Raw genomic sequence first — 98,303 nt, forward strand, 5'->3', positions numbered from 1 at the left:
TCCTCCCGGCATTCCTCGACTACTATCAGCGCTTTCCCGGCTACGGGTTCTGGGCCGCGCTCGAGAAGACGACCGGGGAATTCCTCGGCTGGTTCCACTTCCGGCCGGGCCCCGACGATCCACAAGATCAGCCGGAACTGGGCTACCGGCTGCGCCACGCGGCGTGGGGAAAGGGGCACGCGACAGAGGGATCGCGGGCGCTGATCGCCAAGGGGTTCACCGAGTTCGGGGTGCAACGGGTTGTAGCTTCGACCATGGCAGTCAACACGGCCTCCCGAAGGGTGATGGAGAAATCCGGGATGCGCCTCGTGCGGGCCTTCGTCGCCGAATGGCCGGTGACAGTCCCGGGCGATGAGCACGGCGACGTCGAGTACGCGATCACCCGAGATGAATGGGAGGCTGACGATTCTCGCCTTCGTCGGCGGTAACCCGCGGGCATCAGTCGGCCGGACGTAAGACATTGCTGAGCATTCCCTCGCAAACACTCGACTCCCCCGGAAACATGCGGAATCCCGCCCGATCCGACCCAGGTACGATCCGATCCGAAGCCCGAAGTTTGGACAATGTACACACCCCAAAATTGGCCGGCTCGAGGATTCAGACGAAACCCTGCCCTAGCGCCTTCAACCGCTAAAGAGCCGGCCGATGACAGTGCATATGCCGTGCTCCACTCACAGCTCACCGACGCCTCCATTTTCTTCAAGGCGTGTTACATGGCCGTCCTCACGGCGGAGGGCGGCTTGTCCCATCTGCCTGGGACGGAGATTCCGCTGTTAGAGCCCACGCAGCCGGTGCAGCAAGAGTGCGACGTGTAGGGATGTCCTGGATTCGGCGTCGTCGAGATCCACCGCCAGCAGTTCCTCCAGTTTGGCCAGCCGAGCGTAGAGCGTAGGACGGCTCAGGTAGCCGCTGCGGGCCATCGCCGCCTTGTTGCCGCCGGATTCCAGATACTTCCCGAGCAGTTCCAGCTGGCCGCCCTGGCCCTGGGCTTCAGCGGTGAGCAGGGATGCCAGTTCCGATTCGACGAACTGCTGCACACGCGGGTCGTGGCGAAGCAGGGCCAGAAGTCCCCGGAGCCGGACATCCGTGGCTCGGTAGAAAGACTTTCCGCCGTCGCGCAGGGTCGCCGCCGTCTCGGCGACGTGGGCCGCTTCGTCGATGCCCGCGGCGGCCTCGAGAAGGGAACCGGTGGGGCGTCCGACGCCGATGGTCCAGCGCGGCGCCGCCCAGGCTCCCGCGTCCCCGGAAGGACCCGTGTGCTCGGCAACGACCCGGGCGAGGTGCTGGAGCACCGCCTCCTGGAGCCGGTGTGCCGGCAGGCCCAGGATCATGCCGACCGAACCCGATCGGATGCTGGCCGTCAACGCGGTGCCGGAGCTTGTTTTGAGTGTCCGGGCCAAGAGTTCCAGCAGTTCCCGCTCCTCCTGCTGGCCGGCGAGCGGATCGCCCGACGGAAGTGTTGCGCCGCGCGGGGCAACCTGCTGGGCCGGGGTGGTCCGGAACACGACAGGCACGTAAAGCGGTGACCGCTTCAGCCCCAGAGATCCGGCGCGTGCAAGGGCTTCGGCGTCGCTCAGTCCGCGGGGCTGGCGCAGGGCGTTGAACAGACCTGCCTGGGCCTGCTGGCTCAGTTCGAGCCGGTCCCGTTCCGCGAGGCGGTTAATGGCCAGGGTCTGTGCCGCGCGCTCCAGGACCATTGCGGCCGTCTCGTCGTCGTCGAGCGGCACCGGCACAATCAGCCGACCCCACAGATGCCGCCGCACGCCCACCGGCGTCTGAAGCCATTCCTCCGGCCCGGTCCGAGCCGTCGAGGCCGGCGACGGCGTGGTTCGGGACCGCCCCTCCCAGTCGTCCAAGAGATCTGCCGTGTCCAGCTGCCGGGCGGAATAGCTGAGGACCAGATGGGAGAGGTCCTCCAAGACCACGGGGGCGTCGATCATCATCGCCGCCTGCTCCACCACCTGCTGGCTCCCCGCGCTTTCCAGACTCAGGACGGTGAAGGCTTCATGGACATCTCTGGCGCGCTCCACGCGTTCCAGCTGCTCCGCCACGATCATCCGGTGCACTACTTCCGTGACCTGGACGAACCGCACGCGCCGCTCGAGGACAATCACCGGAATCGAGGCCCCCTTGGCCGCGGCCCGCAGCGCGGCCATGCTGCGTTCCCTGTTTCCGATAAGTTCGACGATCAGCCCGGCGGCTGCGGCCCTCTCCAGGGATCCGATGAACGACGCCGTGAGGCCGGGTTCCTTTTCCAGCTCAAGGCCCGTGGTCAACACCAGTTCCCCGCCGGAGAGCAGCCCGCCGACGTCGAGCAGCTCGCTGACATGCACCCAGCGCACCGACGCGTCCAAACCGGCTAAACCACCGAGCACCCTCGGGTCCGCAGCACGCAGAACGGGAAGGTCAAGGATGGCACGGACCGTAGGCAGCATTTACAGAGTGTAATCCCAGAAGCTTAATTCTTTACACACTGCCCCTTATGGGGTTACGCCGCCGCGGACAGACTGGACGCACAGCACGGCACCGAATGCCGCCTCACATCAAACAGCACTGAGGAGAATCCTTGAACACGATCAAGCACTGGATCAACGGCACCTACGTCCCCGCCGGGGACCGCACAGCCCCCGTCACGAACCCCGCCACCGGAAAGGTGACCGGACAGGTTGTGCTCGCCAGCGTCGCTGAATGCGACGCCGCCGTTGCCGCGGCCAAGGCCGCCTTCCCGGCCTGGCGCGACACGTCGCTCGCCCGCCGCACCCAGATCCTTTTCGCATTCCGCGAGCTGCTAAACACCCGCAAGGACGAACTCGCGGCCATCATCACATCAGAGCACGGCAAGGTCCCGGACGATGCCCTGGGCGAGGTCACCCGCGGCCAGGAGGTCGTGGAATTTGCCTGCGGCATCCCGCACCTGCTCAAGGGCAGCTTCACGGCGAACGCCTCCACCAACGTGGACGTCCATTCCGTCCGCCAGGCCCTGGGACCGGTCGCCATCATCAGCCCGTTCAATTTCCCGGCCATGGTTCCCATGTGGTTCTTCCCCCTGGCCATCGCCGCGGGCAACACCGTGGTCATCAAGCCGAGCGAAAAGGACCCGACCGCCGCCAACTGGATGGCCGAACTGTGGAAGGAAGCCGGGCTGCCCGACGGCATCTTCAACGTCCTGCACGGCGACAAGGTGGCCGTCGATGCACTGCTGACCCACCCGGACATCAAGGCCGTCTCCTTCGTGGGCTCCACACCGATCGCCAAGTACGTCTACGAGACCGCCACCGCCAACGGCAAGCGCGTCCAGGCCCTCGGCGGCGCCAAGAACCACATGATCGTCCTGCCCGACGCCGATCTCGACCTCGCCGCCGACGCCGCCATCAACGCAGGCTCCGGCTCCGCCGGCGAACGCTGCATGGCCATCTCCGCGCTGCTCGCGGTGGGCGACATCGCGGACGAACTGGTCGGCAAGATTGCCGGCCGAGCAACCTCGATCCGCACCGGCGACGGACTGCGCGGCTGCGATATGGGTCCGCTCGTCACGGCCCAGCACCGGGACAAGGTGGCTGGCTACATCGACGCCGGCGAAGCGGCCGGCGCCACGCTCGTCGTCGACGGCCGCACCATCGCCGCCGACGCCGAAGGTGAGGGATTCTTCGTCGGGCCGACCCTCTTCGACAACGTCACCACCGACATGTCCATCTACACCGATGAGATCTTCGGCCCGGTCCTCTCCGTGGTCCGCGTCGACAGCTACGACCAGGCCCTCGAGACGATCAATTCCAACCCGTACGGCAACGGCACCGCGATCTTCACGAACGACGGCGGTGCGGCCCGCCGCTTCGAGAACGAGGTGGAGGTCGGCATGGTGGGCATCAACGTTCCGGTGCCGGTCCCAATGGCCTACTACTCCTTCGGCGGCTGGAAGAACTCGCTCTTCGGCGACACCCACGCCCACGGCACCGAAGGCGTCGGATTCTTCACCCGCGGCAAGGCCGTCACGTCCCGCTGGCTGGACCCGAGCCACGGCGGCATCAACCTCGGCTTCCCGCAGAACGCGTGACCGGAACGTCAACAGAAAGGCAACTGCCATGACCTCCACAATCGATAGCGGCATCCGACCGGGCCACGACACTGCCGACGCCGCACGCCGCGCGTACGAACTGGACCGCAGGCACGTCTTCCATTCCTGGTCCGCCCAGGACCTCATCGACCCCATGGTCATTTCCGCGGCCGAGGGATCCCACGTCTGGGACGGCGACGGCAACAAGTACCTGGACTTCTCCTCGCAGCTGGTCAACACCAATATCGGCCACCAGCACCCCGCCGTCGTATCCGCGATCGCCGCCCAGGCCACGAAACTGTGCACGATCGCCCCGAGTTACGTCAATGACGCGCGCTCCGAAGCCGCCCGTCTGATTGCCGGGCGCACCCCCGGCGAACTGGACAAGATCTTCTTCACCAACGGCGGCGCCGACGCCAACGAGCACGCGATCCGGATGGCCCGGCTGCACACGGGCCGTCACAAGGTGCTCTCCGCCTACCGCTCGTACCATGGCGGCACCCAGCTGGCCATCAACGTCACGGGTGACCCCCGCCGCTGGGCCAGCGACACCGCCAGTAGCGGGACTGTGCACTTCTTCCCGCCGTACCTGTACCGCACGGCCTTCCATTCCAGCACCGAGGAGGAGGAAAGCCAGCGCGCCTTGGAACACCTGGAACAGCTGATTAGCTTCGAGGGGCCTTCAACCATCGCCGCCCTCATTCTGGAAGGCGTCCCGGGCACAGCCGGGATCTACATGCCGCCCCCTGGATACTTGCAGGGCGTCCGGGAGCTCTGCACACGGCACGGCATCGTCTTCATCGCCGACGAAGTCATGTCCGGCTTCGGCCGCACCGGGACCTGGTTCGCCGTCGAGCACTTCGACGTCGTCCCCGACTTGCTGACCTTCGCCAAGGGCGTGAATTCCGGCTATGTTCCGATGGGCGGCGTGGCGATCAGTCCGGAGATCGCTGCCACGTTCGGCACGCGCGTTTACCCGGGCGGCCTGACCTACTCGGGCCACCCGCTCGCGGCGGCTGCCGCCGTCGCCACCATTAACGCGATGGAGAACGAACAGATCGTCCAGCACGCGGCAGCCCTCGGCGAGACGGTGATCGGCCCGGCCCTCCGCGGATTCGCCGAAACCCACGCCTCGGTCGGGGAAGTCCGCGGCACGGGCGTGTTCTGGGCCATCGAACTCGTCAAGGACCGGCAGACCCGCGAGCCCCTCGCGCCGTACGGAGCCTCGAGTCCGGAAATGAACCAGCTCGTGGCGGCCTGCAAATCCCGCGGACTGCTCCCGTTCGCGAACTTCAACCGCATCCATGTCGTCCCGCCCTGCAACACCAGCGTGGAAGACACCCAGACAGGCCTGCACATCCTGGACACCGTGCTGGACATCGCGGACGGGTTCGCCGCCACCTGATGAATCCGGAGACAGTCGCGCCGGACAGGAGCTTGCATGCGACGCGCCCACAAGTGATGCTGGCGTTGCCTTCGGAGATGGACGTCAACTCAGCGGAATACGCGTGGTCGTGAGCCTTCAGATGGAGAAGGCGAGACTTCCGATGTGGTCGAGGAGCGTGTCGCGGTCGAGACCCAGAAGGGCCGAGGCGATACTGGCGACCAGGTCAAGCACGTCCTCGCTGCTGGCGGTGCCGGCCAGTACGTCCATGACCAGGCCGTCTTCCTGGGCCACCAGCGTCCGCGCTATCTTCGCCGGTTCCAGGACGGGAAAGAACTCACCGGCCTGCATTCCGTCGGCAATGATTTTTTCATACGTCGCTTGCTGGGTGCGGATGAGTTCCGCTTGGATCCGTCGGTGCTCCACGTCCCTGATCGAATGGGTCCAGTACTCGTAAAGAATCCGGAAGGTGTCGTCCTCCAGTCCTGCCGTGGTGCCCGCGCTGATGACTGCGGCGAGCCGGACCGTCGGGCTCATGGCAGGGTCCGCCGCCTCCGCCAGCCGTGCGAGGAATCTGGCAGATGAGGCTTCGACGGCTGCCGCGGTGATCTCGGCAAGGCTTCCGTAGTAGTACAGCACGGCGTTTGGGGCCATGCCTGCCTCCGCCGCAATCGCCCGCAGCGTCGCGGCTTCCGCACCGTCACGCGCGGCGACGGCCTGTGCCGCCGCCGCAATCGCCCTCCGGCGCACTTCCCTCTTGCTGAGGTCCGCCATTGCCACTCCTCCCCCGGTCCGATGCCTATTGACAGCGAGTCTAGACCCGTATTGAATGGTATTCAAATTTGAATGTGATTCAAATAACTTTGATTCGATGAGGAGTCTCCGTGTCACATCCCCTTCCACCCCCCACCGTTACACCTCCCACCCTTCCGGTTGCCGCTGCGAGCAAGGGACTGAAGGCCGGCTCGATCGGCATCGGCCCCACGGTGGCATTGGGTCTCGCCGCGGTGGCCCCGGCGTACAGCTTGGCGGTGACCTTGGGCTTCGTTGTCCTGGCGGTCGGGTCGAGCACACCCGCGGCGTTCCTTCTGGGGTTCGTGCCTATCCTGTTCACGGCCTTCGCCTTCCGGGACCTCAATCGGGAAATGCCGGACTGCGGCGGGGTTTTCGTGTGGATCTCCCGAGTCTTTGGCCCATGGTCGGGCTGGTTCTTCGGTGGCTGGGTCCCCCAAGTTGCCACCTTCATCTCCAGCGCGGCCTTGGCGCAGGTTGCCACGACGTATCTTCTGACCTTTTTGGGGCTCGGCTGGGCCGCCTCCCAACCGGTCATCGTCGCGGCCATCGCGTGCGGGCTGATCGCCCTGAGCGGCGTCGTGGCGGCCCGCGGAATCGAACTCTCCGCGTGGCTTCAATACGCATTGATCGCCTTGCAGCTGGTTGCCCTGGGCGGTTTCTGCGTCGGGGCCTTTACCGCGATGGCCGCCGGGACCGCGGCGGAAGGTGCCGAGCAGCCACGGCTGGACTGGTTCAACCCACTTGCCTCCGGCGATCTCTCCGGCCTGGTCCACGGCGTCATCCTTTGCCTGTTCATCTACTGGGGCTGGGACGCGCTGATAGCGGTCAATGAGGAAACGACCGACCGCAAGGGAACACCCGGGCGGGCCGTGGTCATCACCACCGTGATCCTTCTGTTCTTCTACGTCGTGACCGCGACGGCCGCCGTCGGATTTGCCGGGACCGCCGGCATCACGGATCCTTCAACCGTCTCGGACGTGCTGTCCGTGCTTGGCCCCCAGGCCACCGGTGGCCTCTTCGGGCAGGTGATCATCCTCGCCGTCGGCATCTCGGCATTGGCGGCGCTGATGACTGTCGCGATCAGCAACCCCCGGTCCTGGCTCAGCATGGGAACTTACGGCGCACTGCCCGCTGCCACCACGAAGATGCACCCCTCCAGAGGGACACCCACCACGTCAATCGTTTGGTGGGCGCTCCTGAGCATTGCCGTGACAGTAGTTCTGACAGCGATCAGCGCCGACTTCATCGGCCTGGCTATTCTTTCAGTCGGCCTGATGATCGCCGCCTACTATGCCGCGACGGCGCTGGCCTGTGTCGTTTATTTCGCTCCCCAAATGCGCACCTCCACCTCTGCCCTTGTCATCAAGGGCATCCTTCCTGGCCTGGGCGCCCTCCTGATGACGGGAGCGTTTGCGTACAGCGCCGTCGACATGTTGTCCCCCGACTATGCCGGGCTCTCCTGGCTCGGTATCGGAACCGTGTTCTGGATCGGCATCGGCGCCCTCGCCTTGGGCGTCCTGGTCGTCGCCATCATCCGCCCCAGACTCCGGCCCTACTTCGCCGGGCAAACGATCCCCCAGGGAACTTTCTCCACCCGCAACGAACTGCAATCCATCCTGAGCAGCGAAACCGAGGCATAAATGCGCGTCCTATCCATTGCAGCAATCCAAACGAAACCCGTGCCCTACGACGTCGAAGCAACTTGGGAACGCTTCGCTGCCCAGGCCGAAACCGCCAAAGAGCTCGGTCCTGAGGTCGACATCATCGTTGCACCAGAACTTCTGCTCGCAGCTCCCGGGGAATTCCTGATCCCTGACCCTGAGGGCGAAACCCGCTCCGCCTGCCCCATCCCCAGCGCGCTCACCGACCGGATCGCGGATCTGGCCCGCCGCCTGGGGGTCTGGCTCGTGCCCGGCTCCCTGCTGGAAACCGACGGCGGCAACACCTACAACACGGCAATCGCTGTTTCCCCCGACGGCGAGATCGTGGCCCGGTACCGGAAGCTCTTTCCCTGGCGCCCGTTCGAAACAACGACGCCGGGCGACTCGTTCGTGACCTTCGACATCCCCGGCCGGGGACGCGTAGGCCTCGCCATCTGCTTCGATGGAAGCTTTCCCGAGGTCGCCCGGCAACTGGCATGGCTCGGAGCGGAAGTCATCATCCAGCCGACCCTCACCACGACCCGGGACAGGGAAATGGAAATCGTGATGTCACGGGCCAACGCCTTTGCAAACCAGGTGTACATCGTCAACGTCAACGGCGCCGACCCATCAGCAGTCGGAGAAAGCGTCATCGTGGACCCGGAGGGCACCATCATGCAGCAGGCCAGAGGAGGCGAGGAAATCCTCTTCGGCGTCCTGGACCTCGACCGGGTCACCCAGGTCCGCCGCTACGGAACCCACGGCATCAACCGGCCCTGGGCTCAACTCCACGACCAGGAAGGAATCCTCCGTTACCCGATGTACGGCGGCGCACACTTCCAACCCCCGGCGTGGAGCACCCCGGACCCGGAGGATTCACGCGTGAATCGGCTCAGCACTTCAAGGGCCTGACCGCTTCCTTCCACGGCCGCACCCCGACCACATCGAGTGCGTACCTCCGGCCCCGGAGGTACGCACTCGTTGCCAGAAACGACCATCGACAGCACGATCTCATCCGCACCAGCCGGCTGTCGGCCGCTGTGAAGCCGTACGACCCTTGCCGCCGACACTCTAGGCGCGTGCCCAACATTCAAGATCACGGGAAGTCTGATGCCCAATAACCTCAAATCCGCGGACACTGTCATCGTTAATGCCGGGGTGCACACCTTGGATCCAAAACAACCATCCGCCAGCACCATCGTCATCGCGAACGGCAGGATTCTCGCCGCTGGCGGCAACCACCTTCTTGGCGAGCACCGGGGTCCACGAACCCGAGTGCACGATGCCAAGGGCCAAACCATCACGCCGGGACTCATCGACGGACACATTCACCCCATCCAAGGTTCGGAAATCACGGTCGGCGTAAATTTCGGCCCAGTGTCAACGTTCGACGCTTTCCTCGCCGTCCTGCGCACCGAAGCAGCCAGGGTTCTTGCAGAGAATCCGGCGGGGTGGGTCCGGGGATGGAACCTTGACTACGGCGTCTTTGAAGGGAGGCGAATATCCGCTGACCTGATTGAAGAGTCGGTCTGCGGCCTGCCGGCGTACATTCTCCTGTTTGATCTTCATACCGCATTGGCGAGCAGGAAAGCTCTGAGACTGAGCGGCATCACAGGTGGGCGCCGGTTTTGCGACAATTCAGAGATAGTTATTGACGAGGCCGGCAACCCCACCGGGGAGTTGCGGGAATCCACTGCCTACGAATTGGTTGGATCCACCGCGCCGGCTCTTTCTGCTGCGCAGGCCGTTGAGAGGGCACGGGAGCTGATCTCCTGCTTGTCGAGAAGCGGCATCACCTCAGGAACGATCATGGATGGTGACCTTGCTTCGCTCGATTTCATCGACAACATCGACAGCACCGGATCGGGCTTGCCCGTCAGGCTGGTTTCCGCACTCGAGCATCGGCCCGGCCTGACTGCTGAAGAAGCACGGTCTTACGTCTTGTCGAAGGACCGACGGGGTCGGCGCTGGCGCGGCGGGCTCGTCAAGCTCTTACTCGACGGTGTAATCGACACGGGAACCGGCTGGCTCTATGAACCGGACACGATGGGCGGCGGATTGAAATCATTTTGGCCCGATCCGGCCGACTATGCTGCAACCGTCAAGAACTATAGCGACGCAGGATTTCAAATCGCGACGCACGCTATCGGTGATCGAGCCATCGGTGCTGCGATCGACGCATACGTCTCGGCCGGCGTGCGGTCCCGGCGGGGAGCCCCGCACCGCATTGAACACCTGGAGTGCATTGCGGACAAGGATCTCGCACGTCTTTCCACGGCCGGAATAACCGCGTCGATGCAGCCCTTGCACATGCAGTGGCGAAAGGCGGACGGATCCGATTCTTGGTCCAGTCGCTTGGGCGCCGAGCGATCGAAACGGGCCTGGAGGATCCGTGACGTCATCGATTCGGGTGCTCCGGTTGCGCTGGGCTCGGATTGGCCGGTGGCTCAGTACGACGCGCGCATCGGCATGGCATGGGCACGCCTGCGCCGCATCCCAGGCCGGACCGATGCGCATGTCTTCGAACCTTCACAAAGGTTGACGGCGCTCGAAGCGCTCAAGGGCTTCTCGGTTTGGGCCGCCGAAGCCCAAGGAGACCACGACCAGGGAAGAATCCGGCCCGGGAACAGGGCGGACCTCGCGATATGGGCCGACGATCCCCTTCTGGTTTCAGCCGACGACCTCATTGACCTCCCGATCGAATCGACCTGGGTGGATGGAGAAACTGTCTTCAGCCGCCAAGAATAGGCCGACGTCACCGCCCAGGGGTCCGCCAACAACCACAGACGGATCCATGGCCGCGCTCCATCCCAGCCCGACACCCGCAGGCGTTCACCCCTGACCTGACAGGGCTCGCTGCGAACCAATCCCTAACCTGCGCGGTACCGCAAGTCCCCACGACTATGCCCGCCGCGAGGCCAATGAGCTCCGCAGACACACCTGTAGAGGGTAGGTATAGGGACGCCGAGGTTTTTGGCGACTTCCCCGGGTGTGCCGGCGGAGGTTGTCGGAATCGAGCCGGACGAGGGCGATTCGCTGCTGTGGTTCTGGTGGTTTGCTTGCTAGTGATGGGCCGCTCACAGAGTGCGCCAAGGCAGCGCGCGTGCGGGAAATTTCGTTGTTCGACAACGCCGGTTGGCGAGCGGATACTGAAGAAACATGAAGCCTACCCAAAGCGGGTTGCGCATCCAGCTTCTCGGCTCGTTCATCGTGTACGTCAACGGGAACGCCGTCGAGAACAGCCACTGGCGGCTGCAGAAGGCAAAGGCCGTGGTGGCAATGCTGGCGCTGGCGCGTGGTCAGCGTGGCCGTCGCGAGCAGGTACTGGACCGCTTGTGGCCTGACATGGAGCCGGTGGCCGCCGCACGGAATCTGCATCAGACCCTGTACGTCGCTCGCCGTGCGCTCGCTAGCGCTGGAGCCGGCAGCGACGGGCTGCTCGCCATCCGCGGTGAAGTGCTCGTGCTGGATGACACTGGCCCGGTCGATGTCGATGTCCTGCAGTTCGAGCGTTCGGCCGTGGCAGCGTTGGCTGCAGGTGTCGAGGCAAGCCTGCGCGATGCGGCCGACTTGTACAGTGGTGATCTTCTGCCCGAGCTGCCGGATGCGGACTGGCTGACGACACGCCGCGATGAGCTCCGGGAAATCCATCGCGAAGTACTGGTGAAACTGGCGTCGACCGTGGCGCAGCGCGCGCCGGAGGAAGCGTTGGTCATCCTCACCCATGCGCTCGAATCCGATCCCGTCCACGAGGGAGCCGTGCGCGCGCAGATGGTGTTGCTGGCTGGGATGGGCCGGCGGTCGGAAGCATTGGCGCGATATGAGCGGCTGGTCGACGAACTCCTCGACGCGTTCGGGACCGACCCGGACACCCGGACAATGGCACTGTTTCGCGAGTTGTTGACCGGTTCGCCGCCCGAGGAACGCCTCCACCAGCCCGCCGGCGTGACCGGCAAAGACGATGCCATCGGTTATCTGCCATCCCCGTTGACAAGCTTCATCGGGCGCGAGCGTGAGCTCGTTGACGTCGAGCGGCTGATGGGCCATGCTCGCCTGCTCACACTCACCGGGGCTGGCGGCAGCGGCAAGACCAGACTGGCATTGGAGGCCGCGAAGACAATTCGTCCTGAGTACGTGGACGGAGTCTGGTTCGTCGACCTCGCGGCCGTTGGGGAATCGCTGCTGGTGGCCGATGCCGTAGCCGAGGTCCTCGGGCTGGATTACGGCGCGGCACCAAGCCGCGTGCAAGCGCTGGTCGACCAACTGCGGCGACGCTCGCTGCTCCTCGTGCTGGACAACTGCGAACACTTGCTAGCGGCCTGTGCGCAACTCGTCGTCGCGCTACTTGACGGATCCCCTGGGGTTAAAGTGCTGGCCACCAGCCGGGAGCCACTCCATGCCGACGGGGAGTACACCTACCGGGTGCCGTCATTGCCCCTGCCCTCGCCCCTGGGGACCGACGCTCTCGACCTGGCCGTGCTGGGCCGTCTGCCCTCTGTCCGGCTTTTCGTTGAGCGGGCAGCGCAGGTCCGGCCGGGTTTCGCGCTCGACGCCGACAACGCGCAGGGGGTGACAGAGTTGTGCCGACGGCTCGACGGAATGCCGCTGGCCCTGGAATTGGCCGCGGCCAGAGCGGCCGTACTCGAACCCGCCGAGATCGTCCAGGGATTGGGCGATGCTTTGTCCATGCTCGGCAGGGGAACCAGCGGCGTCACGCGGCACCAGACGCTGCGTGGCACCTTGGAATGGAGCCACGAACTGCTCACCAAACCGGAGCAGGTTCTGCTGCGCCGGCTGTCTGTGTTCGCGGGTGGTTTCACCCTCGACGCTGTAATCGCAGTCTGCGCTGACGCGCCCCTCCAGCAGATCGAACTGCTCGACCTGTTGGCCAAGCTGGTGGACAAGTCTTTGGTGGTCACCGAAAGGACGGGCGCCGGGACCCGATACCGGCAATTGGAGACGGTCCGCCAGTTTGGCCAGGAGAATCTCGATCCTGCAGGTGAGGCGGCTCAACTGGCGGCTGCGCATTGCGCCTACTTCCTTGCCGTCGCCGAATCCCACAATCCCGAACGGGCCACCGGGGTGGTCATCGAACAGCCGAAGTTGCTCGACCGCGAGCACGACAACCTGCGCTCGGCGTTGCGCTGGTCGTGCGCCCGCGAGCCCGAGACCGCGCTCCGGCTCGCGGCCAGCCTGTGGCGGTTCTGGTTCGTCCGCGGTCACGCGGTCGAGGGAGCACGTTGGGTCGAGCGTGCCTTGGCGGTGGCTCCCGACGCGACCAGGTCTCGCGCGGCTGCTCTGATCGGCCTGACCGGGCTGGACAGCCGGCAGGGCCGCGGCGATCGGCATCGGGCGCTCGGCGCGGAGGCCCTGGCAATTATGCGGGAGATCGGCGACCCCGACGAGGTGACGATGGCCCGGCTCATTGAGACCTCGCTCGCCTGGAGCACTTTCGACTTGGACGAGGCCGAACAACTGGCAGCCGACGTGCACACCGAGGCAGTCGAGGGTGGCAGACCCGAGCATTGCGCTGCCAGCAGTTGGCTGCTCGGCCAGTGCGCGTTGTCCCGGGAGGACGGACCACTCGCCGCCCGTCACCTAAACACCTGCCTGAGAGAACTCGACCAGTCTGAGACCAGCACTCCACCCTTCCTGCCGGTGATCACGCCCAGCCTGCAACTGGTCCCGATCGCCGGACGGTTGGTCCCCTGCGTCGAGGAGACCCTGCTGTTGGGCCGGCGGGTTGGCGTCATCCAAGCCAAAGGCTACGTGCTGTCCGCGCTCGGCTACGCGGCCAGGCTTTCGAGAGACACGCAGTCTGCGATATCCGTCATCACGGATGCAGCCGAACATTTCGCCGAGTTAGGAGATGACCTGGCTAGGGCGCAAACGCTTCACCAACTTGGCTGCATTCTGCGCGACTGTGGCGACTACAGCGCGGCCGCTGAGGCCCTGTCCTTGGCGCGGGAGCTTCGGCTCGGCCTGGGCGACCGACGCGGCGAGCTGCTGACCGAGATTAATATCGCCCTGCTCCGCGCCATGGGTGGTGATATCGACCGCGGCCTGACAGACGCTCGGCGTTGCCTTTCAGGGTTCGAGTCCGCGGGAGATCAGGTGGGGATGGGCGCCACGCTGACCATTCTCGGTGCCGCCGAACTGATCTCCGGGGAGGTCCGGGCAGCGCGGGAAATGTACAGGCAGGCAGCGGAAAAGGTCGCTCCATGGCGTCGACACACTGGCTGGCAACGGTTGATGGTGGCAGAGCTATCCAACGAGCTCGGCGACCCGCATCGGGCGGCCCGCGAAATTGACAGGGCTGGGGCGATTTTCGACCGAACGAGATGCCTCATCGCCGGTCAGCGGCTGGCCGCACTGCGTAGGCGGGACTCGGATGATGATGTTGAGACGGCGTTGAGTGCCCGTTGAGGACGGTTCACTAGCGTTATTCCTGGATCTGACAAATGGATCTGACAAACCAACAGCAATCAGGAGGAACGCATCGTGACAACGACGCAGACTAGGCCGACCCGCATCGGCGAGGCCACCATCGCCGAGTTCGCCGCCGGGCTGCGCGGCACGGTCGTCAGGCCAGGGGACGCGGACTACGACCACGAACGCAGCATCTGGAACGGGGCCCACGACCGCCGCCCGACGCTCATCGCACGCTGTGCGGGTGTGGCAGATGTGATCCGCACGGTCGATCTCGCGCGCAGTGAGGGGTTGCCGTTGTCGGTTCGCGGCGGCGGACATTCGATCCCCGGGTTTTCCACCGTCGACGACGGTATCGTGCTGGACCTTTCGCTGATGAAGGGGGTCCAGGTGGACCCCGCCCGCCGCCGCGTGGCGGCACAGGCAGGGTGTACCTGGAAGGACCTGGATGCAGAAACCCAGCAATTCGGGCTTGCGGTGACCGGTGGCCTGGTGTCCTCGACCGGCATCGCCGGCTTCACCACCGGCGGCGGCATCGGCTGGCTCGTGCGCAAGCACGGGCTGGCCAGCGACAACCTGGTCGGCGCCGACGTCGTCACTGCTGACGGGCAGTTTATTCACGCCAGTGCCGACGAGCACCCCGATTTGTTCTGGGGACTGCGCGGCGGCGGCGGCAATTTCGGTGTGGTGACGTCCTTCGACTATCAATTGCACGAAGTGGGGCCCATCGTCCTTTCCGGCCTGGTTTTCTACCCCGCAGAAGAGGCGGAGCAGGTGTTGCGCGGCTATCGGGCGGCCTGCGCGGCGGCCCCCGATGAGCTGACCACGCTGGTCAACATGACCACGGCGCCGCCGGTCCCGTTCCTGCCAGAATCAGTGCACGGCAAGCCGGTCATCGCTGTGGGAGGGTGCTGGTCCGGCGATCTAGATGCCGGCGAGGCCGCCACCGCGCCCTTCCGGTCATTGGGCACGGTCATCGCCGATGTGTTCACGGCCAACCCGTACGCGGGGTGGCAGCAGGCGCTCGATCCGCTGTACCCGCGGGGCGTGCACAACTATTTCCGCTCGGCATTTCTGCGCGCCGCCGACGACGCGTCCGTGCGCGTGCTGCTGGACTCGTTTGCAGCATCGCCCAACGCCATGACGGAGATTCACCTGCACCACCTTGGCGGCGCGGTCGGCAGGGTTCCTGCCGAAGCTACGGCCTTCGCACTCCGCGACCAGGAATTCATCGTCAATGTTATTGCGCGCACGCCGACGGCGGAAGGCTTCGCGGATGTCGTGGAGTGGGCCCGGGGCGTGACGTCCGCGCTTGGTCCGGATGTGGCGGCCTACGTGAATTTCACAGGTGAAGCGAATACGACGCTCGTGCGGGCGTCGTACCCGGCGGATACATACCGGCGGCTCGTGGAACTGAAGAACGAATACGACCCCACCAATCTATTCCGGTTGAACCAGAACATCGCCCCCACTGTGTGACTGCACGGTCTGCGTGAGACGTGGCTGATCGCCCGAGGATCGGGAAGCAACCTGACAGACTGCGCCAGAGGCACCTCGATTCCCCCGTCAACTGACCGGCAMCGCCGGTCAGTTGACGCGGGAAAGGACACCCGAATGACCCCACACCCCAGCACGCGGAGCGTCCACTAGCCGGGGCCCTGACCCCGCACTCACAGACGTCTCCATCGAATAGATCGTCCGTTCTGGATGAGCCGGATATCCAGGGCGGGTGCCATGCTGGCCCCATGGATGATCAGTCCGCTGCCTGGCAGTCACAGTCTCGGCCGCGTGCTTATCAGACAGGGCGGATGGAAGCATTCAGCGACGTCGTGTTTTGCCATTGCGACAACGCTCATCATTCTGGAGATAGCCGTCCCTGCCGGCTCCGCCGAGGACCTCGTGGCCGCGCTTCCCGCCCTGTGGCCGTCGTACTTGGCCTAACTGGTCAGCTTCGCGACGATTGGGGCGATCTGGTTTTGCCACACGGTTATCACCAACTGCCTCGACCATGCCGACTCAGTGTTTATTCGGCTGAACCTGCGGTCCGCGCGCATCGGCGGGCAACATCAAGTCCTGGATGCGGTTCGTCCGACGGAGAGTGAGGGGCTGTGAGCGACGTGGCTGAGCGGCAAGTGGGTGCCGCCGGGGTCGTGCTGTTGACGTTGGCGATGGGGCAGTTCGTGATGGCCCTGGACACCACCGTGATGAACACGGCGATCGCGACGGTGGCCAGCGACCTCGGGACCACGGTGACCGGCATTCAGACGGCGATCACGCTCTACACGCTGGTGATGGCGTCGTTGATGATTACGGGCGGCAAGATCGGCGAGATCATCGGCCGGAAGCGGGCGTTCACGATCGGGTGCGTCGTTTATTCCTGCGGATCGTTGACGACGGCACTGGCCCCGAACCTGACTGTGCTGATCATCGGCTGGTCATTCCTGGAGGGTCTGGGAGCCGTACTGATCATGCCGGCGATCGTGGCGCTCGTCGCGTCAAACTTCGGCAAGCCCGAACGGCCGCGTGCCTACGGGCTGGTCGCCGCCGCCGGCGCCATCGCGGCGGCGCTCGGGCCGCTGATCGGCGGCGCGTTCACCACCTACGCCTCGTGGCGCTGGGTGTTCGCCGGCGAGGTCCTCATCGTGGTCGTCATCCTGCTGCTCGCGCGGCGCGTAAACGACACACCCGCTGCGGAGGGTGTCCGCCTCGACCTCGTGGGCACGGCGCTGTCGGCGCTCGGTCTCACTTTGATCGTCATGGGCATCCTCCTCTCGGGGTCGTGGGGGTTCGTGCAGCCCAAGCCCAACGCGCCTGAGTGGCTCGGGCTGTCTCCGGTCATCTGGCTCATCCTCGGCGGCGGCGCGGTCCTGGCCCTTTTCATGGTGTGGGAGAACCACCGCATCGCACGCGGTGAGGGCGCGCTCATCGACCCCGCGATGCTCCGCAACCTCCAGCTGCGCAGCGGCGTCACCTCCTTCCTGTTCATGTACCTCGTCCAAGCAGGCACTTTCTTCGTCGTCCCACTGTTCTTGTCCGTGGCGCTCGGGCTTTCGGCGATCGAGACCGGCGTGCGCCTGCTGCCTCTTTCGCTGACTCTGCTGATCTTCGCCATAGGCATACCGAAACTGCGCCCGGACGCTTCGCCACGACGTGTCGTCAACGCCGGCTTCGTCGCCCTGTTCACCGGCCTGGTGCTCCTGGTCGCACTGCTCGAAGTCGGTGCGGGACCAGAGATCGTGACCTGGCCGCTGCTGCTCGCGGGTTCCGGACTGGGAGCGATGGCCTCCCAGCTCGGCAGCGTCACCGTGTCCGCCGTGCCTGACGAACAAAGCGGTGAGGTCGGCGGTCTGCAGAACACCGGCACCCAGCTCGGCGCCTCGATCGGGACCGCGCTAGCCGGCGCTGTGCTCATCTCCGCGCTCAGTGCCTCGTTCTTCGCCATCATCCACGACAACCCGGAAATCCCGGCCACCCTCGAGTCGCAAGCGCAAATACAGCTCGCCGATGGGGTTCCGTTCGTTTCCGACGCGGACCTGAGGGCCGCGCTCACTGCCGCGAACGTTCCCCCCGCGACTATCGACGCGGTCGCGGAGGCGAACACGGACAGCCAGATCCAAGGGCTACGCGCCGCCATCTCCATCCTTGCCCTGATCACACTGCTCGCCCTGGTCTTCACCCGCGGCATACCAACCATTCAACCCGGCACCCAAACCAAGCAAGACTCCCAACGGGCGCCGTAATCCTTAACGGCTCGCAAGCACACCAGAGCACCGGTGAACGGTGCCGGTTCGGTGAAGCCGGTCCTACTCTCCCATGGAGGGAACAGGATCGTACGGCGCGAAACTCAGGCAACAAGCCTCCGAAGCCGGCTTAATAAGTACCGTCGTACGCCGAGGCTGTGTACCGGGTACCTCCGGAATACAACTCGCCTGAAGTGCTTCCCGAGAAACCGTCACAGTTGCCGGTCGTGTCGGCGCAGGGTTCTCCGTTCCCTCCTCTGTCCGTTTCGCCATTCTCAATCCACCCCGTTCGGGTGTTGCTGCTCGTCCTTAGTGCGCTGTCCGCGGCGGAGGGATCCGGCGGAGTTCAACACCGCATTGCGCATCGCGATGCCCGCTCGGGTCTTGGGTACGAGGAGGCGCGATGCGATGCCGGCGCCCCGTAGTAGCGGTCGGACGTGTCTGCGGTGCCTGTGTTCATAGCCGGCGAAAGCAGCGGTGTGGTCGCCCGGATGGGCGGCAATCGCGTCGGCGAGGGTCTTGGCTCCAACGATCGCGCTGCTGGAGCCTTCACCGAACAGCGAGATGCAACTCGCCGCGTCACCGAGCAGCACCACGCGGCCGGCACTCCACTGCGGTACGTCCACGCGGGTGACGGCGTCGAAGTACCTATCGCCGGACGCACCCCATTCCTCGAGCGCGAGCGTGGTGAGCCATCCGCCGCCGGCGTAAGTGGACTCGACGAGACGCCTGCCTTGTTCCGCATCGCGGTAGTCGAAATCGTGCTGCCCACGGAAGATAAAGGCGAAACCGGGCTTCCCACCCGCCGGATGGATGGTCAAGGAGGTTCCCGGTTCGTTGTACAACAGCACGGTGCGCGGATCCGCGACCGGCACAGGGGCGCGCACGGTGCCCACGAACATGCCGAAAGGGCGGGAAAAACGTTCCTCGGGGCCGAATGCCAGGCGCCGAACGGTGGAGTGGAGTCCGTCGGCTCCTACGACCAAGTCGAAGCGACGGGAAGGGGTCCGCTGAAACTCGACGTCGATTCCGCCGCCGTCTTGGTGCAAGGCAGCGATCGAGTCGTCCGGGATGATGAGACTTGTCTCCCGGGCCTTGTCGAACAACAAGCCGACGAGTTCATTGCGTGCGACCTCGACCTCCTGATGGCGGTCGACGCGCCGGTGCGTGCGGATCGTGGCCTGTGGCCGCCCGTCCGCGTCGACGAAGACCAGACGTTCGACACCGGTGGCAGCCTCCTCCAGGCGCGACCAGATGCCCATTTGCCGTGCAATAGCGACCGCTGCACCGCGTACGTCGATCGGGTTGCCGCTGGATCGTGTGTTGGCCGCTCTTTCCACGATCGTGACCGACCAGCCAGCCTTCTCCAGCCAGTACGCGGCGGTCGAGCCGGCAATCCCACCGCCGGAGACCAGTACGCTGCGATCCACCATGTCCCCATTCAAGCACTCAACTCCGGAGGCAAGTCCGCACCGCTGGCGATCCCACGTCGGACCCAATTTCCGGTACGGATCACACCGCCATCGAGCGGGTGGTTAGGCTGGGTGGATGGCGACAGTTATTCTCGTGCGGCACGGCCGCACCACAGCCAATGCCACTGGGCTGCTGGCCGGTCGGGCCGTCGGTGTCAGCCTGGACCAGATCGGGCGCGACCAGGCGGCTCTGACCGGAGACCGGCTCGCGGCCGTGCCAGTAGTCGGGGTGGTGTCGAGCCCTCTTGAGCGTTGTCAGCAGACCGCCCAGCTCATCCTCGATCGCCAGGCTGGCTCGCCGTACGCGCCGGTCGATCTCGATCTCACCGAGTGCGATTACGGCCAGTGGCAGGGCCGCACGCTCAGTGATCTCGCGACCGAGGATTTGTGGCCCGTTGTGCAGTCGCAACCGTCCGCCGTCGTCTTTCCCGGCGGTGAATCCATGGCCGCGATGCAGGCTCGGTCGGTGGCAGCGATTCGACGCCACGATGCAGCCTTCGAAGCCGAGTGCGGGCCAGGGGCCGTGTGGGTGGCGGTGAGTCACGGTGACATCATCAAGTCAATCCTCGCCGACGCGCTCGGCATGCACCTTGACCTGTTCCAGCGTATTAACGTGGGCCCCGCCTCCGTATCGATCGTGCGCTACGGCGCTAGTCGGCCGAGCGTCTACGCGACCAACACCGACGCTGGTGATCTGTCTTGGCTGTCGAACGGCATCCACTCTGGAGACGCGCCGGTGGGCGGCGGTGCAGGGCAAAAGGCGCCATGAACCTCATGTGCCTAGAATACTGACATGCCTACACGCGTTCACGAGTTTGCCTGGCCTGATCGGGTCGTCGTTGGCAACATTGGCCTTCCGGGGGCGCGCACGTTCTACCTCCAGGTGCGCGCAGGGACGCAGATCGTGAGTATTGCCCTGGAGAAGCAGCAGTCGGCTCTGCTCGCGGAGAAGATCGACGAAATTCTCGACCAGCTCATCACCGTCGAGGGCAACCCCTTCAGCGTTCCCACGAGTACTCCCATTGAACTTGTCGACAATGACCAGCTCGAGGCCGTTCAGGAGCAGTTTCGCGCCGGCGCCATGAGCTTAGGTTGGGACCCAACCACGGCCCAGGTCGTAATAGAGGCCTACCCCATCACCGATGTCGATGCTGATGACAACGACGAATCGCTTGATGAGGACGGCGCTAACGAGCCCGAAATGCTGCTGGTGCGAATGCCGGTCGGCACCGCCCGCGCATTCGCAAAGCGCACCCGGGAGATCGTGGGCGCCGGGCGTCCGACGTGCCCGCGCTGCGGTTACCCCATAGACGCCGACGGGCACATCTGCACCCTTCCCGAGGTCTGATGCCAGCGCCGGACCTAGTGACCGCCGAGTTGACGCTCACCGGCCGCATCACGACGGCTTCAAACGCTACATTTCTGGGCAGCATCGGCGACGTGGTGGTCGTCTATAAGCCGATAGCAGGCGAAAGTCCGCTGTGGGATTTTCCCCACGGCACACTGGCTCACCGGGAGGTGGCCGCCTACCTGGTCTCGCAGGTCTTCGGCTGGGACGTCGTGCCGCACACTTGGCTGCGCGATGGTCCGATGGGCGAAGGAATGGTGCAGCTCTGGCAGGAGCAAGACCCAGCCCAAAGCGCCGTGAACCTGGTCGCGACGGACCACGTGCCGGAGACGGGCTGGAAACACGTTCTCGAGGGACGAGATGAGAACGGACGGATGGTCGCCCTCGTTCACGAAGACTCGCCAGCGCTCAGACGCATGGCGGTGTTCGACATGGTCGTCAACAACGCCGACCGCAAAGGCGACCACATTCTTGCCATGACGGACGGACACCGGCACGGCGTGGACCATGGGCTCACCTTTCACCGAGACCACAAGCTGCGCACGGTGCTGTGGGGATGGCTGGGGGAAGCTCTGACCGCCGAGGAACGCGACGGCATCGATCGTGTCAGCGAAGGACTGCACGGTGGGCTGGGCCGAAACCTGGCGGACTTGCTCAGCGCCGAAGAAATCGCATCGCTCGCCGCGCGCTGCGCCCGGTTGCGCTTGGCAGGGCAGTTTCCGGCTCCGAGCGGTGAGATGCCGGCGGTGCCCTGGCCGCTGTTCTAAGGGAATTATGGCTACGGGCTTCGCAGGCTGTGTCACGTTGATGGCATGGATCTTAACGTAGCGACGGAGCTCATCATTCCAGTCACGTCAATGAACAGGTAACAAAAAGACAAACCGCCGACCAGCCACCAGCCGCACCCATATCGCAGGGTTGTGGCTCGTCTGTGCACTGACCAAATTCGCGTACCTGGCTCTTACCGGTGCGTTGGAGGCAGTGATCGTTCGGCGCGCTAAAGTCGGCCATTACATTAGCGACGTCGATACCCAACCAGAGAAGGTCCTCACATCGGCGGACGCAGCTCGAGCAGGACGGCGTTGCCATAACCCGCACGGGGTGCGGGAACGCGAGTCGCCGACGGCGCATCTGAACTGCCCAAGCAACTCGTTACTTAGACCCGTGACCTCGTCCAGCCCCGCGCGGTACGGCCCCAAGGAGTGCAGAGCGCACTCCAAGCCATCTGGGCAGCACACAACTGAAAACAGACGACCCACGCGCGCACGTCGCGATGGCCTCGATTAAGCTAATGCGCTCTCGTCGGTCCCTCTGAACACCCGTCGCACGCCGCCTCGCGCGAGCATGAGAATGATGATCAGTGCAGTCACTTGAAAGAAGCCACCGAGACGGACAGCGTCGCCGAATACCAGGTCAACCAGTCCGAGCACCATGAACTTGCTCCCCGGCAGCACCAGCAACAGGGTGATCGCGCTGGCAATTCTAACCCGCCGAGTATCAGCCGACCGGATCCGCGCAACGATTTTCTTCTTCGCCCACAGCACGACTTCAAGGACAACCTTCAGCAGGATCGCTGTCAAGAGCGCCAACAGGAATGTTTCGGATATGACGTCGGGAAACAGTTGGATGAACGCACCCAGGACCACGAGATAGACCAGCACGTCGACGAGATCTATTGGGCGGATCCGCATCCAGCGAGTATATCGAGGCAGTGCCGCCTCCCCACTGGAGCTAATCGGCCCGACTCGGTAGCGTGCAATGCATGGCCATTAAACTTGAGAATGTCGGCATCGCCGTTCGAGACATCGAAGCAGCGATCGCCTTTTTCACCGACCTCGGTCTCACAGTCGTCGGCCGTGACACGGTCAGTGGTGAGTGGACCGACACTGCCGTGGGCCTTGATGGCAACCATGCCAAAATTGCGATGCTCCAAACACCAGACGGTTACGGTCGCCTTGAGCTCTTCGAGTACATCCACCCTGAAGCAATTGAGTCGGGCCCCACTCGTCCCAACGAGATTGGCATGCACCGCGTCGCCTTCTCAGTCGACGACATTGAAGAAGCCCTGAAGATCGCGGCGAGGCACGGCTGCCGGCCGCTACGCGGGGTGGCGACCTACGAGGACGTCTACAAACTCACATACATTAGCGGTCCCAGCGGAATCATCGTGATGCTCGCCGAGAAACTGAAGAAGGACTGACCGAACATGCGCCCATTCTTGCCGGCGAGGGTGGGCCCGGCGCTCCGTAGCGGCGTTTCTCAGGGCCGCGTGTCACGCTTGGGCCTCGCGTATGGGGGAACGGACTGCAAGGCGTGTGTACGGTACTGATGTGGGTTGTCCGTAGACGCTGGTAGTACAGGTCAGCTCCGGCACCAGAGGGGTTCCGAGCACCACGTCGTGTCGTCAAAAAAACCCGGTAGCAATGCGGCCAGGCTGTTCCTCGGCCTACTGCTCTCCCGTGCAGGAGTGCGGACGACGGTACCGGAGAAGCATGTGGACTTCCTCCGTGACTTCCGCGGCGACACAGTGCAGCCCAGCACGCTCGAATGCTCGGTGACCACGGCTTGTTCGACCGCGTCAATGCACTATTTGGCGTGGTTTTGGCAGTGCGTCTGGTGCACTCGCCCCGTCCTGCTGCCAGCCCGGGCGAGAGTGCTGTTGACAGCAGGCGGGCTAGAGCTTGGACGAGCGCGGACGGCACCGCTCGATGATGCTGGCGGTCGCGGCAACCGCGGTGAGGGCTGTCGCCAACATAAGCGGTGCCCAGGCGGTTTGTGCGATGGTTGCACCCGCGGCGGCTGTCCCGGCCGATCCCGCAGCGATCTTGAGCGCGCCCACCCAGATGAAGACTTGGCCGCGAGCTTCGATGGGTGCGTATTCACTGCGCGCGGCTAGTGTTGCCGCGAAGAAAAGCGCGTTGGCAATCCCCGCCAAGCCGAAGGCAATCAGGGAGGTGGGGAGCGTCGGCGTAAGCATCACCAGTATCAGCGTTGCCGCGACGAGTGCAGCAATGGAGCTCATGAGGGGGTCTGCGTCGCGGCGAAGCGGCCGGAGCATAAGAGCTGCTGATCCGAGAAGATTCCCAATCCCGTAGGCCGCGACCAGTGTTCCGGCGGCCGAGGCCCCGCCGAACCCGGGACCTGTTGCAACGGCGTAGATCGGTAATGCGGCGACAGAAAATGCGACGGTCACGGTGAGCCCGAGGGTGCGGCGCAGCGGACCACGTTTCCAAATGAGGCTCAGTGTTCGTCCGGGTGATGGCACGTCAACTGCCGTATCAGGTGGCTGTTGCCTGGGGAGTGCGAGGACGGCGCCCGCACCAACGACGGCGGCTCCGGCCAGAACGAGTGTAGCGGTGAGTGCGTCGGATCCTGCCGCGATCCATGCGACTGCTGCGGGGCCCAGGGTACCGCTGAGTCCGTAGCTTGCGACGTCCCAGCCTTGTGCTCTTCGTTGGCTGCGCTGCTCGGGGCCGGCGATGGAGGGCAGGCGGCTGCTGATCCCGCCGGTGAGCATCGGCCCGAAGATGCCGGAGACAAAGAGCAGCAGGGCCGGCCAGATCGGCCACGCGACGGGTAGGAGCAGTGCAGCGGCACCGAGCAGCACGCCGTGGAGAACGGCGGAGCACGCGATGACCTTTCGCCCGTCACGGGCTGTGTCGAGGCGTCGTGCGATGAACGGCCCGAGCAGGTGGGGTGCGGTGATTGATGCTCCCAGGAGTCCGGCCAGCCAGCCCGGCGTCCCGCAGGCGTGCGCGAGAAGCACGATAGCAACTACTGCGCCGCCGTCTGCGCTACGCACCAGCGTCGCGGCGAAGACGTAGCGGGCAAGCGCCCCGGCCCGACGGTCCTTCCTGTGTGGAACGCCGAGGTCTGCGCTACGGGTTGAGCCCGAGCTCATCGACAATCCTGGCGACATGGGCACGCTCTTTCCCGGTCAATCCCTGGATGGGAAGCGGCAGGCACGATGGTGATGCCAGCCCCAGCTGTTCCGCTATTGCCGCAACGACCCGGAGACTCCCGCCAAGCTCGGCGAACAACTGCCACAACGGTGCAAGCCGTTCAGATTCGGCGGACGCTTCGGAAAACCGCCCTTCCAGGGCGGCCCTGGTGATCTGCAACGCCAGGGCGGGGAAGGTGCCGCCGATGACCGAGTACCAGGCATCGCACCCGGCGGCCAGTCCGGCGGCGGCCTTGGCGTCGCCGGAAACTCCGATAGTCACGTGCGCAGGGACGGCCGCCCGGATTTCCTGAATCCGCGCCTGTGCTAGCTCGGGATCGGCCGGTACGCCGGGGATTTTGATGGAAGCGATACCGGGCAGTTCGGCTATGCGTCCGTAGAGTTCGGTCGTGAAGGTGAAGTGGGTGGTGCCCGGGTTGTCATAGACGATGACGGGCAGCGACGAGTTCGCGGTGATGGTTCGGAAGAGTTCGAACACGTCGTCGTCGGTGAGGGGCTGATAGGTCATCGGAGCCATCAGGAGCCCGGAAGCCCCCGCCTGCTCTGCCTTCTCAGCGTTCGCGAGGACGTGTGAGGTCCGCAAGGCCCCGACGCCAACGAACACGGGTGTATCGCCGGCGTGTTCGACGGCAAGACGGGCCACACTGCTCCGTTCCTCGCCGCTCAGGTACGCGTAGGAGCCCGTTGATCCGAGCGCGGTAATGGAGTCAACCTTCGCCTCCGAGAGCCGTTCGATCAGGTGAACGAAGGCATGCTCGTCGACAGCATCATTTGCCAGCGGGGTCAGGGGGAAGGCACTCAAGCCGGTGAACATGGGTATAAATCCTTTGGTTGAATCACAGGGAAGCAAAGTCTTCAGGCACCTGCCGCTGCCTGGGCGGGCTGAGCTGCGGGGCACCCGTATGCAGGGAATTCTCGCGCAGCGTCTGGCGGGCTCACCTGGCTGGACGACTGTCGCCTACTTCGGCCCTTGGTCGATGAGGTCGGGATCGATGAGGCCAGGGTCGGTGCGCGTGCCGGGGTGTTCGCGGGAGCGTGGCTGCCGTTGGCCACCGCGTTGCGCGGCGGCGCCGGCGAGGACGACGAGCGTGATCCCGCCGAATTGGGTGAGCGAGGGTTGCTGGTGCAGCACGAGCAGCCCGAGGAGCACGCCGACGGCCGGTTCGAGGGCCATCAGGGTACCGAACGCGGTGGGCGTCATCCGGCGCAGGGCGAGCATCTCGAGCGCCATCGGCAGCACCGGCATCAGGACGGCCAGTCCCAAGGCGGCGGCAAGGATACCGGGGTTGAGGTGACCGGCGGACTGCGGGATGCCGACGATCGCTGCCGTGACAGCGGCGACGGGAACGGTGAGTGAGAGCGCGCCGATGCCCGTGAAGCGGTCGCCGATCCGTTGGGTCAGCAGGATGTAGACGGCCCACCCGATGGCCGCGAGCCCTGCGAGGCCGATACCGGCGAGGTTGATGTCGCCAGCCCAGGGCTCGGTCAGCAGAACGACTCCGATTAGCGCCAGGGCTGGCCAGGTAAGCGCCCGTGCGCTGTGGGTGCGCACCGCGGCGACGGTCAGCGGACCGAGGAACTCGATCGCGACGGCGGTGCCGAGCGGGATACGTTCGATGGAGGCGAGGAAAGCGATGGTCATCAGTCCGGTGGCGACGCCCAGCCCCAGGAGGACGGGGACGTCGTGGCGGCGCAGCGCGCGCAATGGGGGTCGGGCAACGGCGAGGAAGATGAGTGCTCCCACGCTGAGTCTGAGCCAGGCGGTTCCGGCCGGCCCCACCGATGCGATCAGATCCACTGACAGGGCCGAGCTCAGCTGGACCGAGAGCATGGCGGCAACGGCCAGCCCCCACGGCGGCACAGGGAGATTCTTGGGGACACGTTGGCTCACGGCTGGCCCCCTTGGGCCAGCCGGTCACCGATCGCGCGTATCCGGGGGTGGATGAGCATGTCAGTCTCTTTCGTTGGCTGGCGTGCCGGCGGCTATCAGGCGGCGGGCGACGCGGACGTCGGGACCGAGCAGGGTCAGCCTGGCGGCCAGGTCCTCGGCGACGGCGTGGAGCGCCTCATCGGTCATGGGTTCGAGCGCGTCGAGGATGAACAGTGCGGCGGTGGTGTCCTCTCCGAGCTGGGTGCGGCGTGCCTGGCGCCAGTTCCAGCGCCGGCAGGTCACTCCGGCGTCGTCGCACCACACGACCTCGCCAGGTTCCGGGTGTTCGATCACCGCTGCGCCGCCGGCGGCCGTATCGAAGGGCTCCTTGCCGGTGGCGCGGACCAGCCGGGGCGCACCGCTGTAGCGGTTTAGGTCCTCCCCGCCCAGCGGGATCTGGTGGAGCACCGAAACGGCGTTATAGAGGTCGGTGAGACGGTTCACCCGGGGCAACCCGGACACCGAACGGCGCAGTAGCGCCTCCAGGCTGTTGCGCGTGCGGCTGGGTTTGGCTCCGAAAGCCTGGTAGGCATCGCGCCAGGCCGCCACGTGCGGGAGCCGCTCGACCGGCCGGTCAGCGAGCAGCCCGCGGGCTGCGGATTCCGCCTCCTGGAGCAGCTCCTCACCGGACTGGTCGCTCGGGCCCGGGACGAGTCCGTCAACGGCCAGCAGCAAGGCCCGGTAGTCGGGCCGCAGCGCGAACACGCCAGCGTCAACCTGGCCGCCGTCGAGGAATTTCTGCAGCATGCCTTGCTCAGACATTGGATGCCTCCGGCCGGTGTCCTGTCCCCACGCCCGGCTCGAAGACGGCCAGGGAGAACCTCGCCGGCTCGGTGCCCGTATTGGCGTAGGAGTGCGCCACGTCGCCCGGGAATGTCAACGCGTCGCCTGCATCGAGGGTGACCGACTGGCTTGCGACCTCCACCGTGACCGTGCCCTGCTGGACCTGCAGGAGCTCCTTGGTGCCCGATGTGTGGGCCTCGCTCACATGACGGTCACCGGGACCCAACGTCCAGTCCCACAGTTCCACCACGTCCGGCGGCTCGGTGCCGGCCACCAACACACCGAGGCCGCCGGACTCGCCGCTCCACAATGCAGCGCCCTCACCACTGCGGGTGACCTTCACCGGCTTCGGCCGAGGTGACTCGACCAGCGCCGGCAGCCCCACTCCGAGCGCGTCACTGATCCTCAGGAGCGTTCCAACGCTGGGATTCGCGGCACCCTGCTCCACGTTGACGACCATCCTGCGGCTTACCCCGGCAGACTCCGCCAGCTGATCAAGCGTCCAGCCCCGCGACTGCCTCTCCTGCTTAACCCGGGAGCCGATTGCCAGCGCCAAGTTCGTTGTACTCTCATCCATAAGTGCATCATACTGCACTCGCAGTGCACTCGACTACTGCCCGCCGTCCGGCCGCCATCAAAGAGTGGCCGGAGGACCCGCCTTGAGAGGCTTCCAGTTTGCCCTCATGACCCTGCAGGCCAACCCGGAGTGCGCCGACTGCAACTGGGAGACCGGACGCCACGTCACCAAATAACCCGACCAGCGATAGGAATCAACTAACCAAAAGGCAAGAGGACGACGGCGGGAATGTGGCCCCGGCGATGGACGCCCGAAACTCCCTATCCCACGCCTTCGGGAGCATTCAAATGAACGCGCGCATCTATCGGTCCTACTTGACAATATTTCTGAGCACACTCAAAATTGAATAAGCTCATTTTTAACCACGCACGTCATATGAGGAGCAGCACGCCATGAGGGCATTCGTCGTCACCAAGTACAAGGAGCCGCTGCGCGGAGCAGACGTCCCTGAGCCGACCGTCGGCGACCGCGATGTGCTGGTCCAGGTCCATGCAGCTGGCCTCAACCAATTGGACGAAAAGATTCGCCTGGGTGAGTTCAAGCAGATCCTCCCCTACAAGCTCCAGCTGATCCTCGGCAACGATGTCGCCGGCACAGTCATCCGTGTCGGGGCGAAGGTGCGCGGATTCAAGCCCGGTGACGAGGTCTACGCCCGCCCCGACAAAGACCGCATCGGGACGTTCGCCGAGCGCATCGCCATCACCGAGGCCGATCTGGCGCTGAAACCCGCATCGATCAGCATGGAGGAGGCCGGCTCGCTACCGCTGGTTGCACTTACGGCGTGGCAGGCCCTCGTTGAGCAAGGCAACGTACTGCCGGGGCAGAAAGTCCTCATTCACGCCGGGGTCGGCGGGGTCGGGTCGATCGCGATCCAACTCGCCAAGCACCTCGGCGCCACCGTCGCGACCACCACAAGTGCCTCCAACGCCGACTTCGTGCGCGACCTCGGCGCGGACACGGTGATCGACTACCGTACGCAGGACTTCGAGCAACTCCTCGCCGGGTACGATCTGGTGCTCGACAGCCTCGGCGGGGAGAACCTCGTGAAGTCACTGCGCATCCTGAAGCCCGGCGGGAAGGCGATCGGAATCGCCGGTCCGCCGGACCCGGCGTTCGCGCGCAAAGCCGGTCTGAACCCCGTGCTGCGCCTGGCCATAGCGGGGCTCAGCAGCAGGATCCGGCGGCAGGCGAAGAAGCTCGGCGTCAGCTACGAGTTCCTCTTCATGCGTGCCAGCGGCGACCAGTTGCGCCAAATTGGCTCTTTGGTCGACGACGGCGTGCTGCGCCCGGTCGTGGGAAAGGTCTTCAACTTCGCCCAGACCCCACAGGCGCTCGAGTCGCTGGCCAAGGGCGGTTTCCGCGGCAAAGCGGTCGTCACCCTTCCCTCCTGAGCCGCCGGCACCGTTCACCGCACAGACCACTCAGGAGGACTACCAGCATGAGCAGCTTCGACACCCCAAACGGCTCCGTCGTCACCTCGTACGCGAAGGCCGCCACACGCACCATCACCGCCGGTGGCGTCACCTACGCCTACCGCGAGCTGGGGCCCAAGGCCGGCATCCCTGTCGTGTTCTTCGTGCACCTTGCCGCGACCCTGGACAACTGGGACCCCCGCATCATCGAGCCCATCGCGAAGAACCGCCACGTCATCACCTTCGACCAGCGCGGAGTAGGAGGCTCCACCGGGCAGGTTCCAGACAGCATCGAGGCGATGGCCGACGACGCCTATACCTTCATCAAGGCCCTCGGGTTCGACACGATCGACGTCTTCTCCTTCTCAATGGGCGGCATGATCGCCCAGGACCTGCTCCTCAAGCATCCCGACCTCGTCCGCAAGCTCGTGCTGGCCGGTACCGGGCCGCGGGGCGGCAAGGACATCGACAAGGTCGTCGGCACCACCTACTGGGACGTCCTCCACGCGACCCTGACGCGTTCGGACCCGAAGGAGTTCCTGTTCTTTAACCGCAACGCCACCGGCAAGCCGGCCGCGAAGGCCTTCATCAAGCGCTTGCAGGAGCGCACCGTCGACCGCGACAAGCCGATCAGCACCAAAGCCTTCCAGACTCAGCTGAAGGCAATCCGGAAGTTCGGCCGCTCCGCGCCGTCGGACCTGTCAAAGCTCAGCCGCCCCACCCTCATCGCCAACGGCGACAACGACCGCATGGTGCCGTCGATCCTGTCCGAGGACCTGCACCGGCGCATCAAGGGATCCGAGCTGGTCATCTACCCCGACTCGGGCCACGGCGGCATCTTCCAGTTCCACGACCGGTTCTCCCCCGTCGCCGTAGAATTCCTCGCACACGGACCAGCACTTTCCTGACAGATCCCGCCACCAGAGAAGAAAGGCACCATGGCCCTGCCCGCCCGTAAATACGGGCGGGCAGGGCCATTGGCGTGGGGCCTCGTTGCGCTGGCCGGCTCGAACAGGACACTCACAAACGCGTCAGCAGGGTGACCAAACGTATCGCCACCCCTAACGCGGCCCCTGGATCGTGACTGCCCCGGCGTGTCACTCCAGCCCCGGATCCACCGTTGTTAAGACACTCCCCACCCGTTCGGTCGCCTCTGGGGCGTCGTGGGCCGCGGCGTCCTTTGGCAGGAGAGGTGCCACCGCGCTCACTCTTAGTGAACGCGGTGGCGCCGGTTGCTCGCTTATGTGTTCGTGTCCACCAACTGCGGGTAGACCGCTTCGAGGGGTGCGCTGAGTCCGGCCTTGAGCTGGACGGACGTGTCGTCAGCGAGGACCTCGTACTCCCCCGCCTCGGTGGCATCGAACACGGTGCGCACCAGCACGGCCGGGTCGAGCTTCGGGTCGGTGGCGTGCGCGGCCATCGCGGTGTCGACGTATGCGACGTGGACGCCGACGACGTGCACGCCGGCGGGGGCAAGTTCGAGGCGGAGGGAGTTGGTCGCTGACCAGAGTGCGGCCTTGGTGGCGCTGTAGATGCCGGCGACGGCGTACCAGCTCAGGGCCGAGTGGATGTCGATGATCATCGCTCCGTCCTTCGCCGACAGGACCGGAGCGAACGCGCGGGCGACGAACAGAGGCCCGAGGAAGTTCGTCTCGACGTTCCGGCGGATCTCCTCATCCGTGTGGGTGAGGATCCCGGGGCTGGAGACCGACGCGCCGGCGTTGTTGATCAACACGGTCACATCCGGCGCCGCCTCGACCGCTGCCTGGATGGAGGCCGAGTCGGTGACGTCCAAGGCGAGCGGAACGATGCGTTCGTCGTTCCAAGTGCCGGGCGTGCGGGCGGAGGCATAAACCTTTGCAGCTCCCCGGGCGAGGGCTTCGTGCACGAACTGGGTGCCGATTCCGCCGTTGGCTCCGGTGATGAGAACGACTGCTCCGTTGAGTGAGGGCATGGCAGTTTCTTCCTTCTGAGGGGTGTGGGTTGGGTGAGGTCGGTGGCGGGCGGCCCGCGGCAGACGACTAGGCGTGTGCCAGAGCAGGGTAGTCGGTATACCCGGCCGCACCGCCGCCGTACAGCGTGCCCGGGTCCAGCTCGTTCAGCGGTGCGCCGGTGCGCAGGCGCTGAACAATGTCGGGGTTCGCGACGGCGAATCGGCCCAGCGGCGCGATGTCCGCGAGCCCGGCGTCGATGTCGTCGGCAATCTGCTCGCGTTCGCGCCCATACCGGACGACGAGGATGGCAGCAGGCCACGTTTCGCGGAAGGACCGCAGCAGTTCGTCGTCACCGAGGTGGTGTACGTGCAGGTACGCAAGTTTCAGGGTGGCGAGTTCGCCGACCAAGTGGCGGTACTGTGTCCGGACGTCCACGGGGTCCCCTTCGTTGATTCCGCCCAGCGGGAACGCCGGTGAGATGCGGATGCCGGTCCGGTCTGCCCCGATCTCCTCGGCCACCGCGCGGGCGACCGCGACGACGAAGCGGGACCGGTTCTCCACCGATCCGCCGAATTCGTCCGTACGATGGTTCGAGTTCGGCGAGAGGAACTGGTGCAGCAGGTACCCGTTCGCGCTGTGGATCTCCACGCCGTCCGCTCCCGCTGCAATGGCGGAGGCCGCGGCGTGGCGGAACCCGGCGATGGTGGCCTGGATGTCGTGGGCGCTCAACTCACGCGGCACCGGCGTCTTCTGCGGCCCCGTTGGAGTGAACATGTCCTGATCAGCCGAAATCGCCGACGGGCCCACAGGCCGACGGTGGTGCGGGGTGTTATCCGGGTGCGACATCCGGCCGACGTGCATCAATTGGATGAACAGCGCTCCGCCGCCGGCATGCACCGTGTCGGCGATCTTTCGCCATCCCTCGATGTGTTCGGGAGTGTAGATGCCGGGGGTGTTCAGGTAGCCCTGGCCATCCTCGGACGGCTGCGTGCCCTCGGTGATGATCAGCCCGAGCGAGGCACGCTGGGCGTAGTACTCCGCGGCCAGTTCTCCGGGGGTGCCCTCAGGGTTTGCGCGGCTCCGGGTCAGCGGGGCCAGCGCGAGCCGGTGCGGCAGCTCCACATTGCCGAGGGTGAAGGGTTGCCAGAGCGTAGATGACGTGGTCATGAGTGCATAGTCCTTTGCATTGATGGGAAACCGGCCCAATTCCACCCGGGCGGACCGTTGCAGCCCGCCAACGGCGTGGGAGAATTAGCGAAGAGTTCAATCCGTTACAGTAATGACTACACTCATAACTGAGTGCAGTCAGAATATATTCCCGGAGGATCCATCATGTCTCTCGCCTCCCAGCCGGTCGGACGGCGTGAGCGGAACAAGCAACAAAAGCTGGACCGTATCACCGCGGCAGCCAGCGAGCTGTTCGCCGAGCACGGCATCGAGGATGTCACGACCCAGCAGATCGCCGACAAGGCGGACATCGGCACCGGGACCCTGTTTCTCTACGCCAAGTCCAAAGGTGAACTCCTTCTGCTCGTGCAGAACGCACACTACGCCGAAGCACTCCAGCGGGGTCGGGCGGATGCCGAAACCAAATCGGATGCCCTCGATGCGGTGATGGCCATCGTCCAGCCGATCGTGGAATGCAACCGCGTCCAGGTCGACAACGGACGCACTTACCTGCGGGAGATGGTCTTCGGCGATCCCGAGGAGCCTCGACACAGCGAAGCTCTGTCGATCGTCGCGCAGACCGAGGAGGCCACCGCTGCCGTCCTGGGCAGGCACGAGCAGGCCGGCGCTGGTGATGCCGCAACGATGGCCCGCATCGTCACTGCGATCATGTTCCTCAGCATGGCGGCGAGCGTGAACGCCGGATTGAGCACCGACGAGATTGTGCGGGATATCCGGACCCAGGTCGGCGTGCTGCTGTCCCGCTGACGCAATCAAGTGCTCGCACTAACGCCCGGTGTCCACCAGGCGCCTGCAGTCGTGGATCGGCAGGCGCCGTTCGTCAAGGACCCCGTGGCCAAGGTAGGAGCCCAGAGACCGCGCCCGGCTCGTCGCCCACGCATACAGGCATTTCTCGCCTCCTGATCCATGCCGCGGAAGCGGGGGGACCCCCATCGTCTAAGGCTGCACGTGACACAGCTACCCGACTGCCCGTTCCGTGCGCTTGAGCCGGTATGAGCGCCGTCAGTTCCGTCGCCACAATGGGCGCCTCAGCCGCCGGACTTGGCACGGCAGAGGCCCTCCGCCGGAAAGGCTTCGAGGGCGGGATACCCTGATGCGTCGACCATAACCGCAGCATCAGTCAGACCAGACCTGGCCGGCATGCGCAGGCGACCAACTGCGCGCGCGGTCCCTAGCCGACGTTTGCCGTACATGTCTCCGAGCCTGCCGACAATCGGCACGGTAGCAGCGCCGTGCAGCAGAGTGGCAGTGATGACCACCTGGTGTCGCCTGGCGGCGCGTTCAGGCGCATGGGCAGTGCGGGCACGAAGGAATCATCACGCTCTGCATGAGCGAGACGACAATCCAGAAGCCCAGGTTCGCAGGCATCTAGACGCTGCCGACAGGCCCGTCCAGGGAATGAGCCGGAGAGGTCATGTCGAAATCCATCTTCCCGGTTATGGGACAGGCACGACTGATCAACCTCACAGCTGGCCGCCGGGGCCATCCAAACCTGTCATAGTCAAATGAACTTGTGTCAGCAGAAATAGGCAAGTAGAGGGCCAGGATGAGCCACGGCAACACACGCAGACGGGTGCGGACACTGCACACACCACCTCTGCCCGGACAAACAGCGGCAACCTCTCCCCTAGGCCCCCAGCAAACAACGAATCGGGAATAGTCTTCGAGAAATCCCCGCAGGTCATGTCGTCAGTAGGACCCCACAGCATGAAGAGGTACAAGACCAACCACGGCAACCCGAGCAAGCCAGAAAGGAGACCCGAATGACCCCACAACCCAACAAGCGGAGGCACGCTGCCCTGGGCGACTGATCCCTACACCCACACAACCGAACAGGCTACCGCGGCGGCCAGCCACCAGCCGCGACAAGCGTCAGAGGGACCCGATCCGGGTCAATGTACACACGTTAAAGCAAAACCCCTCTCACGAGGGGGAATGCTGTGCCCGAGGCGGGACTCGAACCGGGTCTGACCCTTGCGAATCCACTCCTCCGCGGAAAACATCGCCAGTTCAGCCCAGTACGGCATTGTAACGGACGAGTCCGGAGCCCAAGGTGTGCACATTGTGCACATCTTCCTTTGGCCACTTAGCGGCCGGCGCCCGGGCTACTGCCGCGACCCTACCGCCATTACCCCAGCCTCCGGGATACGTCGCGAGATGCACTCCACATCAGCCAGTACGCGCTCCCCCTATCAGCTGAACTCGACTTAGCCTCGGTCAAGCTTGAGGCGGCCAAGCAGCGCCTCGGCATTGCCGCGGTCTATCGCCGCGCGCAGGGAGGGGCCCAGCGGGTAATTCTCGTACTGCATGTTCAGGAAATCGATCGCCGCAGAGGGGGCGAACGGGAAGTCAGTGCCGTAGGTGATGCGGCCCGGGTCGGCGACCTCGAGCAGGCTTGGCAGTGCCGCCGGGCCGGCGGACAGGGCAACGTCGTAGTAGAACCGCCGCAGGACGGACTGCTTCTTATCTGTCAGCGCCGCCAGCGCGCTAAGGGCCAGGTCTTTTTCGTTGAGCATCGTCAGCAGGATCCTGTACGCGATGTAGGGCACGAAGCCGCCCGCGTGGGCCAGGATGAACCTAATTCCCGAGTATTTCTCCATCGCACCAGACAGGACCAGGCTGATAGCAGCGCGCGTGGTGTCGAGCAGGAAATCCGCGGCGAAGGCCGGTATGCCCGGTACCGCCGGAGCGGGCAGTTCGCCGGGGTGGATGAACACTACGGCCCGGCGGCGGTGCAGAAACTCCAGCAGCGGCTCAAACCCCGGATCGCCCAGGTAGCGGCCGTCGTTGTTGGCCAGCAGCACAATCCCGTCCGCGAGCAGCGTGTCCAGGGCGTACCGGGCTTCCATGAGGGCACCTTCCACGTCCGGCAGCGTGAGCGTCGCGAAGAACCCGAACCGCTCCGGCCGTGCAGCCACCACCTCCGCGCTGTACTCGTTGACCTCCCGCGCCCGCCGCCGCGCCTCCACCGCGTCCCCGAAGTACACACCCGGCGTCGACAGGGACAGGATGCCGGTCTGCACGTCGTGCCTGTCCATGAACTTCAACGCGGAACGTGCGGACCACGACGGCAGGTCCAAGTCGCCAGGCCGGATACCCTTGTCGTGAATCCAGCGCGCATAGCCCGGCGGAACGATGTGCTGGTGAGTGTCGATGCGGTACGGCCGGCTCATCCGGATCCTTGTCCACGCGTTCGTTTCGCTGATCCGCGGGACCCTCAAAGATCAGCGGATGTGAACAATCTACTCGCTAAGCGGACCCAAGCGCAGACCGCGGGACGGTGCCCGGGCCTGAGCTGGACCGGTTCATGAACAACCTTGGCGTCTGGCCAGCCAACCTCCAAGATGATGCCGCCCGCTTCGCGCTCTGCTCCATGGTGCGGAGGAGATGCCTCTGGACGCACATGGAAATCCGGTGCACTAGTGACCCTCCACGGGACAGATTTGAAGACATCGGTGGCCGTTGGCCCGCTAACAGAACAACGACAACTACCGCTCCGATTCAAACGTTAGTAGTCCCCCCTGGCGGTTCTCGATAACGAAGGATTCCGAGAACGATCTCAATTGAGAGCTGAAGGCGTGCCAGCCCTTCGGGAGAAGTATCTCGATAGCGGTTCTCGAAATCGCACAGCCGATCACGGTCAGCGAATCGGGTTTTGAGAATCGAAGAGGTGGTAATGGGTATGTGTGCGACGCATCCTGTGCCGCTGCCCGGTGGGGCGGAACTATCCTGACATGTCAGTGCCCATAGTCCCTTGACGCATGGCAGGCACCGGACGCAAAGTTCACACGAGAGTCATGCCTTCGATGGTCGATAACCGTCCGGGCCCAGCCCTCATGCCGCAACAACCGCTGCACGGCGGAGCATATTGCATCCCTTGTGCCCCTCCCAGGCGGAGCCGCTTGCGGTCAACCACGGGAGCGTTCCGGTCACCTCTTGGACAGGAGAAGTAAGGATGGATCTCGAGCAACCGCCCCCAGGCCCAAAGACGGCAACGGCGACTAGGGCCGCCAAAGACGCGGCGCGGGCGTCCATTTCCGCGTCGCGGAAGAAAGTTTCGTATGGCGCCCAGGACCGCAGAGGACCACTCCTGTGGAATTCAGGCCTGGAAACGCTCACCAACCGAACCCGTCTGCCGGGACAGCCAACAGATGTGGGCATGAACCTGTACTACGAGGACCTTGAGTGGAATCCCCTCTTTGGTCCGGGCGATCCCTCGGGGATCATTCCGAGGGACACGGATCAGGTTCCGCCTAGAAATATGGCTAATGCGGGAGGGCTGATTCTGCCCTGGTGCTCGAATTCGCAAGAGGTCCGCCAGAAGGCCATTGTTGTGCACAGACTTGGGGAGGACCTGGATACGATCGAAGATCCCCTCCTGTATATCTTCCAGTATTACTGGGACAACGTGGGGTACTTCTTGCCGGCCACCTTTGGGTCTTTCGACGAGAAGATCTCTATGGGTGAGGGGCCCAGTTCATCCCTCAATGTGGACTTCATCCCCGGTCCTACAGGAGACCTGGTGGCCAGGGCATGGGCTTAGGGCCTAGCCGGTGCGCGGCCAGGCCCCTGCCAATCACTAAAGGAGCCGGCAACGTGTCCGGGGACTAAGTCGAGTATCTAGGCTCTCGCAGAGGGGAAAAGTTGAGATGCGAGTTGGCGGCAACCCTGGCAGCCACCGACACTGCACTTCCCCCACCAGTCCCCCGGCCTCCCCAAGGGAACTCCAGGCCGACCCGTGGTCGTGGGATGCAATTCCAAGCACCCTCCGTCCATGAAGGAGTACGCAGCAACATCGCTGTCCAAGCCACGACCAACCGGTCGTCATTCAGGTTTGTGAGTCTCTGACAGCGCCGTCACGGCCGCAATATCCTGTGGGGTCGTTCGACAGCACCCGCCCACGAGCCTGGCACCAAGTTCACGCCAGATTGGCGTTCCCTCCGCAAGGCTTGCGGGCTGTTTGCTATCGAGGCCTGAAGGGCTCGCCGCGGCCGGCCCCCACGTTTTGGTGACTGCGTCATAGCTTTCGCCCGAATTCGGATATGCGATCAGGGGCGTATCCGTGGCTCTGCCCAGGGCCTCCAGCGATGGGGAGACCAGCTCCAGCGGCACGCAGTTCACGCCGATCGCCGCCACGAGCGGCTCCGCCGTAAAGAGCTTTGCCGCCTGAGCCAGCGGCGTACCGTCGCTGATGTGGCCGCCGTCCCGTAGCGTGAAGGAGAGCCAGGCTTCGACGTCGAACTCTTTCATGAGCGCTAACAAAGCCTCGGCCTCCGGCAATGAAGGCAGCGTCTCACAGGCAAGAAAGTCCGCTCCGGCCTCCACCAGCGCTGCGATTCGGGGCCGGTGGAACTCCAAAAACTCGTTTCGGCTGAGGACATAGTCGCCCCGGTATTCCGATCCGTCGGCAAGGTACGCGCCGTAGGGCCCGACCGATCCTGCAACCAGCAGAGGGCCCGCATCCGGGTTTTCGACCAGGTACTCGCGGCGTGCCTCGTCAGCCAGGCGCACACTCAATGCCACCCGCATCAAGGCTTCTTCCTCGCCGATGCCGCGCCGCGCAAATCCCCGGGGTGTGGCTTGATAGCTCGCCGTGATGGCGACGGCGGCTCCGGCGCGGAAGTAATCGTGGTGTACGCGCTTGACCAGTTGCGGTTGTTCCAGAAGGACTTTAGCCGACCACAAAGGGTCTTCCAGATCGCAGCCGTGCGCTTCAAGCTCGGTGGCGAGTGCACCGTCCACGGTCAGGTTCGCTCCGGCGTCGAGCATGCGGGAAAGCATGGTGTTACTGGGCATCGTTCAGGGCTCCAAGCGGTTCGGTTCGTTCTTGTCTGCCGGGCAGTTGCGGCCCTCGTGGCCAAGGCAATGCAAGGTAGCACAACGTGCAGTGCCAAAAAGCGCAGTGCAGCCCGGGACTTGCAGATGACGGTCAGCAGCCGCTTGCAGCAACCGGTGCCCCGCGGCCCAGTCACGCCCAAAGTCTGACGGATGTGCCGAGTGAACGCAAACCCCCGCTCCAAATGTTGTGCGTAATAAGCATTTATTCATGCTTGTAATGACCGTCACACTGTGCCAACATGGCATTCAGACACCTTCGCGACCCGCCCAGGAAGAGGCTTCACTTGAAGATTGAAATGAAATCAGTACGCAAGCTGCGCGTGCACTGGCCCATAGCTTCGGAATCGTTCTCGCGGCTCACCAAGGGAGACGAAGAAGCATTCAAGGACGAGGCGGGCATCGGAGCCCTGCTCCAGGCTTTGTCCGATTCCCCCGAATTAGGGGATTTTGGCAACTACCGACATGTCTTCGAATCCGGTGTAGGTTTCGAGGGGTTCACCTGCAATGAAGGCGCAAACCCTACGTTGGGTCAGGTGGGGCAGCGGACAATTTCCCCGACCTTCGTCTTCACGACGTATTTCGATGCGCTGCTCGATGACGCCGCCGTGGAACGATTCGTCCAGCGCATGGTGGATATCCATCCCTGGGAGGTGCCGGTCATCGAACTGACGGGGCCAATCAGCGTCTCCAGCACCGCGCTTCCGGCATTCCATGCGAACGGGGCCGCATCATGATTGAAGCCACCACGGCCGGACTTTGGGACGATCTGCAGCCGCTGCTTGCCGGCCGATCATTCACCGACCTGACGCACGCCTTCCACCCCGGCCAGCCGCATTTTTCGGCATTCCCGAACGAAAAAAGGGAGGCTGTGTTCGATCTGGAGAAAGGCGACGGTTTCACCGCTCACCGGTATTCGATCATCGGCCAATGGGGAACGCACGTTGATCCGCCCTCGCATTTCATCCGCGGAGGACGAACGTTGGACCAGATTCCCGTGGAGGACATGGTCCTTCCGCTGGTTATCCTCGATATCACCTCCCGGGTCATCGAAAATGCGGATGCCACGCCCACGATGGAGGACATTCAGGCATGGGAGCACCGCAATGGCGCCATCGCACCCGGTGCCTTTGTGGCGTTGCGGACAGGATGGAGCCACCGTTGGCCCGACACGGGTGCCATGGCAAACAGGGATGATGAAGGTGTCAGCCACACGCCGGGATGGTCGCAGGAAGTCCTCTCCTTCCTGATCGAGGAGCGCTCGGTGACTGCCGTCGGCCATGAGCAGACGGACACAGACCCAGGGAGTGCCACATCCCGCCAGGATTTCACCTTGGAAACCTATGTCCTGGCCCAGAACCGGTGGCAGATCGAGCTGATGGCCAACCTGGACGGACTTCCTGAAGCGGGCGCGATCCTCATTGCGAGCTGGCCGAAGCCGCTGCAAGGCAGCGGTTTTCCAGCCCGGGTCTTCGCCATCCACTAAGACACGTTGATCCAGTGACTAGAATCGGTTCCATGTCTAAGACGTCCAGCATGGGCCGGGGAATCATGGCTGTCCTAGCGGTGGGCGCCCGCAACCCAGGAGGGCTGCCTGGCGGAACGGTCGCTGACATAGCCGCCGATCTGGGCAAAGACCGCAGCCAGGTTTCTCGCAGCCTCCGGACCGCCGAGCAGGAGGGGTTTCTGGCCCGCGGCGAACATCGGTCCTACACCCTGAACTGGTCGCTCCTGACAGACGCTCAGCTGTTGACAGAGCAGCGGCTGCAGAGCGACGGCGTGACCGCACTGGAAGGCTTGGCCGGCGAAACTGATGAAGGATGCTTCCTTGGCGTGCTGCGCGGCGACAGTACGGTCACCATCGGCGAACGTGTTCCGGCAAGCAGCAACATGGTCGGTTCCTGGCTGGGCCGGCCCTACCCGGCCTACTGCAGTGACGCCGGCCAGGCCCTGATGTGGGAAGCGTCGGATGCCGAGGTCCGAACCGTTTTTTCCGGCGTTGACTTCGTGCGTCATGGTCCAAATACACCGCTCGACGTCGAGGACTTCCTGTCGCGTCTGCGCGGGGCGCGGGCCCGGGGGTACTCAATTGTCGATGAGGAAGCCGAGCCCGGACTGTATTCCTTGGCCGTTCCGATTCGGGACTTCAAGGGCGACGTGGTCGCAGCGCTTCAGGTTGTAGGCACCAAGACCCGCCTGGAGCCGCGGCGGGAAGTCTGCGCCACGGCTCTCCTGTCCTGGGGAAAGTGGCTTGAATCGGCGTTGGGCCACACGTCGGCACCGAACGGGCTCTAGCTGGCAAGGCCCTTACGGCCGGCGTCGCCCCGGACGCCGCCCTCGCAGGACCCCAGCCGTTCGGCTGCGGCCGTGAGGGCCTCGGCAATGTCACTAGTCCTGGATGTGATCTCGTCCCGGCCCCCCAGGACGCTGAGCGCGGCAAGAATGGATCCTTCGGTGCTGCGGACCGGAACGGCGAGCTCGCAGACGCCGTGCTCGAATTCCTCCTCCGCGACAATGAAACCCCGAGCCCTGTCCCGGTCCATCAATTCGGCAAGCTCTTGGGGGGAATGGGCCGCTCCCGGACCGCCTACGCCGATGAAGTTAACGTCCCGAAAGAGGGCTTGGACGGCTGGCTGCCGCTCGTCCCAGAGCAGGGCCCGGCCGGACCCGGTACACCATACGGGCGTCACCATGCCGGGTTTCACGAAGCTTCCGGGGACGGCGTCATTGCTGGAGGCACGCAGGAGAATGACGCGGAAGCCCTCGCGGACGGAAACTCTGGCTCTGACGCCGAACGAAGCCACCAAAGCCTCAAGTTCAGCTCTTGATTCGTGGACCCATCCGGCATTCAGCGCTGCGGCCAGACTGAAAAAACGTGGGCCGGTTCGGAAGGGTCCTCGTTCGACACGTTCCAGCAGTCCCAGCTCGCATAATTCCTGCGTCAGCCGGGAGACACGGCTTTGTTCCATATCCAGCTCGGATGCGAGCTGGGAAACGCCGAGAAGCCGCCTGCCCCACTTCTCCCGGTCTGCGACCAGCCGGACTATTCGAAGTCCTTGGGCCATGGACGACGCTTCCGAGGAAGAATCCATGATCCGTGCTCCTTCCGCCCGATAACTACGCCTATTCTCACATGTCCCCATTGTTAACGAGGACGCGGTTTCCTTGTGCCCACACAGTGTAGAGGTCCGCGAGTATTGCTGAATTCGCTGCTTCGAGTTCTGCCGGAGCGATTTCGGCGCTTCCCTGCCGACCGAACAGCACGACTTCGTCTCCCGGGGAGACGTTCGCTATATCGGTGACGTCGATAACCATCGAATTCATCGAACCGACATCGACAATGGCAGCGCGACGGCCACGGACAAGTACGCCGCCCTGGCTGGCCAACGCACGCCGGTAGCCGTCTCCATACCCTGCTGTCACTGACGCCAGCCTGGAGTCGCGGTCCAGGGTGTGGGTTAGCCCGTAGCCGACCTTCGTTCCTGTGATGTAGCTGTTAACAGACGCGATCCGGGCTTTGAAGGCCAGGCACCGCCGGAACTGCCCCGATGCCGGTTCTGAATCGCCGTAGAGGACTGCCCCAGCACGGACCATGTCCAGCCACGAGCCGCGCACGTTCAGCGCGGCGTAGGAATTGGCGCAGTGAAGAAGCACCTCCTCCCGGGGAACTCCTGTCAGTTGGAGCAGCGCCAACGCCTGGCTTTGAAAACGCACAATAGCCGTTTCGATGTGACTGTTGTCGTCCTGGGGAAAATGCGTCATGATCCCGGCCAGTCGAAGTCCCGGGTGGCTCACGAGCGCTACCGCGGACGCCCGCCCAAGTGCGGATGAGACGTCGAGGCTGTGCCTGCTGATCCCGGAAGAGTTGATATCGAGGTGGATTCGCACCACTTTCCCGGCCTCGGCAGCGATCGTGTGCATCTCCCATGCGCTCTGCGGGTCGGCAACGAGCTCTTCGATGTCGTGACGCAGGCCGGCCTTGATCTCCTGCGGCGCCGCGGCACGGACACGCAGGATCCGGCCCTCAAAACCGCAGCGGCGTGCGATGGCCGCCTCTTCGTTACTTCCCACTCCCACGAAGGGGACGCCGAGACGAACAAGGGAAGGGAGTAAGAGGTCAGCTCCATGTCCGTAAGCCTGGGACTTGACCACGGCGCACAGGAGAGACCGGCCATCGATCATGGACAGGAGGTTCCGGACGTTTGACTCGAAAGCGGCGGCGTCAATCTCCAGCCAACTGCCGGCCTCCTGGGCCGAACTGCGCATTTGTTGCATCAGGTCTTGTGAACTCATGGCTATATCCGTTGGACTGCTTCACGGCCGGGAACGAAAGTCCCGGCCGTGAAGCTGAGTAGGCGGTTGTTGATGATGGCCTTAGGACAACTGGCTTTCGCGCGCCTTGCGTCCGTACTTGAAGTAGAAGAAGGCATAGCAGGCGCCAACAAAAGAGACTCCGAAATAGAGGGCTGCTACCTGGTTCGGGTCGTAGGCGATGCCGATGAGCGAAATAAGGCAGAGCGAGAAGGCCAGGATCGGCACCAGCGGGAACAGCGGCGCTTTGTACGGAAGGGCAGCAACATCGCCGCCCTTCCTGACGAAGGACCTCCTGTGGAAAAAGTGCGAGGCGGTGATGGACATCCAGACCCCGACGACGGCGAAGCCTGCCACCGAAACGAGCGCCAGGTAGACCGTTTCGGGTGCGACGACGCTGCTGATGAGAGATGCCAGGCCTCCGAGCATGCTGACTGACAGCGCGATCATGGGGATCCCGCGTCGGGTCAGTTTCTTTAGCGCCCGCGGCGCGTGCCCCTCGTCGGCAAGGGAGTAAAGCATCCGTGCGCAGGAGAAGAGACCGCTGTTTCCGGCGGAGAGGAGTGCGGTGATGATGACGAAATTCATGATGTCGGCGGCAAAAGGAATGCCTATGGATGAGAAGACCGTCACGAACGGGCTTTCATCCAGTCCGACCTGCTCGAAGGGGATGGTCGCGGCGATGACGGCGATTGCCCCGACGAAGAAGATCAGCAGGCGGATGACTGTGCTGCGCATCGCTTTCGGGATGCTGGTGGCAGGGTCGGCTGTTTCGCCTGCCGCCACGCCGATGAGTTCAGAGCCTGAGAAGGCGTAGAAGACGGCCAGAGCAGTGACGAGGACGCCGGCGAAGCCGTTCGGGAAGAGGCCGCCGGATGTGTTGAAGTTCTCCAGCATGAACGGGTGGTTGGCCCCCTCGCTAAGCGGGTGAACTCCGAAGAGCGCCGCGCCGCCGAGAACGATGAGGACCACGATGGCGCCGACCTTGACGATGGCAAACCAGAACTCAGACTCGCCGAAGAACTTCGAGGAAATGGCGTTGAAGCCGAAGAGGACCGAGGCGAAGATGACGCACCAGACCCAGACCTCGACCCCGGGGAACCAGCGCTGCATCAGGAGGCCTGAGGCAGTGAACTCCGATCCGATGGCCACTGCCCAACAGAGCCAGTAGAGCCAGGCCGTGACGAAGCCGGTGGCCGGCCCGATCGACCTCGCAGCATAAATGTGGAAGGCGCCTGAGACCGGATACGCGATGGCAAGTTCGCCGAGGCAGGCCATTACCAAGTACACAACGAAGGCACCGATGAGATAAGCGATGACGGCCCCGAGTGGCCCGGCCTGGGAAATGGTGTAGCCCGAGCTAAGGAACAGCCCGGAACCGATCACCCCACCCATGGCGATCATGACCAGATGCCGTGCCCCCATGGACCGCCGGAGCCCGGAATCGGTTGACGGGGGAATCGTGGGCTGTGGTTCCAGCTGGACAGGTGTTGACGGTTCCATGGTTTCTCCCAGGTGAGTGGACAGGTCTGATGCGAAAGGTGCGCATATCGTCCCGGTTGGCGGGACGGGCCGCCTCGGACTGTGCAATGGCGGTAGTGATGAAAGTAACACGAAAACGAGATTTTGGTCATTAAAAACATTTCATCATGCATATGTTGCACTTAGTTACATCCGGGCGTCGATGACATATCGGCAGGCACATGGTCACTTCGCCCTGTTTTTCGGTCACAATCACATGCACTGACGGACATGGAATGCGGTGAGCATTGGAAGACCGATGTAACTGATTGAAGGAGCACCATGACCACCTACGACATTGCGCTGATCGGCTTCGGCGGCGTCAACCGGACACTGGCCGAACTGATCGCAACACGCGGCGAGACACTGCATACCGAGCTGGGCTTCGGCCTGCGGGTCGTGGCCATCACCGACCTGCGCCTCGGCTCCCTGGTCCAGGCCGAGGGCATCGACCTTTCCATCCCCCTCAATCTGGGTGGTGGGGGCGAAACCTTCGCCGAATACGGCGGATCCGCGGACACCAATAACGAATCCGTTATCCGCAACTGCACCGCTGACATCATCTGCGAGGCCACGTTCACGAATCCCGACGACGGCGAGCCGGCAGTCTCGCACGTGCGATGGGCGCTCGAATCCGGCAAGAGCGTCTGCACCACGAACAAAGGCCCCGTTGCCCTCCGTGGCGCTGAGCTGACCTCCCTGGCCGAACAGAACGGCGTGCACTTCGAGTTCGAGGGTGCCGTTATGAGCGGCACTCCCGTCATCCGCCTGGCCAAGAAGATGTTCGCGGGGCTGAAGCTGAAGGGTTTCGAAGGCATTCTCAACGGCACCAGCAACTATGTGCTCGGGCGGATGGAAGCCGGGCTGGGCCTCGAGGCGGCCATCGGCGAGGCGCAGGAACTCGGTTATGCCGAAGCAAACCCCTCAGCAGACATTGAGGGCTACGACGTTCAGCTCAAGGTCCTCATCCTCGCCAACGAACTGCTCGACGCAGGCATGGAACTCCAGGACGTTCAGCGGCAGGGGATTTCAGCTGTGACGCCGGAGAATATCCGGAAGGCAGCCCGCGAGGGACGCCGATGGAAGCTCGTCGGTGCTGCACGGCGGAACCTGGACGGGTCAGTGACAGCAGGCGTATCCCCCGTAGCACTCCCCCTCGACCACGGGCTGGCCGGCATTTCAGGCGCAACCAATGCCGTGTCCTTCGACACCGACCTTCTGGGCGCAGTAACTGTCTCAGGACCGGGAGCCGGCCGCGTGGAAACCGCTTACGCCCTGCTCTCCGACATCATCGCCTTGCACGCCGTCCGGACGGGAGCAGCTGCAAATGCTTGAATCCACACTGTATTCGACGGAAACCGTGCTGCCGCAGTTCCGAGACGTCAGGAGCCCCTACGACGGCAGGGTGGTCGGCGCGGTTTCGCTGACCGAAGCCACCGCCGGCGAAGCCGTGATTGAAACAGCCCGCATCGGCGCCCGGAAAGCACGGGCGCTGTCCCGCAATGCCCGCGGGAGGATACTCGACGGCGCCGCAACAGAGATCGAGCAGCGCCACGAGGAGTTCGCGCAAACGATTGTGTCTGAGGCCGGGAAAACGATCCGCCAGGCCCGGAAGGAAGTACTGCGGGCGGTCAACACGCTCCGCCTCTCCGCTGCCGAAGCGCGCCGAAACGCCGGCGAAGTCATCCCCTTTGACTCGTACGAGGGCTCAGAGGACCGGACCGGGTGGTACTCCCGCGAACCCTTGGGCATCATTGCCGCGATCACTCCGTTCAACGACCCCCTCAACCTGGTAGCTCACAAGATCGGCCCGGCCATCGCCGGAGGAAACGCCGTGATCCTCAAACCCTCGGCCCTTACTCCGCTGTCAGCCCAGCTGCTCACGGACGCCCTCGTCAGCTCCGGGCTCCCGCCGGAGACCCTCACGATTGTTCACGGCGACCGGGAAGTGGCCGAGTCAATCATCAGGTCCCGGGACGTACGAATGGTGTCCTTCACCGGGGGGTTCTCCACGGGTGAGAGTATCGCCCGCACCGCAGGTCTGAAGAAGCTTTCGATGGATCTCGGTGGAAACGCACCCGTGATCGTCCTGGACGATGCCGACATCGAGAACGCGGTGGAATCCTGCGTCTCCGGAGCGTTTTGGGCCGCCGGACAGAACTGCGTGGGGGTGCAGCGGATCCTCGTAGCCGCCCCGGTGTACAGCGCGTTCCGCCGGCGCTTCCTGGAGGAAACGGCGCGGTTGGTTGCCGGAGATCCATCGGATGAACGGACGGATGTCGGGCCCATGATCAGCCCCGCCGCCATGCAGGAGCTCCAGACGAAGCTGGACGGGGCCCTCGGTGCCGGCGCTGTCCTGCTCTCAGGCAATGTCAAGGACGGAAATGTGCTTCAGCCGACCGTTCTGGAAGCCGTCCCGGCGGACAGCAGGCTGTGGAAGGAGGAGGTTTTCGGGCCGGTGGTGATGCTTCATAAATTCACCACCTTCGAAGAGGCCATCGACGTCGCCAACGCCATCGAGTTCAGTCTCCATGCGGGCATATTCACCGACTCCCTGGCCAGGGCCATGGATGCGGCCCGCAAGCTCGAAGCAGGCGGCGTCATGATTAACGATTCCTCTGACTACCGGTTCGACGGCATGCCGTTCGGTGGGGCCAAGTACGGGAGCATGGGCCGGGAGGGCGTCCATTTCGCGTATGAGGAGATGACGCAGCCAAAGGTCATTTGCATCAAGAACTGATCGACCTGGAGGGCGCGACCGGGCCCTGCGCCCTCCAGTTCCTCCGAGCAAGCGGCACTCAACAACGCCACCACCCACACTTCCACACAGAGGATGGAAAACCATGACCTGCCGCATTGAGACGGATTCGCTCGGGAGCGTTCCTGTACCAGCCACAGCCTATTGGGGAGCGCACACCGCCCGGGCCTTGGAAAACTTCACCATCAGCGGGATTCCCATCTCCCGCCACCCGCACCTGGTGCGTGCGCTGGCGATGATCAAGAACGCTGCGGCGCAGGCCAACTGCGAACTGGGCATCCTTGACCCGCGGGAGGCGACAGCCATCCGCGAAGCGTGCCAGGAAATCCAGGACGGACATCTCCACGAACAGTTCTGTGTGGACGTCATTCAGGGCGGTGCCGGAACGAGCACGAACATGAATGCCAACGAGGTGATCGCGAATCTTGCGCTGGAAAAACTGGGCCACCGCCGCGGTGACTACCAGCACCTGCACCCCATTGATCACGTTAACCGGTGCCAATCCACCAATGACACCTATCCCACGGCGATCAAACTGGCACTGATTTTCGCCACCGCAGAGCTCCACCGCGAGTTGGGCAAGCTCGCCGAATCCGCCCGCAGCAAAGGTGCTGAATTCGCCGATGTGGTGAAGATGGGCAGGACACAGCTTCAGGACGCCGTCCCGATGACCCTTGGGCAGGAGTTCAATGCCTTCGCCGCGACGCTGGAAGAAGACCGCTCCAGGCTGATGGAATCCACAGCGCTGCTGCTCGAGTGCAGCCTGGGCGCCACCGCCATCGGGACCGGCATCACCGCCGAGCCGGGGTATCAGCAACGCGTGCTTCTGGCGCTCTCCGAGGTCTCCGGCGTCCCGGTCGTTCCCGCCGCCGACCTCATCGAAGCGACGTCCGACGTTGGTGTTTTCATGCACTTGTCGGGCATGCTGAAGCGCACGGCCATAAAGCTGTCCAAAATCAGCAGCGACCTACGGCTGCTGTCGAGCGGTCCACAGAACGGCTTCGGCGAGATTATCCTGCCCCCACGCCAGGCCGGGTCATCAATCATGCCGGGAAAGGTCAACCCTGTCATCCCGGAGGCCATGAATCAGATCGCCTTCGCAGTTGCCGGAGCTGACACAACAGTCACGATGGCTGCAGACAACGGACAACTCCAACTCAATGCCTTCGAACCTGTCATTGCCCATTTCCTTCTTCAAAGCATTTCATGGCTCGAAAAAGGATCGCACGCCCTTCGTCGATACTGCATGGAGGGTATCGAAGCGAACACCGGACACCTCGCCCGCCAGACGTCAGTCTCGGTGGGTCTCGCAACGGCCCTAATACCGACCATCGGGTATGCCGCAGCAGCAGCTGTGGCAAAGGAAGCCCTTCAGGACGGGTCAACCATTCTGGACGTCGTCACCAGAAGGAAGCTCTTGGACCGGGAGGCAGCCCAGTCGCTTCTTGAATCCGCCGTGCTGCCAGTCAGGAGTACGGACATATGCGGGGTCTGATCACTTCACTCCGTGGTCCGGGCACCTCCGGCGCCCCGCCTGATGTAACTGGAGAGCGTCATGGCCGTCACCGTGTCCGTGACTCCGGGAATGGCCGCGATCTGCTCCCAGATCTCCTGAACCCTCTCCAGCGACCGGGCCTCGACCCTCACCAGGAGGTCAAAGTCACCGCTCACGACGTCGCACAGAACCACTTCGGGAATTGACCGTAAAACGGAGATGACATCAGCCCCCCGCACCCGGTCCTTTCTGTAAACCATCAGGAAAGCGGACACCGGGCCCTGGCCCGGTGGGCCGGCAACAATCGTGTACCCCTGGATATACCCCTGCCGCTCCATCCGTTCGATCCGCTGGCGCACAGCATTCCGCGACAGGAGGACTTTGGTCGCCAGCTCTGCGTGGCTCATGCGGGCGTTCTTCGTGAGCTCCGCAAGAATCCTCTGATCTATCTGATCAAGACTCACTCGATCCATGCCTACCCTTCACCGCGATAATCCCCCGGGTACAACCGGAACGGAACCAAACTTCAAGACCGAAAGACCTCGAAAAGAATGACACACCTGCACCAAGCCCCGTCCGCTCTCGCTGGCATAAGCTGCATCCTGTTCGACATGGACGGAACGCTTTTGGACTCAGCACCCGGCGTTACAGCAAGCGCTGCCCAGGCCTTGGCCGCTGTAGGCGCACCGGTCCCATCAATGGACACACTGCGCCGATTCGTCGGACCACCGATGATCGAGTCCTTCAGAACCGTCTCACAACTGGACGAAAAAACCGCCCAAAAGGCCCTCCAACACTACCGCAAGGCATACGCCGAGCACGGCGCCGAACAGTCCAGCCCATACGACGGGATCATCGATCTACTAGAACGCCTACATTCGGCCGGCATTCCGATGGCCGTAGCCACGTCCAAGGTTGAAGATCAAGCAATAAGACTGGCACAAATGTTCGGAATTGATTGCCACTTCATCAATGTATGCGGAGCGTCAGATACCGAGGGAAGAGCGAGCAAGGCAGACGTCATCGCCGAATTGCTGCTTCGGCTCAATTCCACAGGCGTAGACATCTCCAGTCCCGCAATGGTCGGAGACCGAAGCTACGACGTCGCGGGAGCAGCTAACCACGGAATCCCCACAATATTCGCACTCTGGGGATACGGGGAGGCCGAGGAAGCCTCGCAGGCCGCCGCCGTTGCTCCCTCCCCTGCGGCCCTTCTGCCACTGATCCTGGATAACCGCCGCCGCTCAGCAGCGCAGCATCCCTCGTGCGACGAGTCCACGAATGCGACCATCGCTACTCATTGAGGGCCCGCATTCTCCGCCGGTACCACCGCTGTTCAAAGATGATGAACAACCCCAGAACAGCGATGTTGACGCCACAAATGACCACCGCAGTCGCCCGCCGCTGGGCCGATTCGTAGGTAGGATGCCCCAATGAAAGCACTCCCTGTGTTCCTCGCAGTCGCCATCGCCGCTGCCTTGTCCGGCTGCTCCGTCAGGGCGAACGAAGCCCCGTGCCGGAATTTCGAAACCGCTTACAACTCGGTCGACCTGGAGGCCAAGGCAGGCGCCAGCGGAGGCGCGTACGGCGCCGCCCTCAAGCTTCTGGCCGACAAGACGGAACCGGACGCACAGAATGTGGCGTTGGGCGAGGTCCGGAAGCACATGATGGAAGTCGTGATCGAACAGGGCAGGTATGCCGACGCCGGGACCAGTCGCGCCAACGGCGACTACACCGTCTCCGATGTGCGCGCGGAGCTCAAGGACTCCTTCGTCGGCGTAGCCAAGGCCTGCAGTGACTCCGGCTACCCGATCTCACTCAAGCTGGACCACCCCACCACCTGACGCGGGAAGCCGAGCCGAGACAGCGCCCGCCCGTTACGGACATCATCAGCATCGCCTGACCTGGGCGCGCCGCCACCAAGCCGGGGCATTTTCCGCAAGGCCTGACGGGGAATACGTAGCTCCGGTGTCAGTTGACGCCGTGATGGTGTCGCTAACGACGTCGATGTAGTTGTTAATGGCGTCGCGGTTGCGGGTGAGGCAGTCGGTGCGTTGCGTCATCCGGTCCCGCTGCTCCCCCTCTTCACCACCGGACCTTGTCGCGGGAATGCCCGGGCGTGGACCCGGGCCAGGACCTCGACTCCGAGGCCCCCAGCGGCCCCGCACGCCACGGCCGCGAGCAACAACCCGCCGGGTGGACGGGAAAGCAGGAAGAATTCCTGCACGAGCGGGAGGTTGAACGAGACCAGCAGGGAGGCGCTCATGGCCAACACCACAGCCAGGCGCGCCGCGTTGAGGGGGCGCGACACGGCCGAGAGGATCCACAGTCCGACCATGGACAGCGTCAGCACAGAGGCGCTGCTGACTTGTTCGGACGTGGCCGTGCCGGTCAGCGGCGCGAATGCGTTCAGTGTGAGCAGGGAAGCCGTGACGATCAGTCCGGCGGGGACGGAGAACCAGAGGGACCGGCGCAGGAATCCGGGCTGATAGCGGCGCGGGTTCGGCATGAGCGCCAAGAAGAAGGCCGGGATTCCGATCGTCAGGCCGTCCGTGAAGGATAGCTGGCGGGGAAGAAACGGAAACGTCCACTGCAGGAGCCCGAAGGTCACCGCGATGGCGGTCGCATAGACCGTTTTGCTGAGGAAGAGGCTGGAGACCCGCTCAATATTGGCGATGACCTGCCGGCCCTCAGCGAGGACTCCGGGAAGCCGGCCGAAGCGGCCGTCGAGCAATACCAGGCGCGCGACTGCCTTGGTGGCGGGCGCCGCGGAGTCCATGGCGATGCCAAGGTCGGCGCTCTTGAGCGCGAGGGCGTCGTTGACGCCGTCGCCGGTCATGGCCACAGTATGTCCCCGGCGCTGGAGCGCCTCGACCATCGCCCTCTTCTGGGCTGGCGTCACTCGGCCAAACACCATGTTTGATTCCATCACCTCCTCCAGATGCAGCGGGTCCTCCGGCAGTGAGCGTGCGTCAAAGCCCTCCGTGACCTCCAGGCCAACCCTGCGGGCAATGGCGGCAACGGTGCGGGGATCGTCGCCGGAAATGATCTTCAACCCGACCCCTTCGGTCCGGAAGAACTTGAGGGTCTGCCGCGCATCGGAGCGCGGCTGTTCCCGGAAGGTCAGCAGCGCCACAGGGTGGAGCGACGCCGGCAGTTGCTCCACCTTCCCATTGGCTGGCAACTGATCCGCGCCGGCCAGGAGCAGGGTCCGCAGCCCTGATGCGGCCAGTTCGCCGGCCTGGCGCAAGACGTCGCTCTGGCGCGGTACTGCGCCGTCGGGCGCCGGGATCGACGGCTCCAGACGTGCGGCTGCGTCGTCGCCCTGCACAAGCATCATTTCCGGTGCTCCGAGAATCCAGGTGCGCGCACCGCGGGCGCTCCCGTTGAAGCTGACTCCGCTCCACTTCCGGGCGGAGGAGAACGGCACGGACCGGACGGGTTGAAGGCCGCCGTCATCCTCAAAGGCCGTGCTCAGGCAGCGTGCCGTGGCGTTTGCTTCGGGTTCGGCGCCAAACCATGCGAGGGCCTGCTCCCATCCCGGTTGCGGCGCCAGCGGGTGAACCGCGTCGAAGACCAGCCCTCCTTCTGTGAGAGTGCCGGTCTTGTCCATGCACAGTACGTCCACGCGTGCCAGTCCCTCGACAGCCGCGAGTTCCTGGATCAGTACGTTGTGTTTAGCCAGCCGGAGTCCGCCCACGGCGAAGGCCACGCTCGTCAGCAGCACTAGTCCCAGTGGGACTATCGCGATCATGCTGGCAATGAGTCCCACGAGCGCGGGGGTCCAGGCACCGGTGGAAATGGCGGTCTGCCAGCCGCCGCGCGCCTGGATCTCGCCGTTGAGCACGAGGAGGGCCACGGGCAGCAGGATCCAGGCGATCCAGCGCATTACACGGTTGAGGCTGTTGCGGATCTCGGAGTTCACCAGTGAGAAGCGTCGCGCATCTGCCGTCAGCCGGCTCGCGAACGACGCCGATCCGACCCGGACAACCTGGGCGTAGCCGTGGCCGGCCACGACGATCGATCCGGAGAGTACTTCCGTCCCCGCATCCTTGCCCACCGGGTCTGCTTCGCCCGTGAGGAGCGATTCGTCCACCTCCAGGCCGGACGACTCCAGTACGGCAGCGTCGGCAGTGATCTGATCCCCGGCCCGCAACGCCAGGAGGTCATCTTTTACGACGTCGGCCGTGGCGATGTCGTGGATCTGACCCTCGCGCAACACCCGCGCGAGCGGGGCGTTGAGGACAGCCAGCCGGTCCAAGGACTTCTTCGCCCTGTATTCCTCGACGACGCCGATCACGGCATTGCTGACAGCGGCGAGGCCGAACAGGGCATCCTGCCATTGCCCCAGGAGCAACAGCAGCAGGAAGCTCGTGCCGACGATTGCGTTGAAGAGCGTGAAGACGTTGGCCCGGAAGATCTGCCACAGGCTCCGGCTAGTGGTGTCCGGCACGCGGTTGGTAAGCCCGCGCTCGACCCGCGTAGCCACCTCCCCCTGCGACAGCCCCTTGGCGGCCGCCTGGCGCCTGGCGGCCGGCCGGCGTTTGGCGGCCGGGGACGCACGCCGATGCAGAAAGGCTCGTCTCCTGCGCCGGCGGTATGCCTTCACCCTCCGATGGTATCCGCCGTAGTGCCACAATGTGACGCACTGCGGCTTTCATCAACTCCGCGGTGGAATTCCCGCAGGAATCTCAATGATGTTGTCAACGGATGCTGGTGTGCCGTTATGGCGCGCCGGCCGGTGGCGTCGTCGGCCGGCCGGAGTGAGGGCCGGCGGCAACCCATCGGACCGTCGTTGGAGGGAGCGTTCCTACGTCGTTCACCGCTGCTCGAAGCCAGTCAAGTCAGGTTCAAGTTTGGTACGGCGGCACTGCCAGGCACCTAGGCCGGCGCGCTTGGAGAACGGAGAAGACCATGCAGGACGAACACGTTGATAAAAACATCAAGGGAATGGATGATCTCGACTTCGACGGTTTGAACAAGGCCGACTGGAGCGGCATGTTCGCCCATCACCACACTGACGACGTTCTCGTGGACTGGAAGGGCCAGGAACCCACTCGTGAGTCGAGGAGCCTATAGATGCGGTGAAGGCCTACGTCGAATCCGTTGGGGGGCGCACCGCCCCAGATCACTTCCGACCCGATCGCCTTCGGATCCGGTGAGTGGACCTGTGTCATCGGCGAGTTCGTGGACGCAAGCCGCATGGTGACAGCCGCGAAGTGGCGTGACGGAGCGATCGCCGAAGAGTATATCTGGGCCTAGATCCTTCCTTCAGCCGGAAGCCACTCACTCGGTGGGTGCGCCGTCCGACGCTTTGCCATACCTAAAATTTCTAGGCTTGGTGTGCACAGAAAACGAGTTTTGTGCACAACTATGTCCCTGAAACCCTGCTGACCCACGGAAACACGTGCCCTAGGTGGGACTCGAACCGGGCTCCAGCCCTTGAATATCCGCCACTCCCCAAGAACCTCCGCAATCCGGCCCAGTCCGGCACCAATACCACCCGATCCGACGCCCAGGGTGTGTGGCTGCAACCTCGAACACTCACTGCAGGCTTGGGATCGTCGACAGATCAGGGCCGACCTCTGCTACTTCAAACTCGGCTGCTTGACCGTCGCATCGTTGTATCCGGCGCGTTCTTCCGGGGCCCGGGTGCCGTCATCTTCGTAGTGTGTCGCGTTTGCGATGTCGCGGCCGGCGATGTAGCCGAACGTCAAGGCCGGGCCGAGGTTGATCCCGCCGGCGGGGTAGTGCCCACCCATGACTGAGGCCTGATCGTTGCCCGCGACGTAAAGACCAGTGATGGGCTGGCCATCGTTGTCCAGTACACGGGAGCGTGAATCGGCGGCAAGCCCCGCGAAGGTACCGAACGATCCCGGGACAATCCTGACGGCGTAGAACGGTCCCTTTTGCAGGGGCCGCAGCGAGGGGTTGGGGGTGTTCTTAGGGTCGCCGCCGTAGCGATTGAATTCGCTGGCCCCCCGATCGAAGACGGGGTCGATGCCCTTCCGCGCGTTGCGGTTGAAGTCAGCGACCGTCGCGGCGAGTCCCTGCGGATCAATCCCGCAGGCTGCCGCCAATTCCTCAAGGGTCTTGCCCTTCTTGAGGTACCCCGAGCGCAGGTACGGGAAGAGCGGCACCGGCAGCGGCTTGGCCATCCCCAAGGGGAACTTACGGACGAACTCCGCGTCGGCGATCTGCCATGCCTCCACTGATTCCCCTTCTGGAGTGGCGTTCAGGAGGCCTTCGACATAGTCGTAATAGCCATTGGCCTCGTTGACGAACCGCCCGCCGTCCCGGCGCACTCCGATGCTGCCGGGCTTGGCCCGGTCCATAATGTGCGGGAAGATTCCGGTGCGTCCATTGCGGTACGGGACCAGGGAGACCGGGCACCAAGCGGCCGGGGAGGCCACCTCCGTCTCGAAGCGGGCTCCTACGGCTTGGGCCATTGTGATCCCGTCGCCCGTGGTCTCTGCCGGTGCCAGGGTCCAGTGCTCCCGGCCGGTGGGGGTTTTGGGAAACAGCTCCTTACGGCGTGAGACGTCGTTGGGGAACCCTCCGGCGGCCAGGACGACGCCGCGGGAGGCGTTGATCCGCAGCTCACCGTCCGGGGAATTGACGACGGCGCCCGTCACCTTCCCGGACTCGTCTGTCAACAGGTGCCTGGCAGGCGTGGAGACGCGGATCTCCACCCCGAGATCATCGGCGGACTTCAGCAACCTGCCGGTGAGGGCGGTCCCGTTGACCAGCTGCATGTTGCGCCTGTGGGTAATGAGGTCCAAGACATGGAATCCAACCCGCCAGCCGGCGTGGAAGATGCCCTTGATGTTCCCTTGGGAAGCGGAGAGGAATTTGGTCAGGTCCGGTCCTGCCATGATGCCCATCCCCAGGAACGAGGTTTCGTAGAGCTGGTGGCGCATCTTGGCACGGAGCTCAGGCTTGATCTTGCGGGCGTTGAACGGCTTGGGACCCACTGAACGATGGCCGGTGCCCGCGCCGGGAGTACTGCCGTAGATGTCCTTGATCTTGGTTCCCGGCACAAACTGGAGGCTGGTCTTGTCCTGGAAGAAGCCGACCATATGCGGGACCGCCTCAAGAAATGCCTCCACCCTGTCTACTTGGTAGTTTGGGCCGAGCCGGTGGCGAAGATAGGTGCGGAACAGTTCGCGGTCCTCGTTGACGCCATCGGCTTTGGCCAGCGGGTTGCCAGGGGCCCAGGCCCACCCGCCCGACCAAGACGTGGCACCTCCGCAGACGTCGGCCTTTTCAACAACCACTACCTTCAGTCCGTGATATGCGGCGGTCACGGCGGAGGACAGACCACCCGCACCGGAGCCGACTACCAGGACATCGCAGTCCAGGCTCGGGAGGGCAGATGAAGGATTTGCTGGTGCAGTCATGTTCAGTGCTTTCTCAGTGGAAGTAGGAGTCGGAGTCCAGGCGCGGCGGCGCACCGGTTTCGAGTGCATCAATTGCAGCCATTTGCTGCTGGGTCAGGGCGAAACCGAAGACGTTCAGGTTCTCGCGTTGGCGTTGGTTGTCTGCGGACTTCGGCACCGCCACGCGGCCATGCTGCACGTGCCAGCGGAGGACTATCTGCGCCGGCGTCTTGCCGAGCTCCCTGGCAGGGTCCCGGACAGCCGCCCGCTCCAGGAAACTCCCGTTGCGGCCCAAAGGGCTGTAGGCGGCAGTGACTATTCCGTGTTCGCGATGGTAGGCCAGCTGGGCCGGTTGGCCGTGCTCTGGGTCAACCTGCACCTGGTTCAGCAGGACGGCCAAGCTGGCGTCCTGAACGGCCCGCAGGTGTGCCGGTTTGAAGTTTGAGACGCCCCAGGCTCTGATGGAGCCGTCCTCCACGAGGTCCTGCAGCCCTTCGCAGGCTTCAACGAATCGCCCCTGGGCGGGGTTGGGCCAGTGAGCCAGGAACAGGTCCAGATAGTCGGTTCCGAGCCGCCGCACCGCCTGGCCGAAGGCATCCCGCACTCCGCTCCGGCTGTGCCACTGGGTGTTGAACTTAGTGGTGAGGAACAGGTCCCCGCGGTCGATGCCGCTGCGGCGGATGCCCTCCCCCACGGCGGCCTCGTTGGCGTAGTTCTCGGCCGTATCGATGTGCCGGTAGCCGTTGTATATTGCTTGGTTCACCGTCGCGGCGGCGTCCTCACCCGTCAGGGGCCAGGTTCCCAGGCCGATGAGCGGTATGCGCACGTCCGGCGCGAGTACCGTCGTAGTGGTCTCTGCAGTGGTGCCGCTCATTTCGCCCCTGCCGTGTCAAGATTTCCGCTTAGCTGCGTGCTGTCGGCCTGCGTCAGCACGGCGTCCACGCCTGATTTGAGCAGGCGCGCCCAGCCGAGCTCGCCCAGTTCCGCCACCCGCCGGTCCGAGGGTGCCTCCGCACTGACCGGAAGGCTGGCCGGAAGTGCGGCAACCGCCGCCACGAGGCCGAACTCGCCCTCGCCGGGAACGCCCCGCTCCGAGCGGGATTCGATGACGAGCTCCTCGCGGCTGCCTGGCCGTTCCGCCGGGCCGTCGCACAACTGCAGGAGCGGCACGAGGTCTGTGTTGGCGCGCAGCTCCTCCCACTGGGCAGCGGCGCCCTGACCGTTGTAGCGGTTGAAGTGCAGGGTGTCCACCACGATCCGGCAGCCGGCCTGGCGGGCGATGTCCGCGGCCTGGGCGATCGAGGCGACGGGCTGGTAGGAGATCGCTTCCAGAGTGGGGGTGATCCCGAATCCGCGGCCGTCCTCGGTCATCCGGGCCAGCGTGCCGATCAGTCGGGCGCTGTCGGGGTCGGCACCGGCCACGGTGAGGGAGCTTGCCCCCAGGGCCTGGCCCGCTTCCATCATGCGCAGCCATGCTTCGCGCTGGTCGCTGCCGTCGAGCAGCAGGAATTCGATATCCCGGACGGTCACTCCGGTGTCCTGCATCCTGGACAATGTGTCGCGGAGCATCGGTGAGCCTGGCTGGAGGTTGTAAGGCCGTTCCGTGGGCGTCACTGGGCGCACCCGGGCGCCGATGAAATCAAAGCCTGCCTGGGCGGCGATTCCCACCAATTCAGGCGGGGCGGTGTTCAGCAGGGACAGCTGGGCCAGGCCGATGGGCCTGTGTGCGGTTCCGGTCATGATTGTGCTCCGTTCAGGCACAGTTCGTTGTGTGGGGTCGCGCCTGCCGTCAGGAGAGAGGCGATCCGCTGTGCTGCGTCGTAGCGGAGGGTTCGTGGGGTGCGGCCGTTGCGGCCCAGTGTCAGGGGGCGGGCGGCGTAGCGTGTGTTCTGTTCCATGGCTGTTCCTTAGCCGACAATCTGTGCGAGGGGTCGTGTGCTTTCAGGCAGCGGGGCGAAGCGGACTGGAAGACCTGTACGGGATGACTCGTAGACCGCCAGCAATATGCGTAGGGCTTTCGTAGCGTCTTGGCCGGTGACCGCCGGTTCACCGCCGCCGCGCATACTCCGGACAAAATCGCGGACTTGGGCGGTGTGGTGCGGGATGAGCTGGCCGTTGATCGTGGTGAGGCTGACGTTCGGGTCAACTCCTTCAGGGTAGACGGGCTCGGTGCTGATGGTCCCGGCCGCGGCCCACAGGTCCACGCGCCCGTCGCTGCCTTCCGGGAATTCGGTCACGGAAGCGGAGGCTCCGGTTTCCCCCGTGACCCGGATCTGCACGCCCAGACTCGGGGACACCGCCGTCGACGCTTCGAGGGTGGCCATGGCGCCGGAGGTGAACGTGATGACGGCGGTCGCCGAGTCTTCCACTTCGATGTGCTCGCCGTGCTTGTAAGTGTTGATTTTCCCGTAGACCTCGGCCACGTCTCCCATGAACCACTGCAGCAGGTCGATGTAGTGGATGGCCTGGGTCATCAGCACTCCGCCGCCGTCGTTGGCCCAGGTCCCGCGCCAGGCGTCGCGGGAGTAGTACTCCGGTTCGCGGTGCAGCATCACCGAGCACTGGCCCATGATCGGCCGGCCCAGGGTGCCGTCGTCGATCGCTATGCGGATGCGCTGGGCGGCCGGCCAGAACCGGCGCTGGAAGAGAACACCGAGTTTCACGCCGGCGTCGTCGCAGGCCTGGACCATGCGCTCTGCGGATGCCAGGTCAGTGGCGATGGGCTTTTCGCAGAGCACGTGGACTCCTGCGGCGGCGGCCTGGAGCACCACGTCCTCGTGGGCGGGGTGCGGGGTGCAGACAGAGATGATGTCGAGATCCAGCCCTAGGAGCCCCTGGATGGTGTCGAGGGCTGCAGGGATTTCCCAGGCTTCGGCGGTGTCCTTGGCGCGCTGGAGGTCGATGTCGCAGACACCCACAATGACGGTGTCGTCAAGGGCGCGGAAAGCCTCGAGGTGGTTCCGGGAGATCGCCCCGCAGCCTGCGATTCCGATGCGAAGGGGGCGGGCGGTGACAGGTGATGGGGTGGTCATCAACGGGTGCCATCTTTCTGGTGCTGGTAGGAAAGTGTGGTGCGGTCCGGCAGAGGCCGGTGCGGGGCTAGTAGGTGGCCCGGCCGCCCGACAGGTCGAAGACGGAGCCGGTGGTGTAGGAGGCCGCCGGTGAAACGATGAATTCGATGAGGGCGGCCGCTTCGGCGGGCGTCCCGAACCTGCCCATGGGGATCTTGGCGGCCTGGGCCGCCTGCTGTTCTTTCGGCACTTCAGCGAAGAGCGGGGTCACCACGTTGCCCGGGGCGAGGGCGTTGACGGTGACGCCGGAAAGCGCGAACTCCTTGGCGAGTGACTTGACCAAGCCGAGGATCCCGGCCTTGCTGGCTGAGTAGGCGGGCATGTTGACTACGCCTTCCTTGCCCGCCGTCGAGGAGATATGGAGCAGCCGCCCGTAGCCTGCTTCGGCCATCCGCGGCAGGACAGCCTGCGAGAGAATGAACGCTCCCGTCAGGTTGATCTTCATGATGCGTTCGAAGTCTTCGACTGAGGTGGCGGCTGCCGGGGCCACCGGTCCCAGGATGCCGGCGCAGTTCACAACCGCGTCGAGCCCTCCCATCTCCAACGCCGCTGCGGAGACGGCCGCCGCAACCGATGCGGGATCGGTGACGTCCATGGCGAGTGATGAGGTGCCCGGTTCGGCGGGCCAGGTGGCCGAGGGCAGGTCCGCCCCTACCACCGCGGCGCCGGACGCCCGGAGGCGTGCCGCCGTCGCAAACCCGATGCCGCTGGCTGCCCCGACCACCAGGCAGCGTGACTCGGCGATGGTGCTCGGTGCCTGGGAATCCATAGCTAGCTGACCGCCTGTCGAAACGCGGCCAGCATGCGCTCGGCATCTGCGGGGATTCCGGTGAAGAGCTCGAAGGCGGCGGCGGCCTGACCCACCACCATGCGTCCGCCGTCGAGGACGGCGCAGCCCTTGCCGCGGGCTGCCTTGATCAGTTCGGTTTCGAGCGGCCGGTAGATCACGTCCGCTACCCACAGCCCGGAGTGGAGCAGGTCGGGATCCACGGGCATACCGGGGTGACCCGTCATGCCGATCGGCGTTGAGTTAACCAACCCGTCGGCGTCCCGGATGCGTCCGGCGACGGCATCGATCCGGGTCACTGACAGCTGGCTGCCCGGAAAGTGCGCGGCGAGCCGGGCTGCCAGGGCCTCCGCCCGGGCCGGTTCGATGTCGGCGATGACCAGGTGCCGGGTTCCGGTGCTGAGTAGCCCAAAGGCCACTGCCGCGCCGGCTCCGCCCGCACCAATCTGCACCACGGAGTCCGTCGAGGCCGACGGAAGGCCGGCCTTGAGGCCTTCGGTGAAACCGGTGTGGTCCGTGTTGTGGCCCACGGCCTTGCCGTCGTGGAAGGTGATGGTGTTGACGGCACCAAGGATCCGGGCTTCTGGCGAAAGTTCGTCCACGCCGTCCTGGACCAGTTGCTTGCTCGGGTGGGTGACGTTCAGGCCGTCGAAGCCGAGATCGGCCGCATGCCGCACCAGCGCCGCGGACCTTTCGGCAGGTTGTCCGATAGCGTCAAGATCGATGACGCGGTACGTGTAGGCGAGACCAAGCCTATCGGCCTCGCCTTCGTGCAGGCCCGGGGTGAGGGATCCGCGGATGCCGGAACCGAGCAAGCCCACCAAGAAGCGATGGCTGACATCGGCTTCCCCCGGGCGGAACGCCAGGGTGCCCGCCAGGGTTTGCTGGCTCATGCCCGTACCTTCTGGGCAACTGCGCCGGAAGCGTCTTCCGGGGTGATGGACGACGCCGCGTGGCGCCGTACGTCGGATTTTTTCAGTCCCAGCAGGGCGGTCGGAGTCTTGAACGTCTCGGGTGCCAGCAGTGCTGCGACGGCGGAGATGGCGCAGGCCACGGCGGCGAATGCTGCAACCGGAACCCAGTTGGCTTTGTCGCCACCGATCAGCAGCTCGGAAATGACCGGTGCGAATCCTGCCAGGAGGAGTCCGAACATGAGGCTGATGGCCATACCGGAGTAGCGGACCTTGACCGGGAACTGCTCCGGGAAGTAGGCGGGGTAGATGGAGTTCGACCCGGTGTATGCAACGCCGATCAGAAGGATGCCGGTCACAAAGATCAGCGGCACATTCGCCGCCGACAGGGCAGAGAAGAACACGAAGATCATGCCCATCTGCAGCACCAGCCCGGTGACGAAGACGGGTTTGCGGCCGATCCGGTCCGCGAGGATGCCCGCCAGTGGGCCCATAGCCACCGCGGCGAGGTTGGCCACGGCGATCACTGTCAGCATCAGGCCCTTTTCGACGCCGACGACGGACGTGGCATAGGACAGCGCGAAGACGTTGATGATGGTATTGATGATGGTAAACAGCGACATGGCAGTGACACGGATAACGGTGACCCAGTGGTGCCGGAACAGGGTAACGAGAGGAACCTTGACCACTTCGTCGTGCGCTTTGACCTCCGCAAATACCGGGGGCTCTTCCAGCAGGCGCCGGAGCACAAAGGCGATGACGGTCACCACTGCACTGGCCAAGAAGGGGATACGCCAGCCCCAGGCAAGCAGCTGGTCCTCGGGCATGGATGCCACGGGAATGAACACCAGCGTGGAGAGCACGATGCCGAACATGATGCCGCTCATCGTCCAGCTGGTGTAGAAGGCGCGCTTCCTCTCAGGTGCGTGCTCAAGGGTGAGGGAGCTTGACCCCGGCGATTCGCCGCCGGCGGAGAGCCCCTGCAGAAGCCGGAGAGCCACAATGAGGATTGGCGCTGCCATTCCAATGTCGTTGTACGTGGGCAGGCAACCGATCAGGAAGGTGGACGCGCCCATCAGCAGCAGAGTAATCAGCAGGACCTTCTTGCGGCCGAACTTGTCGCCGAGGTGTCCGCAGATCACTGCCCCCAGCGGACGGGCGATGTACGCGACGCCAACTGTTGCAAAGGACAACAGCATCGCGGAAGGACCGGGGGCGAAGAACAGCTTGCCGAAAATCAGCGCCGCCGCCGAGCCGAAGATAAAGAAGTCGTAGTACTCAAGTGCGCTGCCCACGAACCCCGAAACGGCTGCGATCTTCGCATTGTTCTTGGGGCGTGCTGGCGCCGATGTCGACACTGACATGGTGTTCCCTTCAGGTAACGGCACCGTCTCGGGGGGCTCCTCGGGTGGGCCGACTGCGAAACGGTTTGCCGCGCTATGCGGCTTCTCCATCCAGTGTGGCTGTCATCACTTAGTTAGTCCACGACTAAAATGATCTATCACTATGCTGCAATTCGACTATATTAGGCGGCAGTCAGTTGGGGATCTCAGGAAAGATCTCTTCGACGACGGCGAGCACAGCCGCCAGCACGGCGGAATCATTTTCCTCGGACCATGCAATGGCGTGATTCATGAAGTGCTGCGGGGGATCCAACGCCACGTAGGTTGCGCCGGAGGGGATGATCCCGGCTATCCCGCTGCTCATGAGGGTCACGCCCACGCCTGCGGCCACGAAGGTCAGCACCATGTAGGGGTCCGATAATTCCTGGACTATGCGGGGGCGGAAGCCGGCCGCCATACACGAGGCGAGCATCACTTCGGTCATGGAGGACGAGCCATCCAGCGGCGGAGATATGAAGTCATCGGCCGCCAGAGCCTGCAACGGTATGGACTTTTCCTGCGCCAGCGGATGATCCAGCGGCAGCACCGCCCCGATTTCCTCCCTTGCGACCAACCGCGTCATCACCGAGGGAACCGGAGTATCGGGAAGGCCCACGAAGGCAACGTCCAGGGTGCCGTTCGCGACGCTGGCTAACCCGTCGGCCGTGCGCACACGGCTCGTGAGGTCCATTTTGATGTCGGGGTGACGCCGGCGCACGGCACGGGTCAGCGGCGGGAGGGTCAGGTGGTTCACAGCTCCAGAGAATCCGATTCTGATGTTGCCCCGGACGCCCTCAACCTCGGCCTGGGCCGCCTCCCGGGCCAGCCGCATCTCGCGCAACACACGGTACGCGCGCGGCAGGAGGGCATACCCCGCCGGCGTTAAGGCCACGCTTCGGGTGTTGCGCTCAAAAAGGCGCGTCCCCAAATCAGCCTCAAGCTTCCGGATCGTCTGGCTCAGCGGGGACTGTGAAGTGTGCAGGCGCTGAGCAGCACGGCCGAAGTGCAGTTCTTCGGCTACCGCAACGAACGCTTCCAGCCAACGGATCTCTGTCATGTCTTCAGAATGTACCCTTTACCTGAACATCGAACCGACAGGGGACACTAGCTTTCAGGGATTACCCCACCGGACCAGCGCAGGGAGCTTGCATAAATCGAGGCATTTCTGGCCGTCGCGGAGGAGCTCCACTTCGGCGGGGCCGCCAGCCGCCTGCGCATGGCACATTCCCCACTGAGCCAGACCATCAAGAAGCCGGCAAAAACCTCGGCGCGGACCTGTTCGAGCGCAATACCCGGGCCGTCTCACTGACGGCCGCCGTTGGTTTCTCGGGCGCGCTGAACCACAAGACGCTCCCACCTCTTACGCGGGCGCTGCGGCACCGCCTCCCTGAGCTGGCGCTGATGCTCCCCGGAGGATTCTTGACGCAGGACGCGCTGAACCTCCTTCACAACGGCCCCCTCGATCTGTCCTTCGTAGGCCTACCGGTGGACGCGCCCTCCCTGCATCGAGTCGTATCGGGATTGAACCCAGCGTGGCTTCCAGCGCCGAACGAATCCGGTGATGCTAGGCACTCCCCCGCCTCAAGCCCACGGTTTAGAAATGGCCACATAGCACCGTCCTCGGACGCGGGCGTCGGCGGTCCAACCACCGATGAGTCACTCGGGATTTACCTCTTCAGAAACCAGCGGCTCCGAAACGATCTTCTGGTGCCAGGTTCCTCGTCCCGGTACGACCGCGGCATGTCGGTCCAGCGCGTCAGACCCAGACTATTCTTGTTTTGCACATAATCAGTAACCTAATTAGTCATAGACGCTACATTGTATGGCGCCCATAATGAGGAGGACATACAGCACGTGACGCACACAGATGTGCGCGAAGGAGAAACATGAAAACGCCCCTGTCGGACAATTGGGATCAGGAAGTGGATCTTTTGGTGCTCGGTACTGGAGCGGCGGGGCTTTCAGCGGCGTTGACCGCCGCGGCCCAGGGCTCGGAAGTCCTGGTGTTGGAAAAAACCGAGTTCCTCGGGGGAACCACCGCGTACTCGGCCGGGACTTGTTGGGTGCCCAACAACCGATTCCAGCGTGAAGACGGAATCCTGGACGATTACGACCGCGCCGCACGCTATCTGGATGCCGTGGTGAGCGGCAAGGCCCCGCGTGAAGGCTGGCTCGCCTATCTGGACGCCGCGCCGAAGATGCTGGACGCGATGCATGACCTCGGCGTCACCTTCCGTCGCTCCCCTGCCGTGGTCGACTACCACTCCGAACTGCCCGAGACTGGTAAGACCGGACGCGCATTGGAACCGGACCCCTTCGACGGGCGCCTGCTGGACAAAGCCGATTTCGGCCGTGTCCGTCCGCCGGTACCCGAGTTCGCTCTTCTGGGCGGGACCCTGATGTTGCGCCGCGCGGACGTGTCCGCCTTGCTCAAGCTCTACAACGGCTCGCTGGCTGAGCGTGGCAAGGCCGTGGCTCTGGCTGCACAACTCGGCCTGCGGTGGGCACTTGACCGGGTCACCCGTCCGCGAGGCACGCGTCTGGTGATGGGCAACGGGCTTGTGGCCCGCATGTTCCACGAATCGCGCAAGCGCGGGGTGGCATTCCTTTTCGGTGCGCAAACCACCGAACTACTTAAGGACGGGGACCGTGTTGTCGGTGCGGTGGTTGTGCAGGACGGCAGGCGCCTGCACATCCGTTCCCGCCAAGGCGTGGTGCTCGCCGCCGGCGGCTTCGCCCAAAACGCTGAAATGCGAAAGAAGTTGCTGCCTTCCCCCACGCCGCTCTTCTCGCGGGCCGGGGAAGGGTCCACCGGAGACACGCTGTCCCTGGCCAGGGAGGCCGGTGCCACGCTGGCCAGGGATAACGGGGAAAACGCACTGTGGTTCCCCAGCTCCATCGGACGACGAAGGGACGGTTCTCGCGTAGTCTTCCCGCACATCTGGGACCGTGCCCGTCCCGGCGTGATCGCCGTGGACTCTAACGGCTTGCGCTTCGTGGACGAATCCTGTTCCTACCACCGTTTCGTGCGGGCCATGTTCGCCTCCCCGGACGCCGCCGCGGTGCCGGCCTGGCTGGTCGTGGACTCGCGGACCTTGGCAAAGTACGGGCTGGGCATGATCACGATGCCCCACCTCCCGCGTGCGGCACTGCGGCGCTACATCAAGGACGGTTATCTCTACGAGGCAGAGACCCTCACCGGCTTAGCGGCGCAGATCGGCGTGGACGCCGCGGGCTTGGAGTCGACCGTGCAGCGCTACAACGGATTTGCCGCCACCGGCGTGGATGAGGACTTCCACAAGGGCGAGCTGCTCTTCGGTCAGGTGGCCGGGGACCCGGACCATGGGCCGAACCCGAACATCGGGCCGCTCCTGAAGGCGCCCTTTTATGCGATGGCCGTCGTGCCCACACCGCTGGCCACCGCCTACGGGGTGCTCACCGACGGAAACGGGCAGGCACTTGATACCCAGGGCAAACCGGTGGCCGGACTCTATGCCGCTGGAAACGACGCCGCGTCGGTCATGGGCTCGGAATACCCCGGCGCAGGCGTGCAGGTCGGCTCCGGCATGACCTTCGGCTGGCAGGCGGCGCGCCACGCCGCCGCCACAGCCCAGGCCGCGGCTAGTCTGGAGGAATATAAGGCAATCTAGTGCTCGGGAGCGGGAGTAACGGGAATCCGGTTGCTGGAGGCCGTTGTTGCGGAGTCAGGAAGTGCCCTCCGCCGAATCCGTGACCCGGTTGTGCACGGCAGAGCAGCCGCTCAGCCTGACAACCCGCAAGCTGGAACGCTCTACGGGTGTCGGGCTATTCCACGCAGCACCCGCCCGGTGGAACTGACGGCCGCCGGAGATGCCCTGCTCCCGGTCGCTGGAGGAATCTACTCACGGGTAGGCAGGAGCGCCGGCAGCCTCCCCGCGCTCTGATACCGGCGTTGAAAGTACGGGAGTGTAAGTATTTGACGACTCCCGTCCCATGAACCAATTCCGCATTTTGGCAGGACAGGTGGGCCTTTGCGGCGGTGACTGCGTTCAGACGCCGGAGCCTGAATTCCTTGTTGGATCGTTTGCTCCCGCAGGTTTCCTATTCGATCCCCTTGCCATTTCGACAAACCACCGCCGCCCGCGGGTAACCTTGAGCCATGGCCTCATCCACCCCCACCCTCGCGACGCGCTGGGAACCCCTGCCCCTGCGAGTCGTGGCGGAGCTGCTCGGGCCGTCATCGGCGCGTTGGTGGTTGTCCGGAGGGGTGGCGCTCGACCACTGGCTCGGCACTAACACTCGCGAGCACGACAATATCGATGTCAGCACGACGATCGCCGACCTGCCGCAAGTGGTGCAGGACTTGCCGGCGCCGTTTAGCGCGTGGGCTCCGTCAGGCGACGGCGTTCTCCCTTGGGCAGAGGCTGATATGGATGCCGATCTGCAGCCGATCCGTATCCATGATGACGCAACGGGCGCATGGGTACTGCAGGTCAACGTCGAGGACGGCACGGATAGCGCCTGGGTTTATCGACGAGATCCCCGACTGCAACTGCCGTGGGATCGTGCAGTGATCGACGTCGACGGCATTCCGACCGGGGCGCCCGAGGTGCAGCTGGTCTGGAAGGCGCTGCGTCCCCGTCCGGAGGACGACGCCGACAAGGATGCGGTTCTACCGGAGCTCTCTAACGAAGCCCGCGCCTGGTGGGAGCACGCGATTCTGACGATCCACCCGCACTCGTCATGGTCGATCCATGTGCGTAGCCCGTTCGCTCCGGGTAAGGCCAGCTGGAACAGGACGAAACGCTAGCGCTCCGCTTGGGCCTGCCGGCGATGGGCAGCCTGCCTGTGTCGCGTCGGTGAGGTGGCCTACGATCCAGCCGATTCTCAAGAGCGTGTGGTAGCACCCTGCAGGACGTGGTCGGGCCTTCTCCCAGTGCCGTGAATGACGGCTGCCTTCATTACAAGAACCTCGTCATGCTGCCAGACAATCTCGAGGTCGACTGGCGACGCCGGGTCCCACCGTCCCCACCGACCTCTTCAGTCACGCCGATGCAGCGTGAGCGGCCTGTCCGATTTTGAGACGCCCGCAGACGCTTATGACTACGACTTGTATTCATCCGCCGCAACCGCATCAAGCACCAGCGAGCGGAACCATCGCTGCGCCTGCGAGAGGCTGGCCTCGCGCCGCGTGTACAACTCCACTGGTGTGCTCTGCCCGGGCCAGGGCAGCTCGGCGATGCGAAGGCGGGGGAACCAGCCGCAGAACACCCCCGCTACATGTCGAGGCAGCAGGACGACCAGATCCGTCGCCTCGAGCACGGCGGGCACGGTGCCGTATTCCTCCATGGTCAGCACGACCTGGGACATCAAGTCGTGTTCGGTCAGCGCCTGCAAAGGATAGACGTGCCCGCCACGGGCGGAGACCCGCACAAAGCGCCTCCCCTCGAACATGTCAGGCCCGGTCGCGGGCAGTGGATGCGACCCGGACGACAGAGCCACGTATTCGACCGAACGCACGTGCGTCCTCCACAGCCGCGGTGTGGCGATCCGCGACACGGTCAATGCCAGATCGATGGTGCCGCGGATTAGCCCGCTCTCGACCTCGTCCGAATCGAGCCGTTCTACCTGTATTCGCGGATCGGCGCCGACCCGCCCGAGGGCGGTCATGATCGGTGGGAGGAACGTCTGCTCGCCGATCGAGGTGAGTCCGAGGACGAGTTCGCCGCTGAATCCGGTCGGTTCGAACACGTCCGATCCCATCACGGTCGCGTCTATTTGTGCCAAGGCGTTGTGTAGGGGCCCAAACAGTTGCGTCGCCTTCGCGGTCGGCACCATGTCGTTCCCCTCGCGACGGAACAGCTCGTCGCCGAACCGCTCCCTGAGCCGCTTCAGGGAATAGCTGACCGTGGGCTGTGTCACGTGCAGTCGCCTGGCGGCGCCCGTGACGCTGCGCAGCTCGTAGAGCGTGACGAATGTCCGGAGCTGGTTGAGGTCGGTGAACGTCATGCCATAGATTCTATCTATGGCTCTGTCTTTGCATATCTATTGGACCACAGTGGCAAACACCCCTAAAGTCAGTTTGGGGCAGCACTGATCCAACGAAGTGCAGCTGCTCTCGCACCGCTTACACTCAGTGACAAGGACGACACGCGTGATTATCGACATCCACGGCCACTACACCACAGCTCCAACACAGCTCGGAGCCTGGCGTGATCTGCAGATCGCATTCACTGAAGGACGCGCGGACGCTCCTGACCCTGCGACCCTGCGCATCAGCGATGACGACATCCGTGAGACCATCGAGGCCAACCAGCTCAAGCTCATGAACGAGCGCGGCAGCGACGTCACCGTATTCAGCCCTCGTGCCTCGTTCATGGCGCACCACATCGGAGACCTCGCCGTGAGCGAGACCTGGGCCCGGATCTGCAACGACCTGTGCGCCCGCGTCAGCGAGCTCTACCCCGAACGCTTCCTCATGGGGGCGATGCTCCCCCAGTCCCCCGGTACGGATCCCGCGACGAGCGTTGCCGAGCTTACTCGTGCCGTCGAGGAACTAGGCGCCGTCACCGTGAACCTCAACCCCGACCCGTCCGGCGGCAACTGGACGTCCCCGCCGCTGACCGATCGCTCGTGGTACCCGATATACGAGAAACTCGTCGAATACGAGATCCCGGCGATGGTGCACGTCAGCACGTCGTGCAACCCGGCCTTCCACACGACCGGAGCGCACTACCTCAACGCCGACACCACCGCGTTCATGCAATTACTCCAGGGCGATCTGTTCCGCGACTTCCCCGAGTTGAAGCTCGTAATCCCTCACGGCGGCGGCGCCGTTCCCTACCACTGGGGGCGCTTCCGTGGGCTCGCAATGGCGCTGGGCAAGCCCGTAATCGAGGAGCACCTGCTGAACAACGTGTTCTTCGACACCTGCGTGTACCACCAGCCGGGCATCGACCTTCTCACCAAGGTCGTCCCGACCGAGAACATCCTCTTCGCGAGCGAGATGATCGGCGCCGTGCGCGACGTCGACCCGCGCAGCGGACGCTACTTCGACGACACCAAGCGGTACGTCGACGCCACCACGAACCTGAACGACGCGCAGCGCGCGCAGGTGTTCGAAGCCAACGCCCGCCGTGTCTACCCAAGGCTTGACCGCGCCCTTACTGCGCGCGGACTCTGAGAGGACCATCAAATGCGACTGAACAACCTCGGCATCGTCCGCACCAACATCGAACGTCCGGATCCCACGGACGTCAAACGGCTTTCGCAGTTCGGCGTCGCCACTATCCACGAGGCGATGGGGCGAGTCGGGCTCCTGCGCCCCTACATCAGGCCGGCCTACACCGGCGCTAAGCTCTGTGGTCCGGCAGTGACCGTGCTGCTACAGCCTGGTGACAACTGGATGTTCCACGTCGCCGCCGAGCAGGTGCAGGAAGGCGATGTGATCGTCGCCGGCTGCACCACCGAAAGCGAGGACGGCTTCTTCGGTGAGCTGCTCGCCACCTCGCTGACCGCCCGCGGCTGCAAGGGCCTGGTGATCGACGGTGGTGTCCGCGACGTCGCCGATCTGGAGAAGATGGATTTCCCGGTGTTCTCCCGCGCTGTCAACGCCAAGGGCACGGTCAAGGCCACCCTCGGATCGGTGAACATCCCCGTAGTGGTCGCGAACGCCGTGGTGAACCCTGGCGACGTGGTCGTGGCCGACGTCGACGGCGTCGTGGTTGTCCCGCGCGAGCTTGTCGGAGCGGTGGCAGACGCCAGCCAGAAGCGCGAGGATAACGAGGAAGCCAAACGCGTGAAGTTCCGTGAGGGCGTCTTGGGCCTGGATGTCTACGGCATGCGAGAGCCGCTCGCCGCCGCCGGCCTCGAGTACGTGGAGAAGTGACCATGGCGCACGGAGACACCACGGGAGGCTTCGAGAAGTCCGCAGGCTGGCTCGACTGGTACGACGGCCCCACCAAGCCCACGTTCCGCCTGCCTGCCGACGCGGTCGACGCGCACTGCCACGTGTTCGGGCCCGGGGAGCGGTTCCCTTACGCCCCCGAGCGGAAGTACACCCCGTGCGATGCCTCGGCGGAGCAGCTCTTCGCGCTGCGCGACCACCTCGGCTTCGACCGCAACGTGATCGTCCAGGCGACCTGCCACGGCGCCGACAACCGGGCACTGGTCGATGCGCTGCAGCGCAGCGGCGGCCGCGCCCGCGGCGTCGCCACGGTCCGCCGCGACGTGACCGAGGAGCAGCTGGCCGAGCTGCACGCGGCCGGCGTCCGCGGGGTCCGGTTCAACTTCGTCAAGCGCCTCGTCGACCGGGTGCCCACCGACTCGCTCGAGGAGATCGTCGCGAAGATCGCGCCGCTCGGCTGGCACGTGGTCATCTACTTCGAGGCCGAGGACCTGCCGGAGCTCTACGACTTCTTCTCCGCGATCCCGACCGACGTCGTCGTCGACCATATGGGCCGACCCGACGTGTCCAAGGACCCGGACGGCCCTGAGTTCGCACTGTTCCTGCGCTTCATGCGCGAGAACACCAATGTGTGGACCAAGGTCTCCTGCCCGGAGCGCCTGTCCGTCACCGGCCCGCAAGCTCTCGACGGCGAACAGCACGCCTACACCGACGTGGTGCCGTTCGCCCGACGCGTGGTCGAGGAGTTCCCCGACCGCGTGCTGTGGGGAACCGACTGGCCCCACCCCAACCTCAAGGACCACATGCCCGACGACGGGCTGCTGGTCGACTACATCCCACAGATCGCGACGACGCCCGAGCTCCAGCAGAAGCTGCTCGTGGACAACCCGCGCCGCCTCTACTGGCCCGAAGGAGCATGACATGGCACTCGACAAGCCGTACAAGGACGTTCCCGGCACGATCATCTTCGACGCGGAGATGGCCCGCAAGGGATACCACCTCAACCAGCTCTCGATGTCGCTGATGAAGCCCGAGAACCGCAAGCGCTACCTGGCCGACCGCGAGGCGTACCTCGATGAGTGGCCCCTTTCGCCCAAGCAGCGCCAGGCTGTGCTGGACATGGACCTCAACGCCATGATGGCCGAGGGCGGCAACATCTACTTCCTGAGCAAGATCGGCGCCACGCACGGCCTGAGCTTCCAGCAGATGGCCGGCTCCATGACTGGCATGTCCGAGGCCGCCTACCGCGACATGATGATCGGCGGCGGACGCCGCCCCGAGGGCAACCGCCTCAAGGACCTCGACGGCTGGGTCCCGCCGGCGCCGCGCGAGAAGTCCGAGACTATGCGCGAGAACGCCCCGGCGAAGTACACGTCGGCGCTGTTCACCTCGCATGTCCCGGCGATCGGTGCCGCGATGGACCTCGGCAAAACCGAGGAGCCGTACTGGAAGAAGGTGTTCTCCGGGTACGAGTGGACCCGCAGGTGGGCCAAGGAGAATACGCCCGACGTCGTCATCCTCGTCTACAACGACCACGCCACGGCCTTCGACTCGTCGATCATCCCCACCTTCGTGCTCGGCACCGGGGCAGAGTACCCGGTCGCGGACGAGGGCTACGGCCCCCGCCCTGTGCCCGACGTGAAGGGCTACCCGGAGTTCGCCGCGCACATCGCGCAGTCGGTCATCCAGGACGACTTCGACCTCACCCTCGTCAACGAGATGGTCGTGGACCACGGGCTCACCGTGCCGCTCTCGCTCGTCTTCGGCGACGTCGAGGAGTGGCCATGCAAGGTCATCCCGCTGGCCGTCAACGTGGTGCAGTATCCGGTGCCTTCCGGCCGCCGCTGCTACGAGCTCGGCAAGGCCCTTCGCCGCGCCCTCGACAAGTGGGACGGCCCGGAGCTCAACGTGCAGATCTGGGGCACCGGCGGCATGAGCCACCAGCTCCAGGGTCCGCGCGCCGGCCTCATCAACGAGGAGTGGGACAACGCGTTCCTCGACCACCTCATCGCCGACCCGCTGGGCCTGACCGAGTGGGATCACATGGAGTACGTCGATGAGGCGGGCTCCGAGGGCATCGAGCTCGTCGACTGGCTGATCGCGCGCGGCGCGATGGACGACCAGTTCGGCGGCGAGGCGCCTTCTGTTGACCACCGGTTCTACCACGTGCCGGCGTCGAACACCGCCGTAGGCCACCTTGTTCTCACGAACCCGACCGACTGACCGCATCCGCAACCGCAACAAAGGAGCCCCCATGACTGACAAGATCCGTGTGGCCGTCGTCGGTGCCGCAGGCGCCTTCGGCATGAAACATCTCGACGGCCTGATGAACATCCCCGATGCCGAGGTGACCGTCGTCAGCGGCACGCGGCTCGAACCGACCCAGGCAGTCGCCGCGAAGTACGGCGTCGCCAACGCCGTCGTCGGGCTCGACGCCGTGCTCGAGCGCGACGACGTCGATGCCGTCATCCTCGCCACGCCCACGGGTCTGCACGCCTCGCAGACGCAGGAGGTCCTCAAGGCCGGCAAGCACGTGCAGGTCGAGATCCCGCTCGCCGACTCGCTCGTCGACGCCGAGGCGACCCTCGCCGCGGCCGAGGCGTCCGACCGCGTCGCCATGGTGGGCCACACGCGGCGGTTCAACCCCTCGCACCAGCTCGTGCACAACCGGATCGCCGAGGGCTCGTTCAACGTGCAGCAGATGGACGTGCAGACGTACTTCTTCCGCCGCACGAACACGAATGCCAAGGGCGAGCCGCGCTCCTGGACCGACCACCTACTGTGGCACCACGCCGCGCACACTGTCGACCTGTTCGCCTACCAGGCGGGCAAGATCGTCCAGGCGAACGCGATCCAGGGCCCCGTCAACCCGGATCTGGGCATCGCGATGGACATGTCGATCCAGCTCAAGAGCGAGACCGGGGCGATCTGCACCCTGTCCCTCTCGTTCAACAACAACGGCCCGTTCGGCACGTTCTTCCGCTACATCGGCGACACCGAGACGTACATCGCGCGCTACGACGACCTCTTCAACGGCCGCGACGAGCAGATCGACGTCTCGAAGGTGGCGGTGAGCATGAACGGCATCGAGCTGCAGGACCGCGAGTTCGTCAGCGCGATCCGCGAGGGGCGCGAGCCGAACTCGTCGATCCGCCAGGTCATCGACTGCTACCGCGTGCTCGGCGCGCTTGAGAAGCAGCTGGCGTGAGGCTACCCCCCACCGGTCTGGGCTGTATGTCGCTGAGCCACGCGTACGGCGTCCCCCCGTCGCGTGACGAGGGGCTGGCGCTGCTGCGCGCAGCTCTCGATGAAGGCATCGGGATGCTCGACACGGCAACACTGTACGGCGGCGGCCGCAACGAAGAGCTTGTAGGTGCTGCGATCGCGGGGCGCCGCGACGAGGTCTTCCTGGCGAGTAAGTGCGGGATGGCGTCCGTCGACGGCGTGAAAGTCATCGATGGACGCCCCGATACGCTGCGCGCACAGGTCGATGCTTCGCTGAGCCGCCTTGGCGTCGATTACGTCGACCTGTACTACCTTCACCGGTGGGACAAGAAGGTGCCGATCGGCGATAGCGTCGGCGCGCTGGCCGAGATGGTCGCCGCGGGCAAGATCGGCGCAATCGGCCTGTCCGAGGTGTCGGTCGCGCGACTGCGCGAGGCGCAGTCAATCACCCCTATCGCGGCCGTGCAGAACGAGTACTCGCTGTGGAGTCGCAATGCCGAGCTTGGCATGCTCGACGCCACTCGCGAGGACGGCGTGACCCTGGTTGCGTTTTCGCCGGTCGCAAGGGGTTTCCTCGCCGATGCGATCAAGGACCCAGGTAAGCTGGCCCCAAAAGACATCCGCCGCAGCATGCCGCGCTTCCAGCCCGAGCACTGGGGTGCGAATGCGACGCTGCTGGCCTCCTGGCGTGAGCTGGCTGCGGAGGCCGGTTGCACCCCAGCACAGCTCGCGCTGGTCTGGCTGCTCTCCCGCGGCGATCACGTTCTGCCGATCCCGGGAACAACGAGCGTCGCGCACCTGCGTGAGAACATGGCGGCGGCCGACATCTCTGTCGACGGCGCGCTGCTGACGCGGGCCGGCGAGCTGATTGGCACGGCCACCATCTCTGGCGCGCGATATGCGCCAGCATCTGCTGCCGAAGTAGACGCCGAGACTTTCGAGGATGCCGCATGAGGGCGATCTCGTCGATGGCCACCCGCCACGTTCTCGCCGACCTCGCTGAAGCTGCCGCCGGGGCCGGGCTACCGCTTCTGCAGCTCGAATCCGTAGGCGGAGTGAACGCCGCCCAGCGGGTGACCGCCGGCGAGCCGTTCGACCTTGTGTTCCTCGCCGAGGACGCTCTCCAACGCCTCGCTGCCGAGGGGCACGTCGATCCGGCATCCATCGCCCCGATCGTACTGTCGGAGGTCGCCGTAGGCGTGGCCGCACACAGCGCCGATGCAGCCACATGTTCCGAAGGCACGGCCTTTGCGAATGCCGACGAGCTTCGCGGCGCCCTGCGCGCGGCATTCCGCATCGGATATTCCACCGGACCGAGCGGCACCGAGCTATTGCGAATGATCGACCACTGGGGCATGACCGATGAGGTCAGCGACCGGCTTGTGCAGGCCCGTCCAGGCGTACCCGTGGCGCGCCTGCTCGCCGAGGGAGAGGTCGATCTCGGCCTGCAGCAGCTCAGCGAACTGGTCGGGCAACCCGGCGTGTGCATCCTCGGCGTTCTCCCGGCCGACTGCGCGATTATCACGGTCTTCGCGGGTGCTGTCGCGGCATCCTCCAACAACGCGGCTCGTGCTGCGGAGGTGTTGGCCTTCTTCCGCTCGGACCTCTCGGCATCGATCAAGTCGTCGCACAGTTTTCGCGCGCCCTGAGGCCCTGCCGTGACGGATTGACTGATACGGGTCCTGCAGACGCGGAGGAACCCGTCTTCGGCGACACCGCCGCCGTAGACCTTGACGTTCGCGGCCGGCCAGATTTTCCGCATGTTCGCCTCACCCCACAGCTCGGCGCCCTGGCACAGGACTGCAGGATCGCCATCATGATCGGGCCCTCCTAATAGTCCACTCACAGATCCGCACGTTCCGGCAGCAGGATTCGGCCGGCTCCATGATTGCGGAAGATGCTTTCCGGTAGAGCACGGGCAACCGCGCCACCACAGGGCAGGCAGGAAATGCTGCTCAGGGGCCGATCTGAGGCTGTTTCATGTGCGGAAGGCCCTGGTGGGGGCTTCCGCACACCCGGCACCAAGAATCCCCCTTATGCCCGGCTGAACAGCCCGGTCATTCTGCGACCCACACCCGCAAACAAAAGTAGGCGCGTTGCGTAAGCCCTAGGTCCGGGCGCAGCAACCGACCGATTGGATTTCAGATGGACGTGTATCCGCCGTCGGCGTTGATAACGGATCCCGTCAGTGCGGAGGAGGCATCACTGGACAGGAACAGAACGACATTCGCGATCTCCTCCGGTCGGAGCAGTCGTCCGATGGGTTGCCTGGAAATCATCTGCGAGCGGGTCTCTTCGGGGAGTTGCGCCAGCAGCGGCGTGTCCACGTAACCCGGTGACACCGCATTGAAGCGGATCCCCTCCCGGGCATAGGTCAGCGCAGCGGACCGGGTGAAGTTCGCTACGGCTGCCTTCGCTGCAGAGTAGGCATTGCTGTTCGCCTGGCCCACGTGGGCAAGAATCGAGGCCATGTTGATCACCGACGCGGTCCGGGGATCCGCGACTTCCCTGCGGCATGCCAGGATCGTTGCGACAGCCCATTTGTTGCAGATGGCAACACCCGTGAGGTCGACGTCGATGACGCGTTGCCAATTCAACATGTCGAGCTCGTGTAGCGGTATCTTGACCTCGGGAATGCCGGCGTTGGCTACCAGGATGTCCAAGCCTCCAAAGGTGCGCGCTGCCCCTTCCATCAGGCCGCGCACTGGAGGTTCATCGGTGACATCCGTGCGAATGAATTCGGCTCTGCCCCCACGGGCCAATATTTCATCGACAATCCTCGGGACGCTGCTTCCGATATCGCCGATGGTGACCGCAGCACCGGCATCGGCAAGTTTGCGGGCTATGGCTTCGCCGATTCCGGAAGCCCCACCCGTCACGACCGCGGATCTACCATTGAGCATCCTGTTTCCTTACTCCTTCGAATCTTCGGCTGGGCGTCCTGTCAGGACCGGTAGGGGTCTCAGACGCCGGCCACTCGCGGTACGCCGCGGCCGGCTGCGAGCTTGGTGATGTCCCTTCCGGCCCGGTAGCCGAATACCAGGGCGGGGCCGATGTGGGAGCCATATCCCGGGTAGCCGCCCCCGAAGACGCTGACGGCGGCGGCGCCGACGGCGATGAGGCCGGGAATGGCGGTTCCCTCTTCGGTGGTGACTTCGGAGCGTTCGTTAACGCCGATGCCTGCGAAGGTGCCCAGATCGCCCATCTGGATCTTGGCGGCATAGTAGGGGCCCTTGCCGGCCGGGGCAAGGTTGGGGTTCGGTTTGTGTTCCATGTCGCCGCGGAAGTGGTTGTAGAGAGTGGAGCCGCGGCCGAACGCCGGGTCCTCTCCGCGTTCCGCGGCGGGGTTGAATTCGGCCACTGTTTCCTTGAGCCCTGCGGCGTCGATGCCGAGCTTGCCGGCCAGCTCCGCCAGGGTGTCCCCCTTGACCAGGTAGCCGGTCTTGTAGAAGTAGCCTCGCGGCATCGGCCAGGGCTTGGCGTAGCCAATCCCGTACTTGTGCATCGTCTTCGCGGCGCCGATCACATACCCGAACGTCTTGTTCTCGTCCTTGTTGTGCTCAATCATGGTCCCGCCGAAGTCGTGGTAGCTCAGGGCTTCGTTCCCGAAGCGCTTGCCGTGGCGGTCGACGGCGATCAGGCCCGGCAGGCCGATGGCCCGCAGGTGCGGGAAGAGCCGCTCTTTGCCATTGAGGTATTTGAAGACCGTGACCGGCGCCCAGGACCCCACGCTGAACACCGAATTGTCGATGTGGCCGCCGGCGCTGATCGCCAGGGTGGCGGCGTCACCGCCGTGACCCACTGTGGGCGTGAAGTGGTCGTTGCCGTCGGCGCCGTGCGGGAAGTACTGCTTCCGCAGTTCCTTGTTGCCGGAAAAGCCGCCGGCGGCAAGGATGACACCCAGGCGTGCCTCCACGGCAACGGCGTGCTCTCCCCCGAGAACGGCGCCGGTGATGGTGCCGGCGTCGTCGCGTGTCAGGGACAGTGCCGGCGAGGAATTCCAGAGTCGCACGCCCAGGTCATCGGCGCTTTTCACCATCCGGGTCATCAGCGCGTTGCCGTTGGAACGCAGGACCGGCCGCCGGTAGCGTGCCGCGTCCGCCCAGGTGCGCAGGAGCTTTTTGGCAACGTAGACAAACGATTTGACCGACTGGTTCACATGGAAGAACTCGTTGATGTCCGGGCCCACCTGCGGCATGTAGCCGAAGACGGTGTAGGAGCTCATATAGGGCTGCATCAGGAGCCGCTTGTCCCCCAGCACGCGTGCGTCGACGTCCTGCGGCAGGATTGCCCGGCCGGAGAGTTTCGCGCCGGGCAGGTCCATCTTGTAGTCCGGGGCCTTCTCCGGATAGGTGAACTTCACCTCGGTCTCGTTCTCGAAGAAGGAAATGGCTTCGGGCACGGTGTCCAGGAAGTCACGCACCCCGGCCGCGTTGAACGTTTCCGGCGCGAGGCTGCGCAGGTAGGTCTCCGCTTCCTCGCGGGTATCGCCCTGCTCCAGCCCCTGCTTGTTGCCGGGCACCCAGGCCCAGCCGGCAGAGATCGCCGTCGTGCCGCCGAAGTACTGCTCCTTCTCCGCGACGATCACGTTCAGTCCCTGCGAGGCGGCTTTCAACGCTGCGGCCATACCGGCCACACCGGACCCGATGACGAGGACATCACAAAGGACGGGTTTGCTCATGGTTTTGCTCCGTTCAGTCGGCCGCGCGTCGTTGCGGCAGCCGGGTAGAATGCTTGCCTCCCAGTAGAGCCGGTGACACGGATCACCGCGAGGAGGATTACCATTGAGCGGGAATCCAGAGGAGGATCATGGCCAACTCAGCGTCGGGCGAGTCGATCATCGGCCGCTTCGTGAAGATCGTCAGCGCCTTCGACGACAGCCACGCCTCGATGAGCGTCGCCGAGCTGGGCCGCCGCACCGGCCTCCCCGTGACCACCGCTTACCGTTTGGTGAACGACCTGCTGCTGGAGCGTCTGCTCGACCGGGAGCCGGACGGCAATGTTCACATCGGGACCCGGATGTGGGAGCTGGTCTCGCGCGGTTCCAAGATGGTGGGGTTGCGGGAAGCCGCCCTGCCGTTCATGGAGGACGTCCAGGCCGTGGTCCAGCATTCCACCACCCTGGGCATCCTGGATTCCGATGAGGTCCTGTACATCGAGCGGATCGGCTCGCATTCCACCATTGTAGACATCACAAAAATCGCCGGCCGCCTCCCGCTGCACGCCACGTCCTCGGGGCTGGTGCTGCTGGCCAATGCGACCTCCGAGTACCAGGAGTCCGCGCTGGCCCGGCCCCTGACGAAGTTCACCGAGACCACCCTGACTGACCCTCCCCAGCTGCGCCGCCATCTGGCCGAGATCCGGCAGCGGGGTTACGCCGTGATGCCAGGGGTGATCGTCAAGGAATCCAGCGGCATTGCCGTCCCCGTCTTCGGCCCGGACAACACCGTCGTCGCCGCACTCAGCGTCGTGGTGCCCCGGAACGAGGAGAACGTCCCCGCCCGGGTTCCGGTACTAATGGCCTCCGCACGCGGCATCTCCCGCGCCCTGGGCTGGCGGGGCGAGCTCAAAGGCGCCCTCCGCCAGAGCCGCTGAACGCCGTTTTCCGTTCAACGGCAATCCCGTGGTCCCCATCACAGCCCCCCTGCCACTCTGGCTAGGACGCAGCAAAGAGGCTGCAGGAGTTACGAGGAGCAGACCACATGAACACCACAGCGAACCGCGTGGCCGGTAAGACCGCAATCGTTACCGGCGGTCGGGGCGATCTGGGCGGTGCCACCGCCGCCCTGCTGGCCGAACACGGCGCAAAGGTAGCCAGCCTCGACGTCGCCGGCGTCCCGGCCGCTGCCACCCACGCCGGCGTCAGCCAGTACGACGTCGACGTGACCAGCGAGGACAGCGTCGCCGAGGCGATTCGCCGGGTCAGCGACGACCTGGGCACGCCGGACATCCTGGTGAATGCCGCGGGTATCATCGGCCCGGCCGGCGCATCCCACACCGCCTCCGTCTCCGATTTCGACACCATCTTCAACGTCAACGTCAAGGGCGTCTGGCTGATGACCAAGTACGTGGTGCCGGGAATGATCCACAAGGGTGCCGGCAGCATCGTGAATTTCTCCTCGATCCACGGCATCACCGGCGGCAAGAACGTGCCGCTGTACCACGCCACGAAGGGCGCCGTGCGGCTGCTGAGCAAGTCCGATGCTGCCGCCTACGGCAGCCGCGGCATCCGGGTGAACTCCATCCACCCCGGATCCATGAACACCCGGATGAGCCGCCGCTCCGCCGAGCAGTCCGACATCGGCGCGGAGCAGTACTACAAGCAGTTGGTCGGCTCCAACCCGCTTCCCCGCCAGGGCGAGCCCGATGAAATCGCTTACGGCGTCCTGTACCTGGCCTCCGATGAATCCCGTTTCACCACCGGCTCGGAGCTCGTGATCGACGGCGGCTACACCGCCGTCTGAGGTCTCCGCCCCGGTACTCCGCCGAACCTCGTTCCACGGGGAGGCTGCCCGCCAGCCGCACCTGTACTTCCCTGTTTCCTGAAAGGCCACACCATGAAATTCGTCAATGGAACCGCATCGGAGCGCTACGACGTCGTCGTCGTTGGCTCCGGCGCCGGTGCCCTCACTGCGGCGGCCACCGCAGCCCGAGCCGGCAAGTCCGTCGTTGTCCTGGAGAAGAGCGCCCTGCTGGGCGGGACCTCGGCAGTCTCCGGCGGCATGCTCTGGGTCGCCGACAACCACCACGCGCGTAAAGCCGGCATCACCGATTCGAAGGAAGCGGCCGCCGCGTACGTCCGGGCCGTGGCCCGCGGACGCGGACGCGGGGAGCTCCTGGACGCCGCCCTGGATTACGGGGACCAGATGCTCCGCTTCGTGGAAGCGGAATGTGGCGTGCGCTTCATCTTCCTGGACAAGTTCCCCGACTACCGCCAGGACCTGCCCGGCGCCGTGGAGGGCGGCCGCACGGTCGAGCCCGAGCTGTTCAACTCCAAGGTGGAGCTCGGCGCCCTCACCGCGCACGTCCGCACCGACGGCCGCGCGCCGTTCACCATGCAGGAATACGAAAACTGGGGCGCCTTCACCAGATTCCCCTGGGACGACCTCAACCAGCGCCAGGCCGATGGGCTCGTCGCCAAGGGCCAGGCCCTCGTGTCCATGCTCCTGGCGAGCCTGGTCCGCGACGGCGCAGCCCTCGTCACCGGAGCCCGCGGGCACCGGCTGCGCACCGACGGCAGCCGGGTGACCGGCGTCGAACTCGAATCCGGCGAAGTCTTCCAGGCGAACGACGGCGTCGTGCTGGCCACCGGCGGCTTCGAATGGGACACAGAACTGGCCGACTCAATGCTGGCGTCGCGGCTGTACACCATGTGCTCGCCGCCCTCGAACACCGGTGACGGGCTGCGGATGTCCCAGCGAATCGGGGGCCGGACCCGCGGCACCCGCGAAGCCTGGTGGGCCCCGATGTCCATCACCGGAGACATGCGCGACGGGCAGCCCGTGGGCACCCTCCTCCGCTTCGAGCGCCAAGGCCCGGGATCCCTCATGGTGAACCGGCACGGCCGTCGCTTCGCCAACGAATCCCAGAACTACAACGACCTCGCCCGCTCCCTGCACTCCTGGGACTCCGCCGGGAACCAGACCCTGAATACCCCGGCCCACGTGATTATCGACCACGCCTATCTGGAGCGCTACGGCATCCTGACTCACCGCGCCGGCCAGCCCACACCCGGCTATCTCATCGAGGCGGCGACCCTTGAAGAGCTCGCCCCGAAGATCAACGTTCCCGCGGAAAACCTCACCGCTTCGGTGTCCCGGTTCAACGAGTTCGCCGTCAGGGGTGCGGATCCGGACTTCGGCCGCGGCGAAAGCGCGTACGACAAGTACTGGGGCGACGACGAAAACCCGTACCCGAACCCATCCCTGGCGCCGTTGCTGGCCGGGCCGTTCTACGCCATGGAGGTGGTTAACGGCGCGTTCGGAACCAACGGCGGAATCGCCACCGACGGGCGCGCCCGCGTCCTGGACGTGGACAACGAGCCGATCGAGGGCCTTTACGCCGCCGGCAACGTGACGGAAAACGCTTATGCCGCCGGGTACCCCGGCGCCGGAGCAACGCTTGGCCCGATCATGACCATGGGCTACCTCGCCGGGCGCACCATCGCCGGGCACGATCCAAACTATGTGTCCGGAGCCGCTAATTCGCCGGCCGCCGAACTCGCCGGAGCCCGGTCATGATCCGCCACACTGTCCTGTTCAAGTTCAAACCCGATTTCCCGCCCGCCGACAAGCAGACCTGGATCGACGGACTCGACAGAATGACCGGCAACATCCCCGGCATGCTCAACCTGACCCATGGCCCGGATGTGCTCAATACCGAGCGTTCCTTCGACTACGCCATCGTGGCGGACTTCGAAAACGTCGAGGACATCGCGGTGTACAACACGCACCCGCTGCACGAACCGCTCAAGGCATATTCATTCCCCAACAGCCAGCAGATCCTCTCGGTGGACTTCCACCTCCAGGCTCCCGCGCCAGCTTCCACTCAGACAACGACGTCTTAGGAGATACACATGGACACTGCAACCGCCACGAGCGTGGCCCCGCGAAAGACCCCGGGGAAGGCCGCACTGGCCTCCTTCCTGGGAAGCACGCTGGAATACTACGACTTCTTCATCTACGGGACCGCGGCCGCCCTGGTCTTCCCGCACTTGTTCTTCCCGTCCGACGACCCGGCCATCGGCCTCATCGCAGCCCTGGCCACCTTTGGCGTCGCCTACGTGGCGCGGCCGGTCGGCGGGCTGGTCATGGGCCACTTCGGCGACAAACTGGGCCGCAAGAAGATCCTTCTGCTCACCCTGGGCATCATGGGCCTGGCCTCACTCGGCATCGGGTGCCTCCCCACCTACGAGCAGGTTGGCATGTGGGCCCCGATCCTGCTGGTTGCCGGACGGCTAGCCCAGGGCTTCTCCGCCGGAGCCGAATCTGCCGGCGCCTCCACTCTCACCCTGGAGCATTCACCGGAGGGAAAACGGGGCTTCTTCACCAGCTTCGTGATGACCGGCTACGCCTCCGGCATGGTCCTGGCCACGCTTGTCTTCATTCCGGTCACCGCTATGCCGCAGGACGCCATGATGAGCTGGGGTTGGCGCATCCCGTTCTGGCTCTCCATCGTGGTTCTCGCGATCGCCTACTGGGTCCGAACCCACCTGGACGAAACCCCGGTATTCGAGGAGGCCCAGGAGCACCAGAAGGTTGCCCCGATGCCGGTCAAGGAAGTCCTCAAATTCCAGGCACCGGATGTGCTGCGCGTGGTGGGCATGTCCATCATGTCCGTGATGCAGACCATCTTCACGGTCTTCGGCCTGGCCTACGCCACCTCCACGGCAGGCTTCGACCGGGCTTCCATCCTGACCGTCAATGCCATCGCGATCGGCCTGTCCATGTTCGCCATGCCGCTCGCCGCGAGGCTGTCGGACCGGATCGGTCGGCGCCCGCTGCTGCTGACCGCCGCGATCGGCTGCTCCATCACGATCTACTTGTACTTCATGGCCCTGTCCTCGGGCAACATCGTCCTGGTCTTCCTGGCCGCATTCCTGAACATCACGGTGCTGTACTCCGGCTTCAACGGCATCTGGCCCTCGTTCTTCGCCGAGCAGTTCGCCGCTCCCGTGCGCTACACCGGCATGGCGATGGGCAATCAACTCGGTTTGGTCCTGGCCGGTTTCGCCCCGATGATAGCCGGCATGTTGCTGGCTCCGGGCGTAACTGGCTGGCTCCCCGTGGCCGTATTTGGAACGGTCTGCATGCTCATCGCAGGAGCGTGTGTGTTCTATTCCCGAGAAACAGCGAAGACACCCATCCATGAACTGGGCGCCCCGTACCTCGCCGGAACGGCCCTACGCCGCGAACAGCACGCTGAGGAAAAGCTCGCAAGCCCACTCCACTAGCCTGGATCGACCAGCGCAGCGATGCGACGACGTTCGCCATCACTACATTTCCGATGCTGGGTGGGCCGCAAGGGAATTGCACTTCCAAAAGCCAGACTCTCAATTCGAGTCCGACCTTGGGGGTGCAGTTCCCTTTTCATGGCATATCCACTTGGGTTCCGGATTCCTAATGATGCCCACACATGTCCGACGGCAGACACGTACCTCCGTGCGTGCCCCGCACCCGACGCCGGAACCCTCCGGACAACACGCACAGCTAAGCACCTGACCCTTCAGCAAGCCGCCGACGCCCTCCACGTCTGGCCCACCGCCCTGTCCCGCCTGGAATGCGGACTCAGCCGGGATGATGTCTTCCACCAGCGCTACGAAACCTGGCTCAGAGAACATTGACGTGTATAGGAGCATCAATGTACACACCTCCAATTCGCCCTTCTGAGTACCCCGAACGACAAACTGCACTCCCATTGAGGGAGCGTTGCTCCGTTGGGCTGAAACGGCTTGGACTGCTCGGACCGGTCCACTCCGGCCGGGCTCCTGGGTATGTTGCCGGCAAAGGCCGGAACATTCAGCAGCTATCGGCTGACGAGATGCGAGGCAATGGTCCCCGCGCTGTCCTCCAACGAAACGTCACCGGCCGCCGCCCCACGACGCGATCAAATGCCGCATCGGTGGTGAAATCATGCCGGTAGCCGTTGATCCAGGACATCAGATCCATGAGCGTCCACGCCGTGCGCTTGTTGCCGTCGATCATCGCGGGGAACCGCGCCACCGACTCCATGAGAGCCGCCGCCCTAGTGGATAGCTGCGGATAGGCTTCCACACTCACAAGACCAGCAGGTGCACACGCCACCGGGCATCTGTGTGCAGTCTCCTTCGGAAAATGGCAGCTCAACAAAGTCTTCCCGATCCCGACAGTGTCATGTACCATTGCACATATGATGTGACACAGCCCACAGGGACTGTGTTTACCTAGTCCACACATGGAAGATCGCAATGACCCTTTCAGAAATCGCGAACGGCAAGCTCGCCCCCCGTACCGGCATCAGGCTGGACAATATCTCAAAGCGTTATGGCGACCACGTCGTCCTCGACGATGTCTCCCTGCACGTCGAACCCGGGACGGTAACGGCGCTCATTGGCCCCTCCGGCGCCGGAAAGAGCACATTCCTTCGGTGCATCAACCTCTTGGAACGGCCCGACGCCGGCACCATCCAGGTAGGCGAACACACCATTCAGCCGGGCAAAGACGTCAACGCCCGTGACCTTGCCGCGCTGCGGCGCACGGTTGGCATGGTGTTTCAGTCCTTCAACCTTTTTCCGCATATGTCCGCGCTAAAGAACATCAGCTTTCCGCAGCAGAAGGTACTCGGCCGCACCAAGGAAGAGGCCGATGAACGTTCGTTGCAGTTGCTTGAGCGGGTAGGACTGAAGGAGAAGGCAGGCCAGCACCCTGGCCGGTGCTCCGGAGGTCAGCAGCAGCGCATTGCCATCGCCCGGGCTCTGGCCCTGGACCCGGGCATCATGCTCTTCGATGAACCGACGTCAGCCCTCGACCCCGAAGTGGGGCTCGAGGTCCTGGCCGTGATGCGCGAACTGGCAGCAGATGGGATGACGATGATCGTTGTAACCCACGAGATGCAGTTCGCCCGTGACGTCTCGGACAAGCTTGTCGTGATGGCCGACTGCAAGATCATTGAGCAAGGCAATCCGCGGGCCATCATGAGCGATCCACAGGAGGCCCGTACCCGCCGCTTCCTGCGCGCCGTGCTGGAGCGCTGACATGGATGCGCTCTCCGCCGTCCTACAGGGGCTGCCCATGACCCTGGGGCTGACGCTGTCGGCGTTCGCCATCGGCATTGTGGGTGCCGTTCCCCTCGCCATCGGACTGTCATCATCAAATTTGCCGGTGAGGCTGGCCTCCCGGCTCTTCGTTGACCTTGTCCGGGGAGTGCCGATCATCGTGTGGCTGTTCCTGCTCAAGTTCGGCATCCAAATCGGCACCTTCAAGTTCAGCCCGATCAGTGCGGCCATCGCAGGCCTCGGTATTGTCTCCGTGGCCTACCTCGCCGAGATCCTTCGGGGCGGTCTGCAGTCTGTCCCCCGCGGTCAGGGCGAGGCGTCACACGCCCTGGGGCTGGCCCCGGCCGCCACGTTCTTCGGTGTGCTGGCCCCCCAAGCTTTCCGCACCGTTTCCCCGTCCATTGCGACCTATCTGACCGGCCTGCTGAAGGACTCCTCGATCGCCTCGACGATCATCGTCACCGAGATGGTGTTCCAGTCCCAGGCCTTCGCACGGCAGCACCCCACGGTCGAGGGGATCCTGCCCTACATCATCGTGGGCGTCCTCTACATCGTGCTTAGCCTGCCGGTCGCCTATCTGTCCCGTCGACTCGACTCCCGCATGAGGAAGGCCATCTACGTATGACTTGGCTTACAGAATGGGTGGGCTACCTCCCGCAAATGATGTCCGGCCTCGGCGTCAGCCTCCTGATCGCAGGCATCTCAATCCTCTTCGGCTATCCGCTGGGTCTGGGCCTCAGCCTCATGGTGACCGCCAAGAACGTGGCCGTCCGGACTCTCGGACTCGCCGTCGTCGAGATTGGCCGCGGCGCACCGGCCCTGGTGATCCTCTACCTCTTCTACTACGGACTGCCGAAGTTCGGGATCGCATTTGAGAGCATCACAGCCGCATGCCTCGCCCTCACCTGGAACTCGGCAGCGTACTCGAGCGAGATCATGCGAGCTGGACTCCAGTCCGTAGCCCGAGGACAGCAGGAGGCCTCCAGCGCCTTAGGTCTGGCGCAGCGCGACACCTTCTTCCGGGTCATCATGCCGCAAGGCATGCGGTCAGCGATCCCCGGACTCATGGGCGTCGCAATCCAGGTATTCCAGGGCACGTCGCTGGCTTACGGCATCGCCGTCCCCGAATTGATGAAGACGGCCTACAACATCGGCAGCCAAGACTTCAACTACCTGCAAATCTTCACGCTCGCTGGCCTCTGCTACGCCGCCATCTCGATGCCGGCCACGTGGATCACCGTCTTCTTCGAGAAGCGCATGGGCCGCCACGCCTGACCGTTCCACTCCAACTACTCAGCACCATCCCCAACACACCCAGGAGGAACCATGAAAACGCACCACCTCAAGACCGTCGGCATCCTGACTGCCACCGCGATCGCCCTCGGCCTCGGACTGACGGCGTGCGGCGGATCCACGAATGCGAGCACAGCGTCGTGCACACCCAAGCATTCGGGAATCCAGACCGTCACCCCGGGCAAGATCACTGTGGGCGTCATCGATATCCCGCCGTTCAGCAGCTACAACAGCGGCAAGCCCAACGGCATCGACATCGCGATCGTCAACAAGATCGCCAAGGACGAGTGCCTTGAACCGACCTACCAGCAGGCCACTTACGCGGATGCCGTCCAGTCCATTTCCGGTGGCAACATCGACCTCGCCGTCGGCACGATCGACGCAACCGAGAAGCGCCTCAAGGCTGTTGACTTCTCCGCCTCCACATATCTGGATGGCATGGGCATCGTCTCGAAGACCGGCGCGACCACCGTCGCAGACCTCGAGAAGATGAACAAGGTCGGCACGATCGACGGCTACCTGTGGGTTGAAGACCTCAAAAAGATCCTGGGCGAAAAGCTTGCCACCTACCCAAGCAGTGTCGAGCTCAAGGCCGACTTCGACGCCGGCCGACTCGACGCGGACGTCGACGCCTATGGCGTGCAGGTGCTCCAGTTCAAGGATGTCGCCGGCGTCATGGTGGCGCTTGCAAATGAGAAGCCGGACCCGCGGGTAGGGGCAATCGCCAACGCACCCGAAGCCGCTTTCCCGATGACCAAGGGCAACGAGAGCCTGCGCGAAGCGCTCGACGCCGGCATCACGGAGCAGCGCGCGGATGGCACCATCACCAAGCTCCTGACCGACGCCGGCCTGTCCGACGGGCTCGGGAAAGTTGCCTCGAAGCAGTACGTCGTTCCCGCAAGCTGACTCTTCCGACCGACCCAGGGTGCCCGGCTTCGGCCCGGCACCACATTTAAAACCACCTGTGCAATGTCACATGGTAGACTAGCTGTGAGGCTGCTCACGGCAATACAAAGCGGCGCCGCGTGTGCCCCACGAAAGGACATCATCATGACCGAAACCCGCAAGCCGTGGCACGGCGTACTCGTCGCGACAGCACTGCCGTTCAACGACGACCTGAGCATCGACTACGACGCCTATGCCGAGCATGTCCGGTTCCTGGCCAGTGCAGGCTGCGACGGCGTAGCCCCCAACGGCTCCCTGGGCGAATACCAGACCCTGAGCGAGGAAGAGCGCGCCCGCGTGATCACGACGGCGGTCGAGGCGGCGCCCGAGGGCTTCACCGTTATGGCAGGAGTCGGCGCCTACGGCGGGCTGCAGACGCTGAAGTGGGCGGAGCAGGCCGCCGAGGCTGGAGCCACCTCGCTGATGCTGCTCCCTCCGAACGCCTACCGGGCCAACGACGACGAAGTGGTGGACCACTACCGCCGCGCTGCGGCCGTCGGGCTGCCCATCGTGGCATACAACAACCCCATCGACACCAAGGTAGACCTCACCCCGCAGCTCATTGCCCGTCTTCACGGCGAAGGCCTCATTGTCGGCGTCAAGGAATTCACCGGCGATGTGCGCCGCGCCTACGAAATCAAGGAGCTCGCACCCGAGGTCGATTTGCTCATCGGAACGGACGACACAGTAGTCGAGATGGGCCTGGCCGGTGCCGTCGGTTGGGTGTCCGGCTACCCCAACGCAATTCCGGAGTCCACCCTCGAGCTCTACCGGCTCTCCACCTCAGGCGATCTCTCGGATCTGGTGCGCGCCCGTGAGATCTACCGTGACCTGCACTCCCTGCTGCGCTGGGACAGCAAGACGGAATTCGTCCAGTCCATCAAGCTGTCCATGGACGTCGTGGGCCTGCGCGGAGGCGTCTGCCGGCCGCCGCGGGGACCGCTCACCGCAGCTGTGCGCGACGCCGTCATCCGCGACACCAAGGCGGCCCTCGCCAAGGGCTACAAGTAACCGCAGGTCCACGCCAGATTCCAGGCCACGCCTGCTTCCCGGTGCGGCACCACGTGCCGCACCGGGAACCGACACCACAGGATCCCAAGGAGTAACCGATGAGAACCAACCGCATTTTCCACGCCGTGGACTCGCATACCGAGGGCATGCCCACGCGCGTCATCACGGGCGGCATCGGGACGATCCCCGGCGCCACCATGGCGGAGCGCCGCCTGTGGTTCATGGAGCACAGCGATTGGATCCGCACCCTCCTCATGACCGAGCCGCGCGGCCACGCTTCCATGAGCGGGGCAATCCTCCAACCGCCAACGCGGCCGGATGCGGACTTCGGCGTCCTCTTCATTGAAGTGTCCGGGCTCCTGCCCATGTGCGGGCACGGCACTATCGGCGTCGCGACCGTGCTGGTGGAGACCGGAATGGTCGAGGTGCTCGAGCCGGTCACCACCGTACGACTGGACACCCCGGCTGGCCTCGTGATCGCCGAGGTATCTGTCGAGGACGGGAGGGCGGCGTCGGTCACGCTGCGCAACGTCCCTTCCTTCGTGGACCGGCTCGATGCCACGGTAGAAGTCCCCGGCTTCGGCCCCGTAGCCTATGACTTGGCCTTCGGCGGAAACTTCTATGCGATCGTAGACCTTGACAGCCTGGGACTGCCCTTTGAGCGCTCGCGCAAGGATGACATCCTCAAGGCTGGCCTGGAGATCATGGACGCTATTAACGCCGCGGACGAACCCGTGCACCCCGAGCGTGCGGACATCCGTGGCTGCCACCACGTCTACCTCAAGGCCCCAGGCTCCACCGCCGAGCACTCCCGCCACGCCATGGCCATCCATCCCGGCTGGTTCGACCGCTCCCCCTGCGGCACTGGCACCAGCGCCAGGATGGCTCAGCTTCACGCCCGCGGCGAGCTCGCCCTGGGCGCCGACTTCGTCAACGAGTCCTACATCGGTTCGCGCTTCACCGGCCGACTGATCGAAGAGACCGAGGTGGCCGGCCGCCCGGCAGTTGTCCCAACAGTGACAGGCAGTGCCTGGCTAACCGGCACGGCCCAGTACTTCCTGGACCCCACCGATCCTTTCCCCGCGGGGTTCCTGCTGTGAGTCCTCTCTACTTTGATGCGGCGGCCGKGCGCMCGGCCGCCCCGTGGGCTACAGCGATCGCGGCCCTGGAGCGTGCTCTCCGGAACGGCGTGAATCCGGAGGAGGACAGCCCGAGGCTCTTCAGCCCAGCCCCGGGCGGGGAGTTTCTCCTCATGCCAGCAGTCGGCCACAGCTACAGCGGCATCAAGGCCCTCACCGTTGCCCCGGGCAACCCCGCGCGCGGACTGGAGAAGATCCAGGGCATCTATCTCCTCGTCGACTCCGACACCCTGGCGCCATTGGCTGTGATGGACGGCAACGAACTCACCGCGGTCCGCACGCCCGCCACGACGCTCCTGGCCGTAAAACACATCCTGGGCGCCTCGCCCGCCGACACCCCCGAGGCTCCCCGTGTGCTCGTGTTCGGCGCCGGAACCCAGGCGCTCAACCACATTCGCGCGGCGCACGCGGTCATCCCTGGTGCAATGTTTGCAGTGGTTGGCCAGCGCTCCGAGCGCGTGCGGACGCTCATAGCGCAGCTCACCGCCGAGGACATCGAGGTCCGCCCGGGAACCGTCGCGGAGGTACCCGCCGCGGACATCGTGCTGTGCACGACTTCTTCGCGCACTCCGCTCTTCGACGGCAATCTGGTGGCCCCCGGGGCCGTGGTCGCCGCGGTGGGTCAGCACGGGCTGGACGCGCGCGAGGTCGACTCCGCACTCGTGCGCCGCAGCGACGTCGTCGTGGAGGGACGAGCATCGGCCTGGCGCGAGGCCGGAGACCTCATCCCGGCCCGTACCGTCCAGGAGTGGGAAGCCATCTGTCCCGCCAACCTTCAAGATCTGGTTACTGGACGGTTCAATCGCACGCCCGGCCGCCCCTGCCTGTACACCGGTGTTGGCATGGCATGGGAAGACCTCGTCACGGCCGCCGTCGTGTATGAAGGAGGCACCACGCCATGAAGACCGCACAAGGAGCTCACACTGTGTTTGCCAATAACGAAGTCCCGATAGCACCGCTCGGCCGCCAGTACAGCCTCCGCGAGTCCGTCACTGAGTCTCTGCGCACCGCCATCATCGCCGGCACGCTCAAGGAAGGCACCCTGTACTCGGCGCCCGCCCTGGCCGCGGCCTTCGGTGTCTCAGCCACGCCCGTGCGGGAAGCCATGATGGACCTGACCCGTGAAGGCCTGGTCGAGACGATGAAGAACAAGGGATTCCGCATCACCAGCATGAGCGACCGTGAGCTCGACGAGATCACAGAGATCCGGCTGCTCCTTGAGCCTCCGGTGATGGCGGACATTGCCGGGACGATCCCGCCCTCAGGCATCGTGGCACTTCGCTCGATGGCGGACGCCATCGTCGACGCCGCGCGCGAAGGGGACCTGACCAAGTACCTGGCTGCTGACCGCGATTTCCATGCCGAGCTTCTACGTTTCGCCGGCAACAACCAGCTCGTTGAGCTCGCGACGAGTCTTCGCGTGCGCACCCGGATGTACGGTCTCAAAACGCTGAGCGAGAGCAACCGCCTGGCCGACTCGGCCCAAGAACACCATGAGCTGCTCAACCTCATTGAATCAGGCGACGGAGCTGCGGCACGCGAGTTCATGCGCCGCCACATCGGCCATGCCCGCGGCATCTGGGCAACAGGCGAGCACGAAGAACCACACCAGGGGCAACAGCCATGAACGCAGCCAGCGACGTACTCGTCATTGGCGCCGGAGTCATCGGTGCTGCCACTGCCTACTTCGCCGCACAACAAGGCCTGACCGTCACAGTCCTGGACAAGGGCCTGCCGGCCAGCGGCACTTCCTCCGCATGCGAGGGGAACATCCTCGTCTCGGACAAGGAACTCGGCCCCGAACTCGAACTGACACGCTACTCCCTCGGGGTCTGGCATGGAGACCTCAGCGAACACAAGAAGCTCTGGGAGTTTGAGTCCAAGGGCGGAATCATAGTGGCCTCCCGCGAAAGCAGTCTCGCATCCCTTCACCGCATCATGACTATCCAGACCGGCTACGGCGTCGCCGTCGAGGAGCTCGACCGCGACGCGCTCCGGGAAGCCGAACCACATATTTCCCCCAAGGCCCTTGGTGGGGCCAGCTACCCTGAGGACTGCCAGGTCCAGCCGATGCTCGTCGCGGCCCACCTCGTCCGGCTTGCAACCGAGGCCGGGGCGCGCTTCTTGGCCGAGACGCCCGTGACCGGGTTCCTGCGCAGCGGGGACCGCGTCACCGGCGTGCGGACCACTCGCGGTGACTTCGCCGCTGGTGCCGTCGTGAACTGCACCGGCACCTGGGCGGGGGAACTCGCCGCCCTGGCCGGCGTCAACGTTCCGGTCTTGCCCAGACGAGGGTTCGTCTTGGTCACCGAGCCGCTCCCGCCGATGGTCCACCACAAAGTCTATGCGGCGGAATACATCGACAACGTAGGCAGTTCAGACGCCGGGCTGCAGGCTTCGCCGGTGGTTGAGAGCACCCCCGGGGGAACCATCCTGATCGGCTCGACGCGGGAGCGCGTGGGCTTTGACCGTTCGGTGAGCACCAGCGCACTGCGCCTGCTTGCCCGCGACGCGACCGCTCTCTTCCCTTTTCTTGAAGACGTCAAGGCCATCCGCCACTACCACGGCTTCCGCCCATACTGCCCGGACCATCTGCCAGTGATCGGACACGATGAGCGCGCCCCCGGGCTATGGCACGCCGCCGGGCATGAGGGCGCCGGCATCGGCCTGTCCGCCGGAACCGGCAAGCTCCTGGCCCAGGCCCTCGCCGGCCAGTCCCCGGATCTAGACCTTTCCCCCTTCGCGCCGGCCCGCTTCGGCTCGCCGGCCGATCCCACCCCGACACATCACCAGGAGGCTACCGCATGAGCACCCAGGCACAGAGCGCGGCAGAGACGCCCGGCGGGTCCACCGATGAACTAACCCTCCACTTCGACGGCCGCCCGCTCAAGGCTGTACCTGGCCAGAGCGTCGGCGCCGCCCTGGCCGGCCATGGCATCACCGCCTGGCGGAGCACGCGCAAGGGAGAGAGGCCGCGGGGGCTATTCTGCGGAATCGGCGTGTGCTTCGACTGCCTTGTCACCGTCAACGGCGCAGCCAACCAGCGTGCGTGCCTCGTTGAAGTAAGTGATGGCATGCAGATTGACGGCTCATACCCTCATGCTGAGGGAGGCCGTCCGTGAGCCCTGGCGAGGCTGGCAGCCTCGTAAAGGCTGACGTAGCCGTCGTGGGCGCCGGACCCGCCGGCCTGGCCGCGGCCGTCGCGGCCGCCGAGGCAGGTGCCCTGGTCGCAGTTGTGGACGCCGGCGCCCAGCCGGGCGGGCAGTTCTGGCGTCATCGCCCCGAGACCGTAGTGCCGGAGCCAGACGGTGCCGGGCACCATGGCTGGCGCAAATACGTTGACCTCCGTGCCCGCTTCGACACGGCGCGCCGTCGTGGGCAAATCACCTATCTTCCCGGCCTTCAGGTCTGGATGCCGGAGAAGAACGATGCCGGCTTCACCCTGCGCACGACGCCAACTGTGGCCGGGGCAAGATCCGGAGACGCGTCCGGAAACGGCCCAGCGGGCGCCGGCGTCGGCGTCGGGCGGACAGTCGTCGCGCGCCGTCTGGTGCTGTGCCCGGGAGGCTACGACCGGCAGCTGCCGGTCCCCGGCTGGGAGCTGCCCGGGGTCATGGCCGCCGGAGGCATCCAGGCCTTCCTGAAAGGAAACGGAACACTGCCAGGTGGCAGATTCGTCGTCGCCGGCACCGGCCCGTTCCTGCTCCCGGTGGCGGCCGGAATCGCGGAAGCCGGCGGCCAGGTCCTTGCTGTGCTCGAGTCCTCCTCCCCGACAGCATGGCTGCCGCATCTGCGCGCGGCCGCCCGAGTTCCCGAGAAGGCCCTTGAAGGGGCCGAGTACGCAGCAGTGTTTGCCCGGCACCGGATCCCGTACCGCACCCGCAGCATCGTCACCGAGATCCTCGGCCAGGACCGTGCCTCAGGGGTGCGGACGGCCAAGGTCGATGCCGGCGGCAGGGTCCGCCCCGGCACCGAACGCGTCTACGACGACGTCGATGTGGTCGGCTTCGGCTGGGGCTTCACTCCCCAGATGGAACTGCCCGTAGCCCTCGGGGCCGGTACCAGGCTCGACGCCGATGGCTCCCTTGTCGGCATCGTCGATGAGCGTCAGGAGTCCAGCATCCCCGGCCTGTTCCTGGCGGGGGAAGTAACCGGCGTGGGAGGGGCATCCCTGGCCGTATTTGAAGGTCTCACGGCAGGCGCGGCGGCAGCCCGGGAGCCCGGCGCGAGGGCCTACGCCGAACCGTCCCGCGCCGCACGCCATCGGCGCTTCGCCGAGGCCATGCACAGGGCCCACCCGGTGCCCGCCGCTTGGCAGGAATGGCTCACACCTGACACGACCGTGTGCCGGTGCGAGGAGGTCACGGCCGGCCAGATCACCGAGGCCCGGGAAACGGTTGAGGCCCACGACAGCCGCAGCCTAAAATCCTTCACCCGTGCCGGCATGGGCTGGTGCCAGGGCAGGGTCTGCGGTTTCGCGGCAGCCTGTCTTGGAGCCGGGCCGGGTGCTACGGCCTCCGCCCAGTCCCTGAATGACGCCGCCAAGAGACCGCTCGGCGCGCCCGTCAGCATCGGCGAACTCGCCTCCCTCGAAATTGCAGACAACTGAATCGCACACCACAGAACCCCGTCCCGGAAGGACACCGCACATGACCGCGATCGCCCCCGCCATAGTAGCGCCCACCACCGCTGCGGAACTTGAGTCGCTCCTCGCCGCGGCGCATAAGGCCGCCGCGCCGCTCGCGGCCTTGCACCCGGCCGAACGCGCCACCCTGCTCGACAGCGTGGCAGACGCCCTCGACGCAGCGGCAGACGAGCTGATCCCGGTGGCCGAACGCGAGACCCACCTGCCCGAGGCCCGGCTCCGGGGCGAGCTGAAGCGCACCACCTTCCAGCTGCGCCTCTTCGGAGAGGTGCTCCGAGATGGCGCCTACCTGGACGCCCGTGTCGACCACGCCGACGCCGACTGGCCCATGGGCGCGCCGCGGCCCGACCTGCGCCGCATGCTGGTGCCCTTGGGCCCGATCGTCGTGTTCGCGGCCAGCAACTTTCCCTTCGCGTTTTCGGTGGCAGGCGGCGACACCGCCTCCGCCCTTGCCGCGGGCAGTCCGGTGCTGCTCAAGGCCCATTCCGGGCACCCGGGTCTCTCCCGGATGACCGGCGAGGTGGTCACCACTGCCCTCAGCGCTGCGGGAGCACCAGTGGGCGCGTTCGCTCTGATCACCGGTACCGCCGCGGGCTCCACGGCGTTGCGGGACGCCCGGGTCAAAGCCGGAGCCTTCACCGGCTCCATCCCCGGCGGACGGGCACTCTTCGACATCGCAAGCTCCCGGCCCGAACCGATCCCCTTCTTCGGCGAGCTGGGCAGCAACAACCCGGCATTCGTCACCAAGGCCGCAGCCGAGGAACGTTGCGCGGAGATCGCGGAAGGGTTCCTTGGGTCCTTCACCCTGGGTGCCGGGCAGTTCTGCACCAAGCCCGGCATGCTGTTCGTCCCTGCCGGCTCGGGTGTCGTGGAGGCACTGCGTACTGCCACCCTGCCGCCTTCCGCTCCACTGCTCAACGAACGGATCCAGTCCGGCTACGCCGCGGTGCTCGCTGGCCTGCAGGACAACCCCCGCATCGACGTCCTGGCCCAGGGCCCTACGCCTCTGGCCGCCCCTCCCGGCCCTACCATCCTGCTCACAACAGCCGCGGACGTGCTTGCTGAGCCGCAAACGCTCCAGACCGAATGCTTCGGCCCGGCGGCCGTCGTTGTGACATACGACGACGAATCTCAGCTCCCGGAACTCGCCGAGACCTTCGAAGGGCAGCTGACCGCCACGATTCAGGGCATGGAATCCTGCAATGTTGCAGACCTGGTAGAAGTCCTCGCCCGCAAGGCCGGGCGCGTGGTCTGGAACCAGTGGCCCACAGGCGTCTCGGTCACCTACGCCCAGCAGCACGGCGGTCCCTATCCGGCCACGACCGCTGTGGGCAGTACTTCCGTCGGCACCGCCGCAATCGAACGCTTCCTCCGACCCGTCGCGTACCAGGGCTTCCCGCAGCAGCTGCTGCCCGACGCCCTGCGCGAGGAAAACCCGCTCGGACTGCCGCGCCTCGTAGACGGCCGCCGGAACGGGTAGCCGCACCAAGCCATCAGCATTCAATGGATGGCGGAGTGCGCCACCTTACACATCGGGCCACCCTGCAGGGATACCCAATGGACGTCCAAAAACACCGGGCACGGAGCCGGCCCTCTTCCTCTGCACGAGCATCGCGAAAGGGACTGACTGATGATTGCTTCAAACTGGCTGCACGCGGCCACCTCGCAGCTTGCGCGCTGGCGCCGACCGCGGGCCAGCCCGGGACAAGAGATCCTTAGGCAACGCCTCGATGGCGATGACCCCTTCTGGTGGATACTCGCCGGCGGGACCCACGTTCCGGGATTCGGTGCCCATGCTGGAAAGCAGCCGGGGAACGGAGTGCCCGTCCCCCGCAAAGATCGCCGGTGAAGTTGGTGCGGGCCGTTCAACCAGTTCCAAACAAACAATTCGCTGCAACAACAAGAACACCACAAATGCGGGACGGGCCCCTGTGCCCCGCATTGAGGTGGAGATGGGAAGCAAATTCATATGACTTCAACAGACGCCACCACCCGTTCCATGCCCGCACCCCTTGGGCAGGACCCCCGGCTGCCGAAGCTGGCCAACGTGCCGGCGTTCACCGAATATATGCGACAGGGTTGGGCCACGCCGGACCGGACCCCGCCCGTCGTGGCCGGGGCGGCTGCGGCTGCAGCGGAGCACCGGGTCCGGGCCTCCGAGGCGTTCCGCGGGCGGGTGCTGGTCATCGGCGCCGGCAACGCCCCGGTCCGGGCCAATGACACCTACTACGATTTCCGTCCCGACTCCGATTTCTACTGGCTGACCGGGGCCTCCATTGAAGGCGCTGTGCTGGTCATGGTGCCCTCCGGCGCCTCCCACGACGCCACGCTGTTCATCCCGGCCCCGCTCTACGCGGACACCTCCGGCTTCTTCACCAATGCCGCACACGGCGAAATGTGGGTGGGCTCGGCCCCAAACTTCTCCGACTGGGCCGATGCGCTCTCCCTGCCCGTCAAGCCGCTGGCCGAGCTGGACGCCGGCATCTCCGCCGCCCAGCGGGCCGGGTCCGCGGCACTGGCCGCCGGGGCCGTGCCGGCCGATGTGTGCAGCCGCCACGGCATCGACGCCGGCGCCGAGTTGGGCAGGGTGCTCTCCACCCTGCGCATGGTGAAGGACGACTGGGAGATTGCCCAGCTGCGCGAAGCCGTTGACCACACGGTTGACGGCTTTGCCGCCGTCGTCCGCGAGGTCCCCACCGCCATCAAGCGGGGCGGGGAACGCTGGCTGCAGGGCACCTTTGACCGCCACGCCCGCACCCACGGCAACGGCGTCGGCTACGCCACAATTGTCGGCAGCGGCAAGCACGCCCCCACCCTGCACTGGGTGCGGTGCGACGGCCCCGTCCTGGAGGACGAGGTGCTGCTGCTGGACATGGGTGTGGAAACCAACAGTTTCTACACTGCCGACGTCACGCGGACCTTCCCGGGTTCGGGTACGTTCAGTCCCGTCCAGCGCCAGGTCCACGACCTCGTGGAAAAGTCGCACCGGGCCGGGCTGGCCCAGGTGGGGCCGGGCAGGTACTTTGCCGACTTCCACCAGGCATGCATGGAGGTCATCGCCAACGGCCTGCACGACTGGGGCCTGCTGCCGGTCTCCGTGGACGAGGCGCTGTCCCCGGCGGGCCAGCACCACCGCCGCTACCTGGTGTGCGGTGTGGGCCACCACCTGGGCCTGGACTGCCACGACTGCGCGCAGTCCAGCTACGAAAGCTACCAGGGTGCCCCGATGGTGCCGGGCATGGTGCTGACGGTGGAGCCGGGGCTGTACTTCCACGGACACGACCTCACCGTGCCACCGGAACTGCGCGGCATCGGTGTCCGGCTGGAGGACGACATTGTGGTGACAGCGTCCGGTTCCGACGTCATCTCCGACGCCCTGCCGCTGGATGCCACAGGAATTGAAGCATGGATGAAGTTGGCACAGCAAACCTCAGGTTCACGGTAGCTCCGCAACATCGTGAAGACCCAAGTGCCGGAGTGAGCTGCCGCGGAGATCTCGGACGGTAGGCCCTCATGAAATGGGGGCCTACCGAAAGTAGAGATCAGCATGACCGCACCTAGGCGATTTACCCAGGAGTTCAAGGGCGAGCTGTGCCGCGAGGTGATCAACACGTCCGAGCCGGTCAAGGACGTGGCCACCGTGTACAGTGTCGCCCCGAGAGGCTCCGCAACTGGCTGATCAAGTAAGTAGAATCCAGGGAAGTATCTCATGGAATCTAAATGCCTCTGACCTGCGGAAACACTGTGCCCGAGGTGGGACTCGAACTGCATTCCCTCCCCCGCAAACCCTGGGAAGTCCCGGAAACATGCGGAATCCGGCCCGATCCGACCCCGGTACAGCCCGGTCCGAAGCCCAGGGTGTGCACATTGTGCACACCCTCCTTTTGCCCACTTCGGCGCCCCCCCCAACCCAAGGGCCACATATGCCTGGGACCAATCCCAATGGCCAGTACGCTCGTCCAGCGATGATAATCCGTCCTCCCCGATCGGTGTGACGGGTTTCCCCCGGTGCGAGAATGTCTGCATGCTCACCTTCCTGGAGACTGAACGACTTCTGCTCCGGCAGTTCACTCCGGACGATGCCGGACTACTTGTGGAACTGGACAGCGATCCGCGCGTGATGCGGTACATCACCGGCGGTATCCCCACCCCCCGGGGCGAGATAGAAGGCGACTTCCTCCCGGCATTCCTCGACTACTATCAGCGCTTTCCCGGCTACGGGTTCTGGGCCGCGCTCGAGAAGACGACCGGGGAATTCCTCGGCTGGTTCCACTTCCGGCCGGGCCCCGACGATCCACAAGATCAGCCGGA

89 protein-coding genes and 2 pseudogenes are annotated in these 98,303 nt (G+C 64.8%); 59 read left to right on the forward strand and 32 right to left on the reverse strand.

Annotation, left to right across the window (positions count from 1 at the left end; all coding sequences use genetic code 11):
* The coding region (locus AC1DXI_RS09795) for a GNAT family N-acetyltransferase (RefSeq protein WP_476938432.1) at window positions 1-428 on the forward strand (428 nt) is incomplete at its 5' end.
* Between the two features lie 345 nt (window positions 429-773).
* On the opposite strand, the gene AC1DXI_RS09800 is transcribed toward AC1DXI_RS09795, so the two are convergent.
* Window positions 774-2,435 carry a PucR family transcriptional regulator gene (locus AC1DXI_RS09800; RefSeq protein WP_476938433.1) on the reverse strand — a complete coding sequence of 554 codons (1,662 nt, stop codon included), beginning with the start codon at window positions 2,433-2,435 and terminating at the stop codon, window positions 774-776.
* Window positions 2,436-2,566: 131 nt separating this feature from the next.
* Between AC1DXI_RS09800 and AC1DXI_RS09805 the strand changes: the two genes are divergently transcribed.
* Window positions 2,567-4,054, forward strand: coding sequence for a CoA-acylating methylmalonate-semialdehyde dehydrogenase (locus AC1DXI_RS09805; protein ID WP_476938434.1), 1,488 nt, complete (start codon window positions 2,567-2,569; stop codon window positions 4,052-4,054).
* 28 nt (window positions 4,055-4,082) lie between these two features.
* The gene (locus AC1DXI_RS09810; protein WP_476938435.1) at window positions 4,083-5,459 is read left to right on the forward strand and encodes an aminotransferase class III-fold pyridoxal phosphate-dependent enzyme; all 1,377 of its coding nucleotides are present in this window, start codon (window positions 4,083-4,085) and stop codon (window positions 5,457-5,459) included.
* A gap of 117 nt (window positions 5,460-5,576) precedes the next feature.
* Here AC1DXI_RS09810 and AC1DXI_RS09815 read toward each other — a convergent pair whose 3' ends face one another.
* Window positions 5,577-6,212, reverse strand: coding sequence for a TetR/AcrR family transcriptional regulator (locus AC1DXI_RS09815; RefSeq protein WP_476938436.1), 636 nt, complete (start codon window positions 6,210-6,212; stop codon window positions 5,577-5,579).
* A 110-nt stretch (window positions 6,213-6,322) separates the two neighbouring features.
* Here AC1DXI_RS09815 and AC1DXI_RS09820 point away from each other — a divergent pair, with 110 nt between their 5' ends.
* From AC1DXI_RS09820 to AC1DXI_RS09850, 7 genes are all read left to right on the forward strand, one after another.
* A complete protein-coding gene (locus AC1DXI_RS09820; RefSeq protein WP_476938437.1) occupies window positions 6,323-7,873 on the forward strand; it encodes an APC family permease in 1,551 nt (516 codons plus the stop codon).
* Window positions 7,874-8,785 carry a carbon-nitrogen hydrolase family protein gene (locus AC1DXI_RS09825; protein WP_476938438.1) on the forward strand — a complete coding sequence of 304 codons (912 nt, stop codon included), beginning with the start codon at window positions 7,874-7,876 and terminating at the stop codon, window positions 8,783-8,785. It begins immediately after the preceding gene.
* Between the two features lie 198 nt (window positions 8,786-8,983).
* Window positions 8,984-10,621, forward strand: coding sequence for an amidohydrolase (locus AC1DXI_RS09830; protein WP_476938439.1), 1,638 nt, complete (start codon window positions 8,984-8,986; stop codon window positions 10,619-10,621).
* A 411-nt stretch (window positions 10,622-11,032) separates the two neighbouring features.
* Window positions 11,033-14,299: a BTAD domain-containing putative transcriptional regulator gene (locus AC1DXI_RS09835; RefSeq protein WP_476938440.1), complete on the forward strand. Its 3,267-nt coding sequence runs from the start codon at window positions 11,033-11,035 to the stop codon at window positions 14,297-14,299.
* Window positions 14,300-14,374: 75 nt separating this feature from the next.
* Window positions 14,375-15,781: an FAD-binding oxidoreductase gene (locus AC1DXI_RS09840; protein WP_476938441.1), complete on the forward strand. Its 1,407-nt coding sequence runs from the start codon at window positions 14,375-14,377 to the stop codon at window positions 15,779-15,781.
* A gap of 309 nt (window positions 15,782-16,090) precedes the next feature.
* Window positions 16,091-16,243 (forward strand): TMEM175 family protein, encoded by a 153-nt coding sequence (locus tag AC1DXI_RS09845; protein ID WP_476938442.1) that lies wholly within the window; start codon window positions 16,091-16,093, stop codon window positions 16,241-16,243.
* A 167-nt stretch (window positions 16,244-16,410) separates the two neighbouring features.
* Window positions 16,411-18,042 carry an MFS transporter gene (locus AC1DXI_RS09850; RefSeq protein WP_476938443.1) on the forward strand — a complete coding sequence of 544 codons (1,632 nt, stop codon included), beginning with the start codon at window positions 16,411-16,413 and terminating at the stop codon, window positions 18,040-18,042.
* Window positions 18,043-18,317: 275 nt separating this feature from the next.
* On the opposite strand, the gene AC1DXI_RS09855 is transcribed toward AC1DXI_RS09850, so the two are convergent.
* Entirely contained in the window at window positions 18,318-19,475 is a 1,158-nt protein-coding gene (locus tag AC1DXI_RS09855; RefSeq protein WP_476938444.1) for an FAD-dependent oxidoreductase, read from the reverse strand.
* A 115-nt stretch (window positions 19,476-19,590) separates the two neighbouring features.
* Here AC1DXI_RS09855 and AC1DXI_RS09860 point away from each other — a divergent pair, with 115 nt between their 5' ends.
* Genes AC1DXI_RS09860 through AC1DXI_RS09870 form a run of 3 tightly spaced genes read left to right on the forward strand, consistent with a single transcriptional unit; the run spans window position 19,591 to window position 21,629 of the window.
* Entirely contained in the window at window positions 19,591-20,283 is a 693-nt protein-coding gene (locus tag AC1DXI_RS09860) for a histidine phosphatase family protein (protein WP_476938445.1), read from the forward strand.
* A gap of 24 nt (window positions 20,284-20,307) precedes the next feature.
* Window positions 20,308-20,862, forward strand: a complete 555-nt coding sequence (locus tag AC1DXI_RS09865; RefSeq protein WP_476938446.1) for a DUF3090 domain-containing protein — start codon at window positions 20,308-20,310, stop codon at window positions 20,860-20,862.
* On the forward strand, window positions 20,862-21,629 hold the full coding sequence (locus AC1DXI_RS09870; RefSeq protein WP_476938447.1) for an SCO1664 family protein: 768 nt from the start codon (window positions 20,862-20,864) through the stop codon (window positions 21,627-21,629). The genes AC1DXI_RS09865 and AC1DXI_RS09870 overlap by 1 nt, the downstream gene beginning before the upstream one ends.
* Before the next feature lie 516 nt (window positions 21,630-22,145).
* Here AC1DXI_RS09870 and AC1DXI_RS09875 read toward each other — a convergent pair.
* Window positions 22,146-22,553: a hypothetical protein gene (locus AC1DXI_RS09875; RefSeq protein WP_476938448.1), complete on the reverse strand. Its 408-nt coding sequence runs from the start codon at window positions 22,551-22,553 to the stop codon at window positions 22,146-22,148.
* Between the two features lie 71 nt (window positions 22,554-22,624).
* Here AC1DXI_RS09875 and AC1DXI_RS09880 point away from each other — a divergent pair, with 71 nt between their 5' ends.
* Entirely contained in the window at window positions 22,625-23,062 is a 438-nt protein-coding gene (locus AC1DXI_RS09880; protein ID WP_476938449.1) for a VOC family protein, read from the forward strand.
* A gap of 198 nt (window positions 23,063-23,260) precedes the next feature.
* A pseudogene (locus AC1DXI_RS09885) lies at window positions 23,261-23,407 on the forward strand (FAD-dependent monooxygenase); the annotation flags it as partial.
* Between the two features lie 129 nt (window positions 23,408-23,536).
* Here AC1DXI_RS09885 and AC1DXI_RS09890 read toward each other — a convergent pair.
* The 5 genes from AC1DXI_RS09890 to AC1DXI_RS09910 form a co-directional block, all read right to left on the reverse strand.
* Window positions 23,537-24,763: an MFS transporter gene (locus tag AC1DXI_RS09890; RefSeq protein WP_476938450.1), complete on the reverse strand. Its 1,227-nt coding sequence runs from the start codon at window positions 24,761-24,763 to the stop codon at window positions 23,537-23,539.
* A complete protein-coding gene (locus AC1DXI_RS09895; RefSeq protein WP_476938451.1) occupies window positions 24,741-25,637 on the reverse strand; it encodes a dihydrodipicolinate synthase family protein in 897 nt (298 codons plus the stop codon). The genes AC1DXI_RS09890 and AC1DXI_RS09895 overlap by 23 nt, the downstream gene beginning before the upstream one ends.
* 144 nt (window positions 25,638-25,781) lie before the next feature.
* Window positions 25,782-26,654: an EamA family transporter gene (locus AC1DXI_RS09900; protein ID WP_476938513.1), complete on the reverse strand. Its 873-nt coding sequence runs from the start codon at window positions 26,652-26,654 to the stop codon at window positions 25,782-25,784.
* A 120-nt stretch (window positions 26,655-26,774) separates the two neighbouring features.
* Window positions 26,775-27,515, reverse strand: a complete 741-nt coding sequence (locus tag AC1DXI_RS09905) for a B3/B4 domain-containing protein (protein ID WP_476938452.1) — start codon at window positions 27,513-27,515, stop codon at window positions 26,775-26,777.
* On the reverse strand, window positions 27,508-28,113 hold the full coding sequence (locus AC1DXI_RS09910; RefSeq protein ID WP_018772596.1) for a helix-turn-helix domain-containing protein: 606 nt from the start codon (window positions 28,111-28,113) through the stop codon (window positions 27,508-27,510). The genes AC1DXI_RS09905 and AC1DXI_RS09910 overlap by 8 nt, the downstream gene beginning before the upstream one ends.
* 392 nt (window positions 28,114-28,505) lie before the next feature.
* On the opposite strand from AC1DXI_RS09910, the gene AC1DXI_RS09915 reads away from it, so the two are divergent.
* A complete protein-coding gene (locus AC1DXI_RS09915) occupies window positions 28,506-29,504 on the forward strand; it encodes an NADP-dependent oxidoreductase (protein ID WP_476938453.1) in 999 nt (332 codons plus the stop codon).
* A gap of 47 nt (window positions 29,505-29,551) precedes the next feature.
* Complete coding sequence (locus AC1DXI_RS09920) at window positions 29,552-30,433, forward strand: alpha/beta fold hydrolase (RefSeq protein ID WP_476938454.1); 882 nt, start codon at window positions 29,552-29,554, stop codon at window positions 30,431-30,433.
* A 332-nt stretch (window positions 30,434-30,765) separates the two neighbouring features.
* Here AC1DXI_RS09920 and AC1DXI_RS09925 read toward each other — a convergent pair whose 3' ends face one another.
* Complete coding sequence (locus AC1DXI_RS09925) at window positions 30,766-31,479, reverse strand: SDR family oxidoreductase (protein ID WP_476938455.1); 714 nt, start codon at window positions 31,477-31,479, stop codon at window positions 30,766-30,768.
* 67 nt (window positions 31,480-31,546) lie between these two features.
* Window positions 31,547-32,626, reverse strand: coding sequence for an alkene reductase (locus AC1DXI_RS09930; protein ID WP_476938456.1), 1,080 nt, complete (start codon window positions 32,624-32,626; stop codon window positions 31,547-31,549).
* A 165-nt stretch (window positions 32,627-32,791) separates the two neighbouring features.
* Between AC1DXI_RS09930 and AC1DXI_RS09935 the strand changes: the two genes are divergently transcribed.
* Complete coding sequence (locus AC1DXI_RS09935; protein WP_476938457.1) at window positions 32,792-33,394, forward strand: TetR/AcrR family transcriptional regulator; 603 nt, start codon at window positions 32,792-32,794, stop codon at window positions 33,392-33,394.
* Window positions 33,395-34,854: 1,460 nt separating this feature from the next.
* Here AC1DXI_RS09935 and AC1DXI_RS09940 read toward each other — a convergent pair.
* A complete protein-coding gene (locus AC1DXI_RS09940; protein ID WP_476938458.1) occupies window positions 34,855-35,820 on the reverse strand; it encodes an amidohydrolase family protein in 966 nt (321 codons plus the stop codon).
* 986 nt (window positions 35,821-36,806) lie between these two features.
* On the opposite strand from AC1DXI_RS09940, the gene AC1DXI_RS09945 reads away from it, so the two are divergent.
* Window positions 36,807-37,190: a hypothetical protein gene (locus AC1DXI_RS09945; RefSeq protein ID WP_476938459.1), complete on the forward strand. Its 384-nt coding sequence runs from the start codon at window positions 36,807-36,809 to the stop codon at window positions 37,188-37,190.
* Window positions 37,191-37,471: 281 nt separating this feature from the next.
* On the opposite strand, the gene mmuM is transcribed toward AC1DXI_RS09945, so the two are convergent.
* The gene (mmuM, locus tag AC1DXI_RS09950; protein ID WP_476938460.1) at window positions 37,472-38,443 is read right to left on the reverse strand and encodes a homocysteine S-methyltransferase; all 972 of its coding nucleotides are present in this window, start codon (window positions 38,441-38,443) and stop codon (window positions 37,472-37,474) included.
* A gap of 326 nt (window positions 38,444-38,769) precedes the next feature.
* Between mmuM and AC1DXI_RS09955 the strand changes: the two genes are divergently transcribed.
* Genes AC1DXI_RS09955 through AC1DXI_RS09965 form a run of 3 tightly spaced genes read left to right on the forward strand, consistent with a single transcriptional unit; the run spans window position 38,770 to window position 40,777 of the window.
* Window positions 38,770-39,219: a hypothetical protein gene (locus AC1DXI_RS09955; protein WP_476938461.1), complete on the forward strand. Its 450-nt coding sequence runs from the start codon at window positions 38,770-38,772 to the stop codon at window positions 39,217-39,219.
* Window positions 39,216-39,968, forward strand: coding sequence for a cyclase family protein (locus AC1DXI_RS09960; protein ID WP_079549930.1), 753 nt, complete (start codon window positions 39,216-39,218; stop codon window positions 39,966-39,968). Before AC1DXI_RS09955 ends, AC1DXI_RS09960 begins: the two co-directional genes overlap by 4 nt.
* 32 nt (window positions 39,969-40,000) lie before the next feature.
* Window positions 40,001-40,777 (forward strand): IclR family transcriptional regulator, encoded by a 777-nt coding sequence (locus AC1DXI_RS09965; protein ID WP_476938462.1) that lies wholly within the window; start codon window positions 40,001-40,003, stop codon window positions 40,775-40,777.
* Here the strand turns inward: AC1DXI_RS09965 and AC1DXI_RS09970 are convergent.
* From AC1DXI_RS09970 to AC1DXI_RS09980, 3 genes are all read right to left on the reverse strand, one after another.
* Entirely contained in the window at window positions 40,774-41,574 is an 801-nt protein-coding gene (locus AC1DXI_RS09970; protein ID WP_476938463.1) for an IclR family transcriptional regulator, read from the reverse strand. The genes AC1DXI_RS09965 and AC1DXI_RS09970 overlap by 4 nt on opposite strands.
* Before the next feature lie 37 nt (window positions 41,575-41,611).
* Window positions 41,612-42,775: an alanine racemase gene (gene alr / locus AC1DXI_RS09975; RefSeq protein WP_476938464.1), complete on the reverse strand. Its 1,164-nt coding sequence runs from the start codon at window positions 42,773-42,775 to the stop codon at window positions 41,612-41,614.
* A gap of 81 nt (window positions 42,776-42,856) precedes the next feature.
* Window positions 42,857-44,296, reverse strand: a complete 1,440-nt coding sequence (locus AC1DXI_RS09980; protein WP_476938465.1) for an amino acid permease — start codon at window positions 44,294-44,296, stop codon at window positions 42,857-42,859.
* Window positions 44,297-44,596: 300 nt separating this feature from the next.
* Here AC1DXI_RS09980 and AC1DXI_RS09985 point away from each other — a divergent pair, with 300 nt between their 5' ends.
* From AC1DXI_RS09985 to AC1DXI_RS09995, 3 genes are all read left to right on the forward strand, one after another.
* Complete coding sequence (locus AC1DXI_RS09985; RefSeq protein WP_476938466.1) at window positions 44,597-45,649, forward strand: homoserine dehydrogenase; 1,053 nt, start codon at window positions 44,597-44,599, stop codon at window positions 45,647-45,649.
* Window positions 45,642-47,054: an aldehyde dehydrogenase family protein gene (locus tag AC1DXI_RS09990; protein WP_476938467.1), complete on the forward strand. Its 1,413-nt coding sequence runs from the start codon at window positions 45,642-45,644 to the stop codon at window positions 47,052-47,054. The genes AC1DXI_RS09985 and AC1DXI_RS09990 overlap by 8 nt, the downstream gene beginning before the upstream one ends.
* Window positions 47,055-47,157: 103 nt before the next feature.
* The gene (locus tag AC1DXI_RS09995) at window positions 47,158-48,567 is read left to right on the forward strand and encodes an aspartate ammonia-lyase (RefSeq protein WP_476938468.1); all 1,410 of its coding nucleotides are present in this window, start codon (window positions 47,158-47,160) and stop codon (window positions 48,565-48,567) included.
* Window positions 48,568-48,572: 5 nt separating this feature from the next.
* Here AC1DXI_RS09995 and AC1DXI_RS10000 read toward each other — a convergent pair whose 3' ends face one another.
* On the reverse strand, window positions 48,573-49,040 hold the full coding sequence (locus AC1DXI_RS10000) for an Lrp/AsnC family transcriptional regulator (RefSeq protein ID WP_476938469.1): 468 nt from the start codon (window positions 49,038-49,040) through the stop codon (window positions 48,573-48,575).
* Window positions 49,041-49,178: 138 nt separating this feature from the next.
* Here AC1DXI_RS10000 and AC1DXI_RS10005 point away from each other — a divergent pair, with 138 nt between their 5' ends.
* Together AC1DXI_RS10005 and AC1DXI_RS10010 are read left to right on the forward strand one after the other, a co-directional pair.
* Window positions 49,179-49,871, forward strand: coding sequence for an HAD hydrolase-like protein (locus AC1DXI_RS10005; RefSeq protein ID WP_476938470.1), 693 nt, complete (start codon window positions 49,179-49,181; stop codon window positions 49,869-49,871).
* Window positions 49,872-50,000: 129 nt separating this feature from the next.
* A complete protein-coding gene (locus AC1DXI_RS10010; RefSeq protein ID WP_476938471.1) occupies window positions 50,001-50,411 on the forward strand; it encodes a hypothetical protein in 411 nt (136 codons plus the stop codon).
* Between the two features lie 45 nt (window positions 50,412-50,456).
* Here AC1DXI_RS10010 and AC1DXI_RS10015 read toward each other — a convergent pair whose 3' ends face one another.
* Window positions 50,457-50,630, reverse strand: a complete 174-nt coding sequence (locus AC1DXI_RS10015; protein WP_476938472.1) for a hypothetical protein — start codon at window positions 50,628-50,630, stop codon at window positions 50,457-50,459.
* Complete coding sequence (locus tag AC1DXI_RS10020) at window positions 50,627-53,020, reverse strand: HAD-IC family P-type ATPase (protein WP_476938473.1); 2,394 nt, start codon at window positions 53,018-53,020, stop codon at window positions 50,627-50,629. The genes AC1DXI_RS10015 and AC1DXI_RS10020 overlap by 4 nt, the downstream gene beginning before the upstream one ends.
* 461 nt (window positions 53,021-53,481) lie before the next feature.
* Here AC1DXI_RS10020 and AC1DXI_RS10025 point away from each other — a divergent pair, with 461 nt between their 5' ends.
* Window positions 53,482-53,646, forward strand: coding sequence for a hypothetical protein (locus AC1DXI_RS10025; RefSeq protein ID WP_476938474.1), 165 nt, complete (start codon window positions 53,482-53,484; stop codon window positions 53,644-53,646).
* Between the two features lie 509 nt (window positions 53,647-54,155).
* Here the strand turns inward: AC1DXI_RS10025 and AC1DXI_RS10030 are convergent.
* The 9 genes from AC1DXI_RS10030 to AC1DXI_RS10070 form a co-directional block, all read right to left on the reverse strand.
* Complete coding sequence (locus AC1DXI_RS10030) at window positions 54,156-55,967, reverse strand: FAD-dependent oxidoreductase (protein ID WP_476938475.1); 1,812 nt, start codon at window positions 55,965-55,967, stop codon at window positions 54,156-54,158.
* Between the two features lie 13 nt (window positions 55,968-55,980).
* Window positions 55,981-56,820 carry an aldo/keto reductase gene (locus AC1DXI_RS10035; protein ID WP_476938476.1) on the reverse strand — a complete coding sequence of 280 codons (840 nt, stop codon included), beginning with the start codon at window positions 56,818-56,820 and terminating at the stop codon, window positions 55,981-55,983.
* Window positions 56,817-57,686, reverse strand: a complete 870-nt coding sequence (locus AC1DXI_RS10040) for a sugar phosphate isomerase/epimerase family protein (RefSeq protein ID WP_354348798.1) — start codon at window positions 57,684-57,686, stop codon at window positions 56,817-56,819. Before AC1DXI_RS10040 ends, AC1DXI_RS10035 begins: the two co-directional genes overlap by 4 nt.
* Window positions 57,683-57,844, reverse strand: coding sequence for a hypothetical protein (locus AC1DXI_RS10045; RefSeq protein ID WP_476938477.1), 162 nt, complete (start codon window positions 57,842-57,844; stop codon window positions 57,683-57,685). Before AC1DXI_RS10045 ends, AC1DXI_RS10040 begins: the two co-directional genes overlap by 4 nt.
* A gap of 9 nt (window positions 57,845-57,853) precedes the next feature.
* Complete coding sequence (locus AC1DXI_RS10050; protein WP_476938478.1) at window positions 57,854-58,978, reverse strand: Gfo/Idh/MocA family protein; 1,125 nt, start codon at window positions 58,976-58,978, stop codon at window positions 57,854-57,856.
* A gap of 67 nt (window positions 58,979-59,045) precedes the next feature.
* Window positions 59,046-59,786 carry an SDR family NAD(P)-dependent oxidoreductase gene (locus tag AC1DXI_RS10055; protein WP_354348801.1) on the reverse strand — a complete coding sequence of 247 codons (741 nt, stop codon included), beginning with the start codon at window positions 59,784-59,786 and terminating at the stop codon, window positions 59,046-59,048.
* A 2-nt stretch (window positions 59,787-59,788) separates the two neighbouring features.
* Window positions 59,789-60,697 carry a shikimate dehydrogenase gene (locus AC1DXI_RS10060; RefSeq protein ID WP_476938479.1) on the reverse strand — a complete coding sequence of 303 codons (909 nt, stop codon included), beginning with the start codon at window positions 60,695-60,697 and terminating at the stop codon, window positions 59,789-59,791.
* Window positions 60,694-62,079 carry an MFS transporter gene (locus tag AC1DXI_RS10065; protein WP_476938480.1) on the reverse strand — a complete coding sequence of 462 codons (1,386 nt, stop codon included), beginning with the start codon at window positions 62,077-62,079 and terminating at the stop codon, window positions 60,694-60,696. The genes AC1DXI_RS10060 and AC1DXI_RS10065 overlap by 4 nt, the downstream gene beginning before the upstream one ends.
* 172 nt (window positions 62,080-62,251) lie before the next feature.
* Window positions 62,252-63,154, reverse strand: a complete 903-nt coding sequence (locus tag AC1DXI_RS10070) for a LysR substrate-binding domain-containing protein (protein ID WP_476938481.1) — start codon at window positions 63,152-63,154, stop codon at window positions 62,252-62,254.
* Window positions 63,155-63,262: 108 nt separating this feature from the next.
* Here AC1DXI_RS10070 and AC1DXI_RS10075 point away from each other — a divergent pair, with 108 nt between their 5' ends.
* From AC1DXI_RS10075 to AC1DXI_RS10085, 3 genes are all read left to right on the forward strand, one after another.
* Window positions 63,263-63,406 (forward strand): hypothetical protein, encoded by a 144-nt coding sequence (locus tag AC1DXI_RS10075; RefSeq protein WP_476938514.1) that lies wholly within the window; start codon window positions 63,263-63,265, stop codon window positions 63,404-63,406.
* A gap of 577 nt (window positions 63,407-63,983) precedes the next feature.
* A complete protein-coding gene (locus AC1DXI_RS10080; protein ID WP_476938482.1) occupies window positions 63,984-65,747 on the forward strand; it encodes an FAD-dependent oxidoreductase in 1,764 nt (587 codons plus the stop codon).
* A gap of 488 nt (window positions 65,748-66,235) precedes the next feature.
* Window positions 66,236-66,886, forward strand: coding sequence for a nucleotidyltransferase domain-containing protein (locus AC1DXI_RS10085; protein ID WP_476938483.1), 651 nt, complete (start codon window positions 66,236-66,238; stop codon window positions 66,884-66,886).
* A 293-nt stretch (window positions 66,887-67,179) separates the two neighbouring features.
* Here AC1DXI_RS10085 and AC1DXI_RS10090 read toward each other — a convergent pair whose 3' ends face one another.
* On the reverse strand, window positions 67,180-68,085 hold the full coding sequence (locus AC1DXI_RS10090; protein ID WP_476938484.1) for a LysR family transcriptional regulator: 906 nt from the start codon (window positions 68,083-68,085) through the stop codon (window positions 67,180-67,182).
* Window positions 68,086-68,230: 145 nt separating this feature from the next.
* Between AC1DXI_RS10090 and AC1DXI_RS10095 the strand changes: the two genes are divergently transcribed.
* From AC1DXI_RS10095 to AC1DXI_RS10130, 8 genes are read left to right on the forward strand one after another with little or no spacing between them, the layout of a single operon-like run.
* Complete coding sequence (locus tag AC1DXI_RS10095) at window positions 68,231-69,259, forward strand: amidohydrolase family protein (RefSeq protein WP_476938485.1); 1,029 nt, start codon at window positions 68,231-68,233, stop codon at window positions 69,257-69,259.
* 12 nt (window positions 69,260-69,271) lie between these two features.
* Window positions 69,272-69,964 (forward strand): 4-carboxy-4-hydroxy-2-oxoadipate aldolase/oxaloacetate decarboxylase, encoded by a 693-nt coding sequence (gene ligK / locus AC1DXI_RS10100; protein ID WP_226773776.1) that lies wholly within the window; start codon window positions 69,272-69,274, stop codon window positions 69,962-69,964.
* 2 nt (window positions 69,965-69,966) lie between these two features.
* Window positions 69,967-70,902 (forward strand): amidohydrolase family protein, encoded by a 936-nt coding sequence (locus AC1DXI_RS10105; protein ID WP_476938486.1) that lies wholly within the window; start codon window positions 69,967-69,969, stop codon window positions 70,900-70,902.
* A 1-nt stretch (window position 70,903) separates the two neighbouring features.
* Window positions 70,904-72,205 (forward strand): protocatechuate 4,5-dioxygenase subunit alpha/beta, encoded by a 1,302-nt coding sequence (locus AC1DXI_RS10110; RefSeq protein ID WP_476938487.1) that lies wholly within the window; start codon window positions 70,904-70,906, stop codon window positions 72,203-72,205.
* Complete coding sequence (locus AC1DXI_RS10115; protein ID WP_476938488.1) at window positions 72,180-73,190, forward strand: Gfo/Idh/MocA family oxidoreductase; 1,011 nt, start codon at window positions 72,180-72,182, stop codon at window positions 73,188-73,190. Before AC1DXI_RS10110 ends, AC1DXI_RS10115 begins: the two co-directional genes overlap by 26 nt.
* Before the next feature lie 26 nt (window positions 73,191-73,216).
* Window positions 73,217-74,161, forward strand: coding sequence for an aldo/keto reductase (locus tag AC1DXI_RS10120; RefSeq protein ID WP_476938489.1), 945 nt, complete (start codon window positions 73,217-73,219; stop codon window positions 74,159-74,161).
* Entirely contained in the window at window positions 74,158-74,856 is a 699-nt protein-coding gene (locus AC1DXI_RS10125; protein WP_476938490.1) for a substrate-binding domain-containing protein, read from the forward strand. The genes AC1DXI_RS10120 and AC1DXI_RS10125 overlap by 4 nt, the downstream gene beginning before the upstream one ends.
* 17 nt (window positions 74,857-74,873) lie before the next feature.
* Entirely contained in the window at window positions 74,874-75,041 is a 168-nt protein-coding gene (locus AC1DXI_RS10130) for a hypothetical protein (RefSeq protein WP_476938491.1), read from the forward strand.
* Window positions 75,042-75,348: 307 nt separating this feature from the next.
* Here the strand turns inward: AC1DXI_RS10130 and chcB2 are convergent, their stop codons facing one another.
* Together chcB2 and chcC2 are read right to left on the reverse strand one after the other, a co-directional pair.
* Window positions 75,349-76,110, reverse strand: coding sequence for a cis-4-hydroxycyclohexanecarboxylate dehydrogenase (gene chcB2 / locus AC1DXI_RS10135; protein WP_476938492.1), 762 nt, complete (start codon window positions 76,108-76,110; stop codon window positions 75,349-75,351).
* Between the two features lie 59 nt (window positions 76,111-76,169).
* A complete protein-coding gene (chcC2, locus tag AC1DXI_RS10140) occupies window positions 76,170-77,888 on the reverse strand; it encodes a 4-oxocyclohex-2-ene-1-carboxylate 5-dehydrogenase (RefSeq protein WP_476938493.1) in 1,719 nt (572 codons plus the stop codon).
* Between the two features lie 128 nt (window positions 77,889-78,016).
* Here chcC2 and AC1DXI_RS10145 point away from each other — a divergent pair, with 128 nt between their 5' ends.
* From AC1DXI_RS10145 to AC1DXI_RS10165, 5 genes are all read left to right on the forward strand, one after another.
* Window positions 78,017-78,802, forward strand: a complete 786-nt coding sequence (locus tag AC1DXI_RS10145) for an IclR family transcriptional regulator (protein WP_476938494.1) — start codon at window positions 78,017-78,019, stop codon at window positions 78,800-78,802.
* A gap of 107 nt (window positions 78,803-78,909) precedes the next feature.
* Window positions 78,910-79,671, forward strand: a complete 762-nt coding sequence (locus AC1DXI_RS10150) for an SDR family NAD(P)-dependent oxidoreductase (RefSeq protein ID WP_476938495.1) — start codon at window positions 78,910-78,912, stop codon at window positions 79,669-79,671.
* 93 nt (window positions 79,672-79,764) lie between these two features.
* Complete coding sequence (gene chcC1 / locus AC1DXI_RS10155) at window positions 79,765-81,447, forward strand: 4-oxocyclohexanecarboxylate 2-dehydrogenase (RefSeq protein WP_476938496.1); 1,683 nt, start codon at window positions 79,765-79,767, stop codon at window positions 81,445-81,447.
* On the forward strand, window positions 81,444-81,773 hold the full coding sequence (locus AC1DXI_RS10160; RefSeq protein ID WP_476938497.1) for a Dabb family protein: 330 nt from the start codon (window positions 81,444-81,446) through the stop codon (window positions 81,771-81,773). Before chcC1 ends, AC1DXI_RS10160 begins: the two co-directional genes overlap by 4 nt.
* Before the next feature lie 9 nt (window positions 81,774-81,782).
* A complete protein-coding gene (locus AC1DXI_RS10165; protein ID WP_476938498.1) occupies window positions 81,783-83,159 on the forward strand; it encodes an MFS transporter in 1,377 nt (458 codons plus the stop codon).
* Between the two features lie 565 nt (window positions 83,160-83,724).
* Here AC1DXI_RS10165 and AC1DXI_RS10170 read toward each other — a convergent pair.
* A complete protein-coding gene (locus AC1DXI_RS10170) occupies window positions 83,725-84,141 on the reverse strand; it encodes a Fic family protein (protein WP_476938515.1) in 417 nt (138 codons plus the stop codon).
* A gap of 11 nt (window positions 84,142-84,152) precedes the next feature.
* Here AC1DXI_RS10170 and AC1DXI_RS10175 point away from each other — a divergent pair, with 11 nt between their 5' ends.
* The 15 genes and pseudogenes from AC1DXI_RS10175 to AC1DXI_RS10245 all read left to right on the forward strand — a co-directional run.
* On the forward strand, window positions 84,153-84,938 hold the full coding sequence (locus AC1DXI_RS10175; RefSeq protein ID WP_476938499.1) for an amino acid ABC transporter ATP-binding protein: 786 nt from the start codon (window positions 84,153-84,155) through the stop codon (window positions 84,936-84,938).
* A 1-nt stretch (window position 84,939) separates the two neighbouring features.
* On the forward strand, window positions 84,940-85,584 hold the full coding sequence (locus AC1DXI_RS10180) for an amino acid ABC transporter permease (protein ID WP_476938500.1): 645 nt from the start codon (window positions 84,940-84,942) through the stop codon (window positions 85,582-85,584).
* Complete coding sequence (locus AC1DXI_RS10185) at window positions 85,581-86,234, forward strand: amino acid ABC transporter permease (protein WP_476938501.1); 654 nt, start codon at window positions 85,581-85,583, stop codon at window positions 86,232-86,234. Before AC1DXI_RS10180 ends, AC1DXI_RS10185 begins: the two co-directional genes overlap by 4 nt.
* Before the next feature lie 51 nt (window positions 86,235-86,285).
* A complete protein-coding gene (locus AC1DXI_RS10190; protein ID WP_476938502.1) occupies window positions 86,286-87,158 on the forward strand; it encodes a substrate-binding periplasmic protein in 873 nt (290 codons plus the stop codon).
* Between the two features lie 144 nt (window positions 87,159-87,302).
* The gene (locus AC1DXI_RS10195) at window positions 87,303-88,208 is read left to right on the forward strand and encodes a dihydrodipicolinate synthase family protein (RefSeq protein ID WP_476938503.1); all 906 of its coding nucleotides are present in this window, start codon (window positions 87,303-87,305) and stop codon (window positions 88,206-88,208) included.
* Between the two features lie 98 nt (window positions 88,209-88,306).
* Complete coding sequence (locus AC1DXI_RS10200) at window positions 88,307-89,308, forward strand: proline racemase family protein (RefSeq protein WP_476938504.1); 1,002 nt, start codon at window positions 88,307-88,309, stop codon at window positions 89,306-89,308.
* A complete protein-coding gene (locus AC1DXI_RS10205; protein WP_476938505.1) occupies window positions 89,305-90,249 on the forward strand; it encodes an ornithine cyclodeaminase family protein in 945 nt (314 codons plus the stop codon). Before AC1DXI_RS10200 ends, AC1DXI_RS10205 begins: the two co-directional genes overlap by 4 nt.
* A gap of 23 nt (window positions 90,250-90,272) precedes the next feature.
* Window positions 90,273-90,974: a GntR family transcriptional regulator gene (locus AC1DXI_RS10210; RefSeq protein ID WP_476938506.1), complete on the forward strand. Its 702-nt coding sequence runs from the start codon at window positions 90,273-90,275 to the stop codon at window positions 90,972-90,974.
* A complete protein-coding gene (locus AC1DXI_RS10215; protein ID WP_476938507.1) occupies window positions 90,971-92,155 on the forward strand; it encodes an NAD(P)/FAD-dependent oxidoreductase in 1,185 nt (394 codons plus the stop codon). The genes AC1DXI_RS10210 and AC1DXI_RS10215 overlap by 4 nt, the downstream gene beginning before the upstream one ends.
* Window positions 92,152-92,469 carry a (2Fe-2S)-binding protein gene (locus AC1DXI_RS10220; protein WP_476938508.1) on the forward strand — a complete coding sequence of 106 codons (318 nt, stop codon included), beginning with the start codon at window positions 92,152-92,154 and terminating at the stop codon, window positions 92,467-92,469. The genes AC1DXI_RS10215 and AC1DXI_RS10220 overlap by 4 nt, the downstream gene beginning before the upstream one ends.
* Entirely contained in the window at window positions 92,466-93,956 is a 1,491-nt protein-coding gene (locus AC1DXI_RS10225; protein ID WP_476938509.1) for an FAD-dependent oxidoreductase, read from the forward strand. The genes AC1DXI_RS10220 and AC1DXI_RS10225 overlap by 4 nt, the downstream gene beginning before the upstream one ends.
* Window positions 93,957-93,996: 40 nt before the next feature.
* Window positions 93,997-95,472: an aldehyde dehydrogenase (NADP(+)) gene (locus AC1DXI_RS10230; protein WP_476938510.1), complete on the forward strand. Its 1,476-nt coding sequence runs from the start codon at window positions 93,997-93,999 to the stop codon at window positions 95,470-95,472.
* A gap of 489 nt (window positions 95,473-95,961) precedes the next feature.
* Window positions 95,962-97,437: an aminopeptidase P family protein gene (locus AC1DXI_RS10235; protein ID WP_476938511.1), complete on the forward strand. Its 1,476-nt coding sequence runs from the start codon at window positions 95,962-95,964 to the stop codon at window positions 97,435-97,437.
* A gap of 102 nt (window positions 97,438-97,539) precedes the next feature.
* Window positions 97,540-97,676, forward strand: a pseudogene (locus AC1DXI_RS10240) (transposase); the annotation flags it as partial.
* A 340-nt stretch (window positions 97,677-98,016) separates the two neighbouring features.
* Window positions 98,017-98,303, forward strand: a 287-nt coding sequence (locus AC1DXI_RS10245) for a GNAT family N-acetyltransferase (RefSeq protein WP_476938512.1), incomplete at its 3' end; no start/stop codon positions are given.

Source organism: Arthrobacter sp. P1_H7 (assembly GCF_056405215.1).

What these genes read in the sequence shown, in the direction of transcription:
- AC1DXI_RS09800 (WP_476938433.1), bottom strand. Translation starts at nt 2,435, where the DNA reads ATGCTGCCTACGGTCCGTGCCATCCTTGACCTTCCCGTTCTGCGTGCT.
- AC1DXI_RS09810 (WP_476938435.1), top strand. Translation starts at nt 4,083, where the DNA reads ATGACCTCCACAATCGATAGCGGCATCCGACCGGGCCACGACACTGCC.
- AC1DXI_RS09815 (WP_476938436.1), bottom strand. Translation starts at nt 6,212, where the DNA reads ATGGCGGACCTCAGCAAGAGGGAAGTGCGCCGGAGGGCGATTGCGGCG.
- AC1DXI_RS09825 (WP_476938438.1), top strand. Translation starts at nt 7,874, where the DNA reads ATGCGCGTCCTATCCATTGCAGCAATCCAAACGAAACCCGTGCCCTAC.
- AC1DXI_RS09830 (WP_476938439.1), top strand. Translation starts at nt 8,984, where the DNA reads ATGCCCAATAACCTCAAATCCGCGGACACTGTCATCGTTAATGCCGGG.
- AC1DXI_RS09835 (WP_476938440.1), top strand. Translation starts at nt 11,033, where the DNA reads ATGAAGCCTACCCAAAGCGGGTTGCGCATCCAGCTTCTCGGCTCGTTC.
- AC1DXI_RS09855 (WP_476938444.1), bottom strand. Translation starts at nt 19,475, where the DNA reads ATGGTGGATCGCAGCGTACTGGTCTCCGGCGGTGGGATTGCCGGCTCG.
- AC1DXI_RS09860 (WP_476938445.1), top strand. Translation starts at nt 19,591, where the DNA reads ATGGCGACAGTTATTCTCGTGCGGCACGGCCGCACCACAGCCAATGCC.
- AC1DXI_RS09865 (WP_476938446.1), top strand. Translation starts at nt 20,308, where the DNA reads ATGCCTACACGCGTTCACGAGTTTGCCTGGCCTGATCGGGTCGTCGTT.
- AC1DXI_RS09870 (WP_476938447.1), top strand. Translation starts at nt 20,862, where the DNA reads ATGCCAGCGCCGGACCTAGTGACCGCCGAGTTGACGCTCACCGGCCGC.
- AC1DXI_RS09875 (WP_476938448.1), bottom strand. Translation starts at nt 22,553, where the DNA reads ATGCGGATCCGCCCAATAGATCTCGTCGACGTGCTGGTCTATCTCGTG.
- AC1DXI_RS09880 (WP_476938449.1), top strand. Translation starts at nt 22,625, where the DNA reads ATGGCCATTAAACTTGAGAATGTCGGCATCGCCGTTCGAGACATCGAA.
- AC1DXI_RS09890 (WP_476938450.1), bottom strand. Translation starts at nt 24,763, where the DNA reads ATGAGCTCGGGCTCAACCCGTAGCGCAGACCTCGGCGTTCCACACAGG.
- AC1DXI_RS09895 (WP_476938451.1), bottom strand. Translation starts at nt 25,637, where the DNA reads ATGTTCACCGGCTTGAGTGCCTTCCCCCTGACCCCGCTGGCAAATGAT.
- AC1DXI_RS09900 (WP_476938513.1), bottom strand. Translation starts at nt 26,654, where the DNA reads ATGCTCTCGGTCCAGCTGAGCTCGGCCCTGTCAGTGGATCTGATCGCA.
- AC1DXI_RS09905 (WP_476938452.1), bottom strand. Translation starts at nt 27,515, where the DNA reads ATGTCTGAGCAAGGCATGCTGCAGAAATTCCTCGACGGCGGCCAGGTT.
- AC1DXI_RS09910 (WP_018772596.1), bottom strand. Translation starts at nt 28,113, where the DNA reads ATGGATGAGAGTACAACGAACTTGGCGCTGGCAATCGGCTCCCGGGTT.
- AC1DXI_RS09915 (WP_476938453.1), top strand. Translation starts at nt 28,506, where the DNA reads ATGAGGGCATTCGTCGTCACCAAGTACAAGGAGCCGCTGCGCGGAGCA.
- AC1DXI_RS09920 (WP_476938454.1), top strand. Translation starts at nt 29,552, where the DNA reads ATGAGCAGCTTCGACACCCCAAACGGCTCCGTCGTCACCTCGTACGCG.
- AC1DXI_RS09925 (WP_476938455.1), bottom strand. Translation starts at nt 31,479, where the DNA reads ATGCCCTCACTCAACGGAGCAGTCGTTCTCATCACCGGAGCCAACGGC.
- AC1DXI_RS09930 (WP_476938456.1), bottom strand. Translation starts at nt 32,626, where the DNA reads ATGACCACGTCATCTACGCTCTGGCAACCCTTCACCCTCGGCAATGTG.
- AC1DXI_RS09935 (WP_476938457.1), top strand. Translation starts at nt 32,792, where the DNA reads ATGTCTCTCGCCTCCCAGCCGGTCGGACGGCGTGAGCGGAACAAGCAA.
- AC1DXI_RS09940 (WP_476938458.1), bottom strand. Translation starts at nt 35,820, where the DNA reads ATGAGCCGGCCGTACCGCATCGACACTCACCAGCACATCGTTCCGCCG.
- AC1DXI_RS09945 (WP_476938459.1), top strand. Translation starts at nt 36,807, where the DNA reads ATGAACCTGTACTACGAGGACCTTGAGTGGAATCCCCTCTTTGGTCCG.
- mmuM (WP_476938460.1), bottom strand. Translation starts at nt 38,443, where the DNA reads ATGCCCAGTAACACCATGCTTTCCCGCATGCTCGACGCCGGAGCGAAC.
- AC1DXI_RS09960 (WP_079549930.1), top strand. Translation starts at nt 39,216, where the DNA reads ATGATTGAAGCCACCACGGCCGGACTTTGGGACGATCTGCAGCCGCTG.
- AC1DXI_RS09965 (WP_476938462.1), top strand. Translation starts at nt 40,001, where the DNA reads ATGTCTAAGACGTCCAGCATGGGCCGGGGAATCATGGCTGTCCTAGCG.
- AC1DXI_RS09970 (WP_476938463.1), bottom strand. Translation starts at nt 41,574, where the DNA reads ATGGATTCTTCCTCGGAAGCGTCGTCCATGGCCCAAGGACTTCGAATA.
- alr (WP_476938464.1), bottom strand. Translation starts at nt 42,775, where the DNA reads ATGAGTTCACAAGACCTGATGCAACAAATGCGCAGTTCGGCCCAGGAG.
- AC1DXI_RS09980 (WP_476938465.1), bottom strand. Translation starts at nt 44,296, where the DNA reads ATGGAACCGTCAACACCTGTCCAGCTGGAACCACAGCCCACGATTCCC.
- AC1DXI_RS09985 (WP_476938466.1), top strand. Translation starts at nt 44,597, where the DNA reads ATGACCACCTACGACATTGCGCTGATCGGCTTCGGCGGCGTCAACCGG.
- AC1DXI_RS09990 (WP_476938467.1), top strand. Translation starts at nt 45,642, where the DNA reads ATGCTTGAATCCACACTGTATTCGACGGAAACCGTGCTGCCGCAGTTC.
- AC1DXI_RS09995 (WP_476938468.1), top strand. Translation starts at nt 47,158, where the DNA reads ATGACCTGCCGCATTGAGACGGATTCGCTCGGGAGCGTTCCTGTACCA.
- AC1DXI_RS10000 (WP_476938469.1), bottom strand. Translation starts at nt 49,040, where the DNA reads ATGGATCGAGTGAGTCTTGATCAGATAGATCAGAGGATTCTTGCGGAG.
- AC1DXI_RS10005 (WP_476938470.1), top strand. Translation starts at nt 49,179, where the DNA reads ATGGACGGAACGCTTTTGGACTCAGCACCCGGCGTTACAGCAAGCGCT.
- AC1DXI_RS10010 (WP_476938471.1), top strand. Translation starts at nt 50,001, where the DNA reads ATGAAAGCACTCCCTGTGTTCCTCGCAGTCGCCATCGCCGCTGCCTTG.
- AC1DXI_RS10015 (WP_476938472.1), bottom strand. Translation starts at nt 50,630, where the DNA reads ATGACGCAACGCACCGACTGCCTCACCCGCAACCGCGACGCCATTAAC.
- AC1DXI_RS10025 (WP_476938474.1), top strand. Translation starts at nt 53,482, where the DNA reads ATGCAGGACGAACACGTTGATAAAAACATCAAGGGAATGGATGATCTC.
- AC1DXI_RS10030 (WP_476938475.1), bottom strand. Translation starts at nt 55,967, where the DNA reads ATGACTGCACCAGCAAATCCTTCATCTGCCCTCCCGAGCCTGGACTGC.
- AC1DXI_RS10035 (WP_476938476.1), bottom strand. Translation starts at nt 56,820, where the DNA reads ATGAGCGGCACCACTGCAGAGACCACTACGACGGTACTCGCGCCGGAC.
- AC1DXI_RS10040 (WP_354348798.1), bottom strand. Translation starts at nt 57,686, where the DNA reads ATGACCGGAACCGCACACAGGCCCATCGGCCTGGCCCAGCTGTCCCTG.
- AC1DXI_RS10045 (WP_476938477.1), bottom strand. Translation starts at nt 57,844, where the DNA reads ATGGAACAGAACACACGCTACGCCGCCCGCCCCCTGACACTGGGCCGC.
- AC1DXI_RS10050 (WP_476938478.1), bottom strand. Translation starts at nt 58,978, where the DNA reads ATGACCACCCCATCACCTGTCACCGCCCGCCCCCTTCGCATCGGAATC.
- AC1DXI_RS10055 (WP_354348801.1), bottom strand. Translation starts at nt 59,786, where the DNA reads ATGGATTCCCAGGCACCGAGCACCATCGCCGAGTCACGCTGCCTGGTG.
- AC1DXI_RS10060 (WP_476938479.1), bottom strand. Translation starts at nt 60,697, where the DNA reads ATGAGCCAGCAAACCCTGGCGGGCACCCTGGCGTTCCGCCCGGGGGAA.
- AC1DXI_RS10065 (WP_476938480.1), bottom strand. Translation starts at nt 62,079, where the DNA reads ATGTCAGTGTCGACATCGGCGCCAGCACGCCCCAAGAACAATGCGAAG.
- AC1DXI_RS10070 (WP_476938481.1), bottom strand. Translation starts at nt 63,154, where the DNA reads ATGACAGAGATCCGTTGGCTGGAAGCGTTCGTTGCGGTAGCCGAAGAA.
- AC1DXI_RS10080 (WP_476938482.1), top strand. Translation starts at nt 63,984, where the DNA reads ATGAAAACGCCCCTGTCGGACAATTGGGATCAGGAAGTGGATCTTTTG.
- AC1DXI_RS10085 (WP_476938483.1), top strand. Translation starts at nt 66,236, where the DNA reads ATGGCCTCATCCACCCCCACCCTCGCGACGCGCTGGGAACCCCTGCCC.
- AC1DXI_RS10090 (WP_476938484.1), bottom strand. Translation starts at nt 68,085, where the DNA reads ATGACGTTCACCGACCTCAACCAGCTCCGGACATTCGTCACGCTCTAC.
- ligK (WP_226773776.1), top strand. Translation starts at nt 69,272, where the DNA reads ATGCGACTGAACAACCTCGGCATCGTCCGCACCAACATCGAACGTCCG.
- AC1DXI_RS10105 (WP_476938486.1), top strand. Translation starts at nt 69,967, where the DNA reads ATGGCGCACGGAGACACCACGGGAGGCTTCGAGAAGTCCGCAGGCTGG.
- AC1DXI_RS10110 (WP_476938487.1), top strand. Translation starts at nt 70,904, where the DNA reads ATGGCACTCGACAAGCCGTACAAGGACGTTCCCGGCACGATCATCTTC.
- AC1DXI_RS10120 (WP_476938489.1), top strand. Translation starts at nt 73,217, where the DNA reads ATGTCGCTGAGCCACGCGTACGGCGTCCCCCCGTCGCGTGACGAGGGG.
- AC1DXI_RS10125 (WP_476938490.1), top strand. Translation starts at nt 74,158, where the DNA reads ATGAGGGCGATCTCGTCGATGGCCACCCGCCACGTTCTCGCCGACCTC.
- chcB2 (WP_476938492.1), bottom strand. Translation starts at nt 76,110, where the DNA reads ATGCTCAATGGTAGATCCGCGGTCGTGACGGGTGGGGCTTCCGGAATC.
- chcC2 (WP_476938493.1), bottom strand. Translation starts at nt 77,888, where the DNA reads ATGAGCAAACCCGTCCTTTGTGATGTCCTCGTCATCGGGTCCGGTGTG.
- AC1DXI_RS10145 (WP_476938494.1), top strand. Translation starts at nt 78,017, where the DNA reads ATGGCCAACTCAGCGTCGGGCGAGTCGATCATCGGCCGCTTCGTGAAG.
- AC1DXI_RS10150 (WP_476938495.1), top strand. Translation starts at nt 78,910, where the DNA reads ATGAACACCACAGCGAACCGCGTGGCCGGTAAGACCGCAATCGTTACC.
- chcC1 (WP_476938496.1), top strand. Translation starts at nt 79,765, where the DNA reads ATGAAATTCGTCAATGGAACCGCATCGGAGCGCTACGACGTCGTCGTC.
- AC1DXI_RS10160 (WP_476938497.1), top strand. Translation starts at nt 81,444, where the DNA reads ATGATCCGCCACACTGTCCTGTTCAAGTTCAAACCCGATTTCCCGCCC.
- AC1DXI_RS10165 (WP_476938498.1), top strand. Translation starts at nt 81,783, where the DNA reads ATGGACACTGCAACCGCCACGAGCGTGGCCCCGCGAAAGACCCCGGGG.
- AC1DXI_RS10170 (WP_476938515.1), bottom strand. Translation starts at nt 84,141, where the DNA reads ATGTGTGGACTAGGTAAACACAGTCCCTGTGGGCTGTGTCACATCATA.
- AC1DXI_RS10175 (WP_476938499.1), top strand. Translation starts at nt 84,153, where the DNA reads ATGACCCTTTCAGAAATCGCGAACGGCAAGCTCGCCCCCCGTACCGGC.
- AC1DXI_RS10180 (WP_476938500.1), top strand. Translation starts at nt 84,940, where the DNA reads ATGGATGCGCTCTCCGCCGTCCTACAGGGGCTGCCCATGACCCTGGGG.
- AC1DXI_RS10185 (WP_476938501.1), top strand. Translation starts at nt 85,581, where the DNA reads ATGACTTGGCTTACAGAATGGGTGGGCTACCTCCCGCAAATGATGTCC.
- AC1DXI_RS10190 (WP_476938502.1), top strand. Translation starts at nt 86,286, where the DNA reads ATGAAAACGCACCACCTCAAGACCGTCGGCATCCTGACTGCCACCGCG.
- AC1DXI_RS10195 (WP_476938503.1), top strand. Translation starts at nt 87,303, where the DNA reads ATGACCGAAACCCGCAAGCCGTGGCACGGCGTACTCGTCGCGACAGCA.
- AC1DXI_RS10200 (WP_476938504.1), top strand. Translation starts at nt 88,307, where the DNA reads ATGAGAACCAACCGCATTTTCCACGCCGTGGACTCGCATACCGAGGGC.
- AC1DXI_RS10215 (WP_476938507.1), top strand. Translation starts at nt 90,971, where the DNA reads ATGAACGCAGCCAGCGACGTACTCGTCATTGGCGCCGGAGTCATCGGT.
- AC1DXI_RS10220 (WP_476938508.1), top strand. Translation starts at nt 92,152, where the DNA reads ATGAGCACCCAGGCACAGAGCGCGGCAGAGACGCCCGGCGGGTCCACC.
- AC1DXI_RS10230 (WP_476938510.1), top strand. Translation starts at nt 93,997, where the DNA reads ATGACCGCGATCGCCCCCGCCATAGTAGCGCCCACCACCGCTGCGGAA.
- AC1DXI_RS10235 (WP_476938511.1), top strand. Translation starts at nt 95,962, where the DNA reads ATGACTTCAACAGACGCCACCACCCGTTCCATGCCCGCACCCCTTGGG.